Source organism: Paenibacillus enshidis (assembly GCF_042136365.1).
In the GTDB taxonomy this organism is placed as follows: Bacteria; Bacillota; Bacilli; order Paenibacillales; family Paenibacillaceae; genus Paenibacillus; species Paenibacillus enshidis.
Genome location: NZ_JBHHMI010000007.1, coordinates 57,672 through 172,525 on the forward strand (window position 1 = coordinate 57,672; position 114,854 = coordinate 172,525).

A 114,854-nucleotide genomic window follows, 5' to 3' on the forward strand; every position below is an offset into this window, starting at 1 on the left:
ACTTAACCGGAAGCAGCTGCAATCCAGACGCCGCAAAATCGGGATGATTTTTCAGCATTTTAACCTGCTGTCTTCCGCGACTGTATATGACAATATCGCATTTCCGCTTCATCTTGACGGCAGACCGAAAGCGGAAATTGATAAGAAGGTGAAGGATCTGCTCGCGCTTGTCGGGCTGGAGCAGCATGCCACTAAGTACCCGGCACAACTATCCGGCGGACAGAAGCAGCGGGTCGGCATTGCCCGCGCGCTCGCCAGTGATCCAGACGTGCTGTTGTGTGACGAAGCTACGTCGGCGCTCGATCCGCAGACGACGGCTTCCATTCTGAAGCTGCTGCTGGATATTAATCAGCGCTTCAATCTGACCATCGTGCTGATTACGCATGAAATGCATGTGATCCAGCGGATCTGCGACCGTGTCGCTGTTATCCATCAGGGCGGAATCGTGGAGCAGGGTCCGGTGGCTGAAGTCTTCATCAAGCCGCAGCATCCGGTGACAAGGGAATTTATTATGAGGGAGACAGACCAGGGAGAAGAACTGCAGGCAGCGATTGCCGCCTCCCATCCGTCCTCTTCGCAGACTGTGAGAATTTCATTCCTGGGTGATAAAACCTATGAATCGATTTTATCACGCACGGTCCGGCGAACCGGTGTGGATTTTGCCATCCTGCAGGGCACGATCTCCACGCTGAAAAATGTGCCCTACGGATTGCTTACCGTCCGCTTTGAGGGAGACGAGAAGGCGATCCGGGAGACGACGCAGGAATTGTCGGCACAGGGGCTTGATGTGGAGGTGATCGGCGGATGAATGAGCTTGATTTTTCACAGATTAACTGGAATGAGATCGGCAGCTCGACAATGGATACGATCCAAATGCTGCTGATATCCGGTTTGTTCACACTGATTCTGGGTCTGCCGCTCGGGGTCGTGCTGTTCCTGTCCAGCCGTTCGTCACTTGTCCTGATGAGGGTGGTCTACACCGTGCTGTCATTTATCGTTAATATACTGAGATCCGTGCCGTTTATCATTCTGATCGTCGCATTGATCCCTGTAACGAGGGCGATCGTTGGCACCTCCATTGGAGTGATCGGCACGATTCCCCCGCTTGTCATCGGGGCGGCGCCGTTTTTCGCAAGGCTTGTCGAAACGTCCCTGCGCGAGGTGGACCGGGGTGTTATTGAAGCGGCTCACGCGATGGGAGCCTCCACCGGGCAGATCATCTTCCGCGTGCTGCTCCGTGAGGCAAGGCCGGGACTGCTCGCCGCATTAACGATTACGATTGTCACGCTCGTGTCTTATACGGCCATGTCCGGGATGATCGGCGGCGGCGGCTTGGGTGCGCTGGCGATCAACTACGGTTATTACCGTTATGACACGGCCGTCATGATTGTCGCCGTTGTGCTCATGGTTGTACTGGTTCAGGTGCTGCAAATGGCGGGTGATCGTCTGGTGCGGCATTATACACGGAAATAAGGAAACATTAAATATAGATCCTTATTCATACCCAATTTTTTAAAAAAATTAAATTTTGGAGGGATTACACGTTATGAAAAAATGGTCATTTGCTTTCTTAAGCCTTGCATTACTGCTGATTTTGGGAGCCTGCGGGAACGCTCAAAACGGTCAGGGGGCAACTGCGGACAATAATCCGGGAACATCGCGCAGCATCGAGCTGAAGGTCGGTGCATCCGCTGTGCCGCATGCTGAAATCCTTGAAGCGATCAAGCCTGCGCTGGAAAAAGAGGGTGTGCGCCTGCAGGTCGTTACTTTTAACGATTATGTGCAGCCGAACGTGCAGCTGTTCGACAAGCAACTGGATGCGAACTTTTTCCAGCACCAGCCGTATCTGGACAGCGAGAACAAAGCACGCGGCATGGATTTGGTATCAGTAGTGCCAGTACACGTTGAGCCTATGGGTGCGTATTCGCAAAAATACAAATCCGTGGATGAAGTTCCGGACGGCGCCATTGTAGGCATCCCTAACGATGCGACAAACGCTGGCCGCGCCTTGATGCTGTTGGCCAAGCAAGGTCTGATTACTTTGAAGGACAACACGGACATTAACTCTACCATTGCAGATATCACTGGCAATCCGAAGAACCTGGACATCCGCGACGCAGATGCGGCCATGCTGCCGCGCCAGCTGCCTGACTTGGACCTGGCGGTCATTAACACCAACTATGCGCTGGAAGCCAACCTGAATCCGACGAAGGACGCCCTGTTCATCGAAGACAAAGAATCTCCATACGCGAATCTGCTGGTGGCCCGTCCGGATAACAAGGATTCCGAAGGCATTCAGATGTTGGCCAAAGCCCTGCAATCCGAGGAAGCCAAGAAATTTATTGAAGATAAATACCAGGGAGCTATCGTCCCGGCATTTTAATTGAACAGACCGTATCCGCACACCGCTTCTGCCTTCAGGCAGGGGCGGTTTTACTTGCTGTTCCCCGGACAAGTTGAGGCATGGACCCAAATCTTTTATACTGATTCTGTGGCGTTCTCTTTGCAGAGGAGGAAGTACGTTGAAACCAAAGGTTGCCCTGATTACAGGAAGCGCCAAAGGGCTGGGGAGAATGACAGCTTTACATTTGGCGGATCAAGGGTTCGATATTGCGATAAACTATGTACACAGCCGTACGGAAGCTCTGGAGCTGGAACAAATCATTCAGAACAAGGGAGTTCGGTGTACAGCCGTTCAGGCGGACATTTCCCGGCAGCAGGATATTGAAAAGCTTGTGACCCAGGTGGAGCTTAAACTCGGCGGTGTTGATATTATGGTGAATAATGCAGGGCCTTTTATACGCGAACGCAAGCTGTTTGCGGACTACACGCCTGCTGAAATTCATGCGATGCTGAACGGGAATCTGGTCGGCACGATGCTGCTGGATCATCTGGTACTTCCGCTTATGCGCAGACAGCGGTGGGGAAGAATTATCCATTTTGGATTTGGACATGCTGCGGAGGGAAGAGCATGGCCACACCGGGCGGTATATGCAGCGGCGAAGGTGGGTTTGGTCTCTTTTACCAAGACTCTGGCTGTTGAAGAAGCTCCGTCGGGAATCACGGTCAATATGATCTGTCCCGGAGACATTCGGGGCGACAATAAGGAGAAGACGATTGCCGAGGTTCGCGGCATGGAGGATCATGAGACACCCAGAGGCAGACCGGGCAGCGGTGAGGATATCGCGCGCGTGATTGCTTATTTATGCGAGGATTCGTCCGACTTTATTACAGGCAATATTATGGACATTTCAGGAGGCCTGGACCCGATCCGTCCTTCGATACTGTAGATGGATAGGGAGTCCGCAAAAAAGAGCCTTGGCTTCTTGCGAAGTCAAGGCCCTTACCGTCAATATGCTTGAAGCATATTAGAATACCTGTATTACTTCCTGCACACCGTCAACTTCTTCGAGCAAAGCACGTTCGATACCGGCTTTCAGTGTAATTGTAGAGCTTGGGCAACTGCCGCAGGCACCCATCAGCTTCAACTTCACAATGCCGTCTTCCACGTCAACCAGCTCAACGTCACCACCGTCACGCTGCAGGAACGGACGCAATTTATCCAAAACTTCCAACACTTCATCATACATGGTGATTGTGTTATCGCTCATTAGAGTTCAACTCCTTTCCTATAAGGTTTATTATATTACAAACGAGAGCAAAATAAAATGCTCCCGCCAAAAGCAGGTGAAATAAAATCATGAGACCGATCATAGAATTTTGCAGCAGCAATACCAGCACCGAGGATGTCATGCCCAGACTTGAGGAGAATCCCGAATACGATGTTGTCGAGTACGGCTGTCTCAACAATTGCGGACAGTGTTATGCCCAGCCGTACGCGATGGTCAACGGTGAAATTGTGGCGGCGGATTCGCCCGAAGCATTGTATGAGGCGATTATCGCCAAAATTAAGGAAGCCGAGGCATGGGAAAGTCTTGATATTGACTGATGGTCAGGAGAAGCATCACTACACTGTCGGATTAAAAGGGGGTGTCCCAAAAGGTCCATTGACCGGGGGCACTCTTTTCGTGCGTTTGTGAGACGCTCCGAGAACGAAGCATTCCTACAATCGCTGTTGACCCTTCGGGCCAAAGGCGAACGCTCCGCTTTTTCGGAATTGCTTCGTCCTCTCCGCTGCTTTTGTGTATAAGTCCGCGAAAATGTCCCTGAAAACCATCCCCTTCACTGTTCTGTGATCCAATTGTACTTTTGTAATTCATTCATTAACTGAAGTGCGTCCCGGAAGCCTTGCGAATAGATCGGAAGTAACTGTCACATTCTTGGGTTAGTTGACTATAGTCTGGCCGCGAATGGGACAAATTATTGTATAATAACTCTATGCGCGTTCGAATTAATGGCTCGGCCAAAGATTCGAGCGATTCCAGCATGTTCTCACCTCTTTTTAAGATGTCAGAATGTATAATCATCGCGGAGTCAGCTTCCTGAGATCGCAAGAAAAACTACCGCTAAACGCTAAACATGGTCTGTCTTCTTTGAATGTACGTTGATAGACGTTTTTCTTATAAAAGCTTCAAACATTAAGATGTACAAAATGAACACTATAGTATTTGTTTTATCTACTTAAATATACATATCGGAGTATGCGTTGTCAACACTTTGGTGTGCATTTTTATAAGGAGGGGAACGTATGATTAAAGTCCATTTATCTCGTCTTATGGGCGAAAAAAGAATTAACATTGCTGATCTATCCCGTTTAACCGGGTTACATAGAAATGGGATTGCCAAGCTGTACAACGAAGAAACAGATGGCGTAAAGTTCGATACATTGAACAGAATTTGTGAGGCTTTGGACTGTGAGGTACAGGATATCATTGAGTATATTAAAGAAGAAAAAAATGATCAAAATAAGAGGCTTTAGAATCCTCAAGCTTGAATTGATTTTTTGCCGCTTGTTGTAGCGCCCTACGGCGTGATATCAGTAAAAAAACAAACCTGCCTACAGAGGGCAGGTTTTGGCATGTTATACGGTACCACAAGATTCAGCCGAAATGGCGCTTCGATTTCCAGAGGACGCCGCTTTTGAGCAGACGGGGAATACGCCCGCGCAGTGCCGTGCCGCCCAGGAAGCCGTAGCCGAATCCGGCCTTCTTGCCTAATGATCCCAGGGTGCCGCGCAGCTTGATAGGATGCACATGGGGCGTTTCCCCTTTCCAGAGGGCCCGGACGATATGGGCAATCTGCTCACCCTGGACTTCCGCTGCCTGCGCACTTGGCGAATAAGGAAGACTTGCGCAATCCCCTACGACATATACCTCTGGATGATCCGGGATCTGGTACAGCTCGTTCAGAACGATCCTGCCCTGCGGATCTTTGGCTACTTTGAGATCCTGAACGATCTTCACCGGCTGAATCCCGGCCGTCCATACGACGGCATCGGTATGAATGAGATCATCGTGGTTATAGATGGCGTTAGGTTCAACCCTGGTTACCGCGACATGAGACATAGCATTCACATCATGCTCTTTAAACCATGCATGCACATAGGTGGACAGGCGCTGCGGAAAGGAGGAGAGTACCCGATCACCCCGGTCCATGATGGAGATGTTCAGGTCCGGCCGGCTCTCCCGCAATTCGGCTGCAATTTCCACCCCGCTCAGGCCACCGCCGACAATATGGACGCTTCCGCAGGGCTTGATTTCATTCAAGCGCATATAAGTCTGTCGTGTGCTGTTAAACGATTGGATTGTGCAGGCATACTCTTCAGCGCCGGGGGTATTATGATAACGGTCTGTACACCCGAGGCCAATCACCAGTTGATCATATTGCAGCGGATCACCGTCCTGGAAGTGGACGATTTTGGCATCCAAATCGATGGAGGTTATTTCCCCGTATCTGCGGGTAAGCTGGTCGAGTTCCGGAAAGGCGACTCTCAGTTCAAAGTCCGATACCGTTCCAGCAGCCAGTGCATAATATTCCGTTTTAAGCCCCTGAAAAGGCATCCGGTCCACAAGCACAAGCTCGGTATCCTGTGGAAGGGATTTATCCAGCAGTTCTTTGGCAATAGTGAGGCCGCCGTAGCCGCCTCCAAGAATGACGAATTTCTTCATGATAAGGTCTCGCCCTTTCTGGGTAACGATTGTGCCCATTGCATGCAGCAGATTACTCGTATACTTGAATTTCGTTATAGAAGGTGTCCCGCTCCACCGGAATGCGGCCGGCTCCCTTAACGAGCCAGATAAGTTCTTTGCGGGTCAGACCGGCAGGAGTGAGTGCTCCGGCAGCATGGCTGATCTGCTCACGGACGATCGTGCCATGAACGTCGGATGCGCCAAAGGACAGCGCCACCTGTGTCAGCTGCGGACCGATGTTGATGAAGTAAGCCTTCACATGCTGGATGTTGTCGAGCATCAGGCGGCTGATCGCGATGGTCTTAAGATCCTCGTAGGCTGAATTGCGCCGCATGATGCCGGCATTTTTGCTTTTCGGCTGCATGGACAGGGGAATAAACACCATAAAGCCGTTCGTTTCATCCTGCAGCTCGCGAATTTGCAGCATATGACTAACGCGGTCTTCGTAGGATTCAACCGATCCGTACAGCATGGTGGTGTGGGTTTTCATGCCAAGCTTGTGTGCGGTCCGATGGACCTCCAGATAACGTTCCACGTTGGCTTTAGTGACTTTCATTTTCTGACGGTATTGGTCTGATAAAATTTCAGCGCCGCCGCCGGTCAATGTTTGCAGTCCGGCCTTCCGCAGCTCCTGCAGCACTTCCTCTATGCTGAGTCCGCTGATGCGGGTGAAGAAATCAATCTCGGCAGCCGTATAAGCTTTTAGGGTAACATGCGGATATTTGTCATGGAGCGCCTTCAGCGAATCCACATAATATTGAAAGGGTACATGTTGATTATGCCCGCCTACAATATGAAATTCACGCACTCCGGGATGGATGTGCTGTTCAACATAGTCGATCATTTCCTGACCTGACAATGTATAGGCGCCTTCATCACCCTGATCCTTGCGGAAATTGCAGAATGCACAGCGGGCTTCACATACATTAGTGAAGTACAGGCTCATATTTTCAATAAAGTACACTTTTTTGCCGTTCTTGCGTAAATTGGCCTCGTTAGCAAGCTGGCCCAAAGTCAGAAGGTCGTCCGTTTCATACAGGTATACGCCGTCTTCAAGCGTCAGACGCTCGCCATAGCGCACCTTTTCAACGATCTCCGCCATTCTTCGCTCTGTAAAGGGTGATACTAATGTGGACATGCCTATTCCTCCTCCAAGTTGCTGAGCGATCAGCATACTGCCTGCTGATACACACAGGATGTCCCGTTCCGTCGGTACGCTTCCGGCTTCGCGGAGCAAGTTAATGCTGTGAAAAATGTTACAAAACTAAAAATATCGGGCCTGTCTATGACAAAATTCCGACAGTTTGTTTTTACGTACCCACCTATTATAAACCTGACCCGGCGGGTGTTCAACCGGATGAGCTATAAAAAAAGTGCTTTTGTCCTTGACGGGCAGGCGCTGTCATGGCTTGAGGCCCTGCCGAAACTGGAGTATACTGAAAAAGTAGAAAGCAAGGAAAAGGAGGAAAAACAATGATTACAATTACGGATCCCGCTGCCGAGCGCCTGAAGGAAATGCTTGCACAGCAGGAAACGCCGAATATGTTCCTGCGCCTTGGTGTAACGCCAGGCGGCTGCACAGGCTTCTCATACGCAATGGGCTTTGATGATCAGGAAAGCGATCAGGATATATATATGAATGTTCAGGATTTAAAGGTGGTAGTGGAGAAGGAAAATCTTCGTTACCTTGACGGTCTGGAAATCGACTTCGAGGAATCGGGTATGTCCGGCGGCTTCACCATCCATAATCCGAACGCCATCGCCACGTGCGGCTGCGGCTCGTCCTTCCGCACACGCGACGACGCAGGCGCACCGAGTCCGGAGCAGTGCTAAAGCGACGGTTTAATGCACCTCTTGGCTCTCGCTATATAACAGCAGCAAATAATAACCTCCGTAGCGGGATAGTACCTCTATCTGCGTTATGGAGGTTTTTTTACGGCATAAAAGCCAGTCGTTTTTTATTTCTTAAAAAAGGAGAACGAATAGGCGAACAGTTTATGGTGAAAAATAATGAAAATATTGATATAATCGTTGTAAGGTTCATCGAATGATTTCAGGTCTTCTCTTTAAGGTTCCATCCGCAGCCAGAGCAGCTTCCGCGATTAGACTAAATTTTATGGTTGAACGAAAAGGGGACAGGACAAGTGAGAGTGAAACTGAAATTTACGAACAAAGGGAAAACAGCGGTTGAAAAGTTCAGCAATGACGAGTTACTTGAGATTTTCTCACGCTACAGCAACACGCTGACTAAGAAGTATGACATTGAAGTTGTGGTGCCCGAAGAAGCCAATCCGAGCATTATTGGGGATGGTTCTATAGAGCTGCGTCTGGAACGAGTGAACTGTGATGTGGATACGTTTCTTAAAGAGCTGGGCAGAGATATCAAGGTCCCTTTGGTGAAAAGGCTGGGCACGAAGCTGGATAATGTATTTAAAACGGAAGTTATAGAGACCGAATGAACAAACTCGAACGTCATTTGCCCGGTTGGCGGTGAGGGCAGGGTTGCCGTACGCGTTTGCTTTCTTTTCGGGAGCCCAGCGGCAGAAGGCGCAGCTTTCCTTTCAGCGGCACAGGGAAGCTGTTGATGATCTATAATTTTTAGCGGAATATTATTTTTTCTGTATTTCGGAATTTTATTCATGAAAGACAAAAAGACAGTTCGCGGCTTGAACTTTAAGCCTGACGGACTGTCTTTTTGTCATGAAACTAATGATCTTATAGGTTTACATGATATGGACGCAGCTTGCCGGGATCGAATGCAGGCACAAGGCCCTCGGCGGCGGCGTGGCCAAGCAGGGCCTCAATCGCGGCATAACCGCTCTCCCCAAGATCGGCCGTGAAATCATTAACGTACAGGTTGATATGAGACTGCGCCACATCCGGGGACATCTCCTGGGCGTGCGACAGCACGTAATCCCGCGCAGCCTCGGGATGCTGCCACGCATATTCTACAGAGGCGCGGATCCAACTGGCGATTGCTTTCAAATCGAGACTTCGGCGGGCAATGATGGCCCCCAGCGGAATGGGAAGCCCCGTATCCTCTTCCCACCAGCTGCCCAGGTCCACCTGCAGGCTGAGCCCGTATCCCGGGTAGGTAAAGCGCGCTTCGTGAATGACCAGGCCCGCGTCCATCCGGCCGTCCCGTACCGCTGGCATAATCTGGTCAAATGGCATGACGACGATCTCGCCCACACCACCTGGCACATGCCTGGCCGCCCAGAGGCGGAACAGCAGGTAGGCGGTTGAACGTTCACTCGGCACTGCGACACGCTTGCCGGACAAAGCCGCCGGGTCGGTGGAGCCGTCAAGCGTCAGCACGAGCGGGCCGCAGCCGCGTCCCAGTGCGCCGCCGCAAGGCAGAAGGGCGTAGTCATCCAGCACCCAGGGCAGGGCGGCATAAGAAATTTTCATAACATCCAGACCCTCGGGCGTTACGGCCAGATTGTTCGTAATATCGATATCGGCATACTTGACCTCAAACTCGGGTGTGCCCTCCACCAATCCGTGTACCAATGCGTGAAATACAAAGGTGTCGTTGGGGCATGGCGAAAATGCAATCTTCATCTTATAAAACCTCCGTTAAAATCTTGAATGCAGCCTCAAGCGACTGCAGCGCCTCCTTGATCCGCCATTCGGCGCGGTTGCGGGGGCCAACGGCATTGGAAATGGCGCGAACCTCAAAAGCGGGCAGTCCGGCGGAGCGGGCGGCCATAGCGACCCCGTAGCCTTCCATCGCTTCGGCGGCAGCGCCCGGTACCCGCTTTGCCAGCGCCGCTGCGGTGGCGGCTGTGCCCGTCGCTGTGGACACGGTCAGCACCGGGCCGGCACAGACTTGCAGGCCACCGGCTGCAAGGAGCTGCGCCCAGCGACCGGCGGTCGCGGCGTCCACCGGCAGACGGCTGGAGCCGAAGCCAAGCTCGTCCACGCTGCTGAAGCCCTCCGCCGTCTCGGCGCCAAGATCGGCGGCGATGATGGAGGTCGCGAGCACGACTGATTCCACGGGTGCGACGCCGGCAAAACCTCCGCCGATGCCGGCGCTGATGACAGCCCGGTAGCCGCCTGCCGCAAGCTGTCCTGCCGTAAGGGCGGCGGCCGAAGCCGGGCCCACCCCGGCCAGGTGCACATCAAAGCGCACGCTGCCGTTCAGGCCGCGCAGCACGGCTTCCCGCTCGGCTTCTACGGCGGTCATAATCAATATGCTTTCGTTCAAAAGTGCATCCCTGCTTCCATCATTCGATTCGTTATTCATCATACACCTTTTGAAAGCAGCGTTCAAAATATCCGAAGCTTGGAAGAAAGCAAAAAAAGCGCCCGCAGGCGCTTGAAAAATCAGTTCCTTAAAATTAATGAACACCCTGAAACAGCGTGATGTCCCGGTCATAATGACTTTTACTGCCATCAGTATTGCGGACGCGTACGGCCGCATCCGAGAACATTTCGACAATCCCGGTTCCGATCTCACAGTACACGCCTGTCGGATCCTCCTGCCATACCGTAACGGGGGTTTGGGACAGGGCGGCTATAAAAAAATCGATATTTTTTTGCAGAATGCGGGGTTTTTTCTTCGAGTCCATAGATCGTCCTCCCGGATTTTGGCTTTGCTGGGCCAGTGACGCCACACAAAAAATTGTTCAAGTAATGACTTTAACGTCTATAGCCTGTTTTGTAAAGAATAAAAGTTGTTTGTTTACGCATATTTTACATTTTGTTGATATACTGATGGTGAATGGATAGCAAGACAACATTGCAGCTAATAGACAATTCCAATTATGCGGTAAATGATGGAGGTCATCATGATTAAAGAAGAAAGTCACGTCGAGAGCGACAAAGCACGGGCAGCCCGTTATTTCAACCGTGATCTTAGCTGGATCGAGTTTAACCGCAGGGTGCTGCAGGAAGCGCAGGCTGCGGACACCCCGTTGCTGGAGCGGGCCAAATTTCTTGCGATCGTCTCCAGCAATCTGGACGAATTTATGTCCGTGCGCGTAGCGGAAACCAGGGAGAAAATCAAAGCCGGCTTCATGCAAAAGGATTTTACGGGTTATGCCCCGTCAGGTCTGTACAAGCGGTTAATCAAAAGAATTTCGGAGATGGTGTCCGAGCAGTACAAAACCTTCCGCGAAGTATCGCGCCAGATGGGCAGGAAAGGGCTTGTGTTTCTGGATTACGAAGATTTGAACGCCACCCAGCGCAAGGCGTTGGATACTTACTACCATGACATTATTTTTCCGGTGCTGACGCCGATGGCGGTCGATCAGAGCCGGCCGTTTCCGCTTGTGCATCACAGGTATATTTATCTTGCGGTTGTGCTGCGGCGGAAGGGAGACCGTTCGGATGAAAAGCCATATTTCGCCATCGTGCAGGTTCCGTCGAATATTCCGCGTGTGGTTGCCGTTCCACGCCGCGCGAACAGTAAAAACAAGCATTTTATCCTGATCGAGGATTTAATCAAGCATCATGTTCATACTTTGTTCAGCGGATACATCCCGGAATCTGTCCATGGCTTCCGGGTGACGCGCAATGCCGATCTGAGCATTAATGAAGAAGAAGCAGAGGATCTTCTGGAAGAGATCGAGAAGGAGCTGCGCCGACGGAGAAGGGGGGCCCCTGTAAGGCTGGAGGTCGAGAAGGGCATCCATCCTTATGCGCTGCTGGAGCTGCAGACGGAATTCGAGCTGTTCGATCACGTGTTCGAAGCAGACGGGCCGCTGGATCTCGGATTTCTTTCCTCTTTTACCGACAGTCTTGAAGGCTACTCGCATCTGCGTTTTCCGCAGATCAAGCCCTTGTATCCACCGGAGCTGCCGCTGCGCGAGGATATGTTCGAGGTGCTGCGCAGCCGCGATGTGCTGGTATATCACCCGTATGAATCCTTTGATGCGGTCACGGATTTTGTGCTGGAGGCATCCGAGGATCCTGAGGTGATGGCCATCAAAATGACGTTGTACCGGGTAAACGGAGAATCCCGATTGATCTCCGCCCTGGCACACGCGGCCGAATCTGGCAAGCAGGTTACGGTTGTCGTTGAGCTGAAGGCAAGATTTGATGAGGAACGTAATATCGCCTGGGCGCGCAAGCTGGAAAAGGCGGGGTGTCATGTCGTTTACGGGCTGGTCGGCCTCAAAACCCATGCGAAAATCATCCTTGTCGTAAGGCATGAGCAGAATTCTCTCAGACGTTATGTGCATGTAGGAACAGGCAACTATAATGAAAGCACGGCCAGAGTATACACGGATGTCGGGCTCTTCACGTCCAATCCGCTCATTGGCGAGGACGCCTCAGGGTTGTTCAACGAAATTACCGGCTTTTCCGCTGTCAAGCAGCTGCAGGCCCTCACTGCCGCCCCGACAGGGCTCAAGCCCAAGCTGTTTGAATTGATCCGGCGGGAATCCGAACATGCCAAAGCCGGCAGGCCGGCCAAAATTATAGCCAAGGTGAACTCCTTGTCCAACCAGGAGATGATTGATGAGCTGTATGAAGCTTCCCAGGCGGGGGTCAAGATCGACCTGATCGTGCGCGGAGTATGCTGCCTGCGTCCGGGAGTGCCGGGACTCAGTGAAAACATACGGGTCATCAGCATCGTTGACCGGTTTCTGGAGCATTCAAGAATCTTTTATTTTGAGAATGCAGGCCATCCGGAAGTATTCCTGTCCAGTGCGGATTGGATGACACGCAATTTGACACGCAGGATTGAGCTGATGTGCCCTGTGTTTGACGAAGAACTCAAGCAGATGGTGGTTGACATTCTCCAGCTTTCCCTTAGCGATAATGTAAAGTCCAGACAACTGATGCCGAACGGAAGCTATCGTTTTGTGACAAACGACAGCCCGTCCGTCCGCAGTCAATTTGAGGCGATGAAGGTCACGCGTTGGAAGAAAGAATTACCGACCACGATAAAATAATATCCCAGGCTTTTTGCACATCCTTGGCCGTGTTTTCCATGGCCTTCAACTCCAGAATAGGTTCCTCCCGGCTGTGCAGACGCAAATGGAGAGAGCCGTTGTCGAAGGAAGGAACCAGGTTGTCCACCAAACCGGTTTCACTGCGGTCCAGCGCGATGCCCAACTGGAGCAGGGAACCGATGCGGTGGACTTTTTGCATATCCATAGGCTGCAGGATGTCTTTATGGGCATGAAGCAGGCGCTCGGTCCGGTTTTTCGGATGGTAGTCGGCGGCGATGGCGGCCAGAACGATTTCCCGGTGTGACAAGCCCCCTAGTCCGGCACGCATGATCCAGTATACGCTGTGCTGGGTGTAATGATAATAGCTCAGGACGGTGCCGGCTTTATACAGCATAGCTGCGGTGCGGATCACCCGTTCATCCTGCAAGGAGACCTCACCGGTCAGAAGCCCGTACAGCCGCAGTGTATAGTTCAATACCCGATCAAGGTGAGCCGGGGCGGCGGGAACGCCGAATTCCAGCACATTGCGCAGCGAGCTTTCAAGCGGATCTGGCAGCACGGGATTATCCGGACGCACAAGCTCGTGGAACAGCCCGTCCCGCAGGCCTGCCCCGCTGATCAGAAAGGATGCTCCCTTGGCTGCACGGAAGATGGTCTGGAGAATAATCAGACCCGGTATAATAATGTCGGCTCTGTCCTTGGACAGGCCGGCAATTTTTTTGCGCTGTCCGTTGCTGAGACGGGGCAGATGGGCGAACATCCGGTCAACCTCATCCGCTGCCATCTCATAATGGTGGGCTACCTGCAGGGAGTAATCCCGTGTCCGCTGGCTGATTTTGGCCAATGTTCTCATCGTTCCCCCAAGTCCGATAAAGGGCAGGCCCGGATTTGAAGTGATCCATGGATGCTCCGCAAGGGCGGATTGAACGTATTTTTCCAGCTTGGCGATCTGGGGCGTGTCCCAAATTCCGTCGTTGTTCTCCTGACCAAAGTGGAGGTTCATATTTACGGCTCCGAATGGAAAAGAGAATGTTCCGAGCCGTTTCCGCTCCCTGAACAGGGTGACCTCCGTGCTCCCCCCGCCAATATCAATGATCATGCCATCACGTACGTTCATCGTGTTGACTACACCGAGAAATCCGGCGTTGCCCTCTTCCTCTCCCGACAGCACCTCCACCTGCAATCCGGTTTCTTCCGCGATCCAGGCCACAACCTCTTCAGAATTTACGGCATTACGTATGGCAGCCGTTGCCCCGGCTCGAAGCCGGGACACTTTATTCTGTTCGCATATGGATACAAATTGTCGTAAAAGGGGGGTTATACCCAGCACAGCCTCCCGTTCTATTCTTCCGTCGGGTCCGACCTTTGCGCTGAGCCGGGCCGATTCCTTGTATTCTCGCACGATACGGAATGCTCCCGTATCCGTTATTTCATAGATAACAAGCCGAATGGAGTTGGAGCCGATATCCATGATGCCTATGCTGCTGTGCATGATGTACACTCCCTTAATAGTGATCTGGCAAGTCGCCGGCTGACGTCAAAGCCGTAGCTCTGTGATGTCAAGCTAATAAACATTATTGTACCAATACTGCAACGCAGATACTACCATTTCACTGCGCTGTGGACAAAACAGGCCCCGGCCTTGGACAAACATACAAGAAAGAAGGAGTCTCTTTGAGTAAGTATATTGCAGGGGATCCGGAAAGGAGATTTGCTATGTCCAGACAGCTTGCAAGCAAATTACGGAAGACGGAAGCGCTGCTGAAAAACGGGCATGTTGCGGCCCATATTCCCCAGACGGTTAAATATTCTTCCGAAGAATTAAGACGTATGCTGGAGCGGTACAAATTTGTATTCATTAAGCCGGTGAAGGGAGGAGGGGGACACGGAGTCATCAAAGTGGGAAGGCACACGTCGGGCTATTATTGTACACGCCTATCCCAGACATACCGTTGTTCACATTTTGAGGAGCTTGCGAGGGTTTTGTCCACCATTAAGCTTAAAAGACCTTATCTGATACAGCAGGGGATCGAACTGGCCACGATTGGTGGCAGACCGATCGATTACAGAGTCAAGACGGTAAAAAACGGAGGGCACTGGGAATTCCGCGCGATGGTGGGAAGGCTCGCCCGCCCCGGTCTGGTCGTCACCAATTTGTGCAAGGGAGGCACACTTCTTCCGGGAGCAGTCGGATTGAAGCGTTCTTTAAGAGGATTTTCAGCCAAGGCCAAACGCAGGGAAATGCGAGAGCTCACTCTGCTGTGTATTTCAGTACTGGAGGCATATTTTCCAGGAATAGGGCAGCTGGGGTTTGACTATGGCATTGACCGCAGTGGAAGGATATGGATCCTTGAAGTCAATACACGTCCACAGTAATAGCTGTATAAGGAGCGTTTATAGCAGCATTTGACAGGGTAATAGAGTTCCTGCAAGCCAATCCTAATATATTTTTTTATCCACATTTGTTCACTTCAAGGCTGTGCATAACTTCTATCCACATTGTCCACGGTGATTTATCACAGCATTGGATTACTTACCAACAAACTGTGCACAGGATTTCCACAGCCGCTTGTGGATAACAAGAACGCTTGTTCCTGTCTGTCTATTTTGATAGAATAGGAGCGAGGAAAAAAAAGGAAAGGTGTGTCGGAGATGGGTATGCTGACGGACGAGATGCTGCTGGAATCCTATCACTTGGCAATCGAGCTTGATCTAGAGGACGATTTTATCTCCTTGCTATTGGCAGAGATCTATAGAAGAAATCTGACCATTACGGATTATTCTCTTCATTAAGGAATCTTCAATATTCTGTTGCTCAGGTTGAGGATAGTCCGTTTATGCTGCCAGCCAGATGAACACTTAAATAAAGGGCGCTTTACTCCCAATGATGAAAATGGGGGTAAAGCGCCCTTTCATGTCATATGCTAGGATAGCCTCACTTTTTGAACAACCTCTTTTAACTACGTCCAAAGTCCGCCTCTATGCAAAGCATAGGTGGGGGGAGTTCACAGCTTCATATTGCTGCTGTGTCCCGGTGACAGCTTGGCATCGGGATCAATATACACCTTGGCGTTATTTACTGCCGTAGGCGCTTCGCCAAAGCCGACGGCAATCAGCTTCAGCTTGCCAGGATAGGTTGTAATATCCCCTGCCGCGAACAGCCCTGGAATATTGGTTTGCTGACGGGTATCGACCACAATGGAATTGTTTTCGATTTCAATCCCCCATTCGGCAATAGGTCCCAGAGAGGACACGAAGCCGAAGTTGACGATCACATCATCCACTTCAATCGTTTGTGTTTCCTTTGTTTTTATGTGAGACAGCGTAACCTGGGTAATCCGCTCTTCCCCATGCAGCTCCGTAATCTCGGTCGGTGTAATCACCTGAACCTTGGATGCCATCAGATTTTCAACACTGTGCTCATGGGCACGGAATTTATCACGCCGGTGAATGAGCGTTACTTGCTCCGCAATCGGCTCCAGCATGAGCGCCCAGTCCACCGCCGAATCACCGCCGCCGCTGATGAGCACTTTTTTGCCGGCAAAGCGGTTCAGATCACTGACAAAATAATGAAGATTGCTTTTCTCGAAGCGGGCCGCTTCCGGAAGCTCAAGTCTGCGGGGCTCGAAAGCGCCGACACCTGCTGTAATAATCACGGCTTTTGCGTGATATTCCGCAGCATCGGTCGTCACGACAAAGTGACGCTCCTCTTTTTTCACGACAGACAATACCTTTTCCTCCAGGCGAATCGTCGGGTTAAAGTGATTCATTTGCTGCACGAGATTGTTGACCAGCTCCTGTGCGGTCACTTTCGGGAAGCCTGCTACATCGTATATGTATTTTTCAGGATACAATGCTGCAAGCTGGCCTCCAAGTTGGGGCATACTTTCTATTAAGGTGACGGATGCCTGACGCATACCGCCGTAGAAAGCGGCGAATAAACCTGCAGGCCCACCCCCGATAATAACCAGATCGCTCATATTAGCACCTGTTGATGGCTCTGTCATTCGTTCTACACCTCCACAATGTACATTGAATCATTCGTATATCAGCATACATCCTCCGCACGTCTGATTCAATTTCTATATATTATAAACGCAGGGCAGGTTGTTGCAAAGTTAAGAGCCTCACAGACAAAGAAAGAACAAACCGGAAGGGGTATCCATATGGGCAGCATTCCTAAAATTGTAATTCTCGGTGCAGGCTACGGCGGCATTTTGACCGCGCAAAACCTGCAGAAGGCGCTCAGGCACAAAGAGGCCGAGGTGACGCTCGTTAACCGTCATGACTACCATTACATCACGACCCACCTGCATATGCCCGCTGCGGGCACAGACTCGATTGAACACGCCAGAGTTTCGATTTCCGGACTTATTGATGGGTCCAGGGTGGATTTTGTGAAGTCCACCGTACAGGCCATCAAGCTGGATGAAAAAAAGGTGATTCTGGATCAAGGCTCTCTTGATTTTGATTATCTTGTGCTGGGGCTCGGCGGCGAGCCCGAAACTTTTGGCATCCCGGGCATGTTGGAGAATGCGCTGACGATCCGCAGCATCAATTCCGTGCGGCTAATCCGGGATCACATCTCTTATCAACTGGCCATGTACAAAAATGACGGCAATCCGGCCAGACTGACCTTTGTTGTCGGTGGAGCGGGCTTTACAGGCATTGAATTTGTAGCTGAGCTGGCAGACCGGCTGCCAATCCTGTGCAGGGAGTACGATATTCATCCGCAGGACATTAAAATCATCAATGTGGAAGCCGCCCCGACGGCATTGCCGGGCTTTGATCCCGAGCTTGTCGAATATGCAATGGACGTCCTGAAGGGTAAAGGCGTAACTTTCAGAATCGGCGTTCCAATTAAAGAATGTCTCGCTGACGGCGTTATTATCGGTGAGGGTGAAAAAATTCCTGCAGGCATGGTCGTCTGGACCGGTGGCATCCGCGGCAATCATGTGATCGAGGAAGCAGGCCTGGAGGTGATGCGCGGACGGGTGAAGGCTGACGAGTATTTGCGTGCCCCTGGCCATGATCATGTATACGTGATCGGCGACAATTCCGTGTTTATGAACCCGGAAGGGCGTCCTTATCCGCCGACGGCGCAGATTGCGATGCAGCAGGGGGCAGTCTGCGCGAGAAATATCGCTGCCGCCATCCACGGCAAGGAGCCGCAAAAATTCAAGTTCAGCAATAAAGGAACAGTGGCCTCCTTAGGCCGTGGAGAGGCGGTTGCCGTCGTGGGCGGAAGAAAGATCAAGGGCTGGGTGGCGGCACAACTCAAGAAAATCGTTGACATCCGGTACCTGTTCATTATCGGTGGCATTCCGCTGGTGCTGAAAAAGGGAAGATTTTTTTAAATGAACGCCTCCTGCAAGCTAAAAAGCCGTTCACGGTTAAATGTGAACGGCTTTTTCCATGCATTGGCTTTACAGTTTCATCATTTCTCCGAACGAAGCCGTATCCAGCAGGCTGCCGACGTAGAATGAGCCGAATTCGCCGAAGCGGGCGCTGACTTCGTCGAAGCGCATTTCATAGACAAGCTTCTTGAATTGCAGCGCATCGTCAGAGAAGAGGGTAACGCCCCACTCCCAATCATCAAAGCCGACGGAGCCTGTAATAATCTGCTTGACCTTGCCAGCATAACTGCGTCCGATCAAGCCGTGGCTGCGCATCATGCCCTTCCGCTCATCCATGGACAGCATGTACCAGTTATCGCTCAGGTCACGCTTCTTGTTCATCGGATAAAAACAGATATAGCGGTTCTTCGGCAGAACCGGCTTCAAGCGTGCGACAATCTGCGGATTTTGCATCGGGTCCTCGTCCTTGCCTCCCAGATAATTGCTCAACTCTACCACACTTACATAGGAGTAGGCTTTTGTTGTATATTTGGCAAAGGTAGTTTTGTTGAACTCCGTTTCAAGCTTGTTCAAATCCTCAAGCGTCTCGCGCAAGTGCATCATGACGAAATCGGCTTTCTGGCCAATGATTGCATACGCTGTTGAGCTTCCGGCAGTCGCTGCTTCCACATCGGACCATTCCTTCATAAAATCATTCAGCTCGTCCAACGCGCCGGCGCGTTCTTCATCATCCGCCGCCTTCCAGGCTGTCCAGTTAATGGACCGGAAATCATGGAGCGCATACCAGCCTTCCAGTGTGGCTGCCGCTTCATTTGTGGTTGATGCGGGTTGATTCATTCACGTTCACTCCTGTTCTTGGCATGTTTCACCCCTCCCATTCTATCCCATTCGAAAGCGGCGGGGCAAATGAAGGAATGGTGAACAACCGGTGAGGAACCGCAAAAAGGACGAATTTGTGAAATTTGACGAATACGGGTGGCTGCGGCCGCCATAATCCCGCAATTTTACCTTTATTTCCGCATCGATAAGAGGTCCAAGTATGATAGAATAGAAAAACATCTTGGAGAACGTGATGTGAGTGAGGAAAGGAAGAATGAACGATGCGTTTGAAGAACCTGCTGCATTTCACCGAAAACCACCGTTACTGCGTCTACCGGGAATTTGGCCTCAGCACCATGGATGAGGTCATGTTAGGCCAGGTATATCAGCCTCTTGTAGGCGCATTTGCCATCAGTCTGTACCGGCTGCTGTTCCAGCAGATTCCTGCGGGCCGGATCGGCTATTCGCAGCCTGAACAGCAGCGCAGCCTGTTCCTGACACTCGGTCTGGAGCCGAGCGAAAAAGGGCGCAAACTCCTGATTGAGCAGACCTCCAAACTGGAGGCGGTCGGTCTCCTGCAGACTTCACGCCTATACGTACCTGAAGCGGATGATTATATGTATGAATATGAGATGCAGCCGCCGCTTTCGCCGCCGGAATTTTTTCGCACCCAGCATCTTACGCTGCTGCTGCGCGACAAAATCGGCAAATTCGCAGTGCTGTCCCTGCGATCCTCTCTGTGGAGCGAGGAGACGGCTGAATGGACGAATACCACCCGCAATAAAGAAAATATTTCCGTACCCTTTTACGAGCTGTTCGAGCTCAATACCCATGTCATCGATTATGAGCTGGAGCAGGCGCTGGCCGAAGTATCCGTATCACGGCCAAAGGGGGCGGTTCTGCTGGAAGAAGAGGAGAGTATCAACTATGCGGACATCATTCTCCGTTTTCCGCGGGAATCGGCCAACCGCAAGCATGTAGAGCGGCTGCGCTTTGATCATGAGCAGTTCGGAGCCGTGAAGTACGTTGCCCGCAAATATGCGCTGACTACCCAGGATATCAGCCGCCTGCTTGACGAGGACGGAATATTCAGCGTGCAGGGCGAGCTGCTGCTGGACGAGCTGCAGTACAAGGCCAGTCTGCAGTTCAGACAGGACTTGAAAAGGCAGGAGGCGCAGCAGATCAAGGCGGCCAAGGTGATCGCCCTCCGGCAGGAGCTTAATGCTGTGCCGGATGAGCTGACGGAAGAGCAGCCTGTCGAGATGGAATTTTATGTGGAAGTGCCTATGCAGTTTGCCGATAAATGTGATATTCATCAATATAATATGATGCTGCGCAATGAACCGTATAACCGGCTGCTGCAAACCTTTTTCCCCGGCACGGTGCCAGGCAATCTCCTGGACATTTTCGAGAAGCTGGATTTAAACTACAAGCTGCCCGGCGAGGTCATTAATGTGTTGATTCACTATCTGGTCACCCTGCTTACGACGGGCAATGAGCAGCGGATCAACCGCAATTTTGTGGAAGCAATCGCCTCCAATATGCTGCTGAAGCAGGTCAATACCTACGAGAAGGCTGTTGAATATATACGTGATCAGGCCAAGGTAAAAGGCAAGCAGGCCGCCGGTGCTCCACGTGCGCGTACGCATAAGGGCACATCGGGCAAACCGGCGATCCCGGTCATCCAGAATCAATCCTCAGGGGACGCAGTATCGGAAGAAGAGTTAAAGGAAGCTCTCCGCATGGCGGAGCAGCTGCAGGCCGGACGGAAAAACAGTTAATGCTTAGAGATTGGAAAGGAAGATCAAGTCATGGAATCGATGGGAGACTTGCTGCAGCAGCTGCAGAGTCCCTCCTTCCGTCAACGCTCCCGCAGCATTGCCGAGCAGGTGATGAACGACCCGCTGGTCATGGAATTTCGCGCCGAGCATCCGGAGCTGAAGGAGGAACAGCTGCGGCTCAATATGAGCCGACTTTACCAATATGCGCGGGATCGCCGCAACTGCAGCCAGTGCCCGGGGCTCGAGCGCTGTCCGAATGATTTTCAAGGCCACTACTGCAAGCTTGCGGTTGAACAGATCAACGGACAACCGCAGATTGTGGATTCGCGCACTCCGTGCGGTCTTCAGTTTGCGCATGAACACGAACAGCAGGTTAGACAGCGGATTCGCAGTTTTTATGTTGACGAACGGGCGCTGCGGGAAGGATATGACGCAGTGGAGATTGCCCGCAAGGATTTGCAGCGGGTCCATGCTGTGAATCGAATATTCCGTTATATTACCGATACAAAGGAAAATGGGCTTCAAACACAGGGGCTGTACCTTGAGGGATCGTTCGGCACCGGGAAGACATACCTGATGGGTTATATGCTGAATGAACTGGCTGCGGCCGGATACAATGGAGTCATCGTCTATATGCCGGATTTTGTCGAGGATTTGAAATCGATGATCCAGGAGGGGCAGAAGCTGAAGGAAACGACGGAACTGCTGAAAAATTGCGATCTGCTCGTCTTTGATGATATCGGGGCCGAAAATTTGAGCCCTTGGGTCAGGGACCATGTGCTGGGTTCCATTCTGAATTACCGTATGAACCGCAAGCCCACTTTTTACACCTCCAACTATTCACTGCAGGATCTGGAGCGGCACCTGAGCTTTACAAGCCGGGATGGGGAGGAGCTTTACAAAGGGCAGCGTCTGATGGACCGGATTCGTCCATTTGTGGATGTCGTCTCTGTGAAGGGCAAGAACCAGCGCGGTTCATAGCGATCTTGGATAAGATCTGTATTCTTTGGAGTACATCGATTGATATTTCTATTTCTATCGAAACAATTGTGTGCTATAATGTTGAATGTGTCTTAACAGACACAACAGGTTATAATATATTTATACGACTTTCCCATAAGGAGGAATTTGTAATGGCTATTGTGAATGTGTCTGATCAATCTTTCAATACAGAAGTTGAAGGTCAAGGAACGGTTCTTGTTGATTTCTGGGCTCCATGGTGCGGACCTTGCAAAATGATTGCTCCGATTCTGGAAGAGCTGTCCGCAGAAGTTGGCGACGACGTAAAAATCGCTAAAGTGAACGTGGACGAAAATCCGGAGTCTGCTTCCCGTTTCGGCGTGATGAGCATTCCAACCCTGATCTTCTTCAAAGACGGCCAGCCTGTTGACAAAGTGGTAGGTCTGAATTCCAAAGAAGCGCTGAAAAGCATAATCAGCAAGCATCAGTAACAGCACCCGTATCCGGGGTCGGCATCGACCTCTGCTGCTTTAGGGTCTGATTCATGCCTCCGGTGTTAACCGGGGGCGTTTTTTCGTATTCTATAGTAGAATAAGACCATCATGGGAGGAGAGACCGGGAGAATGGAATCCTATACGGATGCCCTGCGGGAGCAGGAGAAGGCGTTGGAGAACATCAATAACAAACTGGCGCTGCTTCCGGACTCATCGGGCTGTTACCTGATGAAGAATCGGGAAGGCACCATCATCTATGTGGGTAAGGCCAAAGTTTTGAAGAACCGGGTGCGGTCTTACTTTCGCGGCAGCCATAACGGAAAAACGCAGCGCCTTGTCTCCGAAATCCGCGATTTTGAATACATTGTCACTGCCAGTAACATGGAAGCCCTTATTCTTGAATGCAATCTGATCAAGAAATACCAGCCGCGCTACAACGTGCTGCTGAAGGATGACAAAACATTTCCTTACCTCAAAATTACGAATGAACCGCATCCGCGCCTGGAGGTTACGCGGCGGGTGCTTAAAGATAAAGCAAAATATTTCGGGCCTTATCCCAATGCTTATGCGGCCCATCAGACGAAGAAGCTGCTGGACCGGATGTATCCCCTGCGCAAATGCGGGGCCATGCCCAAGGAGGTATGCCTGTATTATCACATGAACCAATGCCTTGGTCCGTGTGAGTACGAAGTGAGCCAGGAGACGTACCAGCAGATCAGAGAGGAAATCAGCTCATTTCTCAGCGGAGGGCATGAGGAGATCAAGAAGGAACTGCAGCGCAAAATGCAGGAAGCGGCGGAGGAGCTCTACTTCGAGCGTGCGAAGGAGCTACGGGATCAGATTATCAGCATTGAGGCCTTGATGGAGAAGCAGAAGATTACAACGGCCGATACGAAGGATCGCGACGTGTTCGGCTTTGCCGTAGACAAAGGCTGGATGTGTGTGCAGATTTTGTACGTCCGCAAAGGTAAAATGATCGAACGTCACATGTCGACCTTCCCGTTCTATGGTGAGCCGTACAATGACTTTATTTCTTACGTGACCCAATACTACAGTGATAATCCGGCGCTGCCGCAGGAAATTCTGCTGCCTGACGCGCCATCTGTGGAGGGCTCTGCCTCCGGGGAAGAGCAGAATGTGACAGGAGCGGATCTGCAGCAGGCGGACCGGGCGGCGGAGTCTGCTGCTGTCTACACCGCCGGTGAGAACTCTCTGATGGAAAAAGGGCAGCAGGGCGAGGAAGACCCGCAGTTATCGGCAGGTGGCGGCCTGGAGGAACCCCATACGGCGGCAGCCGCGCTGCAGCAATGGCTTGAGATCAAGGTGCTGCTTCCGCGGCGAGGGTTGAAGCGTCAGATGGTCAGCATGGCGACGGAGAACGCCCGGGTCGCGCTGGATGAGAAGTTCCGCCTGATCGCCAGGGATGAGGAAAGAACGTCCAAGGCGGCGGATAATCTGGGTCGCGCCATCGGCCTGGAGAGCCTGCACCGCGTGGAGGCGTTTGATAACTCCAACATTCAAGGGGCCAACCCGGTATCCGCGATGATCGTGTTTATCGATGGCAAACCGGCCAAGAAGGAATACCGCAAGTACAAAATCCGCTCTGTACAGGGACCGGATGATTATGAAACGATGCGCGAGGTCATCCGCCGCCGTTATGAACGGGTGCTGAAGGAAAATCTGGAGATGCCCGATCTCATTGTGGTGGACGGCGGGCGCGGCCAGATTTCGGCTGCGGTGGATGTGCTGCAGAACGAGCTGGGGCTGTTCATCCCGGTATGCGGTCTCGTCAAGGATGCCAAGCATAAGACGTCCCAGCTGCTCGTCGGCGATCCGCCGGAGACGGTGGCGCTTCCGCGCAACAGTGAGGAGTTTTACCTGCTGCAGCGCATCCAGGAAGAGGTTCACCGCTTCGCCATTACGTTTCACAGGGAGCAGCGCGGCAAGTCCATGGTGACCTCCAGACTGGATTCAATTCCGGGCATTGGGGAAAAACGGCGCAAACTGCTGCTTAAGCATTTCGGCTCCATTAAAAAAATAAAAGAGGCCAGTGTTGAAGATTTCCGGCCTCTCTCGATCGGCGACAAGCTCGCCACACAAATTATAGCTGCCCTTCAGGATGAGGAGTCGTAATAAACGGCTTCTCTTTTTTAGTAGGGTTGAAGAGATACACTACATAGCCGACTACAGCCGGCAGCACCATCCCGATGGCTCCTACGGCGATGTTGACGACATCTCCCATCGACATCAGGCTGATGCCCATCAGAATGCTGTCAAATATGACATGACTGAACATGGCGGTAATGAAGCCGTATTTAAGGAAAATAAAGCTGAACAGCAGCCCGAGGAACAGCAGTTCAATCGGACGGGTGATGACAGGATAAATCGGGTACAGGGTATGTCCGAACGCCCAGATCAGTGAGCTGAGGGCGCTGGCGGCCAGCGTGCTGCGCACGATCTTTCTCAGCATCGGGATGCCGAACAGCCTGTAAAGCGCTTCTTCCCCGATTCCCGCCATCCAGGCCATGATCGGCAGCAGCCAGGCGTAGGTCATATTATACGGCGACTGCGTTTCATCGATGGTGGACCAGCTGCCGATCAGCAGGTTGAGAATGACAAAGATGACGGACTGAACCCCAAGCAGGATGAAAGCCCACACATATCCGGCGCCCATGCTGCGCAGCACATACACTCCATATCCGGGCTCCTTTGCACGCGGCCACGGGTTGAGTCCTGCTGTTTTCCAAAGCCCGTTGCCTCCTACAAAGGAGAAGTAAATGATAACTCCCATCATCAGATTAAAGATGATTTGCAGACCGATGCCGAAGATCAGGATGTCGCTATTGGCGGATTGGGCTTGCAAATAAGGCATCATGTTGAGCAGAGTCAGCACCGAAATGGCAAAATAAACGAAGCTCAGAATAATACCGCGGGTAAACGAGGTATGACGTCGGGTCAAGCTGCTGTACACCACGGCAAGCACACCGAGCACAAAGGAAAACAGCATGTAGCCGATATAGTACAAAAGGTTGGCAAGCTTCGTCTGTTGATCGACATATTCCGTATGGGAAGAAGGAACGGCAAAGGAGGACTCCAGAGAGCGGACACCCCCGTTTTCAAACGTCAGTCTGACCTGAAGCATAGCATCCCCGATCTTGCTTCCTTCGTCCGAATAGGTAAGTCCGGGTTCACCTTCCCTGGTCTCAGCGGTTAGATTTTCCGTGTTATACCCCATTTGCTTCAGCAAAGGGGCAGCCAAAGCCTTTTTATCTGCAAGCGGCATACCTTCTTCGTATGCCCGCAGCAGTCCGCTCCGGGTTTCACCGTCAGGAAGAGCCTCGGTGTTGTTATAAAATCCGTCCCCGTTTTGAATAATAAAACCGGCAGGCTTCCCCGTCTGCAGACCGACATCAACCATGACGGTGCGGTCCTGCGCCGGGTCGGGAAGGCTGACCCGGTAAAATTCGTAAGGATACTTCCCGCCCCACTTCCGATTGTATTCGGGGATAAGCTGCTCTTTGGAAAGATACCCGTACAGTTCGGAATGTGCTTCATAGGCGGGAGCGGGCATTCCCCCTGCCGACTCTTTAAAACCCAAAACGGACTTGGCAAAGCCTTCTGCGCGCTCTACAGCCTTCTGTTTGCTGATTGCCTCCCCTGGCTGATTCTGGCTTAAGGATGCGAGAACCGGCAGCAGCACCTGCAGCAGCAGAAACACGGCGAGGCCGATGATGCCCAGGATGCTCAGCTTCTTGAAATCAGCGGTTAATTTAACCGGTTTTCCTATGGGATTCATCTAATACCTCCTTCATATGGACCATTTTAACATCTTTCCGTGAGAAGTTCCCTTCCTTTGCAGGAAGGGGATGAAAGGACCGCCATCGCTTCATAAACGTGTGTAAATGCGATGAAAAAGATGAAAGAATACAATAATGTAGGATTCATGAGAGCTGGAACGCTTCTTTTGCTCTGAATTGGCGTTATTTGAGCCTTTTTCATGAAAAGCATCTTTTGTGATGTACAAGGAGAAGGTTTATAATTTGTTTGCAATTGCATACAAGCCGAATTTCGTTATGAATACGGGGGAACCATTTAATTGGGGTGAATTTCGCATCTGGTCATGGGCCGGGTCTGAATAGGGCGATTTCTGCGGCCCGAATCCGTCAGCTAACCTCGTAGGCTGCAGGCAGGAACCTGGTCAGGCACTTGGTTTTCCGGTGTCTTTTTTTAATGACTTTTTCTAGAGGTGTATAATGATAATTCCCAAATTGAAATGGCTGCGCCTTTCCCCTCCGCGCATTCTCGTGAGCGGTTTTGCCCTTATTATTTTGCTCGGTGCAGGACTGCTTATGCTGCCAATCTCCAATACGTCGGGGGTGCCGCTGCCTTTTATTGACGCTTTGTTCACAGCGACGTCGGCTACTTGTGTGACCGGTCTGGTCGTTGTGGATACAGGCACGCATTTCACGGTATTCGGTCAGGTCGTCATCGCGCTGTTAATTCAGATCGGAGGCCTTGGCTTCATGACAATGGCTACCTTGCTGGCTCTTGTGTTCAAACGCAGAATTTCGCTGAAGGAGCGGCTGATTCTTCAAGAAGCGATGAATCAAACCTCCATGGAGGGTATTGTCGCCCTGATCCGCAAGGTGCTGTTGTACTCGCTAACCATAGAAGCAGTGTGTGCCGTAGTGTTCGCGGTCCGTTGGTCCTTTGACATGCCTGTAGGCAGAGCTATTTATTTCGGGGTGTGGCATGCCATTTCGATGTTCAACAATGCGGGTTTTGACCTGTTCGGCGATTTCCGCAGCCTGACGTTATACGTCAACGATCCGGTTGTCAACTTTACAGCCATGTTTTTGATCGTTACCGGCGGTATCGGTTTTGTGGTCATGTCGGATCTGGTGGAATACCGCAAGAAAAGAAAGCTGTCCCTGCATACCAAAGTCGTGCTTACGATGACGGCTATTCTTATTATTGCAGGAGCGCTCGTTATTTTCGTCTTTGAATTCACCAATCCGAAGACGCTTGCCAGCCTTCCCTGGTCAGGCAAAATCCTGGGATCGTTGTTCCAGTCGGTTACGCCCCGTACGGCGGGCGCCAATACGCTGGATATTGCGGGACTCCGTCAGGCCACGCAGTTTTTCATTATTATATTGATGTTTATCGGCGCGTCTCCAGGCTCAACGGGGGGCGGCATCAAAACGACGACCTTTACGATCATGGCTGGAGCCGTTGTGTCCATGATTCGCGGAAGGGAAGATATCGTGATTTACCGTTACCGTCTGGCTCAGGATCGTATTTTGAAAGCACTCACGATTACACTGCTCGCCCTTTTTCTCGTGATAGCTGTTACGATGATCTTGACGACTACAGAGGATCGTCATTTTCTGATGATTCTGTTCGAAACGACCTCTGCATTCGGAACAGTCGGGCTTTCCATGGGGCTGACGCCCGATTTGTCGGTGATCGGCAAAATATTGATTAGCTTCACGATGTTTGCGGGCAGGCTCGGACCGATCACGCTCGCATATGCTTTGGGCAAAAAACAGAACAAAGAGCTTTACCGTCACCCTGAAGGCAAAATGATTATTGGATAAGGGAGTTACAGATCAACAATGAAGATTCAGCAGTTCGTGATTATCGGTTTGGGACGCTTTGGCTCCAGCCTGGGATTGCAGCTTATGGAAATGGGATACGAGGTGCTTGGCATCGATAGGGATGAAGATGTCGTTGAGGAAATGAGCGAGCATCTGACCCATGCGGTGGCCGGTGATGCAACCGATGAGCAACTGCTCCGTTCCATCGGGGTCCGCAATATGGATTGCGGCATCGTGGCCATCGGGGACGACATCCAAATGAGCATTCTCGCTACTATTCTATTGAAGGAACTGGGCATCAAGACCGTGGTGGCCAAAGCGATCTCCAAGCTGCACGGAAGGGCGCTGGAAAAGCTGGGGGTGGACCGTATCGTATATCCGGAGCGGGATATGGGCATACGGGTCGCTCACCAGCTGGTTACCCCCAATTTGCTTGATTATCTGCAGCTTTCCAAGGACTACACCATTGCGGAACTGAATGTGCCGGCATGCCTGAACGGCAAAACGCTGTCTGAGCTGAATACACGGACCCGTTTCGGCTGCAGCATCGTGGCCATTCACACCAGCAACGGGGTGCTGATTGCGCCGACGGCCATGGATAAGGTGCACCGTGATGACATCATGGTCATCATCGGTACAAATGATAACATCGGCCGGTTCGAGGAAGAAGTGGTTAATCAGTAATCATTCTGCTCATTTTGTAAGTGTTAATTAAAAAATAAGTGGGAATAGCTTGGATAATAATATCGATAAACGAGGCCGGTTGGAGGAAGAGGTATTTTCCTACCGCAGCACGAAGGACCAAAAAGTGATTCTATACTGGCAAGGCAGACAAGTGATGATCTTGCAAGGAAAAGATAGCGAAAAATTCCTGCAGCGAATCGCCAATGCCAACGTCAGCCAAGAAGAACAGTTGATTATGGCCAAGGTCACAGGAAATTTTAAGCGGGGAAACGAAAAGCTGCCAAAGCGCCGGTAGGACTAGGATCAAAATTTGACAGTACCCATAACAAGCTCCCTAAAAGCATCGACTTTGCTCAGACTGCTAATGAAGAATTAGAAATAGGAAACAAGGTCAAGGACAAAGGGAGTCTTCCCTGACCTTGGCCTTTCTTCTTACTTTTCTTGTAAGAGGGGTATGCACGATACCAGCGGAGAAAACGAAGCAATTCCGGAGAAGCGCAGCGATCGCCTTTGGCCCGAAGGGTCAACAGCGATCGGAGGAATGCTTCGTTTTCGGAGCGTCTCGGAACCCCCTCTTTACCTCACACCATCCGGTAGCCGGCAAAGGAGGCGCGGGTTTCCCCGATCCATTGTCTGGCCGCCGGACCATGCTCGGCGGTTTCGGAATAGATGAGGCAGGTCGTACGCCGGGTCTCCTTCAGCTCCGGAATATAGAGCGCCACCAGGCCGTTATCCAGCAGCAGCTCGGAACGCAGATAAGACTTCGGCAGCAGCGCGGCGGCCTTGCAGGTCGGCAGCAGCCGGACGATCGCCTCAAAGGAGTCGATTTCCATGCGGATATCGGGCATGATTCCGCTCAGTTGGAACAATTCGTCGGTCAGCCGCCTGTACCAGGTGCCTTTGGAGAAGGTGATCATCGGCAGGCTCTGCAGATCGGCCATCCCGATCATGCCGCTTTGTGCAGTCAACGGATGGCCGGCCGGAACGACCAGTTCCAGATGGTCATCAAACAGGGGGATACAGCTCAGGCCCGGTTCTTCAATGGCAGAGCCAACAATGCCAGCATCAGCCTTCTTGTCCCGCACAAAACCGACGATCTCATGTGTCTTGCCTGTCAGCAGCTTGAGCTCGGTGTGCGGATGTTTGTTCATGAAGGCCTCCACCAGCGTGGGCAGGGTTGTTTGAATCGTTGTAAGGCTCGCCCCGAGTGTCAGCTCGGTCCCGCCTTCGTTTTTATACTGGGACAGCTTTTGCAGGAAGCGGATTTGCCGCTGCCGCTGCTCCAGGGCAAAGGTATATACGAACCGGCCGGGAGAAGTCAGCTCCAGGCGCTTTCCGCGGCGGTTGAACAGCTTGACCCCCAACTCCTCTTCGAGCTTGGCGATTTTACGGGACAAGGCAGGCTGTGACAAATTTAACAGCTTTGAAGCTTTATTCAGGCTGGATTGCTCAACTACGACGGCATAGGCGTTCATTTCTTCAAACATGAAATAGGGTTCCTTTCTGCTGAATTTTCGGCGGTATGACCGGATCAGAAGGGTGCTAACGGGCTTTCATGTGGCATATGCATAAAAGGTATAACATTTAATAAATATATTGCAATTCCATTATAAGATAAAAAGGAGTAACATGTAAGCGACACAAGTTGTTCAAATTTGGATGTGTAAATGTATGGAACACTTTGTCGCGTCCTCCCGTCGGGAGCTGTCATTATGAATATATCATATGAAAACGCTGTTATTGGAAAGGGGTACACAACGTATGAAAGGGTATTATTCCCGCAAGATTCACTCGCTGCTCGGTGTCATTCCGCTCGGTCTGTTTTTTGTTGAGCATTTGATCACCAACTTTTCGGCTGTGGAAGGCGGCAAGGAAGGCTTTAACCGGAGCGTGGCATTCCTGAACGGCCTGCCGCTCGTATTAGTGCTGGAGATCTTCCTCATTTATCTGCCGCTGCTGTTTCACGGCATTTATGGTTTGTATATTGCGTATCAGGCCAAGCCGAACGTCAATAATTACGGATACGAGCGGAACTGGAGATATCTCCTGCAGCGCATTACGGGAATCATCGCTTTTGTATTTATCATCTGGCACGTGTACGATACACGCTTTCAGGTTGCGCTCGGCAATGTAACGCATAAAGAGCTTGGCGGATTGATGCACAACATTGTGACCAATCCACTGTTCTTTGTTCTTTACCTGATCAGTGTCGTAGCTGTATCCTACCATTTTGCCAACGGTCTCTGGTCCTTTTTCGTAAGCTGGGGCATTACGGTCGGACCGCGTGCGCAGCGTGTGTCCTCCTATATCTGCATGAGCATTTTTGCCATCATGTCGATTATGTTTATTGCAACGCTCTTTGCATTCCGCGGGGCTGAATTCCAGGAGGCAACGGCACTTGCGCAGTGGATTGGGGCCTTGAAAGTTTAAGTTCCGTTTCCGGGGGACCAAAGCGCCCCGAGTCTTATACCCATGCATTATTCAAGAAGGAGTGAGCATTCATGGCAGCAACCAATATCATTATCGTGGGCGGCGGCCTGGCCGGCCTGATGGCGACCATCAAAGCGGCTGAGGCAGGGGTTCACGTAGATCTGTTTTCATTGGTTCCGGTAAAACGTTCGCACTCCGTTTGCGCACAGGGCGGCATTAACGGAGCGGTAAATACGAAAGGGGAGGGCGACTCCCCTTGGATCCATTTTGACGATACGGTATACGGCGGAGACTTCCTCGCCAATCAGCCGCCGGTAAAAGCAATGTGCGAAGCCGCACCCGGTATCATTCATTTGATGGACCGTATGGGCGTAATGTTCAACCGCACGCCCGAGGGTCTGCTGGATTTCCGCCGCTTCGGGGGTACACAGCATCACCGTACGGCGTTTGCGGGCGCGACGACTGGACAGCAGCTGCTGTACGCCCTGGACGAGCAAGTCCGCCGCTGGGAATCGGCTGGTCTGGTTACAAAGTATGAGAACGCCGAGTTTCTGCAGGCTGTTGTTGATGACGAAGGAATTTGCCGCGGTATCGTGGCCCAGGATCTGAAGACGATGGAAGTGCAGACGTTTGCGGCGGATGCGGTTATTCTTGCGTCTGGCGGACCCGGCATTATTTTCGGCAAAACAACGAACTCTGTCATCAACACGGGTACAGCCGCCGGGGCGGTATACCAGCAGGGCGTGCGCTATGCGAACGGCGAGTTCATTCAGATTCATCCGACGGCCATTCCGGGTGATGACAAGCTGCGGCTGATGTCCGAATCCGCGCGCGGCGAGGGCGGACGGATCTGGACCTACAAGGACGGCAAGCCATGGTACTTCCTTGAGGAGAAGTATCCTGCCTACGGCAACCTTGTGCCCCGCGATATCGCTACCCGCGAGATCTTCAGTGTCTGCGTGGACGAGGGGCTGGGCATCAACGGCGAGAACATGGTGTATCTGGATCTGTCCCACAAGGACCCGAAGGAACTGGACGTCAAGCTCGGCGGTATTATCGAAATCTATGAAAAATTCGTAGGGGACGACCCGCGCAAGCTTCCGATGAGAATATTCCCGGCGGTTCACTACTCCATGGGCGGCATGTGGGTTGACTACAACCAGATGACCAACATCCCGGGACTGTTCGCCGCAGGCGAATGTGAGTACCAATATCACGGCGCAAACCGTCTGGGGGCGAACTCTCTTCTGTCTGCCATCTTTGGCGGCATGGTTGCGGGTCCCAAAGCGGTAGAGTACATCAAAGGTCTGAAGAAATCGGCCCAGGACGTTTCTTCCTCCGTATTTGAAGGTTACAAAACAAGACAGACGGAGAAATACGAAAAAATTCTGCGCAACGATGGCAACGAAAACGCTTATGTTATCCATAAAGAGCTTGGCGAGTGGATGACCAACAATATGACGGTTGTGCGCTACAATGACAAGCTGGAAGCGACGATCAACAAAATCAAGGAATTGAAGGAACGCTACACCAAAATCAATATTAACGATGCTTCGCGCTGGAACAACTCGGGCGCGGCCTTCACGCGTCAGCTCTGGAACATGCTGGAGCTGGCCGAAGCGATGACCAAGGGCGCGCTGCTGCGCAACGAAAGCCGCGGCGCACATTACAAACCGGATTATCCGGACCGTAATGACGCGGGTTTCCTCAGAACGACCATTGCAACCTGGACGCCTGACGGACCGAAAATTTCCTATGATCCTGTTGATGTGTCGCTGATCGCGCCACGGATCCGCGATTACTCCAAGAATAAATAAGTGCTGAGCTTGTAAATACCTGTTTTGAATACAGCAGCCAAGCTGCCCGGCTCTGCCCGCTCCGTGAGGGAAGGCGGGGCCGGAGAGAAAGGATGAAGAAGCGATGTCCACAGTGACCAAAATGGTGAAATTTATCATTACCCGCCAGGACACACCGGAATCGGCACCGTACAAGGAAGAATTTGAATTGCCGTATCGTCCGGGCATGAACGTCATCAGCGCGCTGCAGGAAATTCAGCGCAATCCGGTCAACAGCGGGGGATCCAACACGGCTCCGGTCTGCTGGGAGTCGAACTGCCTTGAGGAGGTGTGCGGCGCCTGCTCGATGGTTATTAACGGCAAGCCCCGCCAGGCCTGTGCCGCTCTGGTCGACAAGCTGGAGCAACCGATTACCGTCGCTCCGATGAGCACCTTCCCTGTCGTGCGGGATCTGGTTATTGACCGTAGCCGTATGTTCAGAGCGCTCAAGAAGGTGAAAGCATGGATTCCCATCGACGGAACCTATGATCTCGGCCCAGGACCGCGCATGGCCGAGACGAAGCGCCAGTGGGCGTATGAGCTGTCCAAATGTATGACCTGCGGTGTCTGTGTCGAGGCTTGTCCGAACGTCAATGAGAAAACGAATTTTATCGGGCCTGCCGCTATTTCCCAGGTGCGCCTGTTCAACAGCCACCCTACCGGCGAGATGAACAAGGATGAGCGTCTGGACGCACTGATGGAGGACGATGGAATTGAGGGCTGCGGCAACTCGCAGAACTGCGTGCGCTCCTGCCCGAAGGGCATACCGCTGACGACCTCGATCGCGGAAATGAACAAGGAAACGACAAAGCGTATGTTCAAGCGTTGGTTAACCGTATAAAAACTAAAAAGGCACTTTTAAGCGACAACCGTTTCTCGGTATTCAACCGGGGAGCGGTTGTTTTATTTCAGATGGGAATGCATCACAGACTCTGTTTGGCCTGTTCAAGTACAATTATGCTAAAATATACAACAAGAATAAAACAGAGAGAGAAGAGGATTGACGGGATTGGAGTGACGGACGAACGATGGGTAAAAGTCAGCATATTCATCGTCCGGTTGCGGATGATAAGGAAGATACGGCTCTGTCGCTGCGTGACAACGACAGGGCTGCTTCAGGCACGGAGCCGGTGCAGCAGATGCGGATATCCCGGCGCAGCTTTCTGAAGAAGGCTGCTGCCGCAGCAGTGGGAACAGCCGCTGTGGCCGGAGGTTATGCAGCGGTGTGGGAGCCGGGCAATTTGGAGATTACGCAGTTTACGCTCCAATTGCCCAGGCTCCCGGCCAGCTTTAATGATATGCGGGTGTTCCATTTCAGCGACATGCATCTGGGCTTCTTTAAGGATGAAAATGATATGCAGCATATTGCATCCGTGATCAGCGGAATGAAACCGGATATGATCTGTTTCACGGGAGACATCGTTGACGATTATGCCGAGTCCATGGCCAGTTCGGTGCCGATTTTGAATTCCCTGCATGCACCCTTAGGCAAATTCGTCATTCTCGGCAATCATGATTATCGCGGAATTCCGGAAGGGGTGGAGGCTTTATATAAAAAGACAGGCTTCACCCTGCTGAAAAATGAGCATCATGTCATTCATAAAGACGGACAAAGCATCGCGGTTGTGGGGCTGGAGGATATTTTCCTCAGCACTCCTGACCCTGAGGCGGCACTGCAGGGGCTGCCTGACGGTATGTTCAAGCTGTTGCTCATGCATGAGCCGGATTATGCCGATACGGCGGTCAGTTACGGATTTGATATACAGCTCTCGGGCCACACCCATGGAGGGCAGGTCAGAATCCCGCTGTTTGGGGCTGTGCTGCCACCGCCCGGCGGCCGCAAGTACGTCCATGGGTTGTACAGGGTCGGAGCGGATGCCATGCCGCTTTATGTCAGCAGAGGGGTCGGGATGACACATCTGCCGATCCGCGTGTTATGCCGGCCTGAAGTTTCGCTTATAACCTTGAGAACGGCACTCTGATCATAAGCGCCGCCCTGCTCGGCGGAAGCCGGGCATAGGCTGAGAAAGGGAATGATGAGGATGGAACGGATAGCGGTGGTTTCGGATATACACGGGAATTTGGAGGCCTGGAATGCCGTCGTGAAGGATATTGATGCCAGGGGGATAAGCCGCATCATTTGTCTCGGAGATCTGGTGGGTAAAGGGCCGAACCCGGTGGAAGTGACGGATCAGGTGCGCAGCCGGTGCGAGGTCGTCGTCCGCGGCAATTGGGACGAGTTGGTCGGAACCAAACATGAAGATGACAATTTCACCTGGCATGCACAGCGTCTCGGCTTCGAGCGTGTCGCTTATCTTGCAGGACTTCCCTTCCATCATGACTTGGTGATGAGCGGAAGACGGATCAGGCTACTGCATGCGTCGCCGCAAAGCGTATACCATCGGGTACAGCCCTGGGACCCGGCGGAGAAACGGCTGGCCATGTTCGATCCGCTTCCTGGCGAAACAGGGGATGAAAGGTTTGAACCGGACGTCGTCGGATATGGTGATGTGCACAATGCTTTTCTGCAGCATCTCCACGGGAAGACGCTCTTTAATACAGGAAGCGTAGGCAATCCCCTGGATTTGACGCAGGCGTCGTATTGCATATTGGAAGGCGTGCCCGGAAGCAAGGAGAACGCACCGTTCTCCATTCAGTTCGTACGGGTCCCTTACGACATCGAGAGGGCTGTTGCCCAAGCGGAGAAAGCCGGAGTCCCTTCACTCGATTATTATGTCCGCGAATTGAGGACAGCTATCTACAGAGGGCTTCAGGATTAAGCCTGGAGCACTGCGAAGGAGGAGGAACATGCTGACAAGGCAAAACCTGCTCGGCGGGCTGCCCAAGCTTCACACGGAACGTGTAAAGCTGCGGCCGCTGGGCGTGGAGGACTATCAGCCGCTGCGGGCGCTCCTGTCGCTGCCGGACGTCATAAGGTATATGAACCGGAATCGCAGACCGCCTGTTGAACGGGCAGGCCGGCTATTCCGGCAAATTCAATCCGGCTCTGCAACGCTGGATTCCATTCACTATGCGATCATTCCGCACGACATGGGGCGGATGGCAGGGCTTGTTTCGTTTCAGCATTGGCATGAGAAGAAGGGGGAGGCTCAGATCGGTTACCTGCTTGATCCGGCATGCTGGGGACGGGGCTTCGCGGCAGAGGCTGCTGCAGGCCTGCTTTCTTTCGGGATGGAGAGCCTTGGGCTGCAGCGGATTGAGGGGCGCTGTCATGAACGTAATGACGCATCCGCCAAGGTGTTGCTTAAGAACGGTTTTCGCTGCATCCGCAGAATCGGAATGCCGGGTCTGCAGGACGACGGGCATGGTGTGCTCGTGTATGAGTTGACATCTGAAGTCTATTTTGCTACGGATGTTCTTCATAAGAAAAACTAGATTTTGTTACATAAATGAAACATGGATGTAAAAAAATCCTAACAGAAAAGGGGTACAATACAAACATGACCCCCTTTTGAATAATATATATGCTGTTGGGACCCGGCGAACGGGTCTCCTTTTTTTGTTTGTTAAACGCGGTCTGGCTCCTTTGAATGCAGATCGATAGACGTTTTTCTTACAAAGGTACTGTTTTTTTCTTCTTCTCTTTATAATAGACCCACTCTGTATAGCCGATTTCCCGCAGACGGGTGCGAACCAGCTCCCATTCATCGCCGACACGGGACGGAATATGCGCATCTGAGCCAAAGGTGACCTCCACTCCGTAATGGAGTGCCCGCTCAAGAATGGCATCGGACGGGTACCAGCCGCCGACGAGCTTGCTTTTACCCGAGGTGTTGATCTCGATGGCCACCCCGCATTCGGCGATTATCTTCAGTGTCCCATCCACGGCTTCAACTGCCGCAATTTCCGAGAAAAGAGGATAGTTCCCTTTCATGGCGTCAATATGGCCGAGAATTTGAAACATGCCGCTGCGCGCCGATTGGGCGATCAGCTCATAATAACCTTCTTTTACGGCGACTTTCTGTGCCTTGGTGAGATTTTTCCAGCGGTTTTTGTTGAAGATGCTGACCCCTTCGATATTATGTACGGAACCGATCAGGTAATCAAAGGGGTACTTGGCCAGGGTGGAGCGGTACAGCTCCACATATTCGGGAAAATAATCCGTCTCCAGCCCGAGCAGAACATCAATCCGTCCCTCGTACTCTTTTTTTAGCTCCAGCACTTCCTGCACGTACTCCGCAAGCTGGGATTTGGCCATATAGATTTGCGGGAAAGCCTGATCTTCCTCACTGCAAAGGAAAGGGGAGTGATCGGAAATGCCGATGACCTGCAGACCTGCCTGGATCCCGGCCTCGATATAATCACGGATATTGCCGTCAGCATGGCCGCAGCGAAAGTGATGGGTATGCAGATCGAATTTCATAAGCTATGTGCCTCCTGTTTCATTCGGAACTGATAAAATGGGTTTCCGGCATACCCTTCAGGTCGCTGATAAACTGCCGCATGGCCGAGTTCAGGTAGCGGCTCATTTTATAAATGACACCGACGGGGTGGCTGACCTCCAGCTCGCTAATCGGAATGATTTTCAGCGTTCCCGCCCGGATTTCGGAGCTGACGGATTGTTTGGAAATAATCGCAGCTCCGAGATTGATTTCCACCATCCTCTTGACCTCTTCACTGCTGGACAATTCCATCACAACATGCGGTTCAATCCCGTGTTTCTTGAATACATCATCCACGAATCGGCGTCCCACGGTGTCAGGGGAAAGCAGGATCAACGGGATTTCCCGCAGCGATTCCATTGTGGCCGAAGAGGCATGGGAAGCAAGGGGATGACTGGGCGAGACAACCAGCTCGAAGGTATCATAATAAAGCACTGAGGTGCTCAGATTTGGATTGCGTTCGATCAGATACCCGATTCCAACGTCGATCATCCCATTCTCGACCTGCTGGTAGATCGCAGAGGAAGCCATGGATTGTATCGACGTTTTGATCAGCGGAAACTGGTCCTGAAAGTAGGAAAGCACACGCGGCAAAATCTGAATGGCAATGGAAGTAGTCGTCCCGAGCACGATGTGTCCCTGCGGCGTCTCGTTCAAATCGGATAGCTTCTGACGGAGTTCTTCCACCACATCGAGAATCCGTTCGGCATGCTCAAGGAACACCTTGCCGCGGTCGGTCAGCGTCACAGGCTGATTGCGGTCCACCAGTATGGTTTTGAATTCATCTTCAAGGCTTTTAATTTGCGCGGACACGGCAGGCTGTGTCAAGTTCAGCAGTTCTCCCGCTTTCCGGAAGCTCATCGTTTTGGATATCGTAATTAAAGTCTCCAGTTGACTGATGTTCATATGGACACTCCCTCCTCTCTGTTTCGGTCAATCCTTAAGAGTAGTTCAAAAAGTCATCTTTTGATCACGAAGGAAGTCAGGAAGCGGACTCGACATCGAATCTTGAATTCAGCCGGGCCTTCCGGTGCTCACGTACCCCAGTACGCTCCGCTCCTCAGTCCCGGCTTCATCCAACCTTCTCGGTGCTGAAAACCTGACTTTTTGAACACACTCTTTCACGGGATAAAGCAGTCTATGCCGCATTCGTTTTCTCTATATTCCTTAAATTATAGGGGATTCCTGGCATCAGAGCAATGCAATCCTCTTGATTGAACCTGGCTGGATTATGACAATTCATCCATAGACTAAAGACCTATTTTTAGCGGATGGATAAAGAAATATGTGCTGTGAATAGGACGTTTATCACAAAAAAACAGTGCCTGCTATAACAAAACGGCAGAGATTTGACGATAAAGCATGAAGAAGGTTATACGGCTTATTTTTAGATTCAAGAAAGTGTGAGTTTTCAGTGGAGCTGAAGCTTTCTTTTATCTGATCAAACTCAAATATATGTTTTTATTTTCAAAACTAAAGTATAATATTCCTAACTATTTTAGGACTTTGGAAGTGTGACTAAAAACCCATTGAAAAGGGGCCAAGGATATCGTGAAGGCTGAAGTAATCAATCCGTTTCTGGAATCTGCGCGGAATGTTATTGAACAACTGATTCAAGTATCTCCCTCAACGGGAAATCTGGCTGTCAAAAATGTAGAGCTGATTGACGACCATATCTGGATCATGATCGGCATGACCGGACAGATGAGCGGCAACGTGATGTTTGGTTTGCATGAACAGGTCGCGCTGCGTATTGTCTCCCTGATGATGGGCGGCTTTGTATTGACAGAAATGGATGAGATGGGGCAGAGCGCCATATCCGAATTGGGCAACATGATCAGCGGCAATGCAAGCACCATTTTATCCAACCAGGGCGTCACAGTGGACATTACACCGCCGCAGGTTTTGAAGTCCGCCCATATGACCACATTGGGAACCGCCAAGGCTTTGAGCATTCCATTAATGATCGACGGGGTTGGTGAACTGGATATTCAAGTCATGATCTCTTAAAATGGAAAGAAGACTTTTCTTTTGAAAAGGGGATAGCCATGAGCAGCCTGGAAGGCAAAGTTGTTTTTATTACAGGCGCTTCGAGTGGCCTGGGAGCTCTATGCGCCGGCATGCTGGCCGAAAGAGGAGCGATTCCGATCCTGACTGCCCGCTCTGAGGACAGGCTGCAGCAACTGTCTGCAAGCTTGAAGGGCAATCATGAATGGTTTGCACTGGATGTAACGGAAAACGAGCAGATCACCCGCGTCGTCAAGCTTGTGCTAAGCCGATATGGCCGAATCGATATTCTGCTGAATAACGCGGGTTATGGAAAGTTTGAACGGATGACAGAGATGAACACCTCCGAGTTTGAGAACATGATGGACGTCAATTACATGGGGGCTGTGCGCTGTATCAAGGCGGTTTTGCCTGCCATGCTGGAGCGCAGGTCCGGACAGATTGTGAACGTAGCTTCCATAGCGGGCAAAATCGGGACAGCGAAGTCTGCGTCCTATACGGCCACCAAGCATGCGCTGCTCGGTCTCAGCAATGCCCTCCGGCAGGAGCTGCGCGGGACAGGCGTCGTCGTTTCGGCGATCAATCCGGGACCGATTGACACGCCGTTCTTTGAGATGGCGGATCCATCCGGAGGGTATGTCGGCAGCATCCGCTGGTTCATGATGAAACCGGAAAGAGTGGCGAAGCATATCATCCTTGCCATGGAGAAGCACAAGGAAGAGGTCAATCTTCCATATTTGGCTGCGGCCGGAATCAGGCTGTACCATTTGTTCCCACGGCTGGCCGACAGGCTGACGTACAAGATGATGAACCGTAAGTAGTGAGTAGGGCTAAAGGTCGAGAACAGAAATAAGTATCTCTGTTCTCGGCTTTTTGTGTTTGGCTGCATTTGGTGAATGGCGTGTATTCGCATATAATGGATATCGGAAAGTAACATATAGACAGATCCGTTTGAATTTACGTATAGGGGTTGGACTTGTTCATGAAATTTAATTTTGCAGCACTGGGTGTATCCGGCGTTCTTGCCGCCAAACTGGCGGAGCACGGTATTGAGGAGCCGTCTCCCGTCCAGCAGGAGACTATTCCGCTGATCCTGGAAGGAAAGGATGTCATCGCTCGCTCCCAGACCGGCACGGGCAAAACGCTGGCTTATCTGCTGCCGATTTTGCAAAGCATAGAGCCAGAGCTGAAAGCCACGCAGAAACTGGTGCTTGCCCCCAGTCAGGAGCTGGCCATGCAGATCGTTCGTGAAGCACAGTGTTATATGGACAGCGACATGGGGGTACTCGGCCTGATCGGCGGAGCGGCTGTGAAGCGGCAGATTGAAAAGCTGCGCGAGCACCCGCGGCTGGTGGTGGGAACGCCGGGCCGCGTACGGGAACTGATTGCCCTGAAAAAGCTGAAGATGCACAACATCTCGACCATTGTAGTGGATGAAGTGGATCAGATTTTTCAGCTTGGCGATGCCGGGGAAGTGAATCAGATCATCAACAGCGCGCTGCGCGACCGGCAGCTAGTATTCCTGTCGGCTACCATCAACGAGGATATTCGCGCGATGGCTAGCCGCGAGATGAAGAATGCGGCCGCGGTCGGCATTGAGCCGGAGCGAGTAACGGCGGCTGGCCTTGAACATTACTATTTTGTCTGCGAGGAGCGGGATAAGGCGGATATGCTGCGCCGTATTGTACGAACCTATAATCCGCGCAAGGCAATCGTGTTTGTTAATATGACCGACACCATCGGGGAGCTGGAAGCCAAGTTGAATCATGTCGGGCTGAAGACAGCCGCTCTGTATGGCGACGCGGATAAAGTAACCCGTGCCACGGTTCTGTCCCAATTCCGCGCGGACAAGCTCAAACTGCTGGTGGCGACGGATGTGGCCGCGCGTGGACTGGATATCGAAGGGCTGGATATGGTCATTCAATTCGATCCTGCCCCGGATTCGGAGCATTACGTGCATCGCGCTGGCCGCACAGGAAGAATGGGCCGTAAGGGCACGGTCATCTCCATTATCACCGACCGGGAGCGCTTCATTATGAACAAATTCTCCCGTGATATCGGGGAGGATATCCGCGAGCGTATGCTGCAAAATGGAATGGTGATCGAGCCGGGACAGACGGGCGTGCGTAGAACGGCACCGGCCAAGCCAAAGGCGGAAGCATCCCGTCCTGGTGCTCCTGCTGGGGGCAGGGGAATGAAGGAAGAATCCCGCCCTGCCGCTGCGGACAGCGGCAGGAAGCAGGCTCGTCCTCCCGCGCGTAAAGGCGGGCAGACTCAGAACGGGCTCAAAAGCAAAAGCGACCGGGAGCGTGACCGGAAGAACAAAGGGGCTCCAAAATGGCTGAAGGAAAAGGGCCAGAAGCCTGAGTAATAGCGGTCTGAGCAATATCGGTAAACAATGGATATCCGGTGGAACCGCCGCAGAGGCGGATCGCCGGACGGAAAGAAGGGGAAGCAATGCAGAAGAATCCTGTTCTGCAAATTGGCGGACTGACGGGCGGATACAGTGCGAAGCGACCAGTGCTGCACGATATTTCGCTGGAGGTGCAGCCTGGCGAAATGATCGGTCTTATCGGCCTGAATGGAGCTGGCAAGAGCACAACGATGAAGCATATTCTGGGGCTGATGACTCCGCAGCGCGGTGAAATCCGCGTAAACGGGCATACGAGAGAGGAAAACCCTGAACAATACCAGGGAGCGATCGCGTTTGTTCCCGAGTCGCCTGAGCTATACTCCGAGCTGACCGTGATGGAGCATCTTGAATTCACGGCCAGGGCTTACGGAATAAGCGAGGCGGATTTTCAGTCCAGAACAGAGCATTTGCTGGACCTGTTCCGTATGCAGGAGAAAAGCGGCAGTCTATCGATGCACCTGTCCAAAGGCATGAGGCAGAAGGTAATGATTATGTGCGCTTTTTTGGCAGGGCCGCCACTGTATATTATTGACGAGCCGTTTCTGGGCCTTGATCCGCTCGGTATTCGCTCGCTGCTTGATTTTATGCTGGAGATCAAACGCTCCGGCTCTTCGATTCTGCTGAGCTCACACATTTTATCCACTATCGAAAATTATTGCGACCGTTTCATTGTGCTTCACCGGGGAGCCGTCATCGCACAGGGCACGCTTGATGAGGTCAGGGCACAGGCGGGGAAACCGGGCATTCCCCTCGAAGAAGTATTTTATTCTCTCGTTCAGGACAGGGATTAAGCATGGATTTGAAAGCACTGCGCAGGCAAAGGCGGGCCGTATTCTGGGGGCAGGTGCTTCCGTATCTCGGCTACGTTATGCAAAGCGGTCTGGCGGTTTTGTTCATGGCCTTCTTGATCACCTTTGCAGCCTGGTATACTTCCTTGATCCTTCACCTTCCGCCGGACCTGCCCATCCGGTGGATTATGCTGCTGCTCGCGGTGCCCGCAGCCTGGAGCAGCTTCCGCACGTACCTGAATGACGCGGATATCGTGTTTTTGCGTCCGCAGGAATATCGGCTGCACGTATATTTCAGTGGCACAAGAATCAGCGGAGTGGTGTATAAAATCATCGGCATGCTGCTTCTGTTCATGCTGCTGTGGCCGTTGTATATCCGCAGTGATGAGGCGGCGCGTCCGCTCTTGCCGTTCGTACTCCTGCTGGTGCTGTTGAAGCTGCTGTTCAGCTATGGGGGCTGGCAGGAGCTGCATATGGCTTCGCGGAGCACGGCCGGTGTTTACCGGCTGCTGCGCTGGGTGCTTGCCGTCCTGACCATCGGTGCCTGGCTATGGCAGCCACCCCTGCGCAGCCTGCCGTTCATCCTGCTGGCGGCGGCGTTGTATTACGTCGTTCTGCGCCTGCCAACCAAGCATAAAGTCCCGTGGGAGCATCTGATCCGGGTGGAGCAGGCACAGGCGGGACGCGTCATGCGTACCCTCTCCTGGTTCGTGGACGTGCCGGCCTGGACGCAGCGGGTGACGCGGCGGCCCTGGCTGGCCTGGCTCGGCAGCCGTATTCCATGGAGCCGGGAGGCGGCTTACCGCTACCTGCTGGTGAAGACCTTTGCCCGTACAGAGCCAGCGGGCATCGTGATCCGGCTGATGATTCTGGGGTTGCTGCTGATCTGGATACTGAGCGGGGGCTGGGCGGGCAGCGCTGTATATCTGCTGTTCGTATTTCTAATCGGCGTACAGCTTGCCGCCCTGCGGCGTTCGCATCGGGATTCCCTGTGGCTGCAGCTGTATCCGATCCCGGAGAGCGCCCGCGGAAATGCCTTCCTTCACTTTTACATGCAGATCATGCTTCCGGCAGCGGTCGTTCTATGGCTGCCGTTGCTGGTCGGTGGAGCTGGCCGATGGTCTTCCGTATGGCTTTCTCTGGCGGCAGGCCTGTTGCTGATTTTGCTGCAGCGCAGGATGCAGGCGAAGAAATGGGCCAGGAATGCGGATGAAGAGTAAGCACAACAGAAAGAGGGGGCTCCCGGCATCATAGCTTGGGAGCACCCCTCTTTTTAAATGGATCTAAATGAATCTAGGCTTTCAGCAAATCCTGCACCCCTTGATAGATAAGATTGTATAAGTCCTCCAGAGAATCCTCTTCAATACAGGAAAAAGCCACCCGCAAATCATGCTCGCCCAGGGCAATCGTGCCGACGCCGTACTGCTGCAGCAAATGGATACGCAGCGCCTCGGCATGGACCGTCTTCAGCTTCAGGCACATAAAGTAGCCCGAGTTGAAAGGGTAATAGTCCCACGCATCATCATACTTGCCGCTGTCAAGCAGCTTTTTGACCGTATTGGCGCGGCCCTTCATGACGGCGAATTTCTCCGCCTTCTGCTGTTCGAATTCCGGTGATTTCAGAGCTTCCAGCACAAAAGTTTGCGACGGATGCGGTCCGCTCGAAATGGTGGCGCGAATAATGCCGAGCGTCTTCTGCTCCAGTGCTGACAGCACTTCGCTGCTGTCCGAAGCATAGGTAATGAAGCCGACGCGGAAGCCCCACACATACTCCTCTTTGGTGGCGCCGTCCACTTTGACAGCCAGCACGCGCGGATGGATGGATGCCAATTTGCCAAACAGCGATTCCTGCAGGGAGTCCTCGAAGAACAGGCCAAAATAGGCGTCATCCGTAACAACAACCACATGGATGCCGGCTTCGGCGGCCTCGCGGACGGCGGCAACGATTTCTTCGCCTTCGCGAGCTCCTGGTGTGTAGCCGGTAGGATTGTTAGGGAAGTTGAGGATGACGATTGCCTTGCCTGCATCCTTCTGTGCCAATAGAGCGTCGCGCAGGCCCTGGCTGTTGAAGGTCATCTGCTCTGTGAACAGCGGGAAGTTGACGAGCCGGGCGTGGCGGCGGATGCCGAAGGTCAGCTCATAGTTCTCCCAGTTTTTGTCCGGATAGATCACTGCATCGCCCTCGTCGGCGAACAGATCGGCCACGATGCTCAAGCCGTGAGTCAGCGCATTGGTCACAATCGGATTGCCGAACGATTTATTGTGCAGCGAAGGGTTTTCCTTCAGCATCTTCTCACGCCATGCGGTGCGCAGCTCCGGTTTGCCGGCAGGCGGCGCATAAGGGTACAGGTCTTTCGGATTGAAGGCCGCCAGCTTTTCATGGATGACGTTAAGGTGCATCGGCCCGCCTGCTTCCGTAGCAATCCCGATCGTAGCATTGTATTTCTTGGCCAGCTTGCCCGCTTCCGCGGACTGGCTCAAGATCCCTTCCTTCGGAAAATAAATTTCCTTGCCGAGCTGGGAAAGCATATCGTACACATGCTCGTTATTCGTTTGAATACTTTGGTTTAATTGCACAGCCAGTGGATTCATCCCGGTTTTCATCCTTCCAGTCATGTAAGGTTATTGCAGGAATGCGCAGGGATCGCCATCATACGGTCCGCTCTGTTTTCTGCTGCCAATCATTATAGCATTTCACCGCGTTACAGTCACGGGAAAGCTCATGAGAAACAGGAGGCGAAAATCCGGGGTTAACTGTGGAATCATTGATGAAAAGGACAGTATTGGCGCATCAAGTCCGCCGTTTCCTGATCGCGGTTTTGCCCGCGCTCTTCGAGCTGCCGGATCAGGCTTTCCCTGTCGGCTTGCTCCAGATTTTGGCCGAATTTAAACTTGGCGGTGATGGAATCCGGGACGATACGGGTCAGCGATACAGCTTTAAGAGCGACCCTGTAGCGATCATCCTGCGGGTCGATCGACGCATATCCGCCCTCCGGCTGCAGCTTGCTCATGAAGCTTGTGAAAATCCGTGCCTTCTCCTCCAGGTCGCGTACGGCTTCTGCCCGTCCGGAGGCTGTCACGCTTTTGAAGTAGGACGTAGCGGGACAGGCCATTTCGGGGTCTTCAAAATAGGATGGGATCAGCGCATATTCGTCGGCGACCGTAAAGCTTACGGTATCGCTGCTCTGCAGATGCTTCATTTTCTCCCCGGCATAGCTGCCATGAAAGTAAAAACAGCCGTCTTCGTATACAAAATTTAATGGTGTAACACGTGGCCGCCCGTCCGGACCGAGCGTGCCCAAAAAGCCGAAGCTCATGCCATGCAAAAAGCTGCGAATTTCCTCTTCTTCTGTCACTGTAAATTCTTCTCTTCTCATGTGTGCAACCTCCCCATAAAACTGGCGGGATATGACCCGGCAACTTGTTTATTCAGCATAAACTGAAAATTGACATGAAATAAGAGCCAATTTAGAGTATTTATATTAGGCCAATTTGACTGCTGAAAGGGGTTCAGTAATTCGTAATGGAGTTCATGCTGCCACTCGATTCCTATCTGGAAAAGTATCCATATAAATATGCTGCATTGTACCATGCTCTGCGTGACGCCATCCTTAACGGCACGCTGCCGGGAGGGGCCAGACTGCCTTCGTCACGCTGGCTGGCGGAGCATTACGGGCTGTCGCGCGGCTCGGTTGCGGAGGCTTACGATATGCTGCTTGCCGACGGATATGTGCTGGCCGAGGTCGGGCGCGGAACGTTCGTTGCGCCCGCAGCCAGCCCGCAGCCTCAGGCTGACCGGGAGTCAAGCATCATGCTCTCGCCCTGGGGACGGCGGCTGATGCGGATTAAAGACTGCATCCAACAGGATTATGCCCCCCAGGACACGCCGATTCCAAGGCGGAAGGGTCCAAAACACAAGGATTTGATCAGCCTGATTCCACAGGGCATGCAGCGGGAGCACTTTCCGCATGAAGAGTGGAAAAGTGCGCTTTATGCCGCGGCCCGTGAAGCAGCGGAGCCTGGGGTGGAGGACCGCGCGGGGGCCGCCGAGCTGCGCGAAGGCATCGCCGCCCATCTGCGCCTCACACGCGGCATTCGGGCGGATGCAGACACCATCGTGCTCTTCAGCGGCTCCATGCAAGGCATTGCCCTGCTGACACAGCTTCTGGTCGCGGAGGGGGAGGACGTTGTACTAGAGCAGAGCTGTTATCCGGGTATTCAGACCGCGGTGAGAGCATGCGGGGGCAATCCGCTGCCGGCGGCGCTGGACCGGGATGGCCTCATCCCCGGGGGCTGGGACTCCAGGCTGCTGTTCGTCACGCCTGCCCGTCAGTATCCGACGGGCGCCGTGCTTAGCCTGGTCAGACGCCGCGAGCTGCTCGGCTGGGCGTCCCGGCATAATGCTGTCATTATCGAGGACGATTATGACAGCGAATTCCGTTGGGGCGGCAGGCCAGTCGAACCGTTGAAGGCCCTGGACAGGGAAGAACGTGTCGTCTATATCGGCTCCTTTTCGAAGACGATGCCGGCAGACTTCCGGCTGGGCTATGCGCTTGTGCCGCCGGCTCTTGTCGGCCCGCTGTTGGAGGCTAAGCAGCTCTATGACCCGCTCCCACCGGGGTTGCTGGAGCAACGCGCCCTTGCCCGCTTCATGGCCCGCGGCGGCTATGCGCGCCACCTGCGGCGCATGACCAGGCTCTATGGAGCCAGACATGATCATTTCCGCGCAAGCATGAGCCGCCATGCTTCCGGGCTGTTCGAGTTGGAGCCGGGCGATGCTGGACTGCACGTTTATGCCCGCTGGAAGCAGGATCCCGCCCAATATGCAAGCTTTTTGGAAGCGGTAGCGGCGCATGGGGTCATCCTGCGGGATATGGCCGCTTATCATCTGGTCCCGTCTCCCCCGTCCGTCAGCTTCGGTTTTGCCCATCTGGATGAAGAACGGCTGGAGGAGGGAGCGAGGAGACTGGCGGCGGCCTGGAGGAGCCTGCATTTATTTCGGGATGAATAAGGCTTGCTGTAACAGAAAAACCACCGGAAAGGAGCAGTTCCCTACACGGTGGTTTTACGAATCAGATGTAATTGTCCTTCTATTGTTAATAGATTGAGGATGCTCCGGGTTCCAACTGCCGGACCCGCTGTAAATAAGCTGTAACCCGTCTGTCGTCTTCGTGCGGATATTCGTAATGGAAATGTTTTGCGACATCCTCTGCAATGGAGCGGAACCTCAATCTCTTCAGATGGGCTTGTCCGATACAAAACGGCCGAGCGCCTCGCCCATTTTCACCCGTGCTCCCAGCCGCAGGGCGGGATCGGGTGTAAACGTGCCGCTCTCCGTCAGCAGCACAACCGTAGAACCAAACTCGAAATAAGCCAGCTCGTCGCCGGCCGTCCAGGATTTGGCGTCTTCATTGGTGTAGCGGATGCTGCTTACATTCATGGCCCCGACCTTGACCAGGGCTATTTCTCCGTATTCGTGGGAAATATATGCGATTTTGCGTTCATTGCGGCTTAACACGGTTCTCATATGGGTAAGTCCAAAATTATTTACCGGATACACTTTGCCCTTTACATGCTCTTTTTCAACCAGATTTCCGGTAACCGGCGCGTGAATCCTGTGATAATCCGTTGGACTCAGGTAGAGAACAAAGGCGTGTCCGTGTGTATACTTCTCAAGCCGGGGCGAGAAATGAAGCAGCTCTTCCAGCGTGTAATCCTGCCCCTTAACATTCAGCAGCATGCCGGCAGTGACCCTGCCGTTGTATGTAATCAAAGCGTCAACCGGGCTGACCATGATGTCCGAGGCTGCATGTACCGGTCTCGCGCCCGCCTTCAGCCTGCGTGTAAAAAAAGCATTCAGCGAAGGATACTGCCTCCAGTCCTGCTCGGCCTCCTCCGCTGCAATACGATAGGTTCGAATAAATGTAGGGATGATATGCCGGCTGGCACCGCTTTGAGCGAAAGCCCCCATCAACCGGCAGACCCATTTGCGAGATGAGAGCTCTGTCATCAGCCGCAGCCACCGTTTTGCCATTACTTGCTCCCCCTTGTCATTGTTCAGGGCCTTACGAACCGAATCGTGTCCGACCGCTCTGCATTATATTGACATATTACGTGATGTAAATCAATATAGCAGGCCATGGGGGAGCTGTGCGCGTTGATCCAGCAGCCAGCGGGCGTAGCCCATAGGGTGGGCGTACGACATTTTCCATTCATGAAGCATACCAGCCTTGTTAAAACCGTAACGCAAATCGCGGCCGTTGCATTCAATGAAGTAAAGCTCACCTTGCTCTGTAATCCCGACGTCCAGCCCGACATCCGCAAGGTGCGGAAGCTTCTCAGCCAGCGCTTCAACGAGCTGCATGGCAAAACTCCTAAGCCTGTCAATCAGCATCTGGACATCAAAGCCGGGGAAAACGGAGGCCAGTGTTTCAGTCACGGAAGCCGCCGAACCGCCCTGCCCTACATTGGAGACAAATGTATAGGGCGGTGCAATTTTAGCGAACATGCCGGTCAAGGTCCAGTCTCCACCATAGCCGCGCTGCACCGTCATGCGAATATCGAACGGGCGTCCGCCACAGACCGCCAGCGGAATGGTCTGCTGGATGATGAACGGCTCGTTTCTCGTAATTCTGCCCAGTTTATAGAGCACTTCTTGCCCGCCAAGGTATTTTGTCACCCATTTATGACTTCCCGGGCTTGACTGTTTATTCTGTTTATACTGAAGCTTCCACAGGCCGCCGCTTTTTTGCAGACGCATAATCCCTTTGCCTACACTGCCGAAGCAAGGTTTTATGATAAGATCCTCATACTGGCGCATCATTTTCTGCAGAGCAGTTCGTCCGAACTGAAACGTTACGGGTACGTGGTGGCTCAGTTGCGGGTGCTGGGACAGTATCGTATGAGTATCCCATTTGCTGAAACGGGTCTGCAGGTTGTAAATGCGCACGCCACTTTTCCAAAGAGCCGCCAGCTTCATCCTGTTTGCCCGGCCCCCGTGTATGGCGCGGTTGTGAATCACGGAGGGCAGCGGGATCACAGCCCGGATGAAGCGGCCGTTATGCTGGATGTAAGCGGTGCATTCGCGTGTGGCAAGGTTGATATCCTTCAAGCACAGGTAGCACGGGATCAGCCCGTAGTGGCCGCCGGCTTCTTCATAATTTAACAGCGATTCATGACCTGTCCGTCCTGTTGGAATTTTGCTGTATGCGGCAGAGCTTAGCAGTATACCGGCGTACTTTAGGGGCATGGCCAATCCTCCTTGTCAAGCACATGATTGAACAATGACATTATATGTACCCGTCTGGCCACAAGGGACATGGCAGTTGACTTAAATTGTGGATATTTACATAATTCGGGCTAAAATCCTTCCCCTGCAGAAGATGCTGTATATGATGATATATAAACCGATTGAGAAAGGGAGTGAATGCTCCATGCGTTCTCCCAGGCTGGTTGTTGTGACACCGGGATCCTTTGTCATTCCTTCTTTCCGGAGCAGTTCTGTTGAACGGGTGATTGAGCATACGATTCCACCTGTGGCCGATCCGTACCGAACGCGGATTTACGGGATTCGGGGGGAGGGTCTGTCCGCCCGGGGCCGACTGAAGCGCATCCCATGCATCCGGTTTCCGCGCGGCAAAAAATATATCCCCTCTGTCATCAAGGCCATAAAAAGATGGCCCGCCCAACTCGCGGATGTACACAACCGCCCTTTTGCTGCATACAGGATCAAGAAAGCCTTTCCCCGCATGCCTGTTATTTTGACGCTTCATTCCACCACCTTTATGCGCCCTCCTTACATGATTCCGGGCAAGGAAAGCAAGCTGCTTGCACCTGTCGACAAAATCGTGGTGAACAGTGAATATGTCAAACAGGCAGTCATCAGCAGGGCGCCGCAGGCAGCGGAAAAGATAACGATCAATTACCCGGGGGTTCAGATCGATCGTTTTCGGCAGCGGTGGACTGCGGAAGGCGAAGCGGAGCGCGCGGCCAGATTGCACGAGGCCGGCTGGCAGAATCGGAGAATTCTGCTGTATGTAGGCAGGCTGGTCCCCGGCAAAGGGGTGCACCGGCTGATTGAGGCGCTCCCCCGAATTACCGTCTTCTGTCCGGATGTGCTGCTGCTCGTGGTCGGGAGCGCATTTTACGGCAAACGCCGCTCCACAGCGTATACAAGGCAACTGCAGGCCCAGGCGGAGAGCGTAAAAGATCATGTGCGCTTTATCCCTTACACTCCCCATGATCAACTGCCGGGCTGGTATCAGCTTGCGGATCTTGTCGTTGTCCCCTCGCTGCGGGACGAAGCCTTCGGTCTGGTCAACCTGGAGGCGATGGCGGCGGCAGTACCCGTGGTTGCGGCCCGTACCGGAGGAATACCTGAGGTTGTACAGGACGGGATTACAGGTCTGCTGGTTTCGCCCGAACGGATGGAGGAGGAGCTTGCCGAAGCGATAATACGACTGCTGCAGGAGCCGCTGACAAGAAGGAGGATGGGACTTGCAGGTTTGAGGGAAGCGAGCAGCCGCTTTTTGTGGGAGCATTCTTCACAGCGGTGGGCGGAAATCATCGGACAGGTAGCTCGTAAATGAACGAAGAGAACAAATGCGGCCTGTAAACCTGTATGTCCTTTACCGGAACCGCAGGTACAGGCCGCTATTTATGAGAATATACGCAATATTTTGAAAATAACAGATAACTGGCCCGCGATGATGTCAACTGCCGATGGCCTTGCCCTGCAGATTAATGGACACCAACCGCATCGAATGCCAGACCGACAGAGGTAGCCTCGGCGGAGCCTGCCCCGTACAGATCAACGGCAGATTGAACGAGGGCATCACGTGCGGCTGCGAAGTTGGACGTTGGCGTCAAATAATAGACAAAGGCGTTATAGTAGATTTTCACAGCCTTGTCGCGTCCGATCCCGGGCACAGTCACACCATTGTGCGTCCCGCCTGCAGCCGTCAAATAGTACGCTTTGTTAATAATGCCGCTGTTCGTGTGAACACCGCCGTTATCCGCCGTGCCTCTATAGCGGTCATCATAATGGTCGGGCTGATCATACAGCACCGGATTGGCCAACGATCTTAACGCATCCCCGGGAATTCCGGGGGTGTAAACATCATCGCCAATCAGCCAGTTCGCGCGCTGGACATCATTGCCGATAATATCGGAGAATGCTTCGTTAAGCGCTCCGGGCTCGTTAAGATACTCCAGGCCTGAGGTGAATTCGGTCACTCCATGGGTCAACTCATGGCCGACTACGTCTGGATCGCCGGACAACTGTCGGAATTGCACTCCGTCGCCGTCGCCATAAGCCATGCCTACACCGTTCCAGCCCGCGTTATTATAACGGCTGCCATAGTGGACTGTGGATCGGATTTGGTAGCCGTTGCCGTCCAGACTGTCACGATTGAATTTGTCGAGATAGTAGTCGTAAACCGTGGCAGCGTAAGCATGGGCATCGACCGCCGCAGCGTCTGTCCAGACATTATCTGCATCTGTCAGCAATGTGCCGGGCCAGGTATACCTGCTGTTCGCGGTATAGGTTACGATTCCGTTCCCCCTGGTCGTATCTCTTAGCTGATAGGTGCTGCCTGACTGGGTTGTCGTGAATGTTTTGGAATCGCCAAGCACACCTGTTCCTCTGCCTGTAGCCATGCCCAGGATATCATATTGGAACACAATGCTGCCATCCTGAGCATCAACGAAGTAGCGAGTGCGAAGCAAGACAGGGTCAATCAGGTTTACCTCTGTCATATATACCAGCCGGGCCGTATCCCCCTCCGGATAAATATAGAGCTCCGCTTTAGGCTCGGCCGCATGTTCACCCAGCACAGAGTCGGAAAGCGAAATCCGCTCTTCCTCAAGGCTGTTTGCCGCGTATACGTCATCCGTTACCCGGGCGTTGTCCAGCTCTTGGGCAATACGGGAAGCAGCTTCCTGCTCCGCAATATAAACGGCATCGGCTGCGCTGATTTTCGGGGTTGTGCCGCCGGGGATGGTTTGATAGCTTTCGGCGATTGCGGCACCGAGAAAAGAGGTGACCTGCTCCTCCTTGTCCAAATGTACGGTCTGCACCGCTCCGTAGACCGGGATATCGCCGATATACTGCTGCAGGCGGTAATGCAGCAAGCCGTTGCTGTCCTTTTCACGTTTGACAATTCTCAGCTGCTTCTGGACACTCTGGCTGCTCAAGCCGAGTGTTTTGGAGCTCTTCTGCAAAAAGTTCAATACTTTCTGGTCATTGGGGGCGGAGGCCGGCGCCTTTGCGACCTCTTTTACAAACTTTGGCGTTAACTCCACAGGACTGCTGTCCGACGGTTCAGCGCCTGCACCCGAGGCAAGTACACCAAAAAGCAGCGTGCCTCCTGCCAGGAGCGTTCCCTTTTTTTTCATCCGCATTTCATCCACTCTCCCATAAACAGATTTTTAGATGTGCTGGAAATTGCCTTTCCGGCATCAGGTGTCTGGTAGCCGTTGGAAAGAAAAGCATCGTTAGCAGGATCAGGAAGCAAGCTGATTTGAAGTAGAGGTCACAGAGGAAAAGTCATTTTGCATAAGCAGAGTTGTTAAGCAGAAGTAAGAAGACAGGGTTGTACAAGTCAGATGGGCAGTCCTCCCTTCGCGATAGGGTTGATGCGCAACAGGGGTGCAAAAGGACAGGGGGTAGAATACATAAAAGTTATTATTTGTAAGTCCTTCGAATCTGAAATTGATATTATCACAGATTCATAGATTCGAGAAGAGGTTTTTGAGATTTTTCTCTGAAATTCGCTGAAATATGGCAAGCTTTTTGTACAAGGAACTTTGATAGATTAGGACAAAGGCCGTTACGGAGGACTTCCGTGCTTCATAGAATGCTGAAGGCTTACAGCGTTGATGCAAGGAGGGCGCAGACCGATGAAGAGAAGGCAACGGAGGTTTATGCGAACAAAAAAGAACGCTCCGGCAAGGCTGAATGAGAGGGGACTCCCCCGCCGGATCTTACGTCCCTTGGTATCTGTTATCATTCCCGCGATGAATGAAGGCCGAACCATCGGCAGAGTTGTCCAAGAGGCTTGCCGTGCCAGCCATCCAGTGGAGGTTATTGTTGTGGACAATGGGTCAGCGGATAACACCGCTGCACTGGCTGCTGCAGCTGGAGCTAAAGTAATCCGGTATGCGGAGCCGCTTGGCCATGACGTCGGACGCCGGATCGGGGCCGAGGCTGCTGCGGGGGAGATCCTTCTTTTTCTGGATGCGGATATGGTTATTCCGGCCGCTGAACTGCAGCTCTTTATTGAATCCGTCATGCGTGGCGCCGATGTGGCACTGAACAGCTACAGCGGACCTGTGGACCGGGATCCGGTTCATAGGGTCGTTGAAGCCAAATTTGTGCTGAACATCCTGTTGAGCCGCCCTGATTTAAAGGGAGCCTCCTTAATGACGGTGCCTCATGCGCTGAGCCGCAAAGCCGTCCAAATGGTTGGGGACGCTTTGGGACAGCCACCGCTCGCTCAGGCTATGGCTGTCGTCGCAGGATTAAAAGTAAAAACGGCATCCGCTGTTCAAGTCGGAAAAATGAACGTCAAGAGGTGGTACGACAGGCAAGATCCGCTGGAGGATCTTGTGCTGGAAGATCATGTGCAAGCGATCCGCTGGTTAACCGAACATCTCGGTCCCCGTGCCGGATTCAGTGATCTGGGGCGAAGGCGCAGCGCTGTCGGGGGGAGGCCGTCATGATTCGTGAGAAGGATAAATCCGTTCCCGGACTGCAGCGACGAGCGAAGCGCCGGGGGCGAACCAAGGGCAAGCGGAGGGTGCGGCCAGCATCGGCACAGCCTTCGTTAAAAAAAAGCAGGAGAAGGCATCCGTCTGCCAACACCTCTTTTACTTTAAACATATCGGCAGCAGCCGTTGTAACGGCATGTAATGAAGAGAATACAATCGCCGATGTGCTTAATGAGCTCAAACGTCTCCCCCTGCAGGAAATTATCGTTGTGCTGAATGGGTGCACTGACAGGACATACCGCAGGGCGCTTGAATTTCCAAACATTGTGATTGTGAACATTCCTGAAAAGCTTGGATATGATGTAGGACGGGGGATTGGAGCACGGCTGAGCACGGCTGACTGTGTCTTATTCGTGGACGGAGACATGCGGATTCCCGCTGTGGAGCTTTACCCGTTTCTGTCCGCGATAGAACGTGGCTGCGATGTGGCGTTGAATCACTTGACCCCGCTCCTGCCTCCGTTCAAAAGACAGGACAGTGTGACCCGGTGCAAGGGCTCCCTGAACAGGCTGTTGAAGCGCCCCGACTTGGGGCGCGACTCGATGACAGCTGTTCCTCATGCCCTTTCCCGCCGCTGTCTGAAAGAGATCGGAGCAGAGTTGCTTGCTGTACCTCCGTTGGCACAGGCCGCCGCGATGCTGAAAGGGATGAAGGTTGCTCCTGCTCATACCGTAGATGTGCTCAGCCGTAACAGAGGGCGCAATTCCTTGAACCAGGGAGCCGGTAATCCGGTGGAAGCGCTGATTGTGGGCGATCATGCCGAAGCTGTGGCTTATGTGCTCTCCATGACGGGGAGAGGCAGGATTCCGGCGTCTCCATCCATGGTCCGGGTTGACCTGGCCAGAAGGAGGAATGGGTTATCGCGTTGACCAGTATTATTATTCCAACCTACAATGGCCTGCATTTGCTGCGGCCGTGCGTGGATGCAATCCGCAATTTTACAGGCACCCCTTATGAAATCATTGTTGTTGACAACGGTTCGAGTGACGGAACATGGGCTTATTGTGAAAAAGAGCGGATCATCAGCATTTGGAATCCGGACAATCGCGGCTATGCGGCCGCCTGTAATATGGGATTAAAGCTGGCTGCGGGGGATCATCTGCTTCTGATGAACAATGACGTGACCGTGATGCCGGGCTGGCTGAACAATTTGCATACTGCGCTGCACAGCAGCAAGCATGTCGGAATGGTGGGACCTGTTACTAATTATGCTAGCGGCATTCAGCAGGTGGAGACCGGAGCGGACAGCATGGAAGCTTTTCTGCACTTTGCCACAGGCAACAATCGGAGCGATCCGACCCGCTGGATCGAAACGGAAAGGCTTGTGGGCCTCTGCCTTTTATTCCGCAGGGAGCTGCTGGAGAGGGTAGGGTATCTGGATGAGATCTTCAGCGGTGGCCATTATGAGGATGACGACTACTGCTTCAGGGTTCGGGCGCATGGATTCCGCTTGCTTGCATGCGGCGATTGCTTTGTCCATCATAAGGGAAGCGCAAGCTTCAAATTGATGGAAGAGGAAGCGTTGAAGGAACTGATACAGCGTAATTATCAACGGTTTGTAGATAAATGGCGGGTGGATCCCGGACGTTATATCAAAAAAACGACAGGAGCTGCCAAGTCCGTGTTTTAGGGGAAAAAGGGGAGTTCATTGAATGTACGTCGATATATATTTTTCTTAAGAACAAGGAGCCCTGATTTTGAATAGGTATGTATAGACGTCAGCACAGATTCTGTGCATGCTGGTAAGCGATTTGGAATCAGGGGTAAATCGGAGCAAGGGGGAAAAGTTATGGAACAGAAGGTTAATGAAATTATGCAGCATATATCCCAAGCCCAAGAACAGCTGGCCAGGTTGCTGGATACGGAAAGACATGTCACCGTCCGCATGGCGCAAATTATTCATAATTTACCGGATGAGGACCCGGATTTCGGCAGTTTGGAAGGGCTGATGGACAACTCGTCTGCAGTGAATAAAAGCGTGATCGATTACCTGAATGGTCTCGCCGATCTGCAGGATTCCATGGCGGAGCTTCTGGAGAGGGTAAAGAAGGAAATGAACGTACAGGACGAGGAGTAGATGTGAATCGGGCGGTGAGCAAAGCATGAGCAGAGAACAGGCCATGATGCGTATGCTGGAATCCGCTGCCAAAATGCAGTGGGATATCGCTATGATTCTGGAGGCCAAAACAGTTGAAGCTGAGAAGGCCCGCAACTGGATCATCAATCATGTCGGAGTTCAGACTTTCGAGCAGCACGAGGACCAGCTTAAAAAGCCGCTGGAAATTCACAGGCAGCTGGTCGAAATGCTGGAGGGGTTAACCCGCGTGCAGGCAGGGCTCTGCAATAACATGAAGGCACTGCTGGATGCAGACGAAGGTTCCGGTTCGGGCGGCATGGGCGGATTTATGGGAGATGCCATGAGCGGGGAAGATTTCGATACATGAACCGGAGAAGCGAGCAGGAGGTAAAGCTTTCGTTTCTGGAATCGATTGCTGCAAGCCAGCAGGCTGTAGCAAGGATGATGAACAGTGTATCGGACGTCATTCCCCATTCGGGCATGTCAGCCAAAAGTCTGGAGGAAACGCTTTGTCTTCTGGCGTCCTACCAGGAACAGATTACCCGTATGATCAAAGTCACAGGGATCTCGTTGAATCGGCAGGTGAAGGGAAACCCCGCCCTGCCGTGGATGAGCAGGATGAAAGGTTTATATGCCCCTGTGTCAGACCGGCATGCAAGGAAGGAGGAATCGTATGAAACTGAAACTTAGCCTCAGGAAGAAAACAGGCAAAAAAAGATTGGGCTACGGAAAATCCCTTTTAAAGAGAAGAAGCATACGCAGGCCGAAAGTACGGAGAAGAGGACTGCTCCGGCGTAAACGAACGCCAAAGCCATTGAGACGACGGCGCTTTCTTCGTCCAAAGCAGCGTGTCCACCCGCGGGATTTTACAGTTCCGGTCGAAACGTCCACGGTTCCTGCCCAAGCACCGGTAATTGACTCGCAGGCAGTGGGCGTCGCACCCGGCACAATGCTGCCCCATGATGCAACGGCATTCAATAAAGGATATGAGGATGCTTACCAGGAAGGTTTTGATCAAGGTTTTGCAAAAGGCTACGAAGAAGGCAGCAGTCTGTCCAATCAGGCGTAGGCCCTTATAGGCGAACGTTAAAAACGGCAATCAGCCGCAGGCATCTGCTTGTGGCTGGCTGCCGTTTTTCTTTTTTTGATATCTAAAGGGTTGTTTCTATGTCATAGGCGGATTAAGAGTGGACAATCGCCATTTTTTGTCCTTACGGAGACAGTCGTCCATGATACCTCTTACGCTGCGGCATATATAGGTTAAGAGACGGAAGTCGAGTCTACAAGAAGACGGGTGATGCTGGTGGCGAAACGTCGAAGGATAAAAAGGAGAGACAGTTTATTCCGCCTCGGCTACAGCGAGGGAAGGAGACTGGGAGGCTGCCAGGCGATGGTGGAGCGTACCCCTGTATATCCGCAGATGATAGATTGCCGGGTTCTGTTCATCCCTCAAGGGTTCCAGGCCATAGATGGAGGAGTGGCTGAGGCACTTCAGCGGTGTACAAAAGAGTGTCTGATAGGGACGCCGGAAACGATGCTTGAGACGGCAGCGGCCTTTCGCCCCGACTTTATGCTGGTTATGAACGGGCTACATGTGTTTCCGCCAGATCATTTTGAACAGGTTCAGAACATAAGGGCACTTGGTATTCGAACGGGGATCTGGTTTGCGGATGATCCCTACTTTACAGAAGAAACTTCCGTCATCGCGCTGCAGTATGATGTTGTATTTACCCACGAGATGTCCTGTGTCTCGTTTTACCGGTCGCTTGGCGCCGAACATGTTCACTACATGCCTCTTGGGGTGGATGAGCAGATTTTTCGTCCCCGCCGCGTCGACTTCCAATATGATGTCTGTTTCATAGGGAGTGGATTCTGGAACAGGGTGGAGCTGTTTGATCAGCTTGCGCCTTTTCTGGCGGATAAAAAGGTGATGATTGCAGGCGGACATTGGAACCGTCTGAAGCGAACCGATCTGCTCGGAAAGTTTATCCGGGACGGCTGGATGGAGCCGACGGAGACGGTGAATTATTACAATGCTTCGAAGATTGTGATTAATCTTCACCGTCCCAGCGAAATGGGTATGGACAACAAAAACACCTACCGGCAGTCTGCGATGTCGATCAATCCGCGAACCTACGAGATCAGCGCGTGCGGGACATTACAGTTGACCGATATACGTGATGACTTGGGCAATCATTACCGGCCTGGATATGATCTCGAAACGTTCGAGAATGCAGATGAGTTAAAGGCCAAAATAAACTACTACCTGAAACACAGCATGCAGCGTGAGCATATTGCCTGGCGGGGCGTGCATACGACACGACAAAACCATACGTTTACAAGCCGAATACCGAAGCTGCTGAACTTTGCCTTGAGTTAGAGCATCCGGAATCCCAACGAACAGGAGTGAACTGCATGGAAGAGCAGCAACCGGTAAATGTAAATTCATTGGCTGCGGCTGTCTCCTACAATAGAGGACGTGAAAGCGGGATGCATGCCGGCTATGAAGAAGGTTATTTCAGGGGGAGAGCGAATGCCATTGCCGCCCGCAGGGGAAGAGCGTTCCCGGTACGCCCGCTGCACATTTTGTATGTGTCCTCCGGCAAGCTGTATCCGTATTCGCCGATAGATCAGGCCATTATTGCAACCCTGCAGGATATGGTGCGGCAGGTGACGATTGCGGATCCGCGCCAGCAGCTTGCCGATATTGCCGCTCAGGTTAAACCAGATCTCGTATTGGCGCTGGATGGCATGGAGATTCCATTACACCAGGTAGATGATATTCGCAACAAAGGCATCCGGACTGCTGTATGGCTGACAGATGATCCCTATTATACCGACACAACATCCCAAATGGCTCCCCACTTTGATGATATCTTCACCCTGGAGATCAATTGCATTGATCTTTACCGCCAGTTGGGCTGCTCCTCTGTACACTATTTACCCTTCGCAGCTTACCGGGGCCATTACTTTCCTTTGACAGTTCCGTCCGTCGTACGTCGGGATGTTAACTTCACAGGTTCAGCATACTGGAGCCGCGTCTATTTCATGAATCCAATCATGCCGCAGCTGATGTCCTACAATACGGGAATTAACGGCCTCTGGTGGGACCGGATCGAAAACTATCATCAGTACGCCAGCAAAATCGATGTGAACAAGTGGCACGGGCCGGAGGATACCAATCAACTGTACAACGGCTCCAAAATTGTTATTAATCTGCATCGTTCACATTTGGATGAATCGGTTAACAATAATACTATTTTGAAAATTCCGGCAGCTTCTCCTAATCCGAGATGCTTTGAGATCTGTGCGGCATCAGCCTTTCAGCTCACGGATGCGCGGGACAACATGGCCAGTTTCTATAAGCCGGGAGAGGAAATCGAAACCTACAGTACACCGCAGGAGTTGATCGAAAAGATCGAATACTATCTCACCCATGATAAGGAGCGCCAAGAGATCGCGCTGAGAGGTCTTGAACGGACATTGAAGGAACATACGTATGCCCATAGGCTTCATCAGATGCTTTCCATCCTGTTTCCATAACGGAGGCGCTGCATTGAAGCAGGAGAAAGGAGGCCGATGGCAATGAAACCTCGTATGATGCTGTTCAGCCACGTCAGTAATGCTTTTACAATAACGGGCGCCGAAAGGCTGCTCCTGCGATTCTGCCAAGAAATGTCCGCTTATTTTGACTGTGTGCTGGTCGCCCCGGTTGAAGGGAAATTAACGGCGGAATCGCGGAAAAAGGGAATCACTGTCGAGATTCATGCTTTTCCGCTCCTTTACAACATGTACACACCTTATGAGGGATTGGAACATGAAGTGGAGCAACTGAGGAATGATCCTTTTTTTGAAAAAATTGTGCATCTGATCAGAAGTTCGCAGCCGGATTTGGTTCTAACCAATACATGTGTGAATGTGCTGCCTGCCATGGCCGCTAAAACGGTTGGCGTTCCCGTTGTATGGAAAATCACGGAAGTGATCAGAACCAATGAACACACTGCTGCGGCAGTACGGGTGCTCGACCGGTACAGTGACTGGGTTATTGGTATATCGCATACGGTGCTCACTCCTCTGATGCGGGGATTGCCGGATGGAAAAACAAGCGTGGTCGAGCCTTCGCGAAGCATTAGTGCAGAGGAATTGGAACAGTTGAGCCTTGTTAGAGAAAAAAAGAGGGCTCAGTTGGGCCTGAAGGGCTCCCATTTTTGTGTAGGGTATATCTCTTCATTTATTTATGAGGCCAAAGGCCTGCTGTACTTTGTTGAAATGGCTTTAAAGCTGTGCAGCCGCTACCCGCAGTGCAGGTTCTGGATTATCGGCAAACCTTCGGATTCCATTTATTATTCGCAATGTATTTCGATGATCCGGCAATCAGGGTATAGCAAAAGGTTTATCCTGACCAGCTTTGAAGCTTCCCTGACGAAGGTGTACGGCGTAATGGATGCAGTAGTGGTTCCGAGCATGGTGGAGGAAGGCTTCGGTCTCACCGCACTTGAGGGGCTGATGTATGGCAGACCGGTCGTTGCCTTTGCTCAGGGCGGACTGGCCGAGCTGATGCAGCAGACGGGCAACGCGGAGTTTCTGGTTGAGCCCGGGAACAGCGACGGTCTGGTGGCCTCCGTGTCCCGATTCATCAGCAACCCGGAGGAATGCAGAGCGATAGGCTGGCGCAACCGGCTGGAGGCTGACCGGATATACGGGTTGGAGGCTTATCAAGGCAAGTTAAGAGGCATGGTCGAGCGGTGGATGAATGAACGGCCGCAGTGGTTTAGTCCACAGCGGTTATACGAAGCGGCTGCGGGGCCGCCGATCCAGCCGGCGGAGGCAGAGGTGCAGCCGAATGCAGTCGTACAGGATGCGGCCAGGCCTGCTCAACCTGCGCCGAACAAACGCGGAACGGCACGCCTCCGCAGGAAAGCACGGTTAATCCGCAGCATAACCCGGCGCGGGAAGAAAAGAAGCCGCCTTTCGGACCGGCGCAAGCGCAGGCTTCCCAAACGGGCCGCGACCGGACGGCGCAAACAGAGACTGGCAAGGAAAGGCAGAATGAACACCGGCTCGCGCAGAAAGGGGGCGGGCAGATGAAAATACTGACGATTCTGGGTACAAGACCCGAGATTATCCGCCTTAGCCTGATTATACGAAAATTAGATAGGTGGGCTGAAAAGCATGTACTCGTGCACACCGGGCAGAACTACACCGAAAGTTTGAGCGGGCAGTTTTTTCGTGAGCTGGGTCTTCGCAAGCCGGATTATGTGCTGCAGGAAAAAGCGGGCAGCCTTGGATCTCAGTTGTCCGCCATGTTCTCAAGTATGGAAGAGATCCTGCTGCGGGAGCAACCGGACCGTGTACTGCTGCTGGGGGATACGAACAGCGCGTTATGCGCTGTGATGGCCGAACGACTAGGCTTTCCTGTGGTGCATATGGAAGCCGGCAACCGCTGCTTCGATCTGGATGTGCCTGAGGAGAAGAACAGGAAGATCATCGATGCCATTTCAAGCATCAATATGCCTTACACGGAGCAAAGCAAGCAGCACCTGCTCCGCGAAGGTTTTCCCGTACAGCGGATTATCCTCACTGGGAATCCGATTTATGAAGTCATGAAGCACTACGACCCCCAGATCAACAGCAGTGATATATTGACAAAGCTTGGCCTTTCCAAGAACGGCTATTTTCTGGTTACTGCACACCGTGCGGAAAATGTGGACCATGCTCCTCATCTCAAAGCGATTCTGGAGGGGCTTCACAGGATCGCGGAAAGATTCGGGCAGCGGATGATTTGCAGTCTTCACCCCCGTACGGCTACAAAAATCGCAGCCTTTCCGGAAATCAGCCTGCACCCGTTAATTGAACTGCATGAGCCTTTCGGTTTCTTCGATTTTGTTCATCTGGAGTGTCATGCGCGTTGTGTGCTGACCGATAGCGGGACCGTGCAGGAAGAATGTTGTGTTCTGCAGGTGCCGACGGTCACGATGCGCCGGACGACAGAACGGCCGGAAACCGTGGATTGCGGCAGCAATGTCGTGTCAGGTCTTGATGGATCTGCCATCGAACGTGCGACGGTGCTGATGACGGAGATGAACAAAGGCTGGCTGTGTCCAGCCGGATACCTGGTCGAAGATGTTTCCGATAAAGTGGTCAAATATTTGCTTGGGGGGGAAAGGCATGTTCAAAAATAAACGGATTCTGGTTACTGGCGGCACGGGTTCATGGGGTTATGAGCTTATTGCGCAGTTGCTGCAGTTCGAGCCTCGCGAGATCATCGTGTTCTCGCGCGGGGAGTCCAGCCAGGTCACGATGAGCAGGCATTTCGAGGACAGCCGGCTCAGCTTCTGTATCGGAGATATCCGGGACAGGGAAGCTCTTATGACAGCCTGCCAGGGGGTGGATTACGTGTATCACCTGGCTGCGTTAAAGCATGTTCCGATCTGTGAGGATCAGCCCTATGAAGCTCTTAAAACGAACGTTGTAGGCACGCAGAACGTGATCGAGGCAGCACTGGCCAATAAGGTGGAAAAGGTCATTTACATTTCGACGGACAAGGCGGCCAACCCCTCAAACTTTTATGGAATGACTAAAGCTATTGGCGAGAAGCTGATTGTTTATGCCAACCTGCTTAACGGCCCGACCAAATTTGTCACGGTGCGGGGAGGCAATGTGCTTGGCACGAATGGAAGCGTCGTTCATCTGTTCCAAAGCCAGATTCGGCAAAAGGGTGTCATCTCCATCACGGATATGAATATGACCCGCTTCTTTATTACACTGAGCGACGCCATATCCCTTCTCTTCAAGGCTTCCATCGAAAGTGTAGGGGGCGAAATCTTTATCATCACCATGCCGACGTGCAGAATCGTCGATTTGGCCCATGTGCTAATTGAAGCTTCGGGCGTGAAAAATGTGCAGATTGTTGAAAGGGGTACTCGCCCTGGCGAGAAAATTCATGAAATTCTGATGAGCGATTTCGAAAGCAAATCAACCGTCGTGTACGACGATCAGTACCTGATTATCCTGCCTACGCTGAATATACCGGGTCTTAAGGAGCGTTACCAGCATTGCCCGCCGGTCTCGTTCAGCAGCTTCAGTTCGGAGTATAATCTGATGTCCGAAGACGAGATTCGGGCCATTCTGCGGCAGGGAGGCTTCATCAGATGAAGATTCTCGTTTTTGGCGGGAATGGAATGGCAGGACATATGCTGGTTCAATATTTCAGACAACAGGAGGAGCATCGCGTGTATTACACGACACGCGATGCGGAGGATACAGATGGTTTGCTGCTGGACGCTGCGGATTTCGGCATGGTGGAGTCCATCATCAAGACCGTACAACCATCTGTCATTATTAACGCGGTGGGCGTCCTGAATCAGTTTGCTGAGCAAGACAAAGTGAGAGCCTACGAGCTCAACGGCATTTTGCCGCATCGGCTGCGGAAAGCAGCCGATCTCGTCGGCGCGAAGCTTGTTCATATCAGTTCGGATTGTGTGTTCTCCGGTACACGCGGAGGTTACGCAGAACGGGATCAGCCTGATGGGACCAGTGTCTATTCACAATCGAAGGCACTTGGAGAGGTTGTAGAGGCCGGACATTTGACGATACGGACATCCATTATCGGCCCTGAAATTCGTGATGGCGGCATTGGCCTGTTTCAATGGTTCATGCGGCAAAAAGGTGAAGTTACCGGATACCGGCAGGTGATGTGGAATGGAGTGACCACACTCGAACTGGCCAAGGCCATCGATGTTCTTGTAAAGCAGGAGCTGTCCGGCCTCGTTCATCTGGCATGTCCGCGGCCTGTGAGTAAGCATGATTTACTGCAGCTGATGCAGAAAATCTGGGGCAAAGAAGATGTGTCCATTATTCCGGTGGATATGCCAGTTCAAGACCGGACGCTGCAGTCTACGCGCCCGGACATGAAGTATGTTGTTCCCGATTACCGCGATATGCTGGAGGAATTGCTCTTATGGATAAGAAATCCCCGAGAATGCCAGTCATTCTGATTACCGGTGCCGCCGGATTTACTGGCTTAAACGCTTGTCTTCACTTTGCTTCGATCGGCATGAGCGTTGCGGGACTCGTTCGCGAGTCCCGGAAGCAGCCCGAAGGCTTGGATAATGTGGTCTATTACCAGTGTGATCTTCTGGATCATCAGCGTTTGCGGGAGCTTGTCGCCAGTCTCAATCCGGATTATGTTCTCCACCTTGGCGGCAAAAATGCGGTGTCCGAATCATGGGAGCATCCTGTTCGTTTTATGGAGGCCAACGTGATGGGTACGGTGTATCTGCTTGATGCGTTGCGCCAGCTTCCGCAGTGCAGAATTTTGGTGGCTGGCTCCAGACTGAAGGCATCGCTTGAAGCACCAGAGCGTGTTGTTCACCCGTATGGTCTCAGTAAAGGGCTGCAGCAGGCTGCAGCCCGGTCCTGGTCCGTTCTGTTCAAGCAGGAGGTTGTGACGGCAGAGTCCTCCAATTTGATCGGGCCGGGGCCATCCACCGGGTTTTGCGCTCTGCTGGCACGTCATATTGTCCGTTCCGAGCGGAAAGAATCCCCGGGACCTTTCCGTGTCTCCTCACGAAAGGCGGTCCGCGATTTCCTGGATGTCCGCGATGCGCTGCGGGCCTACCAGCTGCTGTTGGAGCAGGGAGAGAGCGGAAAGGTCTATCCGGTGTGCTCGGGAATCGAACAGGAGCTTGGCACCGTGGTCGATCACATGCTGTCACTGTCCGGGAGCGGCCGGCAGGCGGAAATTGAATGGGGGCAGGATGGGGAGGCAGCCCCAGGACAGCTGCAACGGGCGGAATGGCTGGAGGCAAAGGGCTGGAGTCCGTCTATTCCATTACACCAATCGCTGGCTGATTGTCTGGATTATTTTCGAAACGGAGAGGAAGGAGAGTCATGAGATCCAGACCGAAGGTATCGATCATTATTCCATTTTACAACTGCAATTACGTTGAACAGGCTCTGGACAGCGCATTGAACCAGAGCTACCGGGCGATTGAAGTCATTCTTGTGGATGATGGTTCGACGAATCATAAGGACAGGGTGAAGCCTTACCTCAAACATATTTACTATCTTGGCAAGTCTAACGGCGGCACTGCGAGTGCGTTAAATCACGGCATCCGTCATGCATCCGGAGACTATATTACGTGGCTGAGCTCAGATGATGTCTTTCACCCCGATAAAATCAATAATCAGGTTTATTTTATGCTGGAGTATAAGTCCTTCATCTCCCATACCAATTTTAATTATATCGATGACCAGGGCAAGGTAACAAAGCTGCGCGCGGGCGAGCCGTTTATCTCTACCAGGCAGTTTCTGGAGTGCTTTGCCACGGCCAACCCGGTGAATGGATGTACAGTCATGTTCAAAAGGGAACTGTTTGGTCGAATCGGCCTGTTCGATGAGACCCTTCCTTACACGCACGATCTGGATATGTGGTACCGTGTTCTGCTCGGCGGCCATTTTACGATGTATCTGGATATGGCTTTGACGAATTATCGTGTGCATAACCAAATGGGCACACAACTGCATTCGGCTAAAATCAAACCGGAGTATGATCAGTTACAGGCCCGTTACCAGCCCCGCTTTCAGGAAATGCTGCGACGCATTTGCGTTTGAGTCGTCAGATCTAAGTGAAGGACAGGCGAAGGGAAAGGGAGGAAAATTATGAGAGTTATGGTAACTAGTGCTTTATACAGCAGGATATTTGGTGTTCGGCAGCCACACCCGGATATATATGTGGACTATAACATCTGGAACAAGATCAATATGGAACTCCCTCCAGGGTATACAGTGCCCGATCCGAGGATTCTGGCAGTTCTTGTCGGAAAGGCGTAAATAACATGTAAGGACCTCGCCTGAAAGCGGCATCCTTCAGAAAGGAGTGATGAACTGTTGAATATTTTACTGGCAACGTATTGGCCGATTCCCCATGTGGGAGGGGTCTGGCCGTTTATGCTGCAGATCAAGCGCGAACTGGAGAAGCTGGGGCATACCGTCGATTTGTTCGGGAATGCGCCGGGCAGTACTAAATATCATATGGTCAACCAGGGGAAAGAAGTCAGCAAGGAGAGCATCTTTCCTATGTTGAGTAAAAATCTTAATGAAACGACGGCCCCCCTCATGCATATGGATACTTGGGTTTATAATGCAGAGTTGGACCGGTATTGCATGGAGTTGTCTGCGGCATATTTCGGATTGGATCATTACGACATCATTCATACACAGGACATCATTTCAACGCGTGCAATGAGCAGGGTGAAAAGAAAGCATACCGCCTTGGTTGCCACCATCCACGGCTCGGTTGCAAGGGAAATCAGGCTTGTGAATCTGGACGCCGGATACCGGCAATCGCCGGTATGGAAATACTACTGGGCTTTGGAGCATTTCGGAGGTGTGTCCACGGATGCAACAATAACTTCAACCAACTGGCTGAAGAACATTCTTGTGGAGGAGTTTGCGGTCCCCGAGCAGAAGATCAGCACTTTCCAATACGGTCTGGATTTCGATCAATTCTGGTCTGTCTGCGCCAGCGGCACTGATATGGCTGCTCCTCCCGGAAAGAAGGTGATGATTTGTCCTGCCCGTCTGGTGTATATTAAAGGGCTGCATTTTCTCATTTCCGCTCTGCAGCAGCTCAAGCAGCGCCGAAGCGACTGGGTGTGCTGGATCGCAGGGGACGGGGAGAAGAAAGAGGAACTGATGCAGCAGGCGCTGCAGGCGGGACTCGGTGGGGATGTCCTTTTTCTTGGGAGCCGGGAAGATGTTCCCGCCTTGCTTCAGCAGGCTGATATCTTTGTACATCCCAGTGTTCAGGATAATATGCCTTTTTCGGTGATGGAGGCTCAAGTTTCAGGATTGCCTGCTGTTGTGTCCAATGCCGGAGGGCTTCCGGAAATGGTCCAGCACGAAGTTACAGGTCTCGTCTCACCCGTGGGAGATGTAAATGCGTTAGCCTCTCAGCTTGAATATCTTCTGTCTCGCGATGATGTTCGAGCCCAAATGGGAGCGGCGGCTAAAGCATGGGGGACGGCACACTGGTCAATGGATCAAATGATCGGAAAATATATTCAGACTTATGAGAGTGTTTCAAATAAAGTATATAGATGAAGGATACAGGCGAAGGGAAAGGAAGGAAAACCATGAAAGTTAAAGTGATTAGTGATTTCTTTAACGGGATATTTACTGTTCGGCAGCCGCACCCGGATCTGTATGTGGACTATAACATCTGGAATAAGATCAACATGGGACTCCATGAAGAGTATACATTGCCAGATCAGACGCTTCTGTCACTCTTGCTGGAAGAGGGTAAATAACCTTTTAAAAAACCTCGCCTGAATGCCATGCGACCATCTTGGGTGAGGTTTTCTTTGCGGAATCATCTTTACAGGGAGTGAAAGTCTATTGAATATTTTACTTGCAACATACTGGCCGATTCCCCATTTAGGCGGAGTCTGGCCGTTTATGCTGCAGATCAAGCGCGGATTGGAGAAACTTGGGCATACCGTCGATCTGCTTGGAAATGGAATGGATCCTCCTAAATTTCAAATGGTCAACCAGGGGAGGGGGCTGGGTAAGGAGTTCATCCTTCCTGTGCTGGAAAGAGAGCTTAATGGGGCGACGGTTCCCTTGCTGCATGTGAATGCCTGGGTTCGCGGAATAGAAATGGACCGGTATTGCATGGAGCTGTCGGCGGCTTATTTTGGGCTGGACCATTACGATATCATTCATACACAGGATGCCATCTCAACGATTGCTATGAGCAGGGTGAAAGGCAAACATACCCCCTTGGTTGCCAGCATCCACGGCTCGATTGCAAGGGAAGTCATGCTTGGTCTGGAACGGGATCAGGGATCCGCATGCCGGCAATCGCCGGTGTGGAAATATTACTGGGGTTTGGAGCATTACGGAGGCGTGTCCGCGGATGTAACGATAGCTTCAACCAACTGGATGAAGAACATTCTTGTACAGCAGTTTGCGGTTCCCGAGCAGCAAATTACTGTCTTCCAATATGGTCTGAACACCGATAAATTCTGGTCCGTCTGCGCCAGCGGCACCGATATGGCCGCTCCTCCCGGAAAGAAGGTGATGATTTGTCCTGCCCGTCTGGTTTATATTAAAGGGCTGCATTTTCTCATCTCCGCTCTGCAGCAGCTGAAGCAGCGCCGAAGCGACTGGGTGTGCTGGATCGTGGGAGAAGGGGAGAAAAAAGGGGAGCTCATGCAGCAGGCGCTTCAGGCCGGAATCGGTCAGGATGTTATGTTTCTCGGTCATCGGATGGATATTCCCGCTTTGCTCCAGAAAGCAGATATCTTTGTACACCCCAGCATTCAGGATAACATGCCTTTTTCGGTGATAGAGGCGCAGATACTGGGATTGCCGGCTGTTGTGTCCAATGCCGGAGGGCTGCCGGAAATGGTTCAGCACGAAGTGACAGGCCTCGTCTCACCCGTGGGAGATGTAAATGCGTTAGCCTCCCATCTTGAATATCTTCTGTCTAACGATGAAGCTCGAGTCAATATGGGAGCAGCGGCTAAAGCGTGGGGGGCAGCACATTGGTCAATAGATCAAATGATTGGAAGAATTCTTCAGGTTTATGAGCAGGTTTCAGAGCAGGCGAAAGAAAAGGGAGGAGTACGATGAGAGTTCAAGTGATCAGTGATTTATACAACGGGATATTTGCAGTTCAGCAGTCACATCCGGATCTGTATGTGGATTATAGCATTTGGAACAGGATCAATATGGGACTTCCGGAAAAGTATATATTGCCTGATCAGAGGATTTTGACAGTTTTGCTGGAAGGACCCAAATAGGGAGTGAAGGTCTATTGAATATTTTACTGGCCATGTATTGGCCGATTCCCCATTTGGGCGGAGTCTGGCCGTTTATGCTGCAGATCAAGCGTGAATTGGAGTTGCTCGGACATCATGTTGATCTGTTTGGGAACTCGCCGGATGGTACTAAATATCATATTGTCAACCAGGGGAGGGAACTGAGCAAGGAGTTCATTCTGCCTTTGCAGGAAAGAAAGCTTAATGAGGCAGCCAGCCCCCTGCTGCATGTGGATAGCTGGGTTCGCAATGTTGAGCTGGACCGGTACTGCATGGAGCTGTCTGCGGCATATTTTGGCCTGGATCATTACGACCTCATTCATACGCAGGATGTCATTTCAACGCTGGCCATGAACAGGGTGAAAAGCAAACATACAGCCCTGGTTGCCACCATCCATGGCTCGCTTGCCAGAGAATTTATGCTTTGGCAGCAAGACTCCGGATACCGGGAATCGCCGGTGTGGAAATACTATTGGGCCTTGGAGCATAACGGAGCTGCTGCAGCGGATGTAACAATAACTCCTACCCATTGGTTGAAAAATATTCTTGTGCAAGATTTTGCGGTTCCCGAACAGCAAGTCAGCACCATCTCAAATGGTTTGGACACCGATAAATTCTGGTCTGTTTGTGCCCAAGGCACCGATCTAACCGCTCCTGACGGAAAAAAGGTGATGATTTGTCCTGCCCGTCTGGTGCATATTAAAGGGTTGCATTTCCTCATCTCTGCTCTGCAATTGCTGAAGCAGCGCCGGAGCGACTGGGTGTGCTGGATTCCAGGGGAAGGGGACAAGAAAGAGGAACTGATACAGCAGGCGTTGGCGGCGGGAATCGCTGAAGATGTTGTGTTTCTCGGACAGCGTAAGGATGTCCCTGCCTTGCTGCAGCAGGCAGATATCTTTGTACACCCCAGCATTCAGGACAACATGCCTTTTTCAGTGATGGAGGCTCAGGTTGCCGGATTGCCGGCTGTTGTATCCAATGCCGGGGGGCTGCCGGAAATGGTTCAGCACGAAGTGACAGGCCTCGTTTCAGCTGTAGGGGAAGTAGAGACGTTAGCCTCCCATCTTGAGTTTCTGCTGGTTCATGATGAAGTTCGTGCCAACATGGGAGCTGCGGCTAAAGCGTGGGGGACAGAGCATTGGTCACTGGAGCACATGATTGGAAGATATCTTCAGGCTTATCAGAGGGCGCTTAGGCTGATTAGATAATTCTGTCCAAAAACACCTCATCCGAAGGGCACGTGAGTTCATTCGGCGTGAGGTGTTCGGAGGTTATCTTTCAGACAGGGGGAGATGATCTATTGAATATTTTACTGGCAACGTACTGGCCGATCCCCCATTTGGGCGGGGTCTGGCCGTTTATGCTGCAGGTCAAGCGCAGACTGGAGCAGCTTGGACATACCGTCGATCTGTTCGGGAATGGGCCGGATTCCCCTAAATATTATATTGTCAACCAGGAGAGGGAATTGAGCAAGGAGTTCATTCTGCCTATGCTGCAAAGAAAGCTTAATGAGAATGCGAATCCCCTGCTGAATATGGACCCCTGGGTTCGCAATGTCGAGCTGGACCGATACTGCCTGGAGCTGTCCGCGGCTTATTTCGGGTTGGACCATTATGATATCATTCATGCACAGGATGTCATCTCAGCGCTTGCCATGAGCAGGGTGAAAAGCAAACATACAGCCTTGGTTGCCAATGTTCACGGCTCACTAGCAAGCGAAGTTATACTTTTATTGCAACGGAATCAGGACCCCGGTTACCGGGAATCGCCGGTGTGGAAATACTACTGGGCTTTGGAGCATTACGGATCTGCTGCCGCAGATGTAACGATAACTTCAACCACCTGGATGAAGAACATTCTTATGCAGAATTTTTCGGTTCCCGAACAGCAAATCAGCACCTTCCCATACGGTCTGGACACCGATCAATTCTGGTCCATCTGTGCCCAAGGCACCGATCTAACCGCTCCTGATGGAAAAAAGGTGATTATTTGTCCTGCCCGTCTGGTTTATATTAAAGGGCTTCATTTTCTCATCTCCGCGCTGCAGCTCCTGAATCAGCGCCGCAGCGACTGGGTGTGCTGGATCGTAGGGGAAGGGGACAAGAAAGAGGATCTGATGAAACAGGCAATTCAGGCCGGAGTCGCCGGGAATGTTGTGTTTCTCGGCCATCGTTCGGATATTCCCGCTCTGCTCCAGCAGGCGGATATCTTTGTACACCCCAGCATTCAGGATAACCAGCCTTTTTCAGTGATGGAGGCCCAGGTATCAGGGTTGCCCGTTGTTGTGTCCAATGCGGGGGGGCTGCCAGAGATGGTTCAGCACGAAGTGACAGGCCTCGTCTCACCCGTGGGGGATGTAAATATGTTAGCCTCCCATCTTGAGTTTCTTCTGGCTCATGATGAAGTGCGTGCCAATATGGGAGCTGCAGCTAAAGCGTGGGGGACAGAGTATTGGTCAATGGACCTAATGATCGGAAATCTTCTTAAGGTTTATCAGAGGGCGCTTTGGCCAAACAAAAATTCTGATTACACACATCTGAACTGAATAATGAATTGAACTGTACGTATCAGAAAATTATGATATAAAAAAAACACCCCCTATAATTCATTGGTTCCCAGGGGGTGTTTTCCAATGTCTATTATAGGGGGTGTACTTTCAGTCTTTCCCCTCTCATCTATTCCAAAATCGTAAAGTCCCTGTTCGTATGACTGGCAATAATCGTACTGTCTTTCATAAGCTCTACGAGGACAAGCAGGGTATCCTTATTCCGGGTATTCGACACAACTTGCAGGATGAATGGGTTTCCATTTGTAGCAATGTTTTTAATCATGAATAAAGACGGAAAATCGTTCTGAGTCTTCAGGGTGCGGAGCTCACGCAGCAGTAGGCCGTTGGGGCTGTCTACCTCCACCAAAACGTCAGTTTGGTGTAAGCCACAGTTCTGGATGGTTATTTGTATGCTGTCAATATCTTGGCTTGGACAATGAATATGCTGTCCGGTGGACAAGCGGAATACAGACATAGGTAAAGCCTCCTTTTTAGCTGGCTGCTCTCATTATATGGTGAAAAAGGAATACCGGCTTGGATGATTGCCTTTTTTGAAATAATCCTGTATTGGTCCATACTCTTGGTCGAAATCATGCATTTAATGAGTTATCAAATGCCATTTTCAAATAGATCAGGAGGGTGAGGTCAGTGAAGGCTGTTGTAACCGGAGGAGCCGGATTTATCGGGACCCATCTTGTCCGTGCCCTGACCGATTCCGGATACGAGGTGCACGTGCTGGATAATCTTTCGAGCGGAAGTACTGCGGGACTGGATGCAAGAGCGGTGTTTCATCAGATGGATATCCGCAGCATGGAGGCCAGTGAGATCGTCAAGCAGGAACGCCCTGACGTTGTCTTTCATCTTGCTGCTCAGGCAGACGTTCAGCATTCCATTCGGCAGCCATGGCAGGATGCCGATGTTAATATTATGGGTACGCTTCGTATTCTGGAGGCTTGCAGGGAGGCGGGATGCAAGATCGTCTTTTCTTCAACGGCAGGGATATACGGAGAGCTGCAAAAGGAACGAATCGTAGAAGAAGACCCCACGGTTCCGATTTCCTGCTATGGCCAATCCAAGCTGGCTGCGGAATGTTATATCCGTTTGTTTCACCATCTTTATGGAGTAGAATACACTATTCTGCGTTACAGCAATGTATATGGGCCAGGCCAAGGGGTAAAAGGGGAGGGCGGCGTTGTAGCTCTGTTCATGGAACGGCTGGTGAAAGGGGAGCCCTTGCAAATTCACGGGGATGGCGAACAGACGAGAGATTTTATTTATGTATATGATGTTGTCAAGGCCAATATGGCCGCTGCCCGGAAAGCCAGTCAAAGCACAGTCCATGTCAGCACAGGCCGTACTTCTACGATCAACGGTTTGGCTTCCTATCTGCTCGGCCTGCATGGCAGAGGCTTGACGTCTGTGCATACACCAGCCAAAACGGGGGACATCAGGCACAGCTGTCTTGAAAATACTAAAGCCGGTATGCTGCTTGGATGGAAGCCGTCTTACAGTATTGAAAAAGGATTAAGGCAGACATATGACAGTTGGTTGAACAATGTTGGATGAACCCGATAGGACAGACAGGCAGCCCTCCGGTGACCAGCCGGAGGGCTGCTGCGGGTTAGTTACTCATAACCGTTAATTGGCTAATCCCAGTGAATGCAGCATGGAGCGGAAGGAGTGGACATAGGAATCGGCGTTCAGCAGTCCGGCGACCATGTCTATTCCCTGCTGGCGAATATGCTCGCGCAAGGCATGATTTGTTATCAACTCTGCTCCTTCTGCTGCCGCTTGATCAAGATCCCCATGCACATAAAATTTCCCCGTTTCATTATGTCTGATTAAGATTCGTACCCCGTGGGAATCGGTACTAATCACCGGACAGCGGCAGGCCATAGCCTCTGCTACTGCATAACCAAAACCCTCGAGCAGGGAAGTGGAAAGAAGAAAACCCCCGGAATCGCCGATCATGGAGTAATAATAAGGCATTTTATGATGCGGGATGTTGTTCAATTTTTCAACAACATTGGATAAGCCATGGGTACTGAGCAAGTATTCGAACTGATTCCTGTCATCCGGCTGTGAAAGGGTATCGTCATAAAACATCCACAATCCCAGGTTGGGGAATTGCTGTCGCAGCAATAAAGAAATATCTAGAAAATGTCTCCAGTTTTTATTGGGCTCAAGCCTTCCGATCCAGGCCACAACCGGATCGGAAGGGGGAATGTTTGCTATATAACGGATTGTAGAGGTGTCGAGCACATTCGGAAAAGAGAAAAGATTGAGCGACGGGCATAGCCTGGTGAACAGTTCAACAAGATACGAGGTCGTCGGCACAAGCACCCCGTTGCAGCAGTTATACAGGATCGGCGCGGCCGCGGTCACCGTACTTTCAGCCTCTTCCATAGTTGAGAATCCCTGCGATTCATAAATGAGCGCACCGTTATAGCCCGATTGGCGCAGTTTGGTCAGCAAATGAAAATCTGTGGCGATGATGATCGCATCGTATTGGTTGGAATGAACAATATTCAGAAGCTCGTTGTCGCCAGAGACGACAAATACCGGGATATCATTGTTCATCAGATTTTGCTTGCCCGTACCGATTTGGTAATACAGCAGGTGACATTCAATTCCGCTGCGCGCGAGTACTGTGCAGCGCTGGCGGTTCAGTGTTTCCATTCCGCCGCTTGGTACATAGAAGGTGAACAATATTTTAATTGTCGTTCTCCCCTTTCTGGGTGGCATGAAAAGAAATCAAATGTATTCATTCAGACGAGAGCTCCGATAATATCCAGCAGAAGTTGCGGTTATGCAGAATATGCAGGTCAGAGGAAATGTATGCATGGAATTGAAGTTCACATTTCGGACACATTTTTTTAAGCTTCCATTAAAGCGACTTTAAGCTTGGTTTATACCTGCAGCACTACGATAAAAGAATACTATCAAAAAGAAAGGATGGGGGGCATGCTTGAGGTAAACCAATTAAGCAAAAGGTTTGAAGGGGGACGCGGTGTCGGAGAACTGAACTTCTCCATGCAGCGGGGAGAGATCGTCGGTTTTCTCGGTCCGAACGGTGCAGGCAAAACGACCTCCATGCGGTTAATTACAGGTTATTTGCAGCCGACGAAGGGACAGGTTCTGCTTGACAGCATATCGGTGCATGATCAGGGACGCAGGGTGCGCTCACGCATCGGTTATTTGCCGGAAAATCCGCCGCTCTATCACGACATGACCGTTTCCGGTTATTTAAGCTTTGTAGCCAGCTTGCGGGATGTGCCAGCCAGAGGGCAGAAGGTCAGAATCAGCGAAATGATCAGCAGGCTCGGATTAAACGGGCGGGAGCGCCAACTGGTGCGCAGCCTGTCCAAAGGCTACAAACAGAGACTTGGGCTGGCCGGAGCCATCATTCACAAGCCGGATCTGCTCGTACTGGATGAGCCTACTTCCGGTCTGGATCCCAATCAGATTCTGGAAATCCGTGAGCTGATCCGTGAATTGGGAGAGCAGCATACGGTGCTGCTCAGTACCCATATCCTTCCAGAGGTGAGTACACTGTGTAACCGGGTGCTCATTATTAATCAGGGCAAGCTTGTTTTGGATGGCTCACCAGATTCGATCGGTGGCAGAGGGGATGAGCCGTTTAAGGTGGTCGTAGAGCTGAAGGGAGAAGAAAGCCGTATTCAAAGCGTGTTCAGTGCGTGGGAGCATGCAAGTGCGGAAGTGTTGAAAGATAACCCGGAAGCCGAGGTTCAAGGAACAGTCCGTCTTCTTCTGACAGGGCGATCAGGGGAGGATTTCCGTGAGCCGCTCTTTTATCAGCTGTCGGAAGCCGGTATTCCTGTCCTGGAAATGAAGAAAGAGAATATGAGTCTGGAGCAGATTTTCCAAAAGCTGACGACCAGCGAAGCCTCTGCCGGGCTTGCGCCGGTTGACGGGAAGGAGGCACAGGATGAAGAGAATGCTGGCCATCTGTCGTAAGGAGCTGCACGCTTATTTTTGGACCCCGGCCTCTTATTTTATATTGGCTGTGTATACACTGATTTCCGGTCTGTTTTTTTATACAAGTTTTGTATTTTATCAACCGAGCATCGTGGACTACAGACTTGTGCTGGGGGATACGCTTTCTCTGCTTATGTTTGTCATTCCGCTGCTGACCATGAGACTGATGGCAGAGGAATTTCGCCAGGGAACGGACGAGCTGCTGCTGACATCACCGGCTAGCGCGGCGGAAATTATGATTGGCAAGTATCTGGCCTCGTTGGTCATGATGGCGATGCTTGTTCTGCTCAGCCTGCTCTACCCTGTTATTATGTCCTATTTTGGCAATCTTGATTACAATACCGTGTTTACTTCGGCATTAGGTTTGTTTTTGCTCGGAGCAGCTATGATGGCGGTCGGGTTGTTTGCATCCACGCTGTCTCAGCACCAGATGGTGGCTGCTGTTTCAGGTATTATCCTGCTGGTGGGTCTCTGGATGCTGAATTCCTTCGGAAGCGGAAACGAACTGCGGGAATGGCTTGAGCCGTTTTCGCTGTCCGCACGTTTTAACAGCTTTATCAAAGGACTCATCAACGGCGCGGATGTTCTCTTTTATATTACACTTGCCGTTCTGTTCCTGCTGCTCAGCATACAGGTTGTCGAGCGGAAAAGGTGGAGGTGAACGGCATGAAAACATGGTTAAACCGGACCAACAGCCTGATTCTGTCGGCGGCTCTTATCGGCATCTTTATACTGTTGACGCTGTTCTTGCGTTCTTTGAGCGGCTTCCAGCTGGATCTGTCGGCAGGCAAGCAGTATACGCTGTCAGACCAGACGCTGACCGCATTGAAGAACCTTGGCGGCGAGGTGCGCATCATTGCCTTTACGGTCGGCACATCGGCCAACCAGCGTTTAAATCAGGATGTTTCGGACATGCTGGATGAATATAAAAAGCACAGCAGCAAGCTGAAAATCGAGCAGTATGATTTGAATCAGGAGCCTGCGCTGGCGCAGCAGTACGGGTTATCCTCTGCATCCATTGTGCTGGAGCAGGGAGAGCAGCGGCGGACAATCGATATCGGAACGCTTTTCCGGGCGGTCGATCAGGAAGGCAATTATGAATTTTCCGGTGAGGAGCAGCTGACCACGGCTTTGATGACCTTATCCTCTGACGAGAAGCACAAGGTTGCTTTCCTGACGGGGCATGAAGAGATTCCGCTGTCCAGTATGACAAGCCTGAATTCGGCTCTTCAGCAAAGCAATGTCACCGCAGAAGAAGTACAGCTTAACCGCGACGGTACGGTGCCTGAGGATGCGGAAGTGCTGGCGATTATAGGGCCGCAGCGGGATATCAGTGCGACAGAGTTAAAAGCAGTCCGCACCTATCTTGGCAATGGCGGCAAGCTGCTGCTGGCGCTCGGTTTTAATCAGGAAATGAAATCGGCCTGGACGAATATCGATAAGCTGGCCTCCGATTACGGAGTGAGCGATCTTCATGCGGTAACCGTGGATAACACACAGACCAGCACCCTTGGTCCGTTGTGGGTTGTTCCCAGTTTTGGCGATCATGATATTACACGCAAGCTGTCCGAATCCAACCTGTTCCCGATGCTGTCGCTGTCCATCGGCGTCAAAGCGGAGGAGCAGTCCCAATGGCAGCTGACGTCGCTGCTGCAGTCCTCGGATGACAGCTATGCAGAGACCAATATTCAGGGGCTGCTCAATAACGAAACCGAGTATACCGAGGGGCAGGACACGAAAGGACCCGTTGATTTGGGGTTTGCGGCGAATACGCAGGAAGGCAAACCGAAAGCGGTCATTTTGGGCACTTCCTCGTTATTTAGCGATACGGAATTTATGAATGGCGGGAACCGGGATTTTGCGCTGAATACACTCAATTATTTGCGGGAACAATCGAATGATCTCACGATTCGGCCCCGTCAGCAGCAAAATTACGAGGTTGCCTACTTGACGCCTGTTCAGGCGAGAAGTGTTTTCGTGATCGCGGTTGCTGTTATTCCTCTGCTGTTTGCCGCAGTGGGTCTGCTTCTGTGGTGGAGGAGACGAAAAGCATGAGAAAATGGATACCTACGCTGGTGTTGGTGCTTATTTTTGCCGCCGGTGTCGTGTATGCCAGCAGCCATAATTTTTTTCGCGCATCCGATCCGGTGCCGCAGAAGCTGATGGCGGTTCATCGTGAAGCCGTAACCGGAATCAGGATTGAACAGACCGGCGGTGAGCCTGTTGAAATGATAAAGCAGAATGACGGATGGGTCATGAAGCTTCCTCATGCGTACCCGTTAAACAGCTATGCCGTTGATAACTGGTTGAATGCGCTTGAAGCAGCGACGACCGGTGACATTATAGAGGAGCAGCCCAAGAACCCGGAAAAGTATGGTATTGGCGGTCAGCATGGCTGGAACATCACGGTAACCGGAAACGAGGGTGCGGTTCATAAGCTGGCGGTGGGAAGCACGCTGCCATCCGGCAGCTCCTCCTACGTTCAATTGGAGAGCGGAGCGGTCATTTCCGTCGCCCAGGACAGCTTATCGGGGATGCTGCTGAGCGCAACTGAATTTATCGATACCACCCCATTTGAATGGGACAAGGCTCATTTGTCGGCATTGGAGTGGGAAGGCACCTCCTCCTCCTGGGTACTGAAACGCGGGGAGTCCGGCCCGGACTGGACGCTCAACGGACAGCAGATCAAGGAGGAGGACGCTTCGTCATTATCGGACAAGCTCATTAATGTGGCTACGTCCCAACAGCTCCGCAGCACATCGGAGCTCAAGAAAGAATCGCACCGTTTTACGTTGACCGTAACATTGGATGAAGGTAAAGACCCCAAGGTTTATCAGGGCTGGACAACGTCTGACCAAGCGGACACGGTGTGGATTATCCCCCCTGACAGCAATTGGGCTTACGCGGTTTCTGCCGACAATGTTAAAGAAATAGAGCAGGCCGAGAACAGGAATTAGTCCCCTGTTCTTGGCCTTTCAAACCTATAAGCCCCTTTCAGGCGGCGATTTCTTCTTTTTGCATTAAGCAGGGGATTGCACGCAGCAGCGGAGAGAACGAAGCAATTCCGGATAAAGCGTAAGCGTCCGCCTTTGGCCCGGAGGGTCAACAGCGGTTGGAGGAATGCTTCGTTCTCGGAGCGCCCAAAGAAAATCCCCATTATGCATAAGGAGATCACCGCCCCCCTCATCCAGAACATCTCAGGATAAACCCCTATTCCGTCGCGCATCCTATAGCCTGTCTCACATACTAACTTCATGGAGGATGAGCTGATGCCTGGAGCAAAAAAAGTAATCACTTTGTCCGTGTCGGCGGCTTTGATTGCCAGTATGTTCGGGATTGCAGGATGCGGCTACCGTGATAACGGCAACGGCGTCCGTACCCAAAACATCCGTTATGGCGTGACGGATACGAATCGGATCAACCGGTTTGGCGTCAATTCCACCGATATGCGGAACCGTCTGAACCCAAATGTTGTAGGTACTCGGAATTTGGACAATCTGAGCCCAAATGTTGTCGGTACCCGGAATTTCGACAATATGCGGTATAGTGCGGTGCTGTCCCGGCGTATTTCGGAAATGAAGGGAATCCGCAACGCAACGGTGCTGGTGAACGATAACAGTGCTTATGTAGCCCTTTCCCAGGAAGGGCAGCGCGGAACGAATGCAACGATGCGGGAACGGACGACGGATATGGGGAATATGGGCATACGTGGCACAGTGGGCACAAGAGCCCCGTATACAACCGGTGGAATCGCTCCCGGATTGACAGGCAATAACTATGGCCTCGTTCCACGCGGGTCTATAGCTGACAACAACAGGTTATACGGAACTTCCGGAACAGGCACAACTGCATTACCAAGCCATGTCCGCAACAAAGTGGCAAACAAAATAAAACAGTATGCACCGCATATTCAGCATGTTTACGTATCTAATGATCCTGATTTTGTGACCCGGATGGGCGGTTACGCACGTGATTTGGGAAATGGGCTGCCTTTTAGCGGGATGAGGAATGATTTCCGGACGTTGGCAGATCGTCTATTTCCGGCGGGAACAATCGGCTTGGACGGAGTTGGTCCAAGACCGGGAACCATCAACCGCGGAAATTCGACAATTAGCGGCAATCGGTAACTTGTGTGTAGATGTATCTGAGCAAGCCGTGTTCCGTGACCGTGACGGACGCGGCTTGTTCATTTTACATAATGGAGGCGGCAAAAGTTTTTGTGTAGAAAATGTTGAGAAGTGACAGATACAATATATCTGATTTCCGAAATCGATACTGCCGCTTAGAGAAGCAAAAAATATAAGTGTCATGCAATTAAAAACGTGTATTATGGAGTAGACGATTTTGAAACAGGAAGGGGCTGATAAACATATGCGCAGGTTGCTGCCATATCTGCTAATCTTGCTTGGAGTCCTGATTATCATTGCTCCCAAGCTGCTTGAATGGAAAGAAGATGATAAGCAGAATGAGCTGATGCAGAAGACTGCTCAGTGGGAAGCAGAGCAGCAAAACGGCGGACAGAATCCGTCCTTAGCCGCCGAATACCAGCAGGCATCCCGCCTCCTGGCGGAAGCGGAAGCAGATGAATCTGCGCCCATTGTCCAGCCCGAGCTGTTGAAGAGTGTGGACGGAGAGACACCCATTGCGGTCATTGAGATTCCGGTGATCGGGGTCAAGCTCCCGGTTCTGGAAGGGGCGACACTGGAAAACATGCGCCATGCTGCCGTACACATGTCCGAAACCGCGGCGATTGGAGCTGTAGGGAATGTGGCAATAGCAGCTCATCGGGCAAGAACCGAAGGACGGCTTTTCAACAGGCTGGATGAAGTGAAACTTGGCGATACCATCCCGGTAACCACCCCGTCAGGAAAGTTTGTTTACACCGTCGATCGGATTACGGTTGTTGATCCGACCGATCTATCCGTAATTGCCGATAAGGGGCAGGAGTCGATTTTGACATTGATCACCTGTACCCCTGGGGGAGAGCGGCGCCTGATCGTTCAGGCAAAACTGTAATTGAAAATTCACATATGCAACCAATAAAGGTCTCTGGCGAACCAGGGACCTTATTTTTTGGGTATATTGCCAATTTACAGTCTTGGTGGTGCCAGCGGCTTGCCATGAATCCAGACCGACTTCAGGTCCAAATCGGGTCCCAGGAAGAGAACGTCAGCCTGCTTACCAGCTTCAAGCGATCCTGTCTGCTTGTCGATTCCGATGGATATCGCCGGATTCAGACTCGCGGCAAGGGATGCTTCGGTGATGCTCAGGCCGACCTCCTGCACAAGAAAGCGGAAGCCTTCAATCATCGTTAACGTGCTGCCCGCAAGCGTGACTCCATCCTCCAGACGCGCAACTCCTGCCTGTACGATGACAGGGAGATCTCCGATCATGTAATGACCGTCCTCAAGCCCGGCGGCGGACATCGCATCCGTAATGAGGATCAGGTTGTGATCCCGCTTTAGTCTGGCCAATACGGCAACGGCCGCCGGATGCACATGAATGCCATCCGCGATCACTTCGGCTTCGATGCGCTGGTCATACATGACGGCTCCAACCACGCCCGGTTTGCGGTGATGAAGCGGCGTCATCGCGTTGAAGGTATGAACGGCATGGCGCAGCCCTGCTTCTACTGCGGCTTCAACATCCTCAAAGGACGCATCGGTATGTCCCAGCGCAGCAGTAATATCATGATCCCTGAGCCAGGAAATCAACTCCAACGCCCCCTCCCTTTCAGGAGCAAGTGTAAGCTGTTTGATTAATCCCGGATAGCTGCCGTGCCATTCCTGAACCCAGTTTACATTGGGAGCCGCGATATGCTCCGGATTTTGTGCCCCTGGCCACTTGGGACTGATAAACGGTCCTTCAAGATGAACCCCTGCAAGCTGCGCGTAATCCGAGCCTCTGGAGATATACGCGTGAACCCCGGCCAAAACCTGCTCAATGCGGTCTTTAGGGGCGGTCATCGTTGTTGCCAGCATGGATGTCGTTCCTTGTGAAGCATGAAAGGAAGTGATCCGATCCAGTGCCTCCGGATTTGCATCCATAAAGTCTGCGCCGTTTCCGCCATGGACATGGATATCGATAAATCCGGGCAGCAGATAGCCACTTCGCGTCTCACCCTGTACGGCTTCTTTTTTCAGCGTTGCCGGGATTTCCGCAGCAGTTCCCACATATTGCAGGATGCCGTCCTGCATCACAAGCGCCCCATCTTCGATGATTCCTTCAGGTGTGACGACAGACCCGTATAAAATTTCGGTATGGTTGCTATGCTTTGTACTCATCGCAGTAACCCCCCGGCTTCCCGGTCGAGCAGAACGACCACATTTGGATGGCATTGCAACAGGGAAGCGGGACATTCGGTCGTAATAGGGCCGGTCAGCGCACGGTGAATAATCTCCGCTTTATCCGCCCCGCGTGCGACCAGCAGGATTTGTCTGGCCTTCAGTATGGAGGCAACACCCATCGTAACGGCTTGGGCAGGGACTTCATCAATGGATGGGAAAAAGCGGGCGTTCGCCTGGCGAGTCCGTTCCACCAGTTCCACAACATGTGTGCCGCCAACCAGACTTGGCCCAGGTTCATTAAAACCGATATGTCCGTTATGCCCGATGCCAAGAAGCTGCAGGTCCACAGGACCGATTTCGTCAATCAGCCGGTCATAAGCTGCGCATTCTGCTTCAAGATCAGCCGCATTGCCGTCAGGCACACGGGTATTGGCCGGATGGATATCCACGTGCTGAAACAGATGATGATTCATGAAGGTGCGGTAGCTTTCGGGATGGCCTTCCGGGAGTCCCACATATTCATCGAGATTGACGGTTGACGCCTGCGCAAAGCTTACAAGGCCGCGCTGGTGCATGTCCGTCAGATGGCGGTAAATGCCGACAGGCGAGCTGCCTGTGGCAAGTCCAAGCACAGCGCGCGGCTTGCTTTGCAGCAGACTGGCAATAATGCCCGCCCCCGTGGAACTCAAATCTTCTTCATGCTCAAAGGTCCAAATGTTCATTACGTATTCTCCTCCTTTTTTTTGCGGATGATCCGCACGTTGCGGTAGGACTGCTCAAGCTTTGGAATATATCGGTTAAAGCCTGCGCTAACCATTCCGGTGAACAAAATATCTATGACATGAAGCTGGGCTATGCGGGACGCCATATCCCCCCTGCGCATGCCTTCCTCCAGGGAAGAGGAGAACAGCGGGATATCCGCGATGCCTGCCAGCGTATTGCTGCCGTAAGATGTGAGCGACATCGTATGTGCGCCGTTTGCTTTGGCCAGCCGCAGCGCATCGATGGTTTCAGGCGTTTCACCGGAGTAGGATATGGCCAAGGCCACATCTCCGGGACCGAGTGAGGAAGCGGATGTAATCTGCATGTGGGAGTCGGGAAATGCCGTGCTGTTGGCTCCGATCCGGATCAGCTTCTGGTAGAAATCCTGCGCCACGATGGAGGAGGTCGCCATGCCGTAGAGATCGATCCTGCCTGCACTGCAGAGCAGCTGTACCGCTTGCTCCAATCGTTCCAAATCAAGCAGACGGGTCGTGTCGGTGATGGAGGCGATATGGTTGGACTCAATCGCTTGCACGATGACCGGAAGCGGGTTACCGGCCACAATGTCCTGATAAGTCGCCTCTGTCGCCGGATGGCTGATTTCGGCGGCCAGCTTCATTTTAAAATCGGGATAACCCTTGAAATGAAGGGATTTGCAAAAACGGGTTACCGTCGCGGGACTGACACCTCCCTCTTCGGCCAGCTCCTTGATGCCAAGCCGTATGACCGCATCAGGTGAAGCCAGAATCGTCTCGGCAAGTCTGCGTTCCTGCAGAGGCAGGGCCGCGAGCTCCCTTTGCAGTGTCTTCAAAATGGCCGACATGGGATCGTCGCCTCTTTTCTTCATGAAAATTATTTTAAATTTATATGCGATTTTTAAGAAAATTATTTTCATAATCATCATAGGAAATTTCAGCTCCAAAATCAAGAGGAAGCAAAAAATGATGATCTCCCGTTAAATTTTACAAATTACTACATTTTACGCTATTGACGAATGGCAATTAACGAGAGTTATAATTGTATATAGTTCCATGTATGGAATTAGGAGGAGAATTCTGTCTGTATTTTCTGTGCTGTCATTGTATCTTTGCATGCCCATGACTTGCTGGGCGGATCATCCAGAGAAACTCGCCTGCGCCCCGCCCCTCGCTTGCCGGCCGTCCGGCCGCCAAAGAAAAGGAGGAGGAATTGAAATGCAGAGCCAAGTAATCCGCATGATCAGTGAAGTGAAGGAAGACCCGGAACTCGCCGGGAAGCTTGATGGCACCTCGGATATTATTCATGACGCAGGTCTGGATTCCCTGCAGCTGGTGCACTTTATGCTGAAGATTGAAGATGAATTTGACGTGGAAATCGATTTTGAAGATTTTGAACTGGAATATCTGAGTTCGATTGATGCCTTCTGCGGTTATATTCGGGAAATGAGGGAAAACCCCGGATTCGCGGAGACAACGGAAATCGGGACAGTATGACGGCATGACGCGTTAAGATTCATCAAATCGATAAGCGAGGTGCATAACCATGCAACCGAAAAGCAACGTGTTGATTGACGAGAAGGCATTCAAGCTGATCAAAAGAAATTTGAAAAACGCATCGCTTTCCTACCGCAACTCCGTCAAGGACCCTTCCTTCAGGACGGACATGCCTCAGACGATCGGCATCAAGCTGACGAACCGCTGTAATCTCCGCTGTACTCACTGCTTTGAATGGAATGAGGACGGCTACCACCACCAGATGGACAAGGAAGAACAGAATATGGATTTGGACCCTGCGCTGCTCAGACAAATTTTACAGGAGACGAAGGAGGTCAAATCCCGCTTGTATATGTGGGGTGGAGAACCGATGTTCCACCGCCGCTTTGCTGAAATTTTGGACGTGCTGGCCGAAGACCGGCGGGAGATGACGTTTTGTACGAACGGCCTGCTGATCGACAAGTATCTGGACCGGATTCTGGACCTGTCGGAAAATCTGGAGCTGTTGATCGCCGTTGAGGGCTTCGAGCGGGAGCATGATCTGATCCGCGGCAAAGGCACCTTCAAAAAAACGATGGCACAGATGCAGCGGCTGATCGAGCTCCGCGACCAGGGCCTGTATAAAGGCAGAGTAACCGTGCACGCGGTCATCAATGACAACATGATCGGGCGGATGTTCGAATTTCTCGAAATGTTCGAAAGCATGGGGCTGGATCTCGTGCTGCTTACGTTCCCATGGTATATCTCCAAAGAAACCTCACTTAAGATGGACGACTATTTTTCCCGTAACTTCTCCTGGCTGCGCTCGCTTGAGGAAAACAATATCAGCAGCTGGCATGCCTTTAAATACAAAATCAATCCGGACAACATCGAGCCGCTCATGCAGGAGCTCCGCCGTATCAATGAGCGTGTATGGAATATCCGTGTCCGTTATCAGCCTGGCCTCGACTTCGAGGAAATCGGCAAATTCATTCATGGCGATGAAATGGTCAGCCGCTGCTCCTCACGCTGTCTTGCCCTGAATTCACGCACTGACATTTTGCCGGACGGGAAGGTTATGCCCTGCAAGTTTTTCAGTGAGTTCACGATCGGCAGCCTGCGGGAGCACAGTCTGAAGGAAATCTGGGAATCCGACCAATATGAAAAGACCCGGTCCATCATCAACGAAAACGGGCTGACACCTGTATGCTCCAAATGCAGTGTGCTGTATCTCCATGGAGCCGGATCACTGAAATATATTTGAGCGGCAGCCAGGCCGGCACAGCAGTATTAAAAAGGAGATGCACGTGATGGATCGTATTTCGGATGTAAATGTATTGGCAGCGCTCTCAACCAACCGCAGTCAGCATGTGTTCGTCTGGCTGTTCAATATTGGCGCTGAGGAGGTATGGCATCCCGGTTCACGGGGAATCGCCGATCCGGCGGAGCAGACCGTGGTGAACCGGATGGAGGAAATGAACCTGCTGCTCTGCCGCAGTCAGGATATACTCGTGCTGCGGGAGCAGCCGGAACCGCATTATCTGGAGTCGCTGCAGCGAATGGGGTTCACCATTCCCCGGATCGAGGTGCCCGAGCCTTCCGACCCGCTGATGCCGATTTCCGAGCTGGTACTTGCTGATGAAGGGCTGCTGCAGCGGCTGCAGACCGCATCGCAGGAAGCGGGCGGCGCTTATCTGATGCCCTATGCCGTGACATGGAAGGAAGAGGAGGTTGCGGAACGCTGCTCCCTTACCTTGCTCGGAGCGTGCTCGGATTTGTGCGTACGTGTGAATGACAAGATGTTCAGCCGCAGGATGGCTGAACATCTCGGTTTTCCGGTTACAGAAGGGGCCGTATGCCAGGATGAAACGGAGGTGCAGGCGGCGTGCACCCGCATCGCGGCGGAAGCCGCGGGTCCCGTCCGCTTTATTATCAAGCAGCCGCACGGGGCTTCCGGCAAAGGCATGGTTCTCGTCGAGGACATGTCCCGGCTGAATGGGGTTCTGAATGTGATGAAGCGCTTTGCCGGACGTGATTCCCTTGCGGCCGGCTGGCTGGTGGAACGGTGGTATGACAAACAGCTGGATCTGAATTACCAGATTTATATCGGTATGGATGGCGGAGTGACCCTGTTTTCACTGAAGGTGCAGCAGCTTGCCGGAACGGTGTATACCGGCTCCCGCATGCCTGCGGAACTGGGCAACAGGCTGGAGGAGGAGATCCGCGGCTGTGCGGAACAGCTTGGCGCCTCCCTCTTTGCCGTCGGTTATACCGGAATTGCGTCCATTGACGGTTTTGTGGATGAGGGCGGCCGGCTCTTTCCGGTTATTGAAATCAACGGCAGGTTGACACTCTCGACCTATATTTCGTTTGTATCCGCCGTGCTTGGAGAACGCAAGTTTTTGTCCCGTTATTACCGGGTTGTCTCTGCTGAGCGGCTGACGTATGAATCCCTCTGCGGGCTGCTCCGGGAGAATGGGCTGCTGTACGGAGCCGAGCGCCGGGAAGGGGTGATCGTGTATACGGCAGGTACCCTTTCTGCGGCCCGGCTGAAGCAGGGATTCATCAGCCGTATTTTCACGCTGATTACCGCAGACAGCTGGGAAGAGGCTGAAGATTATGCGCACCGGCTGGAACGTACATTAGCCGATCTGCAGCAAGTACAGGCCCTGCACACATGAATTTTATGATATGAAACCTGCGAGAGAATGGAGGAATTCAGATGGAGACGACGGCAAACATCGTGGTGCCTCTGCTGGAAAAGGTGTTAAAGCTGCCGGCTGGAGAGCTGGATGGACTGGAACCGGACAGGGACCTGCGCAGCCTTGGCCTCAATTCGCTGTCGGCGGTTGAATTGATTGTAGAACTGGAGAACGAACTAAATATTATGATCGATGACGATAATCTGGTGCTTGATAAGCTGTCCACGCTCGAGGGAATCGGACAGCTCCTGGGCAGATATGCGTAAGGCGGGGGCAGCTTTACATGGGCAGTCCGTATCGGGAGTAAGCCGGGTAGGCAAGCATTGCCTCTATTCTTCCCTGTGCGGCTTGCTGCAGCACCGAGGCATTGCAGCTGCCGAGGCTGATTTGTTTCTATTGGCGGGCAGCATGAACGCGGAATATGAGGGCGAACTGCGTCCGTTTGGTCCGGGAACCTTCGGGGACCAGCTGCGCAGAATTACGGCTTCCGGTGGCCCTGCCATCCGGGTTGAAGCCTGGGATCCGCAGGACAGCGATCCGCACAAGCTGGTGAAGGTACTGCATAGCGGGTACGGCACGATGCTGCACGTATCCAGCGCAGCCTTGACGTATCACGAGATTTACGTCATCAACCGCGCGCGCGGACATGTAATCGAGCTGCACGGCCTGGATGCGGAGTCAGGGACTGTCCATGTATCAGACAGCTTCCTGCTGGACTCATCAGGCCAGGCGTTTCAATACACGGGTACTGCCCGCCTGGATGATCTGCTGGGTGGAATACTGGATTATGCCTGGCTGGCGCTCCCTCCAGCCGCGCTTTCACCAGCCAGAATGTATCAAGCGTGTGCCCTGCATATCCGGGATTATCTGACTGGCCGGAGTGACGAGCCACGGTTCAGGAAAGGAGATGCGGCTTATCGTGCCTTCATAGCGGATTTTCAACTGCTGTCCGGTATGAATGATCAGGAATTCCGGCACCACTGTGGAGAGATTTATTACCAGCTGCGGATTGGTACTGCACTTACCCTGACGGATTATCTCCATGATTATGCCTTGTTTCATCAGGAAACGCTGGGGGCGGAAGCGGGCTTGATCGCGGACGGGGCAAAAGAGCTTTATGCCGGCTGGCACCGCCTTAATCTTCTGATCTACAAGACCGGTCTGCAGCTCGACAGACGCCGCGTGCCGGCCATCATCAACCGTGCCAATGAACTGGCCGATCAGCAGTACCGGCTGCTTGAAGGCCTGCTGCCTCTTGTGGAACACGCTTCACAACATGAGTGAGGGGGAAACGTTTTGCCGGCCATTACACTGAACCGATTGTCGAAAACATTTACGTACTACAAAAAAGAACCGGGTGTGCGGAAATCGCTGCAAAACCTGTTTCGCAGGGAAAAGCTGGCCAAGGAAGCCGTCAGGGATGTCAGCTTTTCCGTCAGGGAGGGCGAAATGGTCGGTTTTCTCGGGCCGAACGGGGCGGGCAAAACGACGACTCTGAAAATGCTGTCAGGCATTCTGCATCCGAGCAGTGGCGAAGCTTCCGTGCTGGGATTTACGCCCTGGAAACGGCAGAAGGAATTCAAAAGGCAGTTTTCCATCGTCATGGGCCAGAAAAACCAGCTATGGTGGGATTTGCCTGCAAGCGAATCCTTTGAGCTGAACAAGCTGATTTACGAAATCGGCGACCATGAATACCGCGCTTCGCTGGACGAACTGGTGACGCTGCTCGGTGTGGAGGAGCAGATGCATGTGCAGGTGCGGCGGCTGTCGCTCGGGGAACGTATGAAAATGGAGCTGATTGCCGCGCTGCTGCACCGGCCGAAGGTGATTTTGCTGGATGAGCCGACCATCGGTCTGGATATGGTATCCCAGCGCCGAATCCGGGAATTCTTCAAGGCGTATAACCGGCAGCACCGGACCACGGTGCTGCTGACCAGCCATTACATGAAGGATATCGAGGATTTATGCACAAGGGCGATCATTATTAGCGGCGGGGGCCTTGTCTATGACGGGGATCTGAAGAGTGTCAATGAGCGGCTCGGCGCCCGCAAGCTGCTCAAGGTTCGATTGGCTGAGCCGATTGCCCGGAAGCAGCTAACGGGTCTGGGCAGCGTCCGGTCCTGCAGCCAGATGGAGGCTGTTTTTGAGGTGGATGCGGAAGATACGCTCGGTTGGTCGAAAAAGGTGCTTGATGCGCTGCCTGTTGTGGATTTTACCATTGAGGATGTGCCTTTGGAGGAGGGCATTGAAAATCTGTACAACGAAGGCAGATGGGCTGATGCGAAATAATCCGATTGAAAATAACAAGTATGTCAAAGTATTTTTGCTCGGCATGCAGAATGAGATGGAGTACAGGACGAACTATTGGCTGCAGCTTTTTTCCTTCACCCTGCCGTTAATGACACAGGTATTTCTCTGGCTTGCTGTTTTTGGCTCTTCGGGCGAACGGCGGCTGCTTGGTTATACGCTGGAGGAAATGCTTATTTATGTGGTGATGGCGGCGGTCACCGGCAGGCTGATTGCGGCCGGATTTGAATACGAGATTGCGGCGGATATCAAGGAGGGCGGCCTTGGCAAATTTCTTGTGCAGCCTGTTCATTATTTTGCCTATCGTTTTTTCCGGTTTGCCGGCGGCAAAGCGGTGCAGAGCATGGTCATTTGGGCAGGCGCTGTCTGTATGCTGGTCGGGCTCCGTCTGTCAGGCGGCACTGACTTTTCAATGACGCATCTTTTGCTGTATATGCTGACTCTGCCCGGAGCGCTGCTGCTGAATTTTCTCGTCTATTATACGCTCAGCGGCATGGCCTTCTGGGTTACGGAATCCTCGGGGCTGTTCTATACGCTGTCTCTCGTCATTTACGTAGCGAGCGGAACCGTCTTTCCACTGACGATATTCGGGGATGTGGCAGGCAGGCTGCTGAGCCTGCTGCCATTTGCTTATACGGTGTTTTTTCCCGTGAATGCGATCACTGGAAAGCTGGAAGGCCCCCTTATTGCAGCTGGAATCGGGGTACAGGTTTTCTGGATTGCCGTCCTTTTTATTCTTTCAGGCGTTGTATGGCGCGCGGGTGTCAGACGCTTTGTGTCAGTAGGAGGGTAAAATGAGCAATTTGCTGCGGACCTGTATCCGCTATGCCAGGTTGTATGGGCGGTTCATCAAATTTTCCGTCATGTCGCAAATGGAATACCGGATCAATTTTATCACCGCATTTCTCGTGGAGACGGCTTACCTGCTCATCAAGCTGCTCTATGCTTCGGTCCCTTACCGGACAGGCACGGACATCAACGGATGGTCCCCGGATGCGGTGCTTCTGTATATCGGGGTGTTTACGATCATGAGCGGCCTGTACAGCGGGCTTTTTTACAGCAATTTTACCGGTCTCCCGGCCAAAATCCGTACAGGCTCGCTGGATGTGCTGATGACCCAGCCGGTCTCCCTGCAGTTTATTGTCACTCTGCGGCAATTCGATCTCGGGTACACCATCCCGAATGTCGTGGGGGGCGGCATTATGGCAGGCATCGGCTGGCACCGTCTGCAGCTTCCGTTCACTTGGGACGCGATTGGCGGTTTTGCTTTGCTGATCGTAGCCGGTGTGCTTACCGCTTATTCGGTCTTTCTGCTGCCGCAAATGCTGGGCTTCTGGACCATCCGTACGAACGGGGTGACGGAATTGTCGAACAGCCTGTTTGAAACGAATTACGTGCCGATGTCGGTATACAGCAATCTCATTCAGAGGATTGGCATTTTTGTGCTGCCGGTATTCGTCATCTGCAATTTTCCGCCGATGTTTGTGCTGGGCATGATGAACGGCGGCATGCTGCTGTGGGCTGTATTGGCGCCGCTTTGGCTGCTGCTGCTTGTGCGGCTGCTATGGCAGTTCGCGCTGCGAGGTTATACCAGTGCCAGTCAATGACCGGCGTGGGAAAAGGAGCAGCATTCTATTTTTCGGGGAGGAAGAGATGAATGGGAACTGATATACCTGCGCTGAAGCGTCTTTATATGGGAACCTTTGAGGCGGAAGCTTATTGGAGGGACCCGGAAACCGCGTCCCTGCCCGCTTTGCCGGACCGGTCCAGTTCTGCGATTGTCGCAGCGATGGATGAACTGCTGTTTTGCTTCTGCGGGCAGGGGGATGTGCTGCTTACCCGTTATGCCATGTCTTCTGTACACAGGCAGTATATCTCCGGGTTCGGCTTCAGGCCCGCCGTCAATGAGCATGATCTGGGCGGAGACGAACCCCCTGCGCGCGACTCCGCTGCATCCGTCTTCGAGCTGCTCTGCAAACGCAGAGACGACGGCCTGCAAGGACTGCCGGGATTGAAGGACTGCCTGCTCACTCCGTTTGCATACCTTCCCTACACGGAGGAGGCGGCAAAAGCCTGGGGCATCCGTATCCATCAGCCGTGCCTGGAGACGATCCGCAAAGTGAATGGCAAAACTTACTCCTCCATGCTCAAAAAGCGCTTTGGGCTGAGCAATCCCGGTCTGATTGTAACAAGCTCCGTGGACCTGGAGCAGGAAGGGCGGAAGCTGCTGGCCGGGGGCACTTTTCTGGTGAAGGACGATTTTGGCGTGTCCGGCAAGGGCAATCTGCATATCACTTCCGCGCAAATGCTGGAGCGGATCGTGGCGTATCTGGGGCAGCAGGAACGGAAAGGGAAGAGGCTTTGCTTCATATTGGAGCCTTTTCTGGAGAAAGAGCGGGATTTCTCTTGCCAATTTGTCGTTTCCGAGACCGGGGAAGTGGACATCGTATCTGTTCAGCTGCTGGCGAATGCGAGCTTTTCCTACAGAGAGTCGCTGCTGCCTGATCCGGGATTCATGGAGATGCTTGAAGAGAAGGGTTATTTTTCGCTGATGAGGGCGGTCGGCAGACAGCTGTGGGCAGACGGTTATTTCGGGGATGTATGTGTGGATTCAATGACCCTCAGGGACGGAAGTCTGGAAGAAATTGTCGAAATCAATGCGCGGCGTTCCATGAGCCTGATCAAGCACCGCATTGATTTGCTTTTGGCGGAACGGTCGCTGCAGGGCAGCATGACCCATTACACGCTGTCCCATCAAGGGACACTGCCATACGAGTCTCTGCTGGACAAGCTGGAGCAGGCGGAGCTGCTTTTTACGGGAAGCCGGGAAGAAGGGGTAATGCCTCTCTCGGCCAATACGCTTTATGTGAATACAGGCGGAAGGGATGCGGTCATTCCGGGCAATGATGCGAGCAGTGATGAAAGTACGGGACGAAAAGGAAAAGGCCGGCTTTACCTTGCGATGATCGCTGAGAATCAGGATAAAAAAGCGCAATTGACAGAGCGGCTGGAGCGTTTTTTTACCGATAACCGGTTTGCCATCTTAAATTAGCTGCAATTGGTGAAAGGAAATTCATTTTTTGACATAGCTGGGGGGAAGGGAAATGAAGGTTACGGTATTGTGCTCCGGTTTCGGATTGGGTTTCTATACGCCCGGATTGCTGATTGAAGGGGGACTGCGCAGGCTTGGCATCGGGACGGCTGTTCATGTATTCGAGAATGTGCTACCGGAATCCGCCCGTATCAAGGTGGACCAGAATCGTAAAGCCTATCATGACAATTTCAAGATTGCGCTGATGTCGCAAAAAATCCCGCAGGATATGAGTGAATCCATCGATCCGGAAGCGCTGGAACGGCTTTTGTCCCTTTGGTGCGAGGAGGATCGCTGCCATTTCATCTGTTTGTCAGGCCATTGGATGTATGTTCTGGAGGAGTACCGGTCCCGGCGAAGCGGAGTTCCTCTCCACATCGAGCTGCTGTATATGGATTCTACACCCTCCCCGTCCTGGAAAAATGTTGCGCGGCACCGGCCGCAATTTGCTGCGGGCTGCGGCCAGCTAACTCTGTTTGACCGTGCCTCTGGCAGCATAAACTGCTACATTGATGTGCCTGTTCCCCTTGTGCCCTACCCGGAGCGTGAACAGCGGCTGTTCGTGCATGGCGGCGGCTGGGGAATGGGCACCTATCGTGAAAAGCTGGATCAGCTGGAGGCCGCCGGTTACGGACTGGACATGATACTGTATAACGATGATGCCCCTGTCGGACAGCCTGGCAGACGATATTACCGGATGGATCCGCAGTGGCGGACGTGGCAAACGGAAGCGGGGGGAGGGCATATCTTTCCTCCGTTTGCCGAAGTTCATCCGGGGAAAGAGACCCTGTACGGCAATCAGGAGGAATATCATCTATTATATGCACAGCAGCGCCGGATGAAGGCGATTGTCAGCAAGCCGGGAGGGGGAACCCTGACCGATTCGTTTGCATCCGCGACACCGCTCATCATGCTGGAGCCATTCGGTGCGCATGAGAAGGACAATGCTGACCTGTGGGAGGAGCTTGGATTCGGCATCCGATACGAGCGCTGGATTACGGAATACGGCGGCCGTGCGGACATCCTGGAGCAGATGCATACGGCCATGCTGGAGACGAAAAAGCGGACCCCGGAATGTGCGGCACTGCTGGCACAGCGCCTTGGCTTGCACCCTGCGCAGACCGTTCCCGGTGTGTGGGAGGGGGGCCGATGAATACTGCCGCCGCATATGCGGCGTCTTTCCCGACGGAAAAGCCCGTCCGGTTTGGCGTGATCGGCTGCTCGTCCATCGTGCCGCGCGCGCTGCTTGAGCCTGCCCGCTTTGTTGAGGATACGGCAGTTGTGGCCGTCACGAACCGGACCGCCGCCAAAGCCGAAATGATGGCGGAACGGTACAGCATCGGCACGGTGTACCGGACACCCGCAGAGTTATTAAGCGACAGTCAGGTGGATGCCGTGTATATTGCGCTCAGCAACGACCTGCACGCCGAATGGATTGCAAAGGCGCTGAACGCTGGCAAGCACGTGCTGGTCGAAAAGCCGCTGTGCCTGCACACAGATGAACTGGGCCTGATCGAGTCAGCACTGCAGCCGGGTGGGCCATGCCTGCTGGAAGGGGTGATGGTCAGGCATCATCCCTGGCAGGACAAGCTGCGTGCCATGGTAAATGATCGCAGCTTCGGCAGGCTGCGTTTGGTGGAAACCAGTCTGTGCATCCCTGCCCAAAATGGGCATATGGACAATTACCGCAGCCGCCCCGAGCAAGGGGGCGGCTGCTTCCGGGATCTCGGCGTGTACTGGCTGCAGTTTCTGCAGACGGTGGCCGGGCTGGAGGGGGCCGGCTTTCAGGGGCAATCTTCCTTCGACGGACCGGGAGGCTGTGACTGGACATTTCAGGCGCAGGCGGAATATCCGGACGGCTTGAGCGCGGTTGCTCTTTTCTCTTTCGAACGCCCTTATCGCTGTTCGCACACCCTGACCTTCGAGCATGCGGTGGTTTCCCTGCATGACTGCTTTCGCGCCAACCTCGGATTTTATAAAATGACACTTCGGATACGGCAGCCCGGACAGATACCGGCTAAAACCGAATTTCGGCCCATGAATTATTATGTCAACCAATTGGACCATTTTTGCCGTATGGTCCGCGGCATGGCCGCGCCTGTGCCTTTTCAGGAGTCGGCGGAACGGATCAGGCTGCTGGATTCCATTTATCAATCAGCCTGCCAGAGCAGCATAAAATGAAGGGAGAGGTCTTCTTGAATATACCGGATGATCAGCTATTGTCCATAATCCGGAGCCACAGGACTCCGTTTTTTCTGTATGACGGAGATGCCTTGTGTTCTCATGTGAGCAGCATGCTCGCCCGCCTGCATCCGGCGGTCAAGCTGCATTATGCGCTGAAAGCGAACGGGAATGTGAGCATCGCCGCGCTGCTGCGCTCCCTTGGCTGCGGGGCGGAGATCGCATCGTCAGGAGAGCTGTATACAGCTCTTAAAGCAGGTTATGAGCCGGAGGATATTATCTTTGCCGGGCCGGGGAAAACGGAGTCCGAACTGAATGAGACCGTGGAGACAGGGATCGGGTGCGTGAATGTTGAATCAGTCCGCGAGCTGCGGCTGCTGGAAAAAGCGGCGGAGCGCAGCGGTGCCCGTGTGCGGGCCGCCGTCCGCATTAATCCTGACGCGGATGTATCCGGAGCAACGATTAAAATGGGCGGAACTGCCCGCCCGTTCGGAGTGGATGAATCCCAGCTGGATGTTTTCTTCGCAGCTCTCCGGGAATGCAGGCATATTCAATTTCAGGGCATTCAGATCTATACGGGTACACAGATGCTGAAGGCTGAGGACATTATTGGATCGTTTGAGAACACCGTCAGGCTTGCCGGAGAGATTGGTGTGAAATACAGCCTGCCCGTTCACAGTATTAATCTGGGCGGCGGCTTTGGCATTCCTTATTTTGCTCATGAACAGCCGCTCGATATGGACCGGGTGCTGCAGCATCTCAACAGACTGGCAGCAGAAGCGGTGCAGCGCATGCCCGGGGTCCGCCTGATCATCGAGAGCGGAAGGTATCTGGTTGCCCAGTCTGGCATGTATGTGGCCAAGGTGCTGTACACCAAGACGTCCAAGGGGGAAAAGTTTGCCGTCACGGACGGAGGCATGAATCATTACGCATCGGCAGCTTTCCGGGGCCGCAGGCTGCGCGATAATTTTCCGGTGAGGGTCTTCAGTGTACATAACCGCAAGCAGGGCGGAGATAATCCCGAACAGGCTGATCAGGAAGAAGAGGTCACCGTAGTCGGCCCGCTGTGTACGCCCGAGGATTGTCTTGTACGAAAAGCGAAGCTGCCGCTCATCAGGGAAGATGACTACATCGGCATTCCCAATGCCGGCGCATACGGCCTCAGCTATAGTCCGGTCGATTTTCTCGGTCATCCGGCTCCGGCGGAACTGCTCGCGGCTGGCGGGCAAGTGTATGTAATCCGGGAACATGGCAACCGCACAGATGCCTTGCGGCATCAACGTCTGATCCTGCCAAAGACGCTTCAGAAGATATAGGACTTGCGGCCCGTTTGCCGGGCAAACCGCATACATAATATCCTTTTCAGCCCGCGCCGATACGGCAGTGGGTTTTTCTTTGATGCATATACAGCCTCCTATGCCCATTTTTCTGCTTATACAGAACCAACCCTGTCATCTTTACATAAAATATGTTGACTGTATCCCTTAACCTTGTTACACCACATAAACCCGGGCAAGGAGGGGTGAACTTGAAGGGTAGCGACCATAAAAGCAAATTTTTGCTCACTCACCGTGAACGTGAAGTATTTGAACTGCTGGTGCAGGACAAGACAACACGTGACATAGCTGGCCAGCTATTCATTAGCGAAAAGACGGTGCGTAATCATATTTCCAATGTCATGCAGAAGCTGAATGTTAAGGGTCGTTCACAAGCGGTCGTAGAGCTAATTAAGCTCGGAGAGCTCAAAATCTAGCTACTTACGCTTTCCGTGGAGGCATGCCCTCTCTCACTATCTTTCAGGAAGGATAGGGGAGGGGGTTTTGTTTGAAAACCGTTTCCGGATTTACGGGGGACGGCTTATTTGGCTTTGGAGAAAAGAATGTATTTCCGAATCATCGAATTTTGCGATATAATAACGTATGTACTTTGTTTCCATGGGAATGTATCCCTCTGCCTTTTTATATAGGGGAACTCGTTGATGTTTTTTCAGGTTTGTAGTACATTAGCAGAGAATCTAAAGGAGGCTTCTAATGTACGGTAATAGACAAGAGGATACATTATACATCATGACCTATACCTTAAACAGTGGCATCAAGGGCACTGTGCCTTTGTCTAATCAACAGATCCGAGAATGGATGGATTGTTACCGAAACGGGCGCAAGTTCGTCACCGAGATCGGTAAAGAATTCTTCGGGCTGCATTCGGAGCTTGTTGCCGATTTTAAGGTGCATAACGCTCACTCAAGCTATCAGGAAGTGCTTGCTCCTGTTCAGCAACAGCATGACCACAGTATGAAACAGCTATCGAACGCTTATAAAGCTTCTGAGATTCTCATCAAAATCGACTGCAAATGCGGAACGGCCTACGTCACGGAATCACCCTTCAAGAGAACGAAATGGTACTGCACGAAATGCAGGGAAATCGTATTCCTGGACAGTAAAAAGGGAATGGTTGAGACATCCAGAGGTGAAGCTTACTACATGACGAATAAATACTTTGTGGAACGGGGAACAACTGGCTGAGGCCGGTTGTTTTTTGTTTTTGAATTTTTGTTAACATTTTGGAGAAACTAGGATTCTCCAATCCTGAGAAGCAGCAAATTCTTAGGTGACAATGAAGCCCTTTTTGTGATTAAATGTTTCTACAACCGATTTTAAACAGATAACAAATGACTTCCCCGCGAAGTCGGAATGTAGGGTGCATAGCGGTGGAGAAATGGTGGAAAAGGAATAAAAGCAATAAAAGCAATAAAAACAATAAAAACAAAATCAGATACGCGGGTTCAAGATATGTGTACGACTGGAACGATCTCAAAGAGGTGCTAAGCCTCGCGCTTCTTTTGGGGTCGTTAATCGGCTGGCCGGTGTTCAGTCTCATTTTTTGGATGCTTGGTCATTCTTTTTTTGGCCCGTTTTCGCTGATCTGTTCGATTTTGGGGGCATACGTTTTGTACAGGGGCCTCATCAAATGAAAAACACGTCATTTCCAAGCCTAATGAAAAGGCATCCCTTAGCCCGAAATGCATAGGGATGCCTTATTTGTGCTGTGCTTACAATGCTTTTAAGTACTCCACAATTGTCAGCAGGCCTTTATCGAAGTTTTCCAGATGAAAATGCTCGTTTGGCGCATGCAGATTTTCATCCGGCAGGCCAAAGCCCATGAGCACAACTGGTGCTGCCAGCACACGGGAAAAAGTCTCGACAATCGGAATGGAGCCTCCATCCTTGGTGAAGACGGCCCTTGTTCCGTATACCCGTTCAAATGCGTCAGCGGCAGATTGCAGCAGCGAATGGGAGGGATCAATGTTAAATGCGTTCGCTTTTTCACCCTGAATGATTTCGAGACGGGCCCCGGGCTGAATATGCTCACGCAGGTGGCGTTCGATTTTATCGAGAATATCCTGCGGATTTTGCCGGGCTACGAGACGGCATGTAATTTTCGCATGGGCTTCCTTCGGGATGACGGTTTTGGTGCCTTCCCCCTGGAAGCCGCCATATACACCGTTCAGCTCAAGCGTAGGCCGGGCCCCGACACGTTCCACGAAGCTGTAGTCTCCTTCTCCATAAAGGGTGTCAAGACCGAGACCCGTGCGCAGCTTCTCCTCATCAAGGCCCTGCTTGGAAAACTCCGCCTTCATGGCAGGGGAAAGCGTCTCGACATCGTCATAAAAGCCTTCCACACTTACCTCTCCTTTGTCATTATGAAGGGAAGCAAGCAGGGAGACCATGGCATGCAGCGCATTGGGCACCCCTCCTCCGAAGGAGCCGGAATGCAGATCGGTATTTGCCGTATGTACTGCGACTTCAAGCGAACAAAGGCCGCGCAGTCCCGTGCAGATGGCGGGTTTACCTTTTTCAATCAGGGCGGTATCCGAAATCAGCACCGCATCCGCAGCCAGACGGCCTGCACCGTCAGACAGGTATGCAAGCAAGCTGGGGCTGGAGATTTCCTCTTCTCCTTCAATGAAAAATTTGATATTGACCGGAAGCTGCCCCTCCTGGCGCAGAATCGACTCAACCGCCTTGATATGCATGAAAACCTGGCCTTTGTCGTCGGTTGCCCCCCGTGCATAAATTTTGTGGTCACGGATCGAAGGCTCGAATGGAGGCGTCTCCCACAGATGAAGCGGATCCACCGGCTGCACGTCGTAATGCCCGTATACGAGCAGTGTCGGCTTGCCCGGAGCATGCAGATGATCGGCGTAAACCAGCGGATGCCCTTTCGTCGGGATAATCTCAACATTCTCCAGGCCAGCCTGTGTCAATTGATCAGCCAGCCAGGAAGCGGCGTGGTTAATGTCCTCCTTATGCTCCGACAGCGCGGAAATGCTGGGGATGGATAGCCATTGCTTCAGCTCCTCCAGATGTTTTTCCCTGTTTTGTTCAAAATAGACGGAGTAATTCATCGTCCCTGTCCTCCTAAAATAGTTGTTAAATTATATAGTACTACGTTTTGCCCGGATCGCAAAAACAGGGTGCCGGGATAATGGTGTGGGAAATGGGAAACAGGGGCGCCCCAGGCCAATAAGACCATATGGGATGCCCCTATGTTCAGGTCGTACGGTTGGATGATCAGACGCGAATGTCCAGCTTGCCGCCCAAATTCGGCTGCACGCTCTTCTCCATCATTTGAATCATAGCCTGCCCTTGGGTTTCAGCCATGTCCTTGGATATGCTTAATACTTTGATGCTTGCATTCAGCTTCAAGCTGCTCTGGCTAAGCGCCATAGACGTGGATCCGATATCCAATATTCTTCCCTCCTCCAACTGTTCTCATCTTATATATCGGCAGAAGGCTGAATTAGAATAATTCAAGCTGCTCCGGATCCTCATCCGTATTTCGGTCAAGACGGGCGGGAAACGGCTTGGGGTCCATGCCCATCAAGGTCATCAGCTGCTTCCCATTGGCCGCCGCGTCCCCGCCGGAGTTATTGTTGAAAATGACGCACACCTCCCGGCTCTGGCGGGCAAGCTCCATAATGATGTCCTTCCACTCCAGCAGCTCCTGCTCGTTATAGCGGTAAAGGTAGCGGATTTCTCGCCAGTTGGGCGCCCCGCTCTGATTCCAGCCTTCAAGGTTGCGTCCGTGCATTCTTACAATGGTCAGGCTGTCATCCGTTGCCTGGGGAACCATCGGCACGGAGCCCATGCCGGCCTGGGGCTCATCACATACACTGTGGACCCAGCCTTCACGGCGCATGAAGCTGATCGTCCGCTCCCTGAATTCGGGAGCGAACCAGCTTTGATGGCGGAATTCGAGAATGCAGGGAAGCCCCTTCATTCTCTGCTTTGCCGAGCGGAGAATCTGTACATTTTCCTTCGTACAATCAAACCAGGGCGGGAACTGGAACAGAATTCCTTTCAGCTTACCGGCCCGGGTCAGGGGCTCAATGGAAAGTAGAAATGCATCGTACATATCATCCTCATTTGCGAAAAAAGGAGTTTTCCCCCGTGTATGTCCTGTCATGCCCTGATACGCCTTCACGATAAAAGAAAAATGTTCAGGGGTCTCCGCAGCCCAGCGTTCCATTCGTTCGGCCGGCTGTACCGCGTAAAAGGAGCTGTCCATTTCCACGACGGAAAAGTGGGAGGCATATACGTGCAGCTTGCCCGCAGGTTTGGTGCCGTATGGATATAAATCGTCATGATCTCCCCAGCCCGTAAGTCCGATCCGGATCACTAGCGGATCACTTCCTTCCTGCTGTTCAGGTATGCAGATGATGCTCTATCTCTGCTGTCTGCAGTCCATTGTAGCACGAAAAGGATTGAAATGATGAGCAAAGGCCATTATCATGAGCGTGTGCACGACAGACGGAAGGGAATTACTGTAACTGGGAGAAATACATTGCAGAGAATTTCCGATATACGATGAGATCCGGTCGTTATAGGAGGAGAAGAAGATGAAGCTGCCCGAATGGAACCGCTTTGAAGAGGAAGGAATTATTCAGGTGAAAATCACGATGGCCTTTCCGCTGCGGTGGGTCAACAGCTATATTGTGCCTGGGGATGAAGGTATAACAGTGGTTGATCCTGGACCACATACGGCTGTGGCTGTAGAGAACTGGGAGCAGGTGCTGAGTGAGCTGAACTGGTCGGCCAAGGATATCACCCGCATCTTTATCACTCACCATCATCCCGATCACTACGGATTGGCGGGATGGCTTCAGGAGCGGAGCGGGGCGCCGGTGCTGATGTCAGCCAGGAGCCTGCAGGAAGCCCGCTTCATGTGGGGGGAGGAAGGCGGAGCAGAGGAAAGGCTTGTCGGTTTCTTTCATACCCATGGACTGCCTCAGAAGCTGTCGGAACCGATGCGTGAGCATCTGCTCGGCTCGTACAAAGACGTTTTGCCCCAGCCGACGGTTACTTGTGTGAATGAAGGGGACAGCTTCTGGATGGGGGACAGGCTGTGGGAGCTGATCATGACCGGCGGACATGCGCCCGGCCATCTGTCGCTGTATCAGCCTGATAGCGGAATCATGATATGTGGTGACGCTGTGCTGCCGCAGATTTCTCCCAATGTAAGCCTGCTGCCGGGCAGTGACGCACACCCCCTTGCCGCTTACATGAACGGATTGCAAAAGCTGGGACAATATGAGGTGCAGCAAGCCTACCCGGGGCATCGTCACCCGTTCACTCATTTCAGGGATCGTACAGTCCAACTGCTGGAGCATCATGAAGAAAGGCTGGATCGGTTTGCGCGGCTGCTCGGTGAAGAACCGCGCAGCGCTTATGAGCTGTGCCTTGCCATGTTCGGGGACGGCCTCACCATCCATCAGTTGCGTTTTGCCCTCTCTGAAACGCTGGCTCACCTTGACGAACTGATGGCAAGGGGGCAGGCCAAGGAGCAGGCGGGCAGCTGGGGTACAGCGTATGTCGCCGCGTCTAACGGGTAGAGCGCAATAATATAGAGCCCCGAAGGCAGAACAGCCTCAAGCCGACTTTGGGTATGTTGACTTGAGGCAGATGTTCCTCCTCACTCGGGAGTGCTGCCGTCTCCCACGCTTTCTTCTCCCAAGGCTTTCTCTCTTTCTGCTTGCTTACGGTGGGCAATACGGCTGCTGGCGGAGGCGGCGATCGCCCCTACGATATCGTCCAGGAAGGTGTGGGTCGGTTCATCGTTCTTGTCGTTCAGCCTTTCAAGCACCCCTGGCTTCAATTTATCCACATAGCCGTAGTTGGTAAAACCGATGCTCCCGTATACGTTCACGATTGAGAAGGCCAGGACTTCATCAACCCCGTACAAGCTTTCATCATTTTCGATCATTTCCTGCAGCGGTGAAATCAGCGCTCCCTGCTCTGCCAGAATATCCAGCTGAATTCCGGTAAGCACGGCATTTTGAACTTCGCGCTTGCTAAGTACCTTCTCAACGTTGTGGACACACTCTTCCAGCGTGAGATCCGGATAATATTTTTTCTGCAGCAGCATGACCAGCTCCGCGATCTCGTCAATGGTTACACCGCGCTTATGCAGCCACTCTTTTGTAGCGTCCGCCACTTTTTTGCTGTTCAGGCTGTAAGGAATTTTCTCCGGCTTCATGTTCATCACCTTTCGCTGTGTTGTCTTGTAACAGTATAACCAATCCTGGAATGATTCCCTTGCCGTTGATCCGGTACAGTCAAATTTCGTACGCATGTTTTACGGAGGGGCTCGTATACATATTAGTACAAACTGAACAAAATGGTTAGGAAGGAGCTTCAACGATGAGGGGTAAACTATCATGGCGGACAGGATCCGCCGTCTGTATCCTGTCGTCCGTACTGCTGCTGAGCGCCTGCGGGGATTGGAGCACAGGTGCTGAGCCTGTCGATCCGCCTCCTGCTGCCGTGGAAGAGGCCATGCTTGCAGCGGCGGAGTCCCACGGGAAAGAGGCTGTTGCAGGAACAAAGCTTGAGGCTGTTTACCTTCAGGATGCCAACGGGTTCCTGGTGCCAGTGTCACTCCCCGTCCCAGGAGGCGCTGCGGAGGTGAATGCCCAAGCTTCTCTTGAAATGCTGGTTAACGGCGGACCCTATGCAGGAAACCTTCCCGACGGTTTTGCAGGTGTTCTTCCACAAGGAACCGAGGTGCAAAGCGTGACCCTTGATAAGAATGGAAAGCTGGCTGTCGTCGAATTTACAAAGCCGTTTATGGAATATGCGGAATCGGAGGAACGGAAGATTGTGGAGGCTGTGACATGGACGCTGACGGAACAGCCCGATATACAGAACGTGCAAATTTGGGTGGACGGACAGAAGCTGAGCGAGATGCCGAAGGGCGGGTTGCCGCTGGACCATCTCCTGACGCGGGGAATTGGCATTAACCTGCAATTGGGGCAGGGGGCGTCATATACATCTTCGAGCCCTGTCACAGTATATTTTTCCGCCTCTTCTCCCGCCGGTATTCAGTATTACGTGCCTGTGACGAGACTTGTCCCGCCTGGCGAAGACAAGATGAAGGCATCTCTGGAGGAGCTGATCCGTGGCCCGCGGGCGGAGGATGGTCTGAATCAGGTGATGACGTCAGGGACGATGCTGAAATCCGTAGAGCAATCTTCCGAAGGCATTATAAAAGTATCCATAGCGGATGATATGTTCTCTCAAGGCGAGGTAGTTCCAGCCGAATTTTTGCAATCCGTCGTCCTGACGGCCTCTGACAATGCGAATAACAGCTCCGCCAAAGTGCAAATTGTGCTGAACGGAGAGAGCAGCGTTCTTGGCGAGGACAACATAAACTACGGCAAACCTGCGGCTAAACCGCAGCATATCAATGAAATTCCGATTTGATCGCACCGTACATCCAACGTCCTGCGGCATCTATCTTTGGATTTTTCAAAACTCCTCTGGTAAAATAGGGTGAACATACAGGACGCAATTACGTAGGAGGCACTTACATGAGAGCTAACGACCGAAACGGCGATGAGCTGCGCCCGATGAAATTGACTACGGGTGTGAATAAATATGCGGAGGGCTCCGTCTTCATTGAAGTCGGCGACACCAAGGTGATCTGCACTGCGAGCGTGGAAGAAAGGGTTCCACCTTTTATGAAAGGACAGGGCAGGGGCTGGGTGACTGCAGAGTATTCCATGCTGCCACGGGCGACGCATACCCGCAACCAGAGAGAGGCGGCCCGTGGCAAGCTGGGTGGCCGGACGATGGAAATACAGCGGCTGATCGGCAGGGCGCTCCGTTCGGTGGTTAACCTGCAGGCGCTGGGCGAGCGGACGGTTACCCTGGATTGTGATGTGATTCAGGCAGATGGCGGAACACGCACAACATCGATCACGGGCTCTTTCGTGGCCATGGCAATTGCAATCAATAAAATTGCCGAGCAGCATAAGCTGCAGCGCTTCCCGATCACGGATTTCCTGGCGTCCGTCAGCGTCGGTGTGGTAGGAGGACAGCCGCTGCTTGATTTGAACTATGAAGAGGATTCGAAAGCCAAGGTAGACATGAATCTGGTCATGACGGGCGGCGGCAAATTTGTCGAGCTTCAGGGAACCGGAGAGGAAAGTCCTTTTGACCGCAAAGAGCTTGACCTGATGCTTGCGCTTGGCGAGCAGGGCATTCTGCAGATGATTGAGCGGCAAAAGGAAGTGCTCGGACCGATTGCGCTCAAGATTGGCACGGGACAGGCGGGGGTGCGGGCCTGATGTGGCTTGAGCAATCCGTGGTTGTAGTAGCTACCAGAAACAAAGGCAAAATCCGCGAATTTGCGCACGCCTTTGCCCCTTTTGGCAAGCAGGTCAAGAGCATGTACGACTATCCGGAGCTGCCGGATATCGTTGAAGACGGAAAAACCTTTGCGGAGAATGCCTTCAAGAAGGCAAAAACCGTGGGGGATGCGCTTCGGCTGCCTGTACTTGCGGACGATTCGGGCCTGTGCGTAGATGCGCTGAACGGGGAGCCTGGCGTCTATTCGGCACGGTTTGCCGGTGCAGGCGCCAGCGATCAGGAGAACAACCTCAAGCTGCTGGATAGGCTCGAATCCAGACAGCTCGGGGATGACACGGAGCAGCCGCTGCTGAGTCCCGCCCGTTTTGTGTGCGCCTTGATTTTGTACGATCCCGTGTCAGGAGAGGCCCTTGAAGCGGAAGGCAGCGTCGAAGGATGGATCACCTCGGAAACCGCCGGTAGCGGCGGTTTCGGCTACGATCCGCTGTTTTATCTGTCGCAGTATGGCAAAACGATGGCAGAGTTGACGCTGGAGGAGAAGCAGGCGATCAGCCACCGCGGAGCAGCGCTGCGGCAGCTGGCAGCCGAGCTTGAGAAGAAGCAGTAGACTTTAATGCTGGGTTGTAACCCGGTTCCATGAAGAGGAGCCGGTTTTTTCACGTTCAAATCAGCGGATTGCCACACGATAGGTTTTCAACCAATGATTTACCTGCACGAGATAGGCGAACAATTGGGGGCCAGACATCAACTGGCCGAACCACGGCAGATTCGAAGAGGCGTCGGGCGAGTTGGCGATTTCCCGGATGCGATTGGCATTAATCAAGGACAGAATGGGTGAGGAGGGGTCGGCCAGCATATCGAGCGCCTCCTGTTTCACGGTGTGAAGATAAGCCGGATTATGGGTTTTCGGGTAAGGGCTCTTTTTGCGGTAAAGCACGTCATTCGGCAAAACGCCTTCCAGCGCTTTGCGCAGGAGACCTTTCTCGCGTCCTCCGGTCATTTTGATTTCCCACGGGGTATTCCATACATATTGCACGAGGCGGTGATCACAGTATGGAACCCGGACTTCCAGTCCCACACCCATGCTCATACGGTCTTTGCGGTCCAGCAGTGTAGGCATGAAGCGGGTGATGTTCAGGTACGACATGACTCTCATTTGGGCTGCCTTGCCGGTTTCTCCCGCCAATTTCGGCACCTCGCTGACGGCTTCGGCATAACGGTCGTTCAAATACTCGATCGGCCTGATCCATTCCCTGACTTCAGGATTCAGCAGGCTTGCCCGCAGCTCCGGTGCCACGGCCCACGGAAAGGTTCCGGAATTAAGCATCTCGTCACGATGGAACCATGGATACCCTCCGAACACCTCGTCGGCTGCTTCCCCGGAGATCGCGACGGTTGCGTGTTTTTTGATCTCACGGCAGAACAGATAAAGCGAGGAGTCCACATCTGTCATTCCCGGCAAATCACGTGCTTCGGTCGAAGCATTCAGCGTTTCAACGACGTCTGGAGTATCAAACTCAATCCAGTGGTGGTTGGTGCCAAGCTCTTCAGCCATCCGTCTGATCCACGGTCCGTCAGCTCCAGGCTGAAAGGAGTGCTCCTTGAAATACTTGTCATTATCTACATAATCTACAGAGAACGTATCGATGTTGCCTTGCTCTGTCCTTGTGTAATAACTGACGGCAAGCGCGGATAAAGCGCTCGAATCAAGCCCGCCTGACAACAGGGAGCAAACGGGCACGTCAGAGGCGAGCTGGCGCTCGAGCGTATCCTGCAGCAGCTCACGTACCCGGAGAGCAGTCTGTTCGGTATTGTCTTCGTGAGGATTGCTTTCCAGCTTCCAGAAGGCGCGGATTTTCGTTCCGCTCCGGTCGTGAATCAGCGTATGCCCGGGACGGAGCTCACGGATAGAAGCATAGACCCCATGCCCTGGAGTGCGTGCAGGCCCGATGATGAAGATTTCGGCCAGGCCGTCCGCATGAACGACAGGCTCAACTTCGGGATGCCTGAGCAGCGCTTTGGGCTCCGAGCCGAAGATGAGACCGTCCTGGATTTCACTGTAAAAAAGCGGCTTGACTCCTAACCGGTCCCTTGCCATGAAAACTTGCTGTCTTCGTTCATCCCAGACCGCAAAAGCAAAAATACCGTTTAACCGGTCTACGCAATCCGGCCCCCATTCAATGTAGGAGGCAAGCAGCACCTCTGTGTCGCATTTTGTTAAAAAGACATGTCCACGCTGTTGGAGTTCTATTTTAAGCTCGGGAGCGTTGTACAGTTCCCCGTTATATACCAGCGCGTACGTATAGTCATCCCGGTGGCGGATCATGGGCTGTGCACCGTTCTCGGGATCCATGACACTGAGACGCCGGTGTCCGAAGGCACACGGATTGGATATCCACGTTCCGGCTGCATCCGGCCCCCGATGGGACAATGTACGCGTCATGTCGGACAGCAGTTCCGATTGTACTGTTAAATCCTTGTTCCACTGTATAAATCCAGTAATTCCGCACATGTAGGTTCATCCCTTCTTTGTCTTGCTGCTCTCGGTTTTGCACTGCTGGGAGTTCGTTCTCCCGGCCGTAAAAGCATAAACAAACATATGCCGGGTGAAGGCATAAAATGTCTGTCCTTACCGAAAACTACAAACATAAAACGGCTGGCGGCTGACACGGAGGGTGCTTATGTATACGATTAAAGATGCAAAAATACGGAGATTTACAGACATCGACGGTGTGCGCTGCGCAGAAATCGAAGTAAATTCAGCAAGTGTGGAGGATACGGGCCTGCTTGTATATCTTGCTCCGTCTGATGGAGGGGATGGGTATAAAATGCTGCGCATGCTCCGCAATGACGCGGCTTTGGAACTCGACTGGTACGACAACAATCTTCATTCCGCTTTTGAGGAAGTGACAGATGTCGTATTTAGCGATAATGACGGGAAAGATCTGCCAGAAAAGCGGGGACGATTCACACGCGAGCTGCTGTCTCACGGCAAGATGGATAGCGAACTGGCGGCGGAGTTCGGGAAATGAAGCTGCCATGCTGCTGTGGCATGCTTCGGCTGGTGATACTCATTCGTCGCAACCCGCCGCGGTTTATGAAAGATGGACCCCACGGCCGGGCGGGAATGTAGGGTGAAAAAGCATAATGCCCCAAAAGCAGCGGCTTGCAGGCCTGTTTTGGGGCTTTTTTGTAAAATCAAACATATACATACTATGACTGAAATAATACATAAAAAAACACTTCCCATACCACCATAAATTATGCTATACTCATTAATGCGCTGTCCTACATAACCTTTTAAGTCCCAGTAGCTCAGCTGGATAGAGCAACGGCCTTCTAAGCCGTCGGTCGGGGGTTCGAATCCCTCCTGGGACGTAAAAAAAGAAGCTTCCTTTGGGAAGCTTTTTTTACGTCTAGGGGATGAGAACCCAAGGGGTTCGTCGGAGCATCAGCTTCGGGAGGAATACATCGCAGTCGGCCCTGCAAGGGCCGTACCCCGACTGGGACATATGTAAAAGCTCCCTCCTGGGAGTTTTTTTTACGTCTGGGACGGATGCCTTCAAGCCGGAGGATGTACTATCTCAACTGGACGCATCGCTGAAAGCGCTCCGTACGGATTATGTGGATCTGTATCAGTTCCACTCCGGTCCTGACCAGGTTTTCGATCATGATGACTTGTGGACGCTGCTGGATAAGCAGAATCTCGGTGTGCTGGCACGTGTGCCGCTCGCTAGTGGATACTTGAGCGGAAAATACAAGCCAGGCGCTGAGTTTCAGCAAAATGATGTGCGTAATAATCATGATGCAGGGCAGCGTGATGAAAAACTGCGGCTAGTGGAGGAAATCCGGCGGAACGAGCTGCCTGAAGGCGTGCCAATGGCCAAGTGGGCATTAGCCTGGTGTCTGCAGCATCCTGCCGTGACGAGCGTTATTCCCGGATGCAAAACAAAACCCCCGAACAGGTTGAATCGAATGCGCGTGCGGCTGACCTGGAGCTGTCGGTTGAAAAGGCTTGACAGTGTGCTGCTATCTAATGTATTTTTATAAAAATTATGAAGAAAATATATCCAAAAGGTGTAGAACGGGATCATATGCTCCGACTCGGCTGCCGGCAGAGAAGAAACCCTTGGCTGTAAGGTTTCGCGGCACGGTCGTACGCATCCTGCCCCGCTAGCCGCTCATTTGCCGGGTCGTTCCGTTATCAACATGAGAAGCGCATGTTTTATGTGTAAAATCCGAAATCTGCGCCCCAATAAGGGTGGTACCACGACGCATTCGTCCCTTGACGAATGCGTCTTTTTGCATTTGGGAGGGTGCGGGTTCCCTGTAACTCAAGCATACAAAAAAACGTCCATGGCTAACGGATTTCATTCCGTTTTGTGCCTTGAGCGAAGCGAAAGGAATGGGTATAAAGATGAGACAGACTCAGATTGCTGTTCCTACATGGAGAGAAGCTGCTGTTGATGCGGAATCGGGGGGACATCGTTATCTGCTGCGGAGCGGAATGATCCGGCAGCTGGCGGCAGGGGTGTACACCTATCTGCCATTGGGCTTTCGCGTATTGTCTAAAATTTCCGCCATTATTCGTCAAGAGCTTAGTTATGCAGGAGCACAGGAGATGCTAATGCCTGCACTGCAGCCCGCGGAGCTTTGGAAAACTTCTGGGAGATACGAAGTGTATGGACCTGAGTTAATCCGCCTTAAAGACAGGCATCATCGCGAGTTTGCGCTTGGACCCACTCATGAGGAAGTGATCACCTCACTGATCAAGCAGGAGATTTCATCATACAGACAGCTGCCTGTGGCATTTTTTCAAATTCAAACCAAATTCCGTGACGAGCTTCGTCCACGGTCTGGGCTGCTGCGCGGCCGGGAGTTTTTGATGATGGATGCATACTCTTTTCACAACGATTACGAGGGCCTCGATGCCTTCTACGAAGTGATGCATGCAGCCTATGAGCGCATTCTCAGCCGCTGCGGCCTGGAATACCGGGGAGTGGAGGCGGATGCCGGAGCGATAGGCGGAGAGGGCGGTTCCCATGAGTTTATGGCCTTCTCGGGCATCGGTGAGGATACGATTGCTGTCTGCGGCAGCTGCGGATACGCGGCCAATCTGGAGAAGGCGGAGGTATGCTTGCGCACGATTGAAGAGCTTTCGGTGGCCTGCGATGAGCCGGCTTCTTCATTTATAAAAACCATACTGTATTCCGCAGATGGAAAGGCAGTTGCTGTGCTTGTCAGAGGAGACCGGGAGGTCAACGAGATTAAGGTAAAGCAGGCGCTGCGGGTACAAGAGCTTCGTTTGGTTGAGGAAAGGGAGATTGCGGCGTGGACTGGGGTATTATCCGGTTTTTCGGGGCCGGTCGGCCTTACGCTGCCACTTCTTGTAGATCAGGAAGTAGCGCTTATGAGCCAGGGCATCGTCGGAGCAAACGAGACGGATTACCACCTGCGCGGTGTCCGGCCGGGGAAAGACTTCAATCTGGAACGGACGGGTGATTTCCGCAATGCGGCTGAAGGTGATGCATGCCCCCGCTGCCACGGCGTATTGTCAATGCAGCGCGGGATAGAGGTCGGCCATATTTTCAAGCTGGGGGAGAAATATACTTCTCCTTTTAACGCTCAAGTGCTGCAGGCAGACGGACAAAGCCTGACTCCTGTTGCAGGCTGCTACGGCATCGGTGTGTCGCGGCTTATGGCTGCGGTGTCAGAACAGTGTCATGACGAATACGGCCTCATCTGGCCTGAGGAAGTTGCCCCTTTCCGGGTTCATCTTATCCCTGTGTCTGCAAAAGATGAGCTGCAGAAGCAGGCAGCGGAAAAGCTGTATCAGGATTTAATTGGATTAGGGATGGAGGTGCTGCTGGACGACCGCGAAGAACGTCCGGGGGTCAAGTTCAATGATGCCGATCTGATAGGGATTCCCTGGAGGATTATAGTGGGCAAAAGGACAGGCGAGGGTTACGTTGAAGTCAAGCGGCGGGGGACGCAAGAGACGGAGACGGTGTCGTTAGAAGAAGCAATAAGGCGAGTTGCCGGAGAAGAATAGTTGGAGGGAGATAGAAGATATGAGGTAAATGGGAAGGTTGTCGGTTAAGAGTTATGGACCTGGGATGGATGCGGATTAGCCAGGACTAACCGGGACTGACCAAGACTAGTCAGGAAAACGCGATTAACCAGGATGAAGTGTAGCTGTCTTTAAAATTGTTTCTATTTGAGTAACGAGAATGCGGATCGTAGAGACGCTGTGTGTGGGATTTTGGATTGGAGGCAGTTGGCGGACTGTAGAGCCTTTATTCCACTAAAAACGCCATGCGGCAGAGGGAAATTGCTTGAATAAAGGCATCTGAGTCCGCTAAGGAGGGGAATTGCAATAATCGTTGCAACAAATCTGACAAGGTGCATTTCTAACTACAAACTATTCTAACGATTGCCTCTGGCGGTCGCCTCTAACGGGTGCCACAACCGCTATTGGTTCCAAGAACGTTGATTTCAAATTATAGCGGTTGCCATGGAGCTTATTTCGCTTGATCGGGGCATTTTCGCCTAGGTTAAGGCAAATAACGTCGATCATGACCGTTAGTATTTGAAAAGGTCCTTTTTTTGTGAAATAGCGGCTGCTACACCCGTTAGATTTCCGACGGGCGCAATATCGGCTCGAAAACAGGAGTTTTACGGGAAAGCTGGAAAGGATCGGGACTACAAATTGCCTTATGCAAGAGTTAATGCAACGCTGGAGGGGAATTGTCCGTTTTTGAACATATGAGCCTCTATCCGATGCATTGTAGTGGGGGGGAATAAAGCCGACTGCGTCGAAGTAGCGCTCCCGAAGCTAATGCTCCGACGAACCCCAAATGGGTTCTCATCCCCGGACGTAAAAAGCTCCCCGGAGGGGAAGCCTTGTATACGTCCCAGTCGGGGTACGGCCCTTCCAGGGCCGACTGCGAAGTAGCGCTATCGAAGCTTATGCTCCGACGAACCCCAATGGGTTCTCATCCCCGGACGCAAAAAAACTCCCCGAAGGGAGTTTCTCATTTACGTCCCAGGAGGGATTCGAACCCCCGACCGACGGCTTAGAAGGCCGTTGCTCTATCCAGCTGAGCTACTGGGACATAAAATTCAAGCGAAAATTAATATATCATATTAAAGTGAGGTTTGCAACCGTTAATTTTATTTTAACGAACCACCTGCTACACATATACAGCATATACGTTTTTTTGTTTCTATAAAGGGGTATGTTAGAATAACGGCAAATATGTTAGGCGAATAAGTTGGACATCAACCTCCGTTTCTCATATAATTTAACATCATTTAAGCTTTCGGTTGAAAGGGGGGGCCTTTATAAAGGACTCCAGTGCCGCCAAACCGGCGAATAACATTGTATTGTTCCCCCGAACGTTGGATTATTACCAGATTCAGCTTACGGTAATGCTCGAAAATGAACGTTACGGGGAGGCGATGCAGCTTCTGCAATTTTTGCTGCAATGCCAGGGTCAGGAACAAAAGCATTACGACGAATGGAGCGCGCTTTTGCAGTGGCTTGAAGCGGCCTTTCCTCAATATATGAATCAGGCGCCCGACGCAGCGGAGCCCGATGATGAAGACATCAGCGAGGACGAAATTGCAAGAAGGCATCTTCGCTCCAAGCTTGAAGAGGACGCAGGTTATGGAGATAAGCTTTTACGTATGGCCATGAACGAGCCTTTATCGGAGCAAACGATGCTTGCCCTGGAACAACTGTCTTATCTCGACCAGCCGGAGATCGACGAGGCGCTCATCCGCTGGTTGAAGGAAGCCAAGCTGCATCCTTTGCTGCAGTTTCGGGTAGTTCAAACGCTGCGCAAACGGGGGCACGAGGGCACCATCACCTTTAGCAGGGGGGATATGAAGGCGGAGATCGAAGTGGAGAGTGTACCTCTTCAACCGAACGAATTCCCGGAGCCTATCATCCGCATCCTGGAACGGGTGGCCGATCAGACGGAGGTGCACGAGCCCACATTGTTCTACTTTGCCCAGGAGCTGTGGTCCCAATTTGTGATGGCCGTGTATGGAACGGGCGACTACCGGTCCATGCTGACAGATGATGACAGCTTGCTGGACATTTGGGCGGCTGCGCTGCATCAGGCCGTTTCCGAGACGCTCTCCGGCGGAAGCGGGGAAGAGGAAATAAGAGCGATGTATGGCATTACGGATACGATGCGTTTCCGTTACGAGCAGGCATACCGGTCCGTTAAACAGTTCGCGGCAACAGGCATGAGCGGATCGTGACAGACCGGAAACGTTTTCCTTATTCATGCTCTGGGGTTTCCTCTTGAAAAAGATAGTAATGTTGTTTATACTAGAGTGGTTATTTTGTGCGTGTTTTCAAACGTGACTATAAGCGAGATTTTGTTGGAGGGGAAAGCATAAAATGAAAGCTACTTGGGAGAAAATAGAGAAGAACCTCGGGGTTCTTGAAGTAGAAGTGGATGCGGAACGTGTATCCACCGCGCTTGACAAAGCTTTTAATAAAGTGGTTAAACAGATTAACGTTCCAGGTTTCCGTAAAGGCAAAGTGCCGCGGCCGATTTTTGAGGCACGGTTCGGTGTGGAAAGTCTGTATCAGGATGCCATCGATATCCTTCTTCCTGAAGCTTACGGTGAAGCGGTAGACCAAACCGAGATATTCCCGGTAGATCGTCCGGATGTGGAGATCGATCAATTTTCCAAAGGCGAGTCCTTTAAATTCAAAGCGAAAGTAACGGTGAAACCGGAAGCTGAGCTTGGCGAATACAAAGGCCTCGAAGTACCGGCTGTCAAGGCTGAAGTTACAGACGAAGAAGTAGCGGCTGAACTGGAGCGCCTGCAGCAGCGCCATGCCGAACTGATTGTCGTGGAAGACGAAGCGGCACAATCCGGCGATATCGCAGTGATCGATTTCGACGGCTACGTGGATGGCGTGCAATTTGAAGGTGGACAGGCTGAGCGTTACTCTCTGGAGCTGGGCACCAACACATTCATTCCTGGCTTCGAGGAGCAGGTTGTGGGCATGGGCACAGGGGATTTCAAGGACGTAGAAGTCACTTTCCCTGAAAACTACCATTCTGCCGAGCTGGCTGGTAAACAAGCGATCTTTAAAGTAAAAGTTCATGAGATCAAACGGAAGCAGCTGCCAGAGCTGGATGACGAGTTTGCCAAAGATGTGAGCGAGTTCGACACGCTTGCTGAATATAAGGAAGACCTCAAGAAGGAGCTTGAAGCCCGCAAGGAGAATGAAGTGAAAGCGGCCCGCGAGAACGCTGTAGTTGAAAAAGCAGCCGAGAACGCTACAGTTGAAATTCCGGAAGCGATGATCAGCAGCGAAGTTCAAAACATGGTCCGTGATTTTGATAATCGTCTGCGCAGCCAGGGCATGAACATGGAAATGTTCCTCAGCTTCTCCGGTCAGACCAAAGAGGATCTGGAGAACCAAATGAAGGATGACGCCGAGAAGCGTGTACGCAACAACCTTGTGCTTGAGCAGATTGGCAAAGCTGAGAACATCGAGGTTTCCGAAGAGGAAATCAACGACGAGCTGAAGGTGATGGCTGATACCTACAAGCGTTCTGTTGAGGAAATCCGCAGCATCCTTGAAAGCAACGGTTCCCTTGAAAACCTGCGCGAGGAAATTTCATTGCGCAAAACGATCAGCTTCCTCGTTGACAACAGCAAGGAAGTTGAGGCTCCTGCAGCGGAGTAATCTTTTGGCAAGCAGATCGAGCATACACTTTTGTGAATATATTATAAGGCACGCGGTTACTCATACTCGTGCCTTATTTTTTCCTTGCACTACCCATTTTCAGGGAGAATGAGTAACCAAATGGTTCGATTTGGTGTGTACTAAAAAATAGATGTATTATGTTTTTGCAACATTACATATATTATTAAAATTATCAGCATACAGAAGGCATCATCCCGCACTGTCTGAAAATTTGCACATACATAAGAAACATGTTTAAATATGATAAGGTCTGGCGGAAATGACATCGGACCCGCAACATGTTAAAATATTTTCTAGGTCTATCCGTTTCAAAACCGGTTCTTCCGTTTTAATTGGCATCAAGTAAAATTACTTTATTTACCAAAGGAAAAGAGGTTGGTCACGATGAGTCTCGTACCTATGGTTGTGGAACAAACAAGTCGGGGGGAACGTTCCTACGACATTTACTCGCGTCTGCTTAAGGATCGCATTATATTCCTCGGCGGACCGATCGATGACGATGTCGCCAATCTCGTCATTGCACAGCTTCTGTTTCTGGCTGCAGAGGATCCGGAGAAGGATATTCATTTGTACATCAATTCCCCGGGCGGTTCTGTAACTGCCGGTATGGGTATATATGATACAATGCAATTTATTAAGCCGGACGTATCGACGATTTGTGTGGGAATGGCAGCAAGTATGGGTTCACTTCTGCTTACCGCGGGTGCTCCGGGCAAGAGATATGCCCTCAGTAACAGTGAGGTTATGATTCATCAGCCGCTGGGGGGAATTCAGGGTCAGGCATCCGATATTCAGATCCATGCGGATTGGATCATCAAAACCCGTCAAAAGCTCAACCAGATTTATGTGAAAACGACGGGTCAGCCTCTTGATAAAATCGAACGCGATACTGACCGTGACTT

Annotated in this window: 112 protein-coding genes, 2 tRNA genes, 1 pseudogene and 1 riboswitch (2 of these 116 cut by a window edge); of the genes and pseudogenes, 85 read left to right on the forward strand and 30 right to left on the reverse strand. The window is 52.2% G+C overall.

Translation table 11 applies throughout. The annotated features are described in order from the left end of the window. From ACE41H_RS10230 to ACE41H_RS10245, 4 genes are all read left to right on the forward strand, one after another. Window positions 1-808, forward strand: partial view of a methionine ABC transporter ATP-binding protein gene (locus tag ACE41H_RS10230; RefSeq protein ID WP_375355128.1) — the 3' portion only. 212 nt of this gene lie to the left of the window's left edge; the window shows 808 of its 1,020 coding nt (coding positions 213-1,020); its start codon lies beyond the left edge, outside the window; its stop codon occupies window positions 806-808. After that, on the forward strand, window positions 805-1,473 hold the full coding sequence (locus ACE41H_RS10235) for a methionine ABC transporter permease (RefSeq protein ID WP_375355129.1): 669 nt from the start codon (window positions 805-807) through the stop codon (window positions 1,471-1,473). The genes ACE41H_RS10230 and ACE41H_RS10235 overlap by 4 nt, the downstream gene beginning before the upstream one ends. A gap of 73 nt (window positions 1,474-1,546) precedes the next feature. After that, complete coding sequence (locus ACE41H_RS10240) at window positions 1,547-2,383, forward strand: MetQ/NlpA family ABC transporter substrate-binding protein (RefSeq protein ID WP_375355130.1); 837 nt, start codon at window positions 1,547-1,549, stop codon at window positions 2,381-2,383. A gap of 139 nt (window positions 2,384-2,522) precedes the next feature. Then, entirely contained in the window at window positions 2,523-3,290 is a 768-nt protein-coding gene (locus ACE41H_RS10245) for an SDR family oxidoreductase (RefSeq protein ID WP_375355131.1), read from the forward strand. A gap of 78 nt (window positions 3,291-3,368) precedes the next feature. On the opposite strand, the gene ACE41H_RS10250 is transcribed toward ACE41H_RS10245, so the two are convergent. Next, window positions 3,369-3,611: a NifU family protein gene (locus ACE41H_RS10250; RefSeq protein WP_355322210.1), complete on the reverse strand. Its 243-nt coding sequence runs from the start codon at window positions 3,609-3,611 to the stop codon at window positions 3,369-3,371. A gap of 86 nt (window positions 3,612-3,697) precedes the next feature. Here ACE41H_RS10250 and ACE41H_RS10255 point away from each other — a divergent pair, with 86 nt between their 5' ends. Then, a complete protein-coding gene (locus tag ACE41H_RS10255; RefSeq protein WP_375355283.1) occupies window positions 3,698-3,949 on the forward strand; it encodes a YuzB family protein in 252 nt (83 codons plus the stop codon). A gap of 699 nt (window positions 3,950-4,648) precedes the next feature. Further along, complete coding sequence (locus ACE41H_RS10260; protein WP_375355132.1) at window positions 4,649-4,879, forward strand: helix-turn-helix domain-containing protein; 231 nt, start codon at window positions 4,649-4,651, stop codon at window positions 4,877-4,879. A 121-nt stretch (window positions 4,880-5,000) separates the two neighbouring features. Here the strand turns inward: ACE41H_RS10260 and ACE41H_RS10265 are convergent, their stop codons facing one another. Together ACE41H_RS10265 and mqnE are read right to left on the reverse strand one after the other, a co-directional pair. Continuing rightward, on the reverse strand, window positions 5,001-6,068 hold the full coding sequence (locus tag ACE41H_RS10265) for an NAD(P)/FAD-dependent oxidoreductase (protein WP_375355133.1): 1,068 nt from the start codon (window positions 6,066-6,068) through the stop codon (window positions 5,001-5,003). Between the two features lie 52 nt (window positions 6,069-6,120). Beyond that, complete coding sequence (mqnE, locus tag ACE41H_RS10270) at window positions 6,121-7,227, reverse strand: aminofutalosine synthase MqnE (RefSeq protein ID WP_375355134.1); 1,107 nt, start codon at window positions 7,225-7,227, stop codon at window positions 6,121-6,123. Window positions 7,228-7,562: 335 nt separating this feature from the next. Here mqnE and ACE41H_RS10275 point away from each other — a divergent pair, with 335 nt between their 5' ends. Together ACE41H_RS10275 and ACE41H_RS10280 are read left to right on the forward strand one after the other, a co-directional pair. Then, complete coding sequence (locus ACE41H_RS10275; RefSeq protein WP_375355135.1) at window positions 7,563-7,922, forward strand: HesB/IscA family protein; 360 nt, start codon at window positions 7,563-7,565, stop codon at window positions 7,920-7,922. Window positions 7,923-8,233: 311 nt separating this feature from the next. Next, entirely contained in the window at window positions 8,234-8,548 is a 315-nt protein-coding gene (locus tag ACE41H_RS10280; RefSeq protein ID WP_375355136.1) for a hypothetical protein, read from the forward strand. A 256-nt stretch (window positions 8,549-8,804) separates the two neighbouring features. On the opposite strand, the gene ACE41H_RS10285 is transcribed toward ACE41H_RS10280, so the two are convergent. The 3 genes from ACE41H_RS10285 to ACE41H_RS10295 form a co-directional block, all read right to left on the reverse strand. Beyond that, on the reverse strand, window positions 8,805-9,653 hold the full coding sequence (locus ACE41H_RS10285) for a 1,4-dihydroxy-6-naphtoate synthase (protein ID WP_375355137.1): 849 nt from the start codon (window positions 9,651-9,653) through the stop codon (window positions 8,805-8,807). Window position 9,654: 1 nt separating this feature from the next. Then, window positions 9,655-10,338: a futalosine hydrolase gene (locus ACE41H_RS10290; protein WP_375355284.1), complete on the reverse strand. Its 684-nt coding sequence runs from the start codon at window positions 10,336-10,338 to the stop codon at window positions 9,655-9,657. Between the two features lie 94 nt (window positions 10,339-10,432). After that, complete coding sequence (locus ACE41H_RS10295; RefSeq protein WP_375355138.1) at window positions 10,433-10,663, reverse strand: hypothetical protein; 231 nt, start codon at window positions 10,661-10,663, stop codon at window positions 10,433-10,435. 219 nt (window positions 10,664-10,882) lie between these two features. Here ACE41H_RS10295 and ppk1 point away from each other — a divergent pair, with 219 nt between their 5' ends. After that, window positions 10,883-12,991 carry a polyphosphate kinase 1 gene (ppk1, locus tag ACE41H_RS10300; RefSeq protein WP_375355139.1) on the forward strand — a complete coding sequence of 703 codons (2,109 nt, stop codon included), beginning with the start codon at window positions 10,883-10,885 and terminating at the stop codon, window positions 12,989-12,991. Here ppk1 and ACE41H_RS10305 read toward each other — a convergent pair. Then, window positions 12,951-14,483, reverse strand: a complete 1,533-nt coding sequence (locus tag ACE41H_RS10305) for a Ppx/GppA phosphatase family protein (protein ID WP_375355140.1) — start codon at window positions 14,481-14,483, stop codon at window positions 12,951-12,953. The genes ppk1 and ACE41H_RS10305 overlap by 41 nt on opposite strands. 224 nt (window positions 14,484-14,707) lie before the next feature. Here ACE41H_RS10305 and ACE41H_RS10310 point away from each other — a divergent pair, with 224 nt between their 5' ends. Beyond that, window positions 14,708-15,367 (forward strand): YheC/YheD family protein, encoded by a 660-nt coding sequence (locus ACE41H_RS10310; protein ID WP_375355141.1) that lies wholly within the window; start codon window positions 14,708-14,710, stop codon window positions 15,365-15,367. 276 nt (window positions 15,368-15,643) lie between these two features. Then, a complete protein-coding gene (locus ACE41H_RS10315; RefSeq protein WP_375355142.1) occupies window positions 15,644-15,784 on the forward strand; it encodes a sporulation histidine kinase inhibitor Sda in 141 nt (46 codons plus the stop codon). Between the two features lie 212 nt (window positions 15,785-15,996). On the opposite strand, the gene ACE41H_RS10320 is transcribed toward ACE41H_RS10315, so the two are convergent. After that, a complete protein-coding gene (locus ACE41H_RS10320) occupies window positions 15,997-16,998 on the reverse strand; it encodes an NAD(P)/FAD-dependent oxidoreductase (RefSeq protein ID WP_375355143.1) in 1,002 nt (333 codons plus the stop codon). 159 nt (window positions 16,999-17,157) lie between these two features. Between ACE41H_RS10320 and ACE41H_RS10325 the strand changes: the two genes are divergently transcribed. Further along, window positions 17,158-18,348 (forward strand): NAD(P)/FAD-dependent oxidoreductase, encoded by a 1,191-nt coding sequence (locus ACE41H_RS10325; protein WP_375355144.1) that lies wholly within the window; start codon window positions 17,158-17,160, stop codon window positions 18,346-18,348. 69 nt (window positions 18,349-18,417) lie between these two features. Here ACE41H_RS10325 and hemQ read toward each other — a convergent pair whose 3' ends face one another. Continuing rightward, a complete protein-coding gene (gene hemQ / locus ACE41H_RS10330; RefSeq protein WP_375355146.1) occupies window positions 18,418-19,185 on the reverse strand; it encodes a hydrogen peroxide-dependent heme synthase in 768 nt (255 codons plus the stop codon). A 263-nt stretch (window positions 19,186-19,448) separates the two neighbouring features. Between hemQ and ACE41H_RS10335 the strand changes: the two genes are divergently transcribed. The 4 genes from ACE41H_RS10335 to uvrC all read left to right on the forward strand — a co-directional run bounded on the left by ACE41H_RS10335 (window position 19,449) and on the right by uvrC (window position 24,535). Beyond that, entirely contained in the window at window positions 19,449-20,948 is a 1,500-nt protein-coding gene (locus ACE41H_RS10335) for a DnaD domain protein (RefSeq protein ID WP_375355147.1), read from the forward strand. A 30-nt stretch (window positions 20,949-20,978) separates the two neighbouring features. Next, window positions 20,979-21,929 (forward strand): primosomal protein DnaI, encoded by a 951-nt coding sequence (gene dnaI / locus ACE41H_RS10340; RefSeq protein ID WP_375355148.1) that lies wholly within the window; start codon window positions 20,979-20,981, stop codon window positions 21,927-21,929. 152 nt (window positions 21,930-22,081) lie between these two features. Then, window positions 22,082-22,399 carry a thioredoxin gene (gene trxA / locus ACE41H_RS10345; RefSeq protein ID WP_375355149.1) on the forward strand — a complete coding sequence of 106 codons (318 nt, stop codon included), beginning with the start codon at window positions 22,082-22,084 and terminating at the stop codon, window positions 22,397-22,399. A 132-nt stretch (window positions 22,400-22,531) separates the two neighbouring features. Further along, window positions 22,532-24,535: an excinuclease ABC subunit UvrC gene (gene uvrC / locus ACE41H_RS10350; protein ID WP_375355150.1), complete on the forward strand. Its 2,004-nt coding sequence runs from the start codon at window positions 22,532-22,534 to the stop codon at window positions 24,533-24,535. Here uvrC and ACE41H_RS10355 read toward each other — a convergent pair. Continuing rightward, complete coding sequence (locus ACE41H_RS10355; RefSeq protein WP_375355151.1) at window positions 24,504-26,198, reverse strand: CPBP family intramembrane glutamic endopeptidase; 1,695 nt, start codon at window positions 26,196-26,198, stop codon at window positions 24,504-24,506. The genes uvrC and ACE41H_RS10355 overlap by 32 nt on opposite strands. A gap of 253 nt (window positions 26,199-26,451) precedes the next feature. Continuing rightward, window positions 26,452-26,599: riboswitch (cyclic di-AMP (ydaO/yuaA leader) on the forward strand. Window positions 26,600-26,655: 56 nt separating this feature from the next. On the opposite strand from ACE41H_RS10355, the gene ACE41H_RS10360 reads away from it, so the two are divergent. From ACE41H_RS10360 to ACE41H_RS10370, 3 genes are read left to right on the forward strand one after another with little or no spacing between them, the layout of a single operon-like run. Continuing rightward, on the forward strand, window positions 26,656-27,999 hold the full coding sequence (locus ACE41H_RS10360) for a TrkH family potassium uptake protein (protein ID WP_375355152.1): 1,344 nt from the start codon (window positions 26,656-26,658) through the stop codon (window positions 27,997-27,999). Window positions 28,000-28,017: 18 nt separating this feature from the next. After that, on the forward strand, window positions 28,018-28,683 hold the full coding sequence (locus ACE41H_RS10365) for a potassium channel family protein (protein WP_375355153.1): 666 nt from the start codon (window positions 28,018-28,020) through the stop codon (window positions 28,681-28,683). Window positions 28,684-28,732: 49 nt separating this feature from the next. After that, window positions 28,733-28,978 (forward strand): hypothetical protein, encoded by a 246-nt coding sequence (locus ACE41H_RS10370; RefSeq protein ID WP_375355154.1) that lies wholly within the window; start codon window positions 28,733-28,735, stop codon window positions 28,976-28,978. Between the two features lie 286 nt (window positions 28,979-29,264). Here ACE41H_RS10370 and ACE41H_RS10375 read toward each other — a convergent pair whose 3' ends face one another. Further along, on the reverse strand, window positions 29,265-30,170 hold the full coding sequence (locus tag ACE41H_RS10375; RefSeq protein WP_375355155.1) for a LysR family transcriptional regulator: 906 nt from the start codon (window positions 30,168-30,170) through the stop codon (window positions 29,265-29,267). Window positions 30,171-30,444: 274 nt separating this feature from the next. Here ACE41H_RS10375 and ACE41H_RS10380 point away from each other — a divergent pair, with 274 nt between their 5' ends. The 6 genes from ACE41H_RS10380 to ACE41H_RS10405 all read left to right on the forward strand — a co-directional run bounded on the left by ACE41H_RS10380 (window position 30,445) and on the right by ACE41H_RS10405 (window position 36,344). After that, window positions 30,445-31,113, forward strand: coding sequence for a succinate dehydrogenase cytochrome b558 subunit (locus ACE41H_RS10380; protein WP_375355156.1), 669 nt, complete (start codon window positions 30,445-30,447; stop codon window positions 31,111-31,113). A gap of 71 nt (window positions 31,114-31,184) precedes the next feature. Next, window positions 31,185-32,930, forward strand: a complete 1,746-nt coding sequence (sdhA, locus tag ACE41H_RS10385) for a succinate dehydrogenase flavoprotein subunit (RefSeq protein WP_375355157.1) — start codon at window positions 31,185-31,187, stop codon at window positions 32,928-32,930. 103 nt (window positions 32,931-33,033) lie between these two features. Then, complete coding sequence (sdhB, locus tag ACE41H_RS10390) at window positions 33,034-33,789, forward strand: succinate dehydrogenase iron-sulfur subunit (protein WP_375355158.1); 756 nt, start codon at window positions 33,034-33,036, stop codon at window positions 33,787-33,789. 187 nt (window positions 33,790-33,976) lie between these two features. Beyond that, window positions 33,977-34,930 (forward strand): metallophosphoesterase, encoded by a 954-nt coding sequence (locus ACE41H_RS10395; RefSeq protein WP_375355159.1) that lies wholly within the window; start codon window positions 33,977-33,979, stop codon window positions 34,928-34,930. Window positions 34,931-34,990: 60 nt separating this feature from the next. Next, entirely contained in the window at window positions 34,991-35,728 is a 738-nt protein-coding gene (locus tag ACE41H_RS10400; RefSeq protein WP_375355285.1) for a metallophosphoesterase family protein, read from the forward strand. Between the two features lie 28 nt (window positions 35,729-35,756). After that, complete coding sequence (locus tag ACE41H_RS10405; RefSeq protein ID WP_375355160.1) at window positions 35,757-36,344, forward strand: GNAT family N-acetyltransferase; 588 nt, start codon at window positions 35,757-35,759, stop codon at window positions 36,342-36,344. Window positions 36,345-36,522: 178 nt separating this feature from the next. On the opposite strand, the gene ACE41H_RS10410 is transcribed toward ACE41H_RS10405, so the two are convergent. Both ACE41H_RS10410 and ACE41H_RS10415 read right to left on the reverse strand, forming a co-directional pair. Then, window positions 36,523-37,332 carry a histidinol-phosphatase gene (locus ACE41H_RS10410; protein ID WP_375355161.1) on the reverse strand — a complete coding sequence of 270 codons (810 nt, stop codon included), beginning with the start codon at window positions 37,330-37,332 and terminating at the stop codon, window positions 36,523-36,525. Between the two features lie 19 nt (window positions 37,333-37,351). Further along, entirely contained in the window at window positions 37,352-38,257 is a 906-nt protein-coding gene (locus tag ACE41H_RS10415; protein ID WP_375355162.1) for a LysR family transcriptional regulator, read from the reverse strand. A gap of 645 nt (window positions 38,258-38,902) precedes the next feature. Here ACE41H_RS10415 and ACE41H_RS10420 point away from each other — a divergent pair. The 5 genes from ACE41H_RS10420 to ACE41H_RS10440 all read left to right on the forward strand — a co-directional run bounded on the left by ACE41H_RS10420 (window position 38,903) and on the right by ACE41H_RS10440 (window position 43,779). Next, the gene (locus ACE41H_RS10420) at window positions 38,903-39,361 is read left to right on the forward strand and encodes a chemotaxis protein CheX (RefSeq protein ID WP_375355163.1); all 459 of its coding nucleotides are present in this window, start codon (window positions 38,903-38,905) and stop codon (window positions 39,359-39,361) included. Window positions 39,362-39,399: 38 nt separating this feature from the next. Beyond that, on the forward strand, window positions 39,400-40,179 hold the full coding sequence (locus ACE41H_RS10425) for an SDR family NAD(P)-dependent oxidoreductase (RefSeq protein ID WP_375355164.1): 780 nt from the start codon (window positions 39,400-39,402) through the stop codon (window positions 40,177-40,179). 161 nt (window positions 40,180-40,340) lie between these two features. Continuing rightward, window positions 40,341-41,729, forward strand: a complete 1,389-nt coding sequence (locus tag ACE41H_RS10430; protein ID WP_375355165.1) for a DEAD/DEAH box helicase — start codon at window positions 40,341-40,343, stop codon at window positions 41,727-41,729. A gap of 86 nt (window positions 41,730-41,815) precedes the next feature. Then, a complete protein-coding gene (locus ACE41H_RS10435; RefSeq protein ID WP_375355166.1) occupies window positions 41,816-42,562 on the forward strand; it encodes an ABC transporter ATP-binding protein in 747 nt (248 codons plus the stop codon). A gap of 2 nt (window positions 42,563-42,564) precedes the next feature. Beyond that, the gene (locus ACE41H_RS10440; protein ID WP_375355167.1) at window positions 42,565-43,779 is read left to right on the forward strand and encodes an ABC transporter permease; all 1,215 of its coding nucleotides are present in this window, start codon (window positions 42,565-42,567) and stop codon (window positions 43,777-43,779) included. 73 nt (window positions 43,780-43,852) lie between these two features. On the opposite strand, the gene ACE41H_RS10445 is transcribed toward ACE41H_RS10440, so the two are convergent. Next, on the reverse strand, window positions 43,853-45,151 hold the full coding sequence (locus ACE41H_RS10445) for an aminotransferase class I/II-fold pyridoxal phosphate-dependent enzyme (RefSeq protein ID WP_375355168.1): 1,299 nt from the start codon (window positions 45,149-45,151) through the stop codon (window positions 43,853-43,855). 170 nt (window positions 45,152-45,321) lie between these two features. Continuing rightward, entirely contained in the window at window positions 45,322-45,936 is a 615-nt protein-coding gene (locus ACE41H_RS10450) for a pyridoxamine 5'-phosphate oxidase family protein (protein WP_375355169.1), read from the reverse strand. A 146-nt stretch (window positions 45,937-46,082) separates the two neighbouring features. Here ACE41H_RS10450 and pdxR point away from each other — a divergent pair, with 146 nt between their 5' ends. Beyond that, complete coding sequence (pdxR, locus tag ACE41H_RS10455) at window positions 46,083-47,570, forward strand: MocR-like pyridoxine biosynthesis transcription factor PdxR (protein ID WP_375355170.1); 1,488 nt, start codon at window positions 46,083-46,085, stop codon at window positions 47,568-47,570. 85 nt (window positions 47,571-47,655) lie between these two features. Here the strand turns inward: pdxR and ACE41H_RS10460 are convergent, their stop codons facing one another. The 3 genes from ACE41H_RS10460 to ACE41H_RS10470 form a co-directional block, all read right to left on the reverse strand. After that, the gene (locus ACE41H_RS10460) at window positions 47,656-47,790 is read right to left on the reverse strand and encodes an aminoglycoside 6-adenylyltransferase (RefSeq protein WP_375355171.1); all 135 of its coding nucleotides are present in this window, start codon (window positions 47,788-47,790) and stop codon (window positions 47,656-47,658) included. 5 nt (window positions 47,791-47,795) lie between these two features. Then, on the reverse strand, window positions 47,796-48,593 hold the full coding sequence (gene asd, locus ACE41H_RS10465; protein WP_375355172.1) for an archaetidylserine decarboxylase: 798 nt from the start codon (window positions 48,591-48,593) through the stop codon (window positions 47,796-47,798). Window positions 48,594-48,683: 90 nt separating this feature from the next. After that, on the reverse strand, window positions 48,684-49,808 hold the full coding sequence (locus ACE41H_RS10470) for a YheC/YheD family endospore coat-associated protein (protein WP_375355173.1): 1,125 nt from the start codon (window positions 49,806-49,808) through the stop codon (window positions 48,684-48,686). 142 nt (window positions 49,809-49,950) lie between these two features. Here ACE41H_RS10470 and ACE41H_RS10475 point away from each other — a divergent pair, with 142 nt between their 5' ends. Continuing rightward, window positions 49,951-51,147 (forward strand): glycosyltransferase family 4 protein, encoded by a 1,197-nt coding sequence (locus ACE41H_RS10475; protein WP_375355174.1) that lies wholly within the window; start codon window positions 49,951-49,953, stop codon window positions 51,145-51,147. 151 nt (window positions 51,148-51,298) lie between these two features. On the opposite strand, the gene ACE41H_RS10480 is transcribed toward ACE41H_RS10475, so the two are convergent. Next, complete coding sequence (locus ACE41H_RS10480; protein WP_445974743.1) at window positions 51,299-52,960, reverse strand: M4 family metallopeptidase; 1,662 nt, start codon at window positions 52,958-52,960, stop codon at window positions 51,299-51,301. A gap of 522 nt (window positions 52,961-53,482) precedes the next feature. On the opposite strand from ACE41H_RS10480, the gene ACE41H_RS10485 reads away from it, so the two are divergent. The 21 genes from ACE41H_RS10485 (at window position 53,483) to ACE41H_RS10585 (ending at window position 71,777) form a co-directional block, all read left to right on the forward strand. After that, window positions 53,483-54,280 carry a glycosyltransferase family 2 protein gene (locus tag ACE41H_RS10485; protein ID WP_375355175.1) on the forward strand — a complete coding sequence of 266 codons (798 nt, stop codon included), beginning with the start codon at window positions 53,483-53,485 and terminating at the stop codon, window positions 54,278-54,280. Further along, window positions 54,277-55,197, forward strand: coding sequence for a glycosyltransferase family 2 protein (locus ACE41H_RS10490; RefSeq protein WP_375355176.1), 921 nt, complete (start codon window positions 54,277-54,279; stop codon window positions 55,195-55,197). The genes ACE41H_RS10485 and ACE41H_RS10490 overlap by 4 nt, the downstream gene beginning before the upstream one ends. Continuing rightward, window positions 55,188-55,958 (forward strand): glycosyltransferase family 2 protein, encoded by a 771-nt coding sequence (locus tag ACE41H_RS10495; protein WP_375355287.1) that lies wholly within the window; start codon window positions 55,188-55,190, stop codon window positions 55,956-55,958. Before ACE41H_RS10490 ends, ACE41H_RS10495 begins: the two co-directional genes overlap by 10 nt. A 159-nt stretch (window positions 55,959-56,117) precedes the next feature. Beyond that, window positions 56,118-56,405: a nucleoside-diphosphate sugar epimerase gene (locus ACE41H_RS10500; RefSeq protein ID WP_375355177.1), complete on the forward strand. Its 288-nt coding sequence runs from the start codon at window positions 56,118-56,120 to the stop codon at window positions 56,403-56,405. A gap of 25 nt (window positions 56,406-56,430) precedes the next feature. Next, window positions 56,431-56,772, forward strand: coding sequence for an alpha-helical endospore appendage domain-containing protein (locus ACE41H_RS10505; protein WP_375355178.1), 342 nt, complete (start codon window positions 56,431-56,433; stop codon window positions 56,770-56,772). Further along, a complete protein-coding gene (locus ACE41H_RS10510; protein ID WP_375355180.1) occupies window positions 56,769-57,095 on the forward strand; it encodes a hypothetical protein in 327 nt (108 codons plus the stop codon). Before ACE41H_RS10505 ends, ACE41H_RS10510 begins: the two co-directional genes overlap by 4 nt. Further along, entirely contained in the window at window positions 57,079-57,474 is a 396-nt protein-coding gene (locus ACE41H_RS10515) for a FliH/SctL family protein (RefSeq protein ID WP_375355181.1), read from the forward strand. The genes ACE41H_RS10510 and ACE41H_RS10515 overlap by 17 nt, the downstream gene beginning before the upstream one ends. A 228-nt stretch (window positions 57,475-57,702) precedes the next feature. Further along, window positions 57,703-58,785 carry a CgeB family protein gene (locus tag ACE41H_RS10520; protein WP_375355182.1) on the forward strand — a complete coding sequence of 361 codons (1,083 nt, stop codon included), beginning with the start codon at window positions 57,703-57,705 and terminating at the stop codon, window positions 58,783-58,785. Between the two features lie 35 nt (window positions 58,786-58,820). Beyond that, a complete protein-coding gene (locus tag ACE41H_RS10525; protein ID WP_375355183.1) occupies window positions 58,821-59,948 on the forward strand; it encodes a CgeB family protein in 1,128 nt (375 codons plus the stop codon). A 42-nt stretch (window positions 59,949-59,990) separates the two neighbouring features. Then, window positions 59,991-61,493, forward strand: a complete 1,503-nt coding sequence (locus ACE41H_RS10530) for a glycosyltransferase family 4 protein (protein WP_375355185.1) — start codon at window positions 59,991-59,993, stop codon at window positions 61,491-61,493. After that, the gene (gene wecB / locus ACE41H_RS10535; RefSeq protein ID WP_375355186.1) at window positions 61,490-62,587 is read left to right on the forward strand and encodes a non-hydrolyzing UDP-N-acetylglucosamine 2-epimerase; all 1,098 of its coding nucleotides are present in this window, start codon (window positions 61,490-61,492) and stop codon (window positions 62,585-62,587) included. The genes ACE41H_RS10530 and wecB overlap by 4 nt, the downstream gene beginning before the upstream one ends. Beyond that, window positions 62,574-63,560, forward strand: coding sequence for a polysaccharide biosynthesis protein (locus ACE41H_RS10540; RefSeq protein ID WP_375355187.1), 987 nt, complete (start codon window positions 62,574-62,576; stop codon window positions 63,558-63,560). Before wecB ends, ACE41H_RS10540 begins: the two co-directional genes overlap by 14 nt. After that, window positions 63,557-64,402 carry a dTDP-4-dehydrorhamnose reductase family protein gene (locus ACE41H_RS10545; RefSeq protein WP_375355188.1) on the forward strand — a complete coding sequence of 282 codons (846 nt, stop codon included), beginning with the start codon at window positions 63,557-63,559 and terminating at the stop codon, window positions 64,400-64,402. Before ACE41H_RS10540 ends, ACE41H_RS10545 begins: the two co-directional genes overlap by 4 nt. Continuing rightward, window positions 64,366-65,301, forward strand: a complete 936-nt coding sequence (locus ACE41H_RS10550; protein ID WP_375355189.1) for an NAD-dependent epimerase/dehydratase family protein — start codon at window positions 64,366-64,368, stop codon at window positions 65,299-65,301. Before ACE41H_RS10545 ends, ACE41H_RS10550 begins: the two co-directional genes overlap by 37 nt. After that, complete coding sequence (locus tag ACE41H_RS10555) at window positions 65,298-66,020, forward strand: glycosyltransferase (protein ID WP_375355190.1); 723 nt, start codon at window positions 65,298-65,300, stop codon at window positions 66,018-66,020. Before ACE41H_RS10550 ends, ACE41H_RS10555 begins: the two co-directional genes overlap by 4 nt. Before the next feature lie 276 nt (window positions 66,021-66,296). Next, window positions 66,297-67,511, forward strand: coding sequence for a glycosyltransferase family 4 protein (locus ACE41H_RS10560; RefSeq protein WP_375355191.1), 1,215 nt, complete (start codon window positions 66,297-66,299; stop codon window positions 67,509-67,511). Between the two features lie 32 nt (window positions 67,512-67,543). Then, window positions 67,544-67,717, forward strand: coding sequence for a hypothetical protein (locus ACE41H_RS10565; protein WP_375355192.1), 174 nt, complete (start codon window positions 67,544-67,546; stop codon window positions 67,715-67,717). 88 nt (window positions 67,718-67,805) lie between these two features. Continuing rightward, the gene (locus ACE41H_RS10570; protein WP_375355193.1) at window positions 67,806-69,044 is read left to right on the forward strand and encodes a glycosyltransferase family 4 protein; all 1,239 of its coding nucleotides are present in this window, start codon (window positions 67,806-67,808) and stop codon (window positions 69,042-69,044) included. Next, window positions 69,041-69,214, forward strand: coding sequence for a hypothetical protein (locus tag ACE41H_RS10575; RefSeq protein WP_375355194.1), 174 nt, complete (start codon window positions 69,041-69,043; stop codon window positions 69,212-69,214). The genes ACE41H_RS10570 and ACE41H_RS10575 overlap by 4 nt, the downstream gene beginning before the upstream one ends. 14 nt (window positions 69,215-69,228) lie before the next feature. Next, the gene (locus tag ACE41H_RS10580; protein ID WP_375355195.1) at window positions 69,229-70,440 is read left to right on the forward strand and encodes a glycosyltransferase family 4 protein; all 1,212 of its coding nucleotides are present in this window, start codon (window positions 69,229-69,231) and stop codon (window positions 70,438-70,440) included. Between the two features lie 92 nt (window positions 70,441-70,532). Further along, complete coding sequence (locus ACE41H_RS10585; RefSeq protein ID WP_375355196.1) at window positions 70,533-71,777, forward strand: glycosyltransferase family 4 protein; 1,245 nt, start codon at window positions 70,533-70,535, stop codon at window positions 71,775-71,777. A 130-nt stretch (window positions 71,778-71,907) separates the two neighbouring features. Here the strand turns inward: ACE41H_RS10585 and ACE41H_RS10590 are convergent, their stop codons facing one another. Continuing rightward, window positions 71,908-72,255: a hypothetical protein gene (locus ACE41H_RS10590; protein WP_375355197.1), complete on the reverse strand. Its 348-nt coding sequence runs from the start codon at window positions 72,253-72,255 to the stop codon at window positions 71,908-71,910. A gap of 173 nt (window positions 72,256-72,428) precedes the next feature. Between ACE41H_RS10590 and ACE41H_RS10595 the strand changes: the two genes are divergently transcribed. Then, window positions 72,429-73,346 carry an NAD-dependent epimerase/dehydratase family protein gene (locus ACE41H_RS10595; RefSeq protein WP_375355198.1) on the forward strand — a complete coding sequence of 306 codons (918 nt, stop codon included), beginning with the start codon at window positions 72,429-72,431 and terminating at the stop codon, window positions 73,344-73,346. A 72-nt stretch (window positions 73,347-73,418) separates the two neighbouring features. Here ACE41H_RS10595 and ACE41H_RS10600 read toward each other — a convergent pair whose 3' ends face one another. After that, window positions 73,419-74,459 carry a glycosyltransferase family 4 protein gene (locus ACE41H_RS10600; RefSeq protein WP_375355199.1) on the reverse strand — a complete coding sequence of 347 codons (1,041 nt, stop codon included), beginning with the start codon at window positions 74,457-74,459 and terminating at the stop codon, window positions 73,419-73,421. A 285-nt stretch (window positions 74,460-74,744) separates the two neighbouring features. Between ACE41H_RS10600 and ACE41H_RS10605 the strand changes: the two genes are divergently transcribed. The 6 genes from ACE41H_RS10605 to ACE41H_RS10630 all read left to right on the forward strand — a co-directional run bounded on the left by ACE41H_RS10605 (window position 74,745) and on the right by ACE41H_RS10630 (window position 80,795). Then, a complete protein-coding gene (locus ACE41H_RS10605) occupies window positions 74,745-75,758 on the forward strand; it encodes an ABC transporter ATP-binding protein (RefSeq protein WP_375355200.1) in 1,014 nt (337 codons plus the stop codon). Continuing rightward, window positions 75,730-76,440 carry an ABC transporter permease subunit gene (locus ACE41H_RS10610; RefSeq protein WP_375355201.1) on the forward strand — a complete coding sequence of 237 codons (711 nt, stop codon included), beginning with the start codon at window positions 75,730-75,732 and terminating at the stop codon, window positions 76,438-76,440. The genes ACE41H_RS10605 and ACE41H_RS10610 overlap by 29 nt, the downstream gene beginning before the upstream one ends. A 5-nt stretch (window positions 76,441-76,445) precedes the next feature. Continuing rightward, window positions 76,446-77,834, forward strand: a complete 1,389-nt coding sequence (locus ACE41H_RS10615; protein WP_375355202.1) for a GldG family protein — start codon at window positions 76,446-76,448, stop codon at window positions 77,832-77,834. Beyond that, the gene (locus ACE41H_RS10620) at window positions 77,831-78,736 is read left to right on the forward strand and encodes a DUF4340 domain-containing protein (protein WP_375355203.1); all 906 of its coding nucleotides are present in this window, start codon (window positions 77,831-77,833) and stop codon (window positions 78,734-78,736) included. Before ACE41H_RS10615 ends, ACE41H_RS10620 begins: the two co-directional genes overlap by 4 nt. A 312-nt stretch (window positions 78,737-79,048) precedes the next feature. Next, entirely contained in the window at window positions 79,049-79,906 is an 858-nt protein-coding gene (locus ACE41H_RS10625; protein WP_375355204.1) for a YhcN/YlaJ family sporulation lipoprotein, read from the forward strand. 244 nt (window positions 79,907-80,150) lie between these two features. After that, the gene (locus ACE41H_RS10630; protein ID WP_375355205.1) at window positions 80,151-80,795 is read left to right on the forward strand and encodes a sortase; all 645 of its coding nucleotides are present in this window, start codon (window positions 80,151-80,153) and stop codon (window positions 80,793-80,795) included. 74 nt (window positions 80,796-80,869) lie between these two features. Here the strand turns inward: ACE41H_RS10630 and nagA are convergent, their stop codons facing one another. From nagA to ACE41H_RS10645, 3 genes are read right to left on the reverse strand one after another with little or no spacing between them, the layout of a single operon-like run. Then, window positions 80,870-82,063: an N-acetylglucosamine-6-phosphate deacetylase gene (gene nagA / locus ACE41H_RS10635; protein ID WP_375355206.1), complete on the reverse strand. Its 1,194-nt coding sequence runs from the start codon at window positions 82,061-82,063 to the stop codon at window positions 80,870-80,872. After that, window positions 82,060-82,788 carry a glucosamine-6-phosphate deaminase gene (gene nagB, locus ACE41H_RS10640; protein ID WP_375355207.1) on the reverse strand — a complete coding sequence of 243 codons (729 nt, stop codon included), beginning with the start codon at window positions 82,786-82,788 and terminating at the stop codon, window positions 82,060-82,062. The genes nagA and nagB overlap by 4 nt, the downstream gene beginning before the upstream one ends. Then, window positions 82,788-83,651: a MurR/RpiR family transcriptional regulator gene (locus ACE41H_RS10645; RefSeq protein WP_375355208.1), complete on the reverse strand. Its 864-nt coding sequence runs from the start codon at window positions 83,649-83,651 to the stop codon at window positions 82,788-82,790. The genes nagB and ACE41H_RS10645 overlap by 1 nt, the downstream gene beginning before the upstream one ends. 370 nt (window positions 83,652-84,021) lie before the next feature. Between ACE41H_RS10645 and ACE41H_RS10650 the strand changes: the two genes are divergently transcribed. The 14 genes from ACE41H_RS10650 to ACE41H_RS10715 all read left to right on the forward strand — a co-directional run bounded on the left by ACE41H_RS10650 (window position 84,022) and on the right by ACE41H_RS10715 (window position 97,082). Next, window positions 84,022-84,300 (forward strand): phosphopantetheine-binding protein, encoded by a 279-nt coding sequence (locus ACE41H_RS10650; RefSeq protein ID WP_375355209.1) that lies wholly within the window; start codon window positions 84,022-84,024, stop codon window positions 84,298-84,300. A gap of 49 nt (window positions 84,301-84,349) precedes the next feature. After that, complete coding sequence (locus tag ACE41H_RS10655) at window positions 84,350-85,543, forward strand: radical SAM protein (RefSeq protein WP_375355210.1); 1,194 nt, start codon at window positions 84,350-84,352, stop codon at window positions 85,541-85,543. 46 nt (window positions 85,544-85,589) lie between these two features. Further along, window positions 85,590-86,960 (forward strand): preATP grasp domain-containing protein, encoded by a 1,371-nt coding sequence (locus tag ACE41H_RS10660; protein ID WP_375355211.1) that lies wholly within the window; start codon window positions 85,590-85,592, stop codon window positions 86,958-86,960. Between the two features lie 41 nt (window positions 86,961-87,001). Next, the gene (locus ACE41H_RS10665; RefSeq protein ID WP_375355212.1) at window positions 87,002-87,247 is read left to right on the forward strand and encodes an acyl carrier protein; all 246 of its coding nucleotides are present in this window, start codon (window positions 87,002-87,004) and stop codon (window positions 87,245-87,247) included. Further along, window positions 87,240-88,265: a BtrH N-terminal domain-containing protein gene (locus tag ACE41H_RS10670; RefSeq protein WP_375355213.1), complete on the forward strand. Its 1,026-nt coding sequence runs from the start codon at window positions 87,240-87,242 to the stop codon at window positions 88,263-88,265. The genes ACE41H_RS10665 and ACE41H_RS10670 overlap by 8 nt, the downstream gene beginning before the upstream one ends. A gap of 12 nt (window positions 88,266-88,277) precedes the next feature. Beyond that, complete coding sequence (locus ACE41H_RS10675) at window positions 88,278-89,270, forward strand: ABC transporter ATP-binding protein (RefSeq protein WP_375355214.1); 993 nt, start codon at window positions 88,278-88,280, stop codon at window positions 89,268-89,270. A gap of 4 nt (window positions 89,271-89,274) precedes the next feature. After that, complete coding sequence (locus ACE41H_RS10680; protein ID WP_375355288.1) at window positions 89,275-90,081, forward strand: ABC transporter permease; 807 nt, start codon at window positions 89,275-89,277, stop codon at window positions 90,079-90,081. A 1-nt stretch (window position 90,082) separates the two neighbouring features. Then, window positions 90,083-90,895 (forward strand): ABC transporter permease, encoded by an 813-nt coding sequence (locus tag ACE41H_RS10685; protein ID WP_375355215.1) that lies wholly within the window; start codon window positions 90,083-90,085, stop codon window positions 90,893-90,895. Between the two features lie 50 nt (window positions 90,896-90,945). Continuing rightward, window positions 90,946-92,340 (forward strand): hypothetical protein, encoded by a 1,395-nt coding sequence (locus tag ACE41H_RS10690; protein ID WP_375355216.1) that lies wholly within the window; start codon window positions 90,946-90,948, stop codon window positions 92,338-92,340. 52 nt (window positions 92,341-92,392) lie between these two features. Next, window positions 92,393-93,532 carry a glycosyltransferase family protein gene (locus ACE41H_RS10695; RefSeq protein ID WP_375355217.1) on the forward strand — a complete coding sequence of 380 codons (1,140 nt, stop codon included), beginning with the start codon at window positions 92,393-92,395 and terminating at the stop codon, window positions 93,530-93,532. Continuing rightward, the gene (locus tag ACE41H_RS10700) at window positions 93,529-94,560 is read left to right on the forward strand and encodes a Gfo/Idh/MocA family protein (protein WP_375355218.1); all 1,032 of its coding nucleotides are present in this window, start codon (window positions 93,529-93,531) and stop codon (window positions 94,558-94,560) included. Before ACE41H_RS10695 ends, ACE41H_RS10700 begins: the two co-directional genes overlap by 4 nt. A 14-nt stretch (window positions 94,561-94,574) precedes the next feature. Beyond that, a complete protein-coding gene (locus ACE41H_RS10705) occupies window positions 94,575-95,876 on the forward strand; it encodes a type III PLP-dependent enzyme (protein ID WP_375355219.1) in 1,302 nt (433 codons plus the stop codon). A 212-nt stretch (window positions 95,877-96,088) separates the two neighbouring features. Further along, window positions 96,089-96,313: a helix-turn-helix domain-containing protein gene (locus ACE41H_RS10710; RefSeq protein ID WP_018885466.1), complete on the forward strand. Its 225-nt coding sequence runs from the start codon at window positions 96,089-96,091 to the stop codon at window positions 96,311-96,313. Between the two features lie 277 nt (window positions 96,314-96,590). Further along, the gene (locus ACE41H_RS10715; RefSeq protein WP_355321521.1) at window positions 96,591-97,082 is read left to right on the forward strand and encodes a hypothetical protein; all 492 of its coding nucleotides are present in this window, start codon (window positions 96,591-96,593) and stop codon (window positions 97,080-97,082) included. Window positions 97,083-97,609: 527 nt separating this feature from the next. Here ACE41H_RS10715 and ACE41H_RS10720 read toward each other — a convergent pair. The 3 genes from ACE41H_RS10720 to ACE41H_RS10730 form a co-directional block, all read right to left on the reverse strand. Then, the gene (locus ACE41H_RS10720) at window positions 97,610-98,965 is read right to left on the reverse strand and encodes a dipeptidase (protein WP_375355221.1); all 1,356 of its coding nucleotides are present in this window, start codon (window positions 98,963-98,965) and stop codon (window positions 97,610-97,612) included. Window positions 98,966-99,131: 166 nt separating this feature from the next. Then, entirely contained in the window at window positions 99,132-99,308 is a 177-nt protein-coding gene (locus ACE41H_RS10725; protein ID WP_375355222.1) for a YjfB family protein, read from the reverse strand. 52 nt (window positions 99,309-99,360) lie between these two features. Continuing rightward, window positions 99,361-100,239 (reverse strand): DUF72 domain-containing protein, encoded by an 879-nt coding sequence (locus tag ACE41H_RS10730; RefSeq protein WP_375355223.1) that lies wholly within the window; start codon window positions 100,237-100,239, stop codon window positions 99,361-99,363. Window positions 100,240-100,459: 220 nt separating this feature from the next. Here ACE41H_RS10730 and ACE41H_RS10735 point away from each other — a divergent pair, with 220 nt between their 5' ends. Beyond that, window positions 100,460-101,452, forward strand: a complete 993-nt coding sequence (locus tag ACE41H_RS10735) for an MBL fold metallo-hydrolase (protein ID WP_375355224.1) — start codon at window positions 100,460-100,462, stop codon at window positions 101,450-101,452. A gap of 80 nt (window positions 101,453-101,532) precedes the next feature. Here ACE41H_RS10735 and ACE41H_RS10740 read toward each other — a convergent pair whose 3' ends face one another. Then, window positions 101,533-102,096, reverse strand: coding sequence for a phosphatidylglycerophosphatase A family protein (locus ACE41H_RS10740; protein WP_375355225.1), 564 nt, complete (start codon window positions 102,094-102,096; stop codon window positions 101,533-101,535). Window positions 102,097-102,260: 164 nt separating this feature from the next. Between ACE41H_RS10740 and ACE41H_RS10745 the strand changes: the two genes are divergently transcribed. From ACE41H_RS10745 to ACE41H_RS10755, 3 genes are all read left to right on the forward strand, one after another. Next, on the forward strand, window positions 102,261-103,322 hold the full coding sequence (locus ACE41H_RS10745) for a GerMN domain-containing protein (RefSeq protein ID WP_375355226.1): 1,062 nt from the start codon (window positions 102,261-102,263) through the stop codon (window positions 103,320-103,322). 107 nt (window positions 103,323-103,429) lie between these two features. After that, window positions 103,430-104,188 (forward strand): ribonuclease PH, encoded by a 759-nt coding sequence (rph, locus tag ACE41H_RS10750; protein ID WP_375355227.1) that lies wholly within the window; start codon window positions 103,430-103,432, stop codon window positions 104,186-104,188. Then, window positions 104,188-104,817, forward strand: a complete 630-nt coding sequence (locus tag ACE41H_RS10755; protein WP_375355228.1) for an XTP/dITP diphosphatase — start codon at window positions 104,188-104,190, stop codon at window positions 104,815-104,817. Before rph ends, ACE41H_RS10755 begins: the two co-directional genes overlap by 1 nt. Before the next feature lie 60 nt (window positions 104,818-104,877). Here ACE41H_RS10755 and asnB read toward each other — a convergent pair whose 3' ends face one another. Next, window positions 104,878-106,722 carry an asparagine synthase (glutamine-hydrolyzing) gene (gene asnB / locus ACE41H_RS10760; protein WP_375355229.1) on the reverse strand — a complete coding sequence of 615 codons (1,845 nt, stop codon included), beginning with the start codon at window positions 106,720-106,722 and terminating at the stop codon, window positions 104,878-104,880. A gap of 169 nt (window positions 106,723-106,891) precedes the next feature. Here asnB and ACE41H_RS10765 point away from each other — a divergent pair, with 169 nt between their 5' ends. The 4 genes and pseudogenes from ACE41H_RS10765 (at window position 106,892) to ACE41H_RS10780 (ending at window position 110,262) form a co-directional block, all read left to right on the forward strand. Continuing rightward, entirely contained in the window at window positions 106,892-107,242 is a 351-nt protein-coding gene (locus tag ACE41H_RS10765) for a hypothetical protein (protein ID WP_375355231.1), read from the forward strand. A 272-nt stretch (window positions 107,243-107,514) separates the two neighbouring features. Beyond that, window positions 107,515-107,588 (forward strand) — tRNA-Arg (locus tag ACE41H_RS10770). 174 nt (window positions 107,589-107,762) lie between these two features. Beyond that, a pseudogene (locus tag ACE41H_RS10775) lies at window positions 107,763-108,229 on the forward strand (aldo/keto reductase); the annotation flags it as partial. Window positions 108,230-108,627: 398 nt separating this feature from the next. Beyond that, complete coding sequence (locus ACE41H_RS10780; protein ID WP_375355232.1) at window positions 108,628-110,262, forward strand: proline--tRNA ligase; 1,635 nt, start codon at window positions 108,628-108,630, stop codon at window positions 110,260-110,262. Between the two features lie 989 nt (window positions 110,263-111,251). Here ACE41H_RS10780 and ACE41H_RS10785 read toward each other — a convergent pair. Beyond that, window positions 111,252-111,325: transfer RNA gene (locus ACE41H_RS10785), tRNA-Arg, on the reverse strand. Window positions 111,326-111,641: 316 nt separating this feature from the next. Here ACE41H_RS10785 and ACE41H_RS10790 point away from each other — a divergent pair. The 3 genes from ACE41H_RS10790 to clpP all read left to right on the forward strand — a co-directional run. Continuing rightward, a complete protein-coding gene (locus tag ACE41H_RS10790) occupies window positions 111,642-112,481 on the forward strand; it encodes a hypothetical protein (RefSeq protein ID WP_375355289.1) in 840 nt (279 codons plus the stop codon). Window positions 112,482-112,623: 142 nt separating this feature from the next. Further along, the gene (tig, locus tag ACE41H_RS10795) at window positions 112,624-113,931 is read left to right on the forward strand and encodes a trigger factor (protein ID WP_375355233.1); all 1,308 of its coding nucleotides are present in this window, start codon (window positions 112,624-112,626) and stop codon (window positions 113,929-113,931) included. 405 nt (window positions 113,932-114,336) lie between these two features. Further along, a protein-coding gene (gene clpP / locus ACE41H_RS10800) for an ATP-dependent Clp endopeptidase proteolytic subunit ClpP (RefSeq protein ID WP_375355234.1) crosses the window boundary here: on the forward strand, window positions 114,337-114,854 show its 5' portion. The gene runs 73 nt beyond the window's last position; the window shows 518 of its 591 coding nt (coding positions 1-518); the start codon lies at window positions 114,337-114,339; the stop codon falls past the right edge of the window.

Coding starts and splice junctions, on each gene's coding strand:
- ACE41H_RS10650 (WP_375355209.1), top strand. CDS start 84,022: ATGCAGAGCCAAGTAATCCGCATGATCAGTGAAGTGAAGGAAGACCCG.
- rph (WP_375355227.1), top strand. CDS start 103,430: ATGAGAGCTAACGACCGAAACGGCGATGAGCTGCGCCCGATGAAATTG.
- tig (WP_375355233.1), top strand. CDS start 112,624: ATGAAAGCTACTTGGGAGAAAATAGAGAAGAACCTCGGGGTTCTTGAA.
- ACE41H_RS10295 (WP_375355138.1), bottom strand. CDS start 10,663: ATGGACTCGAAGAAAAAACCCCGCATTCTGCAAAAAAATATCGATTTT.
- ACE41H_RS10365 (WP_375355153.1), top strand. CDS start 28,018: ATGAAGATTCAGCAGTTCGTGATTATCGGTTTGGGACGCTTTGGCTCC.
- ACE41H_RS10720 (WP_375355221.1), bottom strand. CDS start 98,965: ATGAATTACTCCGTCTATTTTGAACAAAACAGGGAAAAACATCTGGAG.
- ACE41H_RS10510 (WP_375355180.1), top strand. CDS start 56,769: ATGAACCGGAGAAGCGAGCAGGAGGTAAAGCTTTCGTTTCTGGAATCG.
- ACE41H_RS10790 (WP_375355289.1), top strand. CDS start 111,642: ATGCTCGAAAATGAACGTTACGGGGAGGCGATGCAGCTTCTGCAATTT.
- ACE41H_RS10240 (WP_375355130.1), top strand. CDS start 1,547: ATGAAAAAATGGTCATTTGCTTTCTTAAGCCTTGCATTACTGCTGATT.
- ACE41H_RS10485 (WP_375355175.1), top strand. CDS start 53,483: ATGCGAACAAAAAAGAACGCTCCGGCAAGGCTGAATGAGAGGGGACTC.
- ACE41H_RS10765 (WP_375355231.1), top strand. CDS start 106,892: ATGTATACGATTAAAGATGCAAAAATACGGAGATTTACAGACATCGAC.
- asnB (WP_375355229.1), bottom strand. CDS start 106,722: ATGTGCGGAATTACTGGATTTATACAGTGGAACAAGGATTTAACAGTA.
- ACE41H_RS10590 (WP_375355197.1), bottom strand. CDS start 72,255: ATGTCTGTATTCCGCTTGTCCACCGGACAGCATATTCATTGTCCAAGC.
- ACE41H_RS10530 (WP_375355185.1), top strand. CDS start 59,991: ATGAAACCTCGTATGATGCTGTTCAGCCACGTCAGTAATGCTTTTACA.
- ACE41H_RS10740 (WP_375355225.1), bottom strand. CDS start 102,096: ATGAAGCCGGAGAAAATTCCTTACAGCCTGAACAGCAAAAAAGTGGCG.
- ACE41H_RS10410 (WP_375355161.1), bottom strand. CDS start 37,332: ATGAAATTCGATCTGCATACCCATCACTTTCGCTGCGGCCATGCTGAC.
- ACE41H_RS10655 (WP_375355210.1), top strand. CDS start 84,350: ATGCAACCGAAAAGCAACGTGTTGATTGACGAGAAGGCATTCAAGCTG.
- ACE41H_RS10745 (WP_375355226.1), top strand. CDS start 102,261: ATGAGGGGTAAACTATCATGGCGGACAGGATCCGCCGTCTGTATCCTG.
- ACE41H_RS10355 (WP_375355151.1), bottom strand. CDS start 26,198: ATGAATCCCATAGGAAAACCGGTTAAATTAACCGCTGATTTCAAGAAG.
- ACE41H_RS10695 (WP_375355217.1), top strand. CDS start 92,393: ATGAAGGTTACGGTATTGTGCTCCGGTTTCGGATTGGGTTTCTATACG.
- ACE41H_RS10290 (WP_375355284.1), bottom strand. CDS start 10,338: ATGAATAACGAATCGAATGATGGAAGCAGGGATGCACTTTTGAACGAA.
- mqnE (WP_375355134.1), bottom strand. CDS start 7,227: ATGTCCACATTAGTATCACCCTTTACAGAGCGAAGAATGGCGGAGATC.
- ACE41H_RS10610 (WP_375355201.1), top strand. CDS start 75,730: ATGAAGAGAATGCTGGCCATCTGTCGTAAGGAGCTGCACGCTTATTTT.
- ACE41H_RS10755 (WP_375355228.1), top strand. CDS start 104,188: ATGTGGCTTGAGCAATCCGTGGTTGTAGTAGCTACCAGAAACAAAGGC.
- ACE41H_RS10475 (WP_375355174.1), top strand. CDS start 49,951: ATGATGATATATAAACCGATTGAGAAAGGGAGTGAATGCTCCATGCGT.
- ACE41H_RS10380 (WP_375355156.1), top strand. CDS start 30,445: ATGAAAGGGTATTATTCCCGCAAGATTCACTCGCTGCTCGGTGTCATT.
- ACE41H_RS10470 (WP_375355173.1), bottom strand. CDS start 49,808: ATGCCCCTAAAGTACGCCGGTATACTGCTAAGCTCTGCCGCATACAGC.
- ACE41H_RS10505 (WP_375355178.1), top strand. CDS start 56,431: ATGAGCAGAGAACAGGCCATGATGCGTATGCTGGAATCCGCTGCCAAA.
- ACE41H_RS10250 (WP_355322210.1), bottom strand. CDS start 3,611: ATGAGCGATAACACAATCACCATGTATGATGAAGTGTTGGAAGTTTTG.
- ACE41H_RS10550 (WP_375355189.1), top strand. CDS start 64,366: ATGGATAAGAAATCCCCGAGAATGCCAGTCATTCTGATTACCGGTGCC.
- ACE41H_RS10715 (WP_355321521.1), top strand. CDS start 96,591: ATGTACGGTAATAGACAAGAGGATACATTATACATCATGACCTATACC.
- ACE41H_RS10325 (WP_375355144.1), top strand. CDS start 17,158: ATGGGCAGCATTCCTAAAATTGTAATTCTCGGTGCAGGCTACGGCGGC.
- uvrC (WP_375355150.1), top strand. CDS start 22,532: ATGGAATCCTATACGGATGCCCTGCGGGAGCAGGAGAAGGCGTTGGAG.
- ACE41H_RS10700 (WP_375355218.1), top strand. CDS start 93,529: ATGAATACTGCCGCCGCATATGCGGCGTCTTTCCCGACGGAAAAGCCC.
- ACE41H_RS10645 (WP_375355208.1), bottom strand. CDS start 83,651: ATGTCGGCCATTTTGAAGACACTGCAAAGGGAGCTCGCGGCCCTGCCT.
- ppk1 (WP_375355139.1), top strand. CDS start 10,883: ATGATTAAAGAAGAAAGTCACGTCGAGAGCGACAAAGCACGGGCAGCC.
- ACE41H_RS10310 (WP_375355141.1), top strand. CDS start 14,708: ATGTCCAGACAGCTTGCAAGCAAATTACGGAAGACGGAAGCGCTGCTG.
- nagA (WP_375355206.1), bottom strand. CDS start 82,063: ATGAGTACAAAGCATAGCAACCATACCGAAATTTTATACGGGTCTGTC.
- wecB (WP_375355186.1), top strand. CDS start 61,490: ATGAAAATACTGACGATTCTGGGTACAAGACCCGAGATTATCCGCCTT.
- ACE41H_RS10525 (WP_375355183.1), top strand. CDS start 58,821: ATGGAAGAGCAGCAACCGGTAAATGTAAATTCATTGGCTGCGGCTGTC.
- hemQ (WP_375355146.1), bottom strand. CDS start 19,185: ATGAATCAACCCGCATCAACCACAAATGAAGCGGCAGCCACACTGGAA.
- ACE41H_RS10690 (WP_375355216.1), top strand. CDS start 90,946: ATGGGAACTGATATACCTGCGCTGAAGCGTCTTTATATGGGAACCTTT.
- ACE41H_RS10305 (WP_375355140.1), bottom strand. CDS start 14,483: ATGCACAGCAGCATAGGCATCATGGATATCGGCTCCAACTCCATTCGG.
- ACE41H_RS10360 (WP_375355152.1), top strand. CDS start 26,656: ATGATAATTCCCAAATTGAAATGGCTGCGCCTTTCCCCTCCGCGCATT.
- ACE41H_RS10600 (WP_375355199.1), bottom strand. CDS start 74,459: ATGGAAACACTGAACCGCCAGCGCTGCACAGTACTCGCGCGCAGCGGA.
- ACE41H_RS10665 (WP_375355212.1), top strand. CDS start 87,002: ATGGAGACGACGGCAAACATCGTGGTGCCTCTGCTGGAAAAGGTGTTA.
- ACE41H_RS10520 (WP_375355182.1), top strand. CDS start 57,703: ATGCTGGTGGCGAAACGTCGAAGGATAAAAAGGAGAGACAGTTTATTC.
- ACE41H_RS10490 (WP_375355176.1), top strand. CDS start 54,277: ATGATTCGTGAGAAGGATAAATCCGTTCCCGGACTGCAGCGACGAGCG.
- ACE41H_RS10545 (WP_375355188.1), top strand. CDS start 63,557: ATGAAGATTCTCGTTTTTGGCGGGAATGGAATGGCAGGACATATGCTG.
- ACE41H_RS10425 (WP_375355164.1), top strand. CDS start 39,400: ATGAGCAGCCTGGAAGGCAAAGTTGTTTTTATTACAGGCGCTTCGAGT.
- ACE41H_RS10500 (WP_375355177.1), top strand. CDS start 56,118: ATGGAACAGAAGGTTAATGAAATTATGCAGCATATATCCCAAGCCCAA.
- nagB (WP_375355207.1), bottom strand. CDS start 82,788: ATGAACATTTGGACCTTTGAGCATGAAGAAGATTTGAGTTCCACGGGG.
- ACE41H_RS10735 (WP_375355224.1), top strand. CDS start 100,460: ATGAAGCTGCCCGAATGGAACCGCTTTGAAGAGGAAGGAATTATTCAG.
- ACE41H_RS10780 (WP_375355232.1), top strand. CDS start 108,628: ATGAGACAGACTCAGATTGCTGTTCCTACATGGAGAGAAGCTGCTGTT.
- ACE41H_RS10445 (WP_375355168.1), bottom strand. CDS start 45,151: ATGAATCCACTGGCTGTGCAATTAAACCAAAGTATTCAAACGAATAAC.
- ACE41H_RS10375 (WP_375355155.1), bottom strand. CDS start 30,170: ATGTTTGAAGAAATGAACGCCTATGCCGTCGTAGTTGAGCAATCCAGC.
- ACE41H_RS10440 (WP_375355167.1), top strand. CDS start 42,565: ATGGATTTGAAAGCACTGCGCAGGCAAAGGCGGGCCGTATTCTGGGGG.
- asd (WP_375355172.1), bottom strand. CDS start 48,593: ATGGCAAAACGGTGGCTGCGGCTGATGACAGAGCTCTCATCTCGCAAA.
- ACE41H_RS10480 (WP_445974743.1), bottom strand. CDS start 52,960: ATGCGGATGAAAAAAAAGGGAACGCTCCTGGCAGGAGGCACGCTGCTT.
- ACE41H_RS10685 (WP_375355215.1), top strand. CDS start 90,083: ATGAGCAATTTGCTGCGGACCTGTATCCGCTATGCCAGGTTGTATGGG.
- ACE41H_RS10515 (WP_375355181.1), top strand. CDS start 57,079: ATGAAACTGAAACTTAGCCTCAGGAAGAAAACAGGCAAAAAAAGATTG.
- ACE41H_RS10405 (WP_375355160.1), top strand. CDS start 35,757: ATGCTGACAAGGCAAAACCTGCTCGGCGGGCTGCCCAAGCTTCACACG.
- ACE41H_RS10435 (WP_375355166.1), top strand. CDS start 41,816: ATGCAGAAGAATCCTGTTCTGCAAATTGGCGGACTGACGGGCGGATAC.
- ACE41H_RS10555 (WP_375355190.1), top strand. CDS start 65,298: ATGAGATCCAGACCGAAGGTATCGATCATTATTCCATTTTACAACTGC.
- ACE41H_RS10260 (WP_375355132.1), top strand. CDS start 4,649: ATGATTAAAGTCCATTTATCTCGTCTTATGGGCGAAAAAAGAATTAAC.
- pdxR (WP_375355170.1), top strand. CDS start 46,083: ATGGAGTTCATGCTGCCACTCGATTCCTATCTGGAAAAGTATCCATAT.
- ACE41H_RS10660 (WP_375355211.1), top strand. CDS start 85,590: ATGGATCGTATTTCGGATGTAAATGTATTGGCAGCGCTCTCAACCAAC.
- ACE41H_RS10540 (WP_375355187.1), top strand. CDS start 62,574: ATGTTCAAAAATAAACGGATTCTGGTTACTGGCGGCACGGGTTCATGG.
- ACE41H_RS10565 (WP_375355192.1), top strand. CDS start 67,544: ATGAAAGTTAAAGTGATTAGTGATTTCTTTAACGGGATATTTACTGTT.
- ACE41H_RS10320 (WP_375355143.1), bottom strand. CDS start 16,998: ATGACAGAGCCATCAACAGGTGCTAATATGAGCGATCTGGTTATTATC.
- ACE41H_RS10315 (WP_375355142.1), top strand. CDS start 15,644: ATGGGTATGCTGACGGACGAGATGCTGCTGGAATCCTATCACTTGGCA.
- ACE41H_RS10235 (WP_375355129.1), top strand. CDS start 805: ATGAATGAGCTTGATTTTTCACAGATTAACTGGAATGAGATCGGCAGC.
- ACE41H_RS10450 (WP_375355169.1), bottom strand. CDS start 45,936: ATGAGAAGAGAAGAATTTACAGTGACAGAAGAAGAGGAAATTCGCAGC.
- sdhA (WP_375355157.1), top strand. CDS start 31,185: ATGGCAGCAACCAATATCATTATCGTGGGCGGCGGCCTGGCCGGCCTG.
- ACE41H_RS10395 (WP_375355159.1), top strand. CDS start 33,977: ATGGGTAAAAGTCAGCATATTCATCGTCCGGTTGCGGATGATAAGGAA.
- ACE41H_RS10670 (WP_375355213.1), top strand. CDS start 87,240: ATGCGTAAGGCGGGGGCAGCTTTACATGGGCAGTCCGTATCGGGAGTA.
- ACE41H_RS10615 (WP_375355202.1), top strand. CDS start 76,446: ATGAAAACATGGTTAAACCGGACCAACAGCCTGATTCTGTCGGCGGCT.
- ACE41H_RS10605 (WP_375355200.1), top strand. CDS start 74,745: ATGCTTGAGGTAAACCAATTAAGCAAAAGGTTTGAAGGGGGACGCGGT.
- ACE41H_RS10620 (WP_375355203.1), top strand. CDS start 77,831: ATGAGAAAATGGATACCTACGCTGGTGTTGGTGCTTATTTTTGCCGCC.
- trxA (WP_375355149.1), top strand. CDS start 22,082: ATGGCTATTGTGAATGTGTCTGATCAATCTTTCAATACAGAAGTTGAA.
- ACE41H_RS10285 (WP_375355137.1), bottom strand. CDS start 9,653: ATGAAGATTGCATTTTCGCCATGCCCCAACGACACCTTTGTATTTCAC.
- dnaI (WP_375355148.1), top strand. CDS start 20,979: ATGGAATCGATGGGAGACTTGCTGCAGCAGCTGCAGAGTCCCTCCTTC.
- ACE41H_RS10625 (WP_375355204.1), top strand. CDS start 79,049: ATGCCTGGAGCAAAAAAAGTAATCACTTTGTCCGTGTCGGCGGCTTTG.
- ACE41H_RS10335 (WP_375355147.1), top strand. CDS start 19,449: ATGCGTTTGAAGAACCTGCTGCATTTCACCGAAAACCACCGTTACTGC.
- ACE41H_RS10415 (WP_375355162.1), bottom strand. CDS start 38,257: ATGAACATCAGTCAACTGGAGACTTTAATTACGATATCCAAAACGATG.
- ACE41H_RS10430 (WP_375355165.1), top strand. CDS start 40,341: ATGAAATTTAATTTTGCAGCACTGGGTGTATCCGGCGTTCTTGCCGCC.
- ACE41H_RS10575 (WP_375355194.1), top strand. CDS start 69,041: ATGAGAGTTCAAGTGATCAGTGATTTATACAACGGGATATTTGCAGTT.
- ACE41H_RS10265 (WP_375355133.1), bottom strand. CDS start 6,068: ATGAAGAAATTCGTCATTCTTGGAGGCGGCTACGGCGGCCTCACTATT.
- ACE41H_RS10275 (WP_375355135.1), top strand. CDS start 7,563: ATGATTACAATTACGGATCCCGCTGCCGAGCGCCTGAAGGAAATGCTT.
- ACE41H_RS10630 (WP_375355205.1), top strand. CDS start 80,151: ATGCGCAGGTTGCTGCCATATCTGCTAATCTTGCTTGGAGTCCTGATT.
- sdhB (WP_375355158.1), top strand. CDS start 33,034: ATGTCCACAGTGACCAAAATGGTGAAATTTATCATTACCCGCCAGGAC.
- ACE41H_RS10400 (WP_375355285.1), top strand. CDS start 34,991: ATGGAACGGATAGCGGTGGTTTCGGATATACACGGGAATTTGGAGGCC.